Consider the following 114,557-nt stretch of genomic DNA (forward strand, 5'->3'; position numbering starts at 1 on the left):
CGAAGTCGAGCCGCTCGGCCGGGATCAGCGCGGGCCAGCGGCAGGCGTCCGCCTGGGCACTGACCTTGGCGCCGCCCCGCACCGGATCGACGGCGATGGGCGGCACTCCGGCGCGCAGCGCCAGCACCATGCCGTGCAGCCGGTCGGTGATCACCGCGTTGGTCCGCTCCAGCAGGGACAGCAGTTCCTCCGGGGTGCCGGCCAGCAGCCCGTCGCGGGCGTCGAGCCTGGTGTCCAGCACCACGGGGGCGCAGCGGGTGCGGGCCAGCCACCCGGAGACCGTGCGCGCCACCTGGTCGTGCAGGCGGGCGGTGCCGTACTCGCCCTGGCCGCGGGTGAGGATCACCCCGGTGACCGGGACCGAACCGGCGGTCGGCGCCCGCACCGCGAGGTCGCGGGTGGCCGGGATGTGCCGGCCGTCGCGGGCCAGCACCCGGTGGAAGCCGGTGACGGCGGGGTCCTCGGGGTCGATCACGGAGGTGCCGACGGCGATCCGCAGGCAGTGCGGGAAGCGTTCGTGCAGCCCGGCGATCCGCGGACCGTGCAGCGGACCGCAGACGAACACCAGGGAGGCGTACCGCTCGGGCCGCGTCTCGTCCAGCGACAGGCCGTCCGGCCGGAAACGAGGACTCCAGGCCACGTCGTAACGGACCCCGGCCCGGTCCAGCACCTGCTGGACACGGCGCAGGGCCAGCACGTCGCCGGCCGTGGCCTCGCCGTGCAGAAAGCTGAACCAGCCGGTGAGCAGCACTCTGCCGGGCTGCCGGGCGGCGGTCTCCTGGAACGTCACCGGGCGCGGGTAACCGACCCCCCGTCCGCCCAAACCGTGCGGCGCCGGGGCCGTCGTTTCGGGGCGGCGGCCCGGGGCACTCGCGGGCGCGACATGACTGGCATGACTGGCATGAGTGAGCCGAGCGTGAACACGTCCGCGCCGGACCGGGGCCCGGGAGTGGTGATCGCCACCCGCGACCGTGCCGAGAAGCTGGCCGGGACGCTGCGGCGGCTGACCGCGCTGCCCGAGCGGCCCCGCATCGTGGTGGTGGACAACGCCTCCTCCGACGGGACCCGCGCCATGGTGACCCGGCGCTTCCCGCAGGTGCAGCTCGTCCCGCTGCACACCAACCGCGGCGCCCTGGCCCGCAACGACGGAGTCCGCGCCGTCGGCACCGAGTATGTCGCCTTCAGCGACGACGACTCCTGGTGGGAGCCGGGCGCCCTGGCCGCCGCCGGCGAGCTGCTGGTCCGTCAGCCGCGGATCGGCCTGCTGGCCGCCCGCACCCTGGTCGGCCCCGACGGAGCGGCCGCCGAGGACCCGCTCAACGCCGTGCTGGCCGCCTCCCCGCTGCGCCCGCCGCCCGGCCCCGGCCCCGGACCCGGACCCGGTCCCGACCGCGGCGCTGCGGGCGTCGGCGCCGGCGGGCTGCCGGGGCCGCCGGTGCTGGGGTTCCTGGGCTGCGCGGCCGTGGTCCGCCGGGAGGCGTTCCTGGCCGTCGGCGGCTATCACCCGGTGCTGTTCTTCGGCGCCGAGGAGACCCTGCTGGCATACGACCTGACCGCGGCCGGCTGGCTCTGCTGCTACGCGCCCGCGGTCACCGCCCGGCACCGGCCGGCCGACGTGCCGCGCCCGCACCGGAAGGCCCTGACCCGGCGCAACGCCACCCTGACCGCCTGGCTGCGGCGCCCGCTGCCGGTCGCGCTGCGCCGCACCGGTGAGCTGGCCCTGGCCGCCCCCGGCGATCCGGTGGCGCGGCGGGCGCTGGGCGGGCTGCTGCCCCGGCTGCCCGCGGCGCTGTGCCACCGCCGCCGGCTGCCGCCGGCGGTCGAGGCCGACGTGCGCCGTCTCGAACAGCGGCGGCCCGAGGCCCCGCCCGAGGGCCGCCGGACATCCGTCGGTGCCGGCCCGTGACGGGGCGGCGGAGGGGAGCAGCGGTCCATGGCCCAGCGGGAGCGGGAACAGCGGGAGCGGCGGGAACAGCGGGAGCGGGCGGCGGCGGAGCCGGACGGCCGGGTCTCGGTGGCGGTGATCACCCACAACCGGCGGGACGAACTGCTGCACACCCTGGACCGGCTGGCCGCGCTGCCGGAACGCCCGCGCGTCGTGGTCACCGACAACGCCTCCGCCGACGGCACCGCGGAAGCCGTCGCCCGGCTGCATCCGGAGGTCACCCTGCTCCGTCCCGGCGCCAATCTCGGCGCCGTCGGACGCAATCTGGCCGCCCGCCGGGTCACCACCCCCTATCTGGCGTTCTGCGACGACGACACCTGGTGGGAGCCCGGCTCGCTGCGCGCCGCCGCCGATCTGCTGGACGCCCACCCCGGCGTGGCCGCCGTCACCGCCCGGATCGTGGTGGAGCCGGCCGGCACCGAGGACCCCATCGTCGAGGAACTGCGCCACTCGCCCGTGCCGGGCCCGCCGCCCGGCGGGCCCGCCCTGCCCGGACCGCCGCTCGGCTCCTTTCTGGCCGCGGCGACCGTGCTGCGCACCGACGCCTTCCGCCGGGCCGGCGGCTTCTCGCCCCGGCTCTGGCTCGGCGGCGAGGAGGAGCTGCTGGCCGCCGATCTGATGACGGACGGCTGGTGGCTGGCGTTCGCGCCGGAGCTGACGATCCATCACGCAGCCTCGGCCGCCCGGGACGCCACCCGGCGGCGCACCGACGGCATCCGCAACACCCTGTGGTTCACCTGGCTGCGCCGCCCGGTGCGACCGGCGCTGCGCCGCACCGTGCGGCTGCTGCGCACCGTGCCCCGGGACCGCGCCAGTGCGCGGGCGGTGGGCGCGGCGCTGGCCGGAGCGCCGTGGCTGGTGCGGGAGCGCCGGGTGGTGCCACCCGCGGTCGAGGGCCGGCTGCGGGCCCTGGAGGACGCCCAGCGCCGCTCCACCGCCCGCCGCTACATCGGCTGACGCGCCGCCGCCGCCACCGCCACCGGCCTCCTGCCCCCGCCGGTGCGGCGCGGGACCCCGGGCCCGGGAAGGCGAAGGGGGGAAGGGGGAAGTGGGAAGCGGAAAGAGGCGCCGGAACCCGCGCGCGTGCGGGCGGCGGCGGGGAGAGCACCGGGCCGGGCGGTGCGGGGGACCGGGGAGGAGAACGCGGGCGCGGTCAGGCCCGGGCCCGTTCCGGCCGGTCGGCGCCGAGCGTGACGCCGAGCCCGGCCAGGGCCGTCAGGACATCGTCGGGGGTGATGCGCAGCAGCCGCGGGTCGGGCCGGCGGCCGTGCGCGTCTCCCGGCCGTACCAGGTCCCGCTCGTCCGGACCGGGACGGAACAGCACCCGGTGCCGCGGCCCCGGCGGCGGGCCCCAGACACGCGGCGAGACCGGGCCGAAAAGCACCACGGAGGGGGCGCCCAGCGCGGTCGCCAGATGGGCCGGTCCGGTGTCGCCGGCCACCAGCGCACGGGCACCGGCCAGCAGGCCGCACAACTCGCCGAACGGCAGGTCCCGGTCACCGCCCAGCACCTGCCCGGCGGGCAGGCCGGCGGCGTCGGCCACGGCCCGGGCGAGCGCCGCCTCGCCCCGGCCCGCGGTCACCGCCACCCGGTGGCCCGCGGCCCGCAGTGCCCGCCCGACGGCCGCGAAGCGGTCGGCGGGCCAGCGCCGGGCCGCGGCGTCCGCGCCCGGATGCAGCACCACGGCACCCGGTGCGGGGGAGGCCGCCGGGGCGGTGATCCGGAGGTCGTCGGGGTCGGCCGCGGGGATGCCGTGCGCAGCGAGCAGCCGGCACCAGCGGGCGCGTTCCGGCTCGTCCTCCCGCCAGGGCGGGGCGCCGGGCAGGGCATAGCCGAGCAGCCGCGCGGGGGCGAGGGCGCGCAGCGGTGCCAGGCTCGCCGGGCCGTTGCCGTGCAGGTCCACGGCGAGTTCCGGCGGCGGGCCGGTCCAGGGCACCCGGTCCGGCACCTCCCGGTCCGCCGCGGTGGTGGGCAGCAGCCCGTCCACCACGCCGGTGGCGGCGGCGGCCTCGGCGAGGCGGGCCGGGGCGGCCAGCAGCAGCCGGCGGCCGGGACAGGCCCGCCGCAGCGCGCGCAGCGCGGGCACCCCGGTCAGCAGATCGCCCAGCCCCAGCGCCCGCAGCACCACGACCGCCGCCCGCTCCTCCCCGGCCGAGCCCCCGGCCGCCCCCCGCGCACCGGTCGGCAGGACCGCGCCGCCCGTGGCACCGGCCGCGGAGGCCGTGGCGGGCTGTCCGGCGGGCGCGGGCGCGGGCCCGGGACGGGCGGTCATCGGGGGAGGGCGGCCGAGGCCGAGGAGGAGTCCGGGCCGCCCGCGGCGCGCCGGGCGATCGCCGTCGTGGAGCGGCCGGCCAGATACGGCAGGACCAGCGCCTGCCCGCCCCACTCCCGCAGCGCAGCCGCCTCCGGCAGCCCGCTGACGCTGTAGTCGCCGCCCTTCACCCACAGATCCGGGCGGATCCGCCGCAGCAGCGTCTCCGGGGTGTCCTCGTCGAAGACCGCCACGGCGTCCACGCACGCCAGGCCGGTGAGCACCCTGATCCGGTCGGCGAGCGGGTTCAGCGGGCGGCCCGGCCCCTTGAGCCGCCGCACCGAGGCGTCCGAGTTCAGGCAGACGATCAGGCAGTCACCGGTGCGGCGGGCATTCTGCAGCAACTGCACATGGCCCGCGTGCAGCAGGTCGAAGCAGCCGCCGGTGGCGACCACGGTGCCGCCGCGGGCCTGCACCGACTCCACCACGGCCAGCACCTCGGCCAGCCGCCGCGGCACCCGGCCGCGCGCCCCGCCGGTGCGGCCCCGGCCGGCCGGGGGCCGCTGCCGCGGGCGCCAGGTGTCCGGGTTTCCCGCGCCGCCCGCCGCGACGAACGCGCTGGCCGCCTCCACCGCCCGCAGCACCGCCTCCTCCGGCAGTCCGCCGTCGGCCAGCGCCACGGCCGCGGTGATCGCGAAGCAGTCCCCGGCGCCGCACGGATCACCCGCGGTGTGGCGGGTCACCGGTACATACAGGGGGTCGTCGCAGCGGGCCCGCGTCAGCAGGGCGCCGCGCGCCCCCAGGGTGACGCCGACCGAGGCCACCCCCCAGCGTTCGGCCAGCCGCGCGCCGCGCAGGCCGTGGGCGCGCAGCGAGTCCGAGCCGGCCAGTCCCTGCCCCGGCGCCGGGTCCGGGACAAAGGTGCGGGCCTCGCGGTCGTTGGGGGTGACCAGCCGGGCGCCGGCCACCGGGGCCTCGCCCCGCGGATGCGGGTCCCAGACGAGCGGCAGATGACGTGCCGCCTCGGACAGTTCCTCGCGCAGCGCCGAGGCGGTGGCCCGGCCGTAGTCGGCGACCAGGACCGCCCGGGCCTCGCGCAGCACCTCGCGGGCCTCGTCGCCCGGCGTGCCGGGCCGGCCGTCGCCGCGGTCCACACGCACCAGCGGCCGGCCGTCCACACACACCCTGGTCTTGACCGGGAGGGTGCCGCGCAGGGGAATCTCGACGAGCCGGACCCCGGGCGGCATCACGGCGCGGACCGTCTCGCTGGCCTGGTCGTCGCCCAGGGCGGTGACCAGCACCACCTCGCGGCCGTCCCGGACGGCCAGGGCGGCCAGGGCGGCGGCCAGGCCGGCCCCGCCGGGGCGGGCGCGCTCCTCGGCCACGTCCACCACCGGGACCGGGGCGTCCGGCGCCAGGCGGGAGGTGTCGCCGTGCACGTCCTGGTCGAGAAGGGTGTCGCCGACGACGACGATCGGCTGCTGGCTGGTCATGGGTACGCACTCCTTGCGTCGTCCGTCCGGGCGGGCGGAGCCGCGCGGCAGGGCTCGGGCGGGCCGGCTCGGCGACCGGCTCGGCGACCGGCTCAGTGGCCGGCGAGCCGGGCCGCCGCCTCCGCGGCCCGGTCGGCACCGAGCGCGCCATCGGGCTCGGCACCGGCCGCTATGTCGAAGGATTCGCACATCAGATGCAGGGCGACGAGATGAGCCTCCTGGACCGTGGCGGTGCTCGGCGCGTCGATGGCCAGGGCCTCGTCCGCCTCCGCGGCCAGCGGGTTGGGACGCGGGCCGGTCATGGCCCACACCCGCAGCCCGGCGGCCCGGCCGGTGTTCGCGGCCCGCACCAGATTGGGGCTGCGGCCGGAGGTGGACAGCACGACCAGGATGTCGCCGGGCCGGCCGTGCGCCTCCACCTGGCGGGAGAAGACCTCGTCATAGCCGTAGTCGTTGCCGATGGCGGTCAGCGAGGAGGTCTCGGCGTGCAGGGCGATGGCGGAGTAGGCGGGGCGCTCGGTGCGGTAGCGGCCGACGAGCTCGGCGGTCAGATGCTGGGCCTGGGCGGCGCTGCCGCCGTTGCCCGCGGCGAGCAGCCGTCCGCCGACCGGCAGCACCGCGGCCAGATGCCGCCCCCACTCGGTGACCTGGGCAAGCCCTTCCGCCCGGAAGTGGGCCAGCGCGTCCTGCAGGGACTGGCAGTGCTCGTGTGCCACACGCTGTGCGGTGGTGCTCATGGTGCTTCTCCTTGACTTCCGTCGACTTCCGTCGGCTTCCCTTGACTTCGTCGGTTTCCGTGGCCCCCGCTCGGGCTCAGGGCGCCGCGGCGGGCGCGGGCGCCCGCCCGGCGGCCGGGGCGCGGGCCGGGGCGAGGGCGGCGCGGTAGGCGGCCTCGGTGGCGGCGGCCACCCGGTCCCAGCCGTACCGGGCCAGCACCCGGCGGCGGCCGGCGGCACCGCAGGCCGCCCGGGCGGCCGGATCGGCGAGCAGGGCGGCGACGGCCGCGGCCAGCGCGGCCGGATCGCCCGGCGGCACCAGCCGCCCGGTGCCCGGATCGGTCACGGTGTCGAGCTGTCCGCCGACCGCGCTGGCCACCACCGGCCGCCCGCAGCTCATCGCCTCCAGCGGAACGATGCCGAACGGTTCGTAGTCGGCCGGGCAGAGCACCACATCGGCGCCGCGCAGCAGGGCCGGAACGGCGTCCCGGGGCACCGCGCCGGTGAACACCACGCGCCGCGCCACGCCCGCCCGCCGGGCCGTCTCGCGCAGCCGCCGCACCTCGGGGTCGGAGTCCAGCTTCTCCGGCGGCGGGCCGCCCGCGATGACCAGCTCCGTGCCCGGCAGCCTGGCGAGTGCGGCGATGGACACCGCGGCGCCCTTGCGCGGCACCAGCCGTCCCAGATGCAGCAGCCGGAAGGGGTGCCGGGACCGGGACCGGGGCCGGGGCCGTGAGCCGGAGCGCGAATCGCCGGGGCCGGGGTCGCCGGGGTCGTCCGGACGGAAGGTGTCCGGGTCCACCCCGCAGGGCACCACCGTCGTCCGCTCCGCCGGTATGCCCATCGCGGTCAGCTCCCGCACCTCGTCCTCGCAGGTGGCGATCACCAGGTCGCAGCGTTCGCCGATCCGCCGCTCCAGCGCGATCCGGGCGCGCGGGCTGGTGTCGGCGGAGCCCTGGTGACGCCGCTTCACCGTGCCCAGCGCGTGGTAGGTGTGGCACAGCGGGATCCGCCGGGCGTCCGGGGGCGCGGAGCCGAGGGCGTGCAGCGCGGCCACGCCCGACATCCAGAAATGCGTGTGCAGCAGATCCGGCCGCCCCTCCGCGCCGTCGCGAGCCCACTGCTCGGCCAGGAAGCGGGCGAATTCCGGCATGTGCGGCAGGAGAAGGTCCTTGGGCAGCGGCTCGGGCGGCCCGGCCGGCACATGGCGGACCGTCACCCCGGGCCCGGCCGGCACCTCGTCCGGCAGCCGGCCGGCGGGCGCGTCGCGCCGGGTGTAGACGGTGACGCGGTGGCCGCGGGCGGCGAGCGCGGTGGCCAGCCTGGCCACATGCACATTCTGCCCGCCGGCGTCCACGCCGCCCAGCGCGGCCAGCGGGCTCGCGTGCTCGGAGACCATGGCTATCCGCAGCGGCGGTCCGGTCGTCCGCGGGTCGGTCCGGGTCATCGCCGGGTCACCTCCTCCAGCAGGCGGTTCCAGTCGGCGAGGAAACGTTTGAGGCCGTAGCGGGAAAGGGCGGCGGCCCGCGCCCGTTCGCCCGCCTCGGCCGCCGCCTCCGGCTCGTGCAGATAGCGGCGGGCCGCCCGGGCCAGCTCCTCCGGACGGGTGGAGAGCACGCCCGCCCCGGCCGGGACCGCCTCCACCGCCTCCGTGGTGGCCAGCGCGACCACCGGCATGCCCAGATGCATGGCCTCGATCAGCGACAGCCCGAGCGAGGTCCAGCGGACGGGATGCAGATAGAGACGGCGGCGGGCCATCTCGGCGTGCAGCCCGGCCTGCGGCAGCTCGTGGCTGCGGCAGCGCTCCGGCGGCAGGCCGAGACGGTCCGCCAGGCCCTCGGTGGCCATTCCGAAGACATCCAGCGGGACCGCCCCGGACAGCGCGGGCAGCAGATCGGTGCCGGTGAACCGGACGCGCCGCACCGGTTCGTTCACCACCACGGCGGCGCGCTCCAGCTCACCGGTCCAGCGGTGGCCCGGGTCCACCACCCCGTGCTCGATCACGGTGGTGCGGGCGCGGCCGTTGTCCCAGAACAGCCGGTTGAAGTGGGTGACATGGACCAGCACCAGATCGGTGCGGTCGGCGCACGGATGACGGGTGAGCGGCACCTCGCCGTCGGGGGCGTTGTGCTCCAGATAGACGGCGGGCAGGTCCCGGCCCGGGCGGCGTCCGCCCAGCCACCGCTCGGCGAGCGCGAGTTCGTGCGGGCGCTGGAGGACGACCGCGTCGATGCCGGCGTCCCGCAGTTCCGCGGGGGAGAGCTCACGGACGGAGGCGGGCCAGGGGAAGGTGCGGGCCCGGCCCAGTCCGTCCGGGCCGCGGTCCGGCAGCACCGGCACCAGATAGGTGTGCGGGCCCTGGACGAAGGACGTGGTCCAGGAGCCGTGCACGTGCCACAGCAGAATGTTCACCGGCTCACCTCGTTCGTGGGCTCGTTCGTCGGCTCGTTCGTCGGCTCGTCAGTCGGCTGGTCAGTCGGTCGGTCGGGCCGGTGGGCGGGTCGGCCGGTGGCCGGTCCGTCACCCGGTGGTGAGGGGTGCGGGATGCGGGGCGGCGGGGGAGATCAGCGACTCCACCGCGGACCGCACCTCGCCGTCGGTCACCGAGTCCAGGCACGGATGGCCGGGCACCGGGCAGACGCGCGCCCGGGTCCCCCGGCAGGGCGCGTCCTGCCTGCCCAGCACCACATGCGGCACCCGGTAGGGCAGCCACCGGTCGGCGGGCACCACCGGGGCGAACAGGCAGGCCACCGGCGTGCCGGCGGCTGCCGACAGATGCGACGGGCCGGTGTTCCCGACCACGGTGCAGCGGGCCCGGGCCAGCACCCCGGCGAGCTCCGGCAGCCGGGTGCGTCCGCCCAGGTCCAGGGCGTGCCGTCCGGCCACGGTGGCGGTCAGCTCCTTCTCCGCCGGGCCGCCGGTGACCACCACCCGGTGCCCGGCCCCGGCCAGCGCGGCCACCGCCCGGGCGGCTCGCGCCGGGGACCAGGCGCGGGCCGGAACCGACGCGCCGGGATGCACCACCACATAGGGCTCCGGCCCGGTCAGCGCGGTGGTGTCGGGCGGGGCGGTGATGCGCAGTTCGCCCCGGTCGTCCTCGGGCAGGGCGAAACCGGCCGCCTCGGCCAGATCCAGCGCGGCGGCGGCCTCGTGCCGCTGGTCGGCGCGGCGGTGACGCAGATCGAGCAGGGAGCCGGGGTAGTCCTCGCAGTCCGCCGCCACCCAGGGCACGCCGGCCATCTTCAGCAGCAGGGCGGCGGGCAGCGGGCTCTGGTGGTAGGAGGCCAGCACCAGCGCCCGGTCGTAGCGGCGGGCGGCGATCCGGTCGACCAGGGCGTCCATCGTGTCGCGCCGGACCCGGGGCGGGGAGAATCCCACCCACGGGGCGTCGTGCACCAGGATCTCGTCCAGACCGGGCAGCAGATGGGCGGCGGCCTCGCCCAACGGCCCGCAGAGCATGGCGGTATGGGCGGAACCGGCGGCCACCGCGCGCACCGCCGGGCCGGCGAGCAGCACATCGCCGGCGTTGTCCAGGCGGACCACCAGGGTCCGGGGGCGGCGGATGATCATCGGTGCCCCCGGCTCTCCCGGCTCTCCCGGCTTTCCCGGTCCGCGGTGCCCGCCCCGGCCCGTCCCCGACCGGTGCCCGTTCCGGTTCCGGTGCCGGTGCCGGCTCGGTGGCGGGGAACGTGCTCGCGCAGCAGGGCGCGCACCGCGGCGGCCACGGTGGGCGCGGTCTCGGGCGCCTCGGCGATCTCCCGGGGGAGGGTGATCGGGGTGGGCACCAGCACCCCGCGCGCCCCGGCGGCCCGGGCGGCCCGCACGTCCGCGCCGATGTCCCCGATGACCACGGTGTGTTCCGGGCGCACGCCGAGCCGGGCGCAGGCGGCGTGCACCAGGCCGGGGGCCGGCTTGCGGCAGCCGCAGCCCTCGGCTGGGCCGTGCGGGCAGACGGCCCACACCGCGAACGGGCCGAGCAGTTCCTCGACGCGCCGCTGCACGGCCGTCAGCCGGTCCCGGGTGAGCAGGCCGCGGGCGACGCCGGACTGATTGCTCACCACGCCGAGCGCGATGCCCCGGGCGCGCAGCAGTTCCAGCGCTTCCCGGACGCCGGGGACGGGCCGCACCCGCTCCGGGGCGTCGTTGTAGGGCACGTCCTCCACCAGCGTGCCGTCCCGGTCGAACAGCACCGCGCGCAGCCGGTCCGGCGGTGCCGGTGCCGGTGCCGCGGCGGTCCGGGGCCCCGGCCGGTCCCGGGCGGGAAAGAGCCACGGGGCCGGGGCGGGCGGCGGAGACCAGGGCGTCTGCGGGGACGGCACGGCTTCCGGCGCCGCCGCGGGCCGGGATATGCCGTGTCCGGACGGCGGCCGTCCGGACCGCGCCGGCCCCGTCCCGCCGCCCTCCGCCGCGGGGGCCGTGGCCACGGTGTCCGCCGTGTCCGCCGGGGCCTCCGGGGCCTCCGGGGCCTCCGGGGCGCACGGGGGCTGCGGGGCGGGCGTGCTGTGTCGCATGGGCCCGTGAGTAGCCGGAAGCCCGCCGTCGAAACCGTGGCCGGGTCCGTCACCGGTACGTATCATGCGCTTTCACCCCGATGGCGCAGCAGGCCGGCCAGCCAGTGCCCGGCCGCCACCGGCGGGATCAGCACGCTGGTGGTGACCATCCGGGCGGCCTCGTCGGCGGTGCGCGGGCCGGGCGCGATCCGGGCCGCCGCGAAGTCGGCGGTGCCGGCCAGCCACAGGCCGCCGCAGACGGCCGCGGCCCCGCGCCGTCCCAGGGCGGCGGCCAGCAGCGCCGCCGCGCCCGCCGCCGTGGTCGCCAGATGCCGGGGCAGCCGGCCGCGCGGCGCCTGGGCCCGGGACCACCAGTCGCGGCCGTGGATGCGGGTCATCAGCACGTCGTCGGCGTTGCCGGCCTGGGCGCGCACCGACACCCACCAGTCCGCCGGGCGCACCGGATGCTCGGTGCGGCGGCGCCCCCGCTCCAGCGTCCAGCCGGTGTCCTGCACCCGCAGCGCCAGATCGGCGTCCTCCCGGAAGGCCCGCGGAAAGCGTTCGTCGAAGCCGCCGACGGCCTCCAGGGCGGCCCGGCGGTAGGCCATGTCGGCCGTGATCCAGCGGGCGTCGGCCAGCCCGGCGGTGACCCGTTCCCAGTCGGTGGCGCGTCGGTCCGGCGGCAGCGGGACACTGATCCGGCCCTGCACGCCGGCGGTGCCGGGGTCGGCGGCGGCCAGGTCGGCGGCCAGATCGGCGGCCCAGCCCGGGGAGGGCACCACGTCGTCGTCGAGGAAGGCGATCCAGCGTTCCGGGACGGTCCGCCAGCCGGCGTTGCGGGCGGCGGCCGGCCCGGCCGCCGGGCCGGTGACGATCTCCACCAGGGGGCGCAGCGGTGCGGGGACCGTCACCGGCAGCGGCTCGGGGTCGTGCGGCGGGCGGTCGTCCACCAGCACGATGCGCCGCGGCAGCGGGCCGTGGCCGGCGGCCAGCGCCTGGAGGGTCCGGGTCAGGCTGGGCCGGCCGAGGGTCGGGATCACGACGGCGTAGGCCAGTTCCTCGGGCAGGCTCTCCGGCCGGCCCCGGCCGGTGCCGGCCGCCTCCGGGGGCGGGTGCCAGGACGCGGCGTCGCTCCAGTCGCCGGTGGCGTACCACTCCGGCACGCCGTCCGCGGCATCCGGGTCCCGGTCCCGGTCCCGGTCGTCGTCCTGCTGGTGCTCCTGCTCGTGCTCGTCCCCGTGCGGGCGGGTGGGTTCGGCGGCCATCCTCGGCACCCCTTTCCCTGGTTCTCCGGCCTCTTCCGGCGTCTTCCGGCTCTCTCTTCGGCCCTCTTGTCCGGCCTTCTCGGTCCCCGCGGCGCGGCGCTCAGACCACCGGCGGGCGGTCGGGACCGGCGAAGAAGGCGCCGCGCCGTACCGCGAACGGCCCGATCGCCAGCAGGTCGACGGGCGAGGAGCCGAAGCACTCCAGTGCGTCCCGGGGGTCGTCCACCATCGGCCGGCCGGCCGTGTTGAGGCTGGTGTTGACCACCACCGGCAGGCCGGTCAGCCGTTCGAAGGCGGTGAGCATGCGCGCGACGAGCGGCTCGGCGGCCGGGTCCACCGTCTGGATGCGGGCCGTGCCGTCCACATGCACCACGGCCGGGATGCGGTCCCGCCACTCCTCGTCCACCCGGTGCGTGAAGAGCATGTACGGGCTGGGCAGCGGCCCGTCGTGGAAGATCTCGCCCGCCCGGCCGGCCAGCACCATGGGTGCCACCGGCCGGAACTGCTCACGGCCCTTGACGTCGTTGAGCCGCTCCAGATTGCCCGACTTGCCGGGGTGGGCCAGCAGCGAACGGTGGCCCAGCGCCCGCGGACCGAACTCCGAACGTCCCTGGAACCAGGCCACGACGGCGTCGTCCGCCAGCGCCTGGGCGACCGTGACGGCGATGTCCGGCGGCCGTTCGTAGGGCACCGCCGCGGTCTTCAGCCACGCCTCCAGCTCGGCCTCCGACCAGCCGCGCCCCAGATCCGTCCCGGACATCGGCACGGCGGGCACGCCGCCCCGGGCGGACAGCAGCAGGGCCGCGCCCAGCGCTGTGCCCGCGTCGCCCGCGGCGGGCTGCACCCACACCCGGGAGAACGGCCCCTCGCGGGCGATCCGGGAGTTGGCCACGCAGTTCAGCGCCACCCCGCCGGCCATGGTGAGCACCGGGTCATGGGTCCGGCCGTGCAGCCAGCGCACCAGGTCCAGCAGGGTCTCCTCCAGACACGCCTGGGCGCTGGCGGCCAGATCGGCGTGCTCCTGGCCCCATGCCTGGCCGGGGCGGCGCGGCGGGCACAGCGTGTCCCAGGGCACCGCGGTGGCGCGGAAGCCGCCGTCACCGGTGGCGTGCACATGGCGGCGGAGTTCGGACAGCATGCGGGGCCGGCCGTAGGAGGCCAGCGACATCACCTTGTACTCGTCGGACGAGCGCAGAAAGCCCAGATGCGCGGTGAGTTCCTCGTAGACCAGGCCCAGGGAGTGCGGGAGCGCCTGCGCGTGCAGCGGTTCCAGGTCTCCGGCGCCGTTGCGGCGGGCGGCCAGATGGGAGGCGGACTCACCGCGGCCGTCCAGCACCAGTACCGAGCAGTGCTCGGCGTCGGGGGCGGCGAAGGCGCCGGACGCGGCGTGCGCCATGTGGTGCGGCACGAAGCGGACGGCGGCGGGGTCCAGTCCCGGCAGGGCCTCGGCGAGGAAGCCGGGTGCCTCGCGGGCGTAGAGCTGGCGCAGATGGTCCCAGGGGTCGTCCAGGCCCAGGTCGTCCGCCGGGCGGGCCAGGGCCGGGTCGTAGGAGTAGGCGACCGCGTCCAGGTCCTGCGGGCGGAGACCGGCCTGCTTCAGGCACCAGGCGGCGGACTTCTCCGGCAGTTCCCAGGCGGAGAAGGGGAGCGGCCGTTTGCCGTGCTTGCGCCGGGAGAAACGTTCCTCCTCGGCGGCGGCCACCACCCTGCCGTCGATGACCAGAGCGGCGGCCGGGTCGTGGAACAGGGCGTTGATTCCGAGAATGCGCATCTGAACGGCCCCTTCGGCGGGCCGCTGCCGGGTACGGCGGCAGCGGGGTGGAACGGGGGGGAGCGGGAGGAGGGCGCGGGCTGCGCCCGGGCCCGCCACACGGGCGGCTACGGGCTACGCGGGTCACGGGCCCGGAACGCCGGTCACACCGGTCACGCCGGTCACGCCGGTCACACCGGTCGGGCCGGGCGCGGTCCGGCCCCGGCCGCGGCGCCGTCCCCGCCGCCGTCGCCGGCCGGGGCATGCTCGCGGAACCAGGCGATGGTGCGGGCCAGCCCGTCGTCCGCGTCGATCCGCGGCTCCCACTGGAGCTTGCCGCGCGCCAGGGTGATGTCCGGGCAGCGCACCGCCGGATCGTCGGCCGGCCGCTCGATGAAGCTGATGACGGAGGAGGAGCCGGTCAGCCCGATGACCTTCCGGGCCAGCTCGATCATGGTGATCTCGTCCGGGTTGCCGATGTTGACCGGTCCGCGCAGGTCGGAGGCGGCCATGGCAAGGATGCCGCGCACCGTGTCGTCCACATAGGCCAGCGAGCGGGTCTGCCGGCCGTCACCGGTGACGGTGAGCGGCGCCCCGGCCAGCGCCTGGCGGATGAAGGTGGGCACGGCCCGCCCGTCGTGGCCGCGCATCCGCGGCCCATAGGTGTTGAACAGCCGGACAATGCCCGTGTCGGTGCCGTGCGCCTCGGCCTCCGCGCAGGTCAGCGCCTCGGCGAAGCGCTTGGCCTCGTCGTAGACACTGCGCGGTCCCACCGGGTTCACATGCCCCCAGTAGGTCTCGCTCTGCGGATGCTGCTGGGGATCGCCGTACGCCTCGGAGGTGGAGGCGAGTACGAAGCGCGCACGGTGCCGCCGGGCGAGCTGGAGCGCGTTGCGGGTGCCCAGGCTGCCGGTGTCCAGGGTGTGCAGCGGCAGCCGCAGATAGTCGGCCGGCGAGGCCGGGGAGGCGAAGTGCAGCACCAGGTCCACCTCGCCGGGCACCTCGAACGGTTCGGTGACGTCCGCGGGTATCAGCGTGAAGCCGGGCCGCCCGCTGAGATGGGCGGTGTTCTCCGGGCGTCCGGTGCAGAAGTCGTCCACGCAGCACACCTCGGTGCCCTGCTCCAGCAGGGCGGTGCACAGATGCGAGCCGAGGAATCCCGCACCGCCGGTGACCACGGCACGCCGGAAGCGCGCCGGCCGCTGTGCCGCGGTCTCCTGCCGGGCCTGTCCTTCGTCCATGATCTGCCGTCCTGTCCTGTGACTGTCCTGTGACTGTCCTGCGCCTTCCGTGGCTTCCGCGGCGGCTCAGTGCGGTGCCGGGGCGCGGCGCGGCAGGATGAGGCCGAGCGCCACCATGCCCACTCCCAGCCCGAAGTGCAGCCAGTCGTCCGCAGTGTTCAGGGGCACGAAGTTGGCGTCGCTGTCCTTGTCCACGGCGAGTCCGAAGATCCACAGCACCAGATAGATCAGGCCACCGCCGATGAGGAAGGAGCGGGCGAGCGCCGCGGTGCGGGCCATCAGCACCCCGGCCACGCCGAAGGCCAGATGGACCAGGTTGTGCAGCACGGACACCTGGAAGAGTCCGAAGAGTTCGGCCTCCGACTCGTGCCCGGCGAACTTCATCTCCCCGAAGTCGGTGGTGATGCCGGGAATGAAGCCCAGCACGCCCACCAGCAGGAACACCAGGCCGATCAGCGAGGCGGCGATGGATACGGGCGCCCCGCGGGCGACCGTAGTGCGGTAGCGGCTTGTCATGTGTCCCTCCGGTTGACTGGCTGCACGGCAGCTCACTCGTGTACTGGCCGGAAGTGAGTACCCGCGCTCCGTCATGGAAAACCGGGCAAAACATGACTGAATACCAACAAATCACAAAAACCGATTACTACCTGTAATAATCGGGCGTGCTGTCCGCGCGGAACGGGTATCCGGGAGAGGTACACACCGTCCACCGCCTCCGGCATCCGACGAGGTGACAGTCATGGCTCACGGTGCTTCCCTGCCCGACGGTCCGGGCGAACTCAGCGGTCGGTCCTGGCGGGACGTGCTGAAACGCACCCTGAAGAACTTCAAGGCGGACAACCTGACCGACTGGGCAGCCGCCCTGACCTACTACGGCGTTCTGTCGATCTTCCCGGCCCTGCTGGCCCTGGTCTCGATCCTCGGCCTGATCGGCTCGGACGCCATCGACCCGCTGGTCGACAACGTCGCCTCGCTGGCGCCCGGCGCCGTGCAGGAGGTGCTGACCAGCGCCCTGGACCAGTTGCGGGGCAGCCGGGGCGCGGCGGGGCTCGCGCTGGTCGTCGGTCTGGCGGTCGCCCTGTGGTCCGCCTCCGGGTATGTGGCCGCCTTCATGCGGGCCTCCAACATCGTCTACCGCGTGCCGGAGGGGCGGCCGGTGTGGAAGACCCTGCCGGTGCGGGTGGGCGTCACCCTGGTGCTGGTGGTGGGACTGGCGCTGACGGCCGTCGGCATCACCGTCACCGGGGGCATCGCCCGCCGGGTCGGCGATGTCTTCGGCCTGGGCGACACCGCCGTCCTGGTCTGGGACATCGCCAAATGGCCGGTGCTGCTGCTGCTGATCAGCGTGATGATCGCGCTGCTGTACTGGGCCTCGCCCAACGTGAAGCAGCCCGGCTTCCGCTGGATCACCCCGGGCAGCCTGCTGGCCGTGATCGTCTGGATCATCGCGTCGGCGGCCTTCGCCCTCTACGTCGCCAACTTCGGCAGCTACAACCAGACCTACGGCTCGATCGCGGCCGTGATCATCTTCCTGATCTGGCTCTGGCTCACCAACACCGTGATCCTGCTGGGCCACAAGCTGAACGCCGAACTCGACCGCGGCCGGGCCGTGGAGGCCGGCCTGCCGCCCGGCCACGAGCCGTTCGCCGAACTCCGCGACTCCCGCAAGGCCGACACCGAGTCCAAGGAACGGGCCGAGGAGACCGCCGAGCGCACCGGAGCCACCGGCCCGCACCGTTCGGACCGCCGGGACCGGGACACGGACAACGGCACCGACAGGGACAGCGACACCGGCAGCTCCGGCGCCACCGCGGCCTGACCCTCCTGCCCGCCCGCCCGCGCCGAGCCGGCCCTTCATTCACCATGGCGGTATCCCGGTCGGCCTCTGCTGTGGGATTGTGCGGCAGTGGGATCTTCACTTCCGGCCACCGCCCCCCGGCGAGCAGGCATGGAACGGGCGGCACACACATGGACATCCGGATACCGGCCGCTCCTGTACGCGGGAGCGACGATCGCGGGGCTGCTGACCGTGGCGATGGTGCTCGGCCTGCTGAACGAGGGCTGGGACGCCGTCCTCGCGGCCGGTCCGGAGGGCGCGGCCTCGCCGGTCCTGCCGGTGCTGGGGCTTGCCGTGTGCCCCGCCATGTTCCTCTGCCTGGCGTGCCAGTTGCGGGCCCGGGTCCGGATCGGCGGAGACAGCCTGCTGGTCCGGAACCTGGGGCGGGAACGGGAGATACCGCTGACGGACGTCGTGGCGGTGCTGCCGCGGACCGGCGGCGGGGCCGTCGTGCTGCGCCGCTCGGCGCCACCGGTCAGGTCGTTCGTCCTGGAACGGCGGGTCAACGGGCGTCCCGGGGACCATCCGGCCGGGTCCCTGGTCCGGGAAGTGGCCGCCGCCGCGCGGACCCGGCGTCACGGCCCGGCGGCCGGCTCTCCCGGACCGGCGCCGTTCCGCTATGCGCGCGCCGCCGCCGTCGCCGGGCTGCCGCCGGTGCCGGGTGCGGACCGGACGGCGGCGGGCCGGTGGCGGTCGAGGTGGGTCCTGTGGCGGGCCTCGGGCGTCCCGGCCTGCGCGGCACTGACGCTGTCGGTCGTCGCCCTGGCCGGCTACGGGCCGGATGCGATGGGAGCCGGGCGGGCCTGGCTGCCCGTGGCGGTCGCCGCGGTGCTGACGTTCACCACGGCGGTGCGCGTCTGGATCTGCCGGCTGCTGCTGCCATGGGTGCGGCTGCTGCCGCGGCTCGCGGGCCGGCCACCGGCCGGGTCCTGGAGCTATGTGCTGCTGCACCACACGCGCACCGGTGACCCCTGGCTGGTGCTGTACCCCCGGAACCCGGATGCCGACGCGGCACCCGTGGCGATGCTGCCGCTGGAGAAGCCAGGACCGTTCCACGACCCGCTGCGGGGCCTGCCCGCTCCGCTGGGAACCGCGGACCTGCACCGGGGACCACGGGCCGTCCGGGTGTACGGCCGCAAGCAACGGGCCGAGGGTCCGGCGGCCGTGCCGGTGATCGGCGGCCGGCCCGTCTGGCCCCGCGAGCCGCTCATCGAGATCGGCCCGGCCGTTCGGGACCACCGGGAGACCCTGGCCTCCCTGCTGCCCGGCAAAGGCGTCAGGGATGCTGCGTGATGATCGGCCGAGGGCTCCAAGGGCGCTGCCCCAGGAGCCGCCGCCCCGGGCCCGATATCGGTTCAGCCCGGTGCATGACCCGGTGCTGCGGCGGGTGAGGGGGCGCCGGTCACGGGGGGCGTTACAAGGCGGTTACGGTCTGCTCCTCCCGGCGGGCGGTCCTCCGGTCCGTTCCGGTCCGGCTGTGCCGGGCCGCACGGCCGGTTACGCCGTGCCGGGCGGCAGAAGTGGGTGTCCTTCCGGCCGGAACGGCACGGCTTAGGACCGGCGGCCATGGGGATGGCCGGGCCGGATGACCGGGGCCGATGCGTGTTGGCCGGGCGTCGGACGCGCGTGCGCAATGCCGCGGAAACCGTGTGGTGGAATGCTCATGTGCCCCGGTAGGTCGGCACCCTGGGAGCAGAGCGTCTGACCAGCGAGGATTGGTGGAGATGGATAAGCAGCAGGAGTTTGTGCTCCGGACGCTGGAGGAGCGGGACATCCGGTTCGTCCGGCTGTGGTTCACCGATGTGCTGGGCTTCCTGAAGTCTGTTGCCGTGGCCCCCGCCGAGCTCGAACAGGCCTTTGAGGAGGGAATCGGCTTCGACGGCTCCGCCATCCAGGGCTTCGCCCGGGTGCACGAGTCCGACATGATCGCCAAGCCGGCGCCCAGCACCTTCCAGATCCTGCCCTGGCGGGCCGAGGCCCCCGGCACCGCCCGGATGTTCTGCGACATCCTGATGCCCGACGGGTCGCCGTCCTTCGCCGACCCCCGCTACGTGCTCAAGCGGATGCTGGCCCGGGCCTCGGATCTCGGCTTCACCTTCTACATCCACCCCGAGATCGAGTTCTTCCTGCTCAAGGAACGCCCGGTGGACGGCTCCCGGCCCGTACCCGCGGACTCCTCCGGCTACTTCGACCACACCCCGCAGCACGTCGGCATGGACTTCCGCCGCCAGGCCATCACCATGCTGGAGTCCATGGGCATCTCGGTGGAGTTCTCCCACCACGAGGGCGCGCCCGGCCAGCAGGAGATCGACCTGCGCTACGCCGACGCCCTCACCACCGCCGACAACATCATGACCTTCCGCCTGGTGGTCAAGCAGGTGGCGCTGGAGCAGGGGCTGAACGCGACTTTCATGCCCAAGCCGTTCTCCGAATACCCCGGCTCCGGCATGCACAGCCACCTCTCCCTCTTCGAGGGCGACCGCAACGCCTTCCACGAGACCGGTGCGGAGTACCAGCTCTCCAAGGTGGGCCGTTCCTTCATCGCCGGGCTGCTCCGGCACGCCGGGGAGATCTGCGCGGTCACCAACCAGTGGGTCAACTCCTACAAGCGGATCTGGGGCGGTGCCGAGCGCCCGGCCGGCCAGGGCGGCGAGGCGCCCTCCTACATCTGCTGGGGGCACAACAACCGCTCGGCGCTGATCCGGGTGCCGATGTACAAGCCGGGCAAGACCGCCTCCACCCGGGTCGAGGTCCGTTCTCTGGACTCCGGCGCCAACCCCTACCTGGCCTACGCGATGCTGCTGGCCTCGGGCCTGAAGGGGGTGCAGGAGGGCTACGACCTGCCGCCCGGTGCCGAGGACGACGTCTGGGCGCTCACCGACGGCGAACGCCGTGCCCTGGGCATCCGCCCGCTGCCGCAGAATCTGGGCGAGGCCATCGACCTGATGGAGCACAGCGAACTCGTCGCCGAAACCCTCGGCGAGCATGTCTTCGACTTCTTCCTGCGCAACAAGAAGCAGGAGTGGGAGGAGTACCGCTCCCAGGTCACCCCCTTCGAGCTGATGAAGAACCTCCCGGTGCTGTGACCCTGCCCCCGCCCCCCCGGCCCCGGCGGCCCCGGGGGGCGGCAGCGCGACGCCCGGCAGGGGCCATGGCCGGGGACGGCCTCGCCGGCCGGCCGCGCGCCGGGGTCGCTAGGCTGTTCAGGAGCGGGGAAACGAGCGGACGGCGGCGGGGCGGAGAACGGCGAGAGGCAGGACTGTGTCGCTAGGCGGGCGGCGGGACAGCCGGTTCGGAAGACTCCTCAGGCACGGATTCACCGACCCCGGCGCGGCGGAGCGGCTGCTGGACTCCCCGGCGCTGCGGCCGGCCGGCTCGGACGGAGCCCTGCTGGACAGCCTCGCCGCGGCGGCCGACCCCGACCTGGCGCTGCGCGCCCTGGTCCGGATCGCCGAGGCCCAGACCCCCGCCGGCCGGACGGTCTTCGTGGAGACACTGGTGGCCGGCAAGCCGCTGCGGGACCGGCTGGTGGCCGTGCTGGGCGCCTCCGAGGCGCTGGGGGACCACCTGGCCCGCCGGCCGGGGGAGTGGCAGGAGCTGGCGTCCTTCGACACCGCCGCGGACCTGCATCCCGGGATCGCGGACTTCGAGGCCGCGCTGGCCGGGGCCGACGACGCGGACGCGCTGCGCATCGCCTACCGCCGGGCGCTGCTGCTGATCGCCGCCCGCGACATGACCGGCACCACCGGTTTCTCCGAGGCCGCCGCCGAACTGGCCGACCTGGCCACGGCGACCCTGCGCGCCGCGCTGCGCATCGCCTGCGCCGAGACTCCCGCGGACGCCGAGCGGTGCCGGCTGGCGGTGATCGGCATGGGCAAGTGCGGCGGGCGGGAGCTCAACTATGTCTCCGACGTCGATGTGATCTTCGTGGCGGAGCCGGCCGAGGGAGTGGCGGAAGGCCCGGCCATGCAGGCCGCCACCAGGCTGGCGTCGCGGATGATGCGGCTCTGCTCGGACACCACCGCCGAGGGCACCATCTGGCCGGTCGACCCCAATCTGCGGCCGGAGGGGCGCAACGGCCCGCTGGTGCGGACCCTGGCCAGCCACCTCGCCTACTACCGCCGCTGGGCCAAGACCTGGGAGTTCCAGGCCCTGCTCAAGGCCCGCCCGGTGGCCGGTGACGCGGCCCTCGGCAAGGAGTACGCGGCGGCCGTGGCGCCCATGGTCTGGGAGGCCGCCGCCCGCGAGAACTTCGTGCCCGACGTGCAGGAGATGCGCCGCCGGGTGGAGGAGTCGGTGCCCGCCGCGCACGCCGGACGCGAGCTCAAGCTCGGGCCCGGCGGACTGCGGGACGTGGAGTTCGCCGTGCAGTTGCTCCAGCTTGTGCACGGGCGCGGCGATCCTGAGCTGCGCGGCCCCAATACGCTCCAGGCGCTCGCCGCGCTCTCCGACGGCGGCTATGTCGGACGGCGGGACGCCGGCGCGCTGGACGCCTCCTACCGCTTCCTGCGCACCGTGGAGCACCGCATCCAGCTCTTCCGGCTGCGCCGCACCCATCTGATGCCCGAGGCCGAGCCCGACCTGCGCCGGCTGGGCCGCTCCCTGGGCTTCTTCCGCGACCCGGTCGCCGAACTGGGCGTCGCCTGGCGCCAGCACGCCGCCGTGGTCCGCCGGCTGCACGAGAAGCTGTTCTACCGCCCGCTGCTGGAGGCCGTGGCCCAGCTGGAGGCCGGGCAGGCCCGGCTCAGCCCGGAGGCCGCCGGCCAGCGGCTGGTCGCCCTCGGCTACGCCGACCCGGCCGCCGCGCTGCGCCATCTGCGCGCCCTGGCCTCCGGGGTCAGCCGCAAGGCCGCCATCCAGCGCACCCTGCTGCCGGTGCTGCTGGACCGGTTCGCCGACTCCGCCGATCCCGACGCCGGACTGCTCAACTTCCGCAAGGTCTCCGACGCGCTGGGCTCCACCCCCTGGTATCTGCGGCTGCTGCGCGACGAGGGCGCCGCGGCGGAGAACCTGGCCCGGGTGCTGTCCGCCGGGCGGCTCGCCCCCGATCTGCTGCTGCGCGCACCCGAGGCGGTGGCGCTGCTGGGCAGCCAGGAGGCGCTGCTGCCGCGCGGCCGGGCGGCCCTGGAACAGGAGATCCTGGCCGCGGTCGGCCGCTACGGCACCGACGCGGAGGCCGCCGTCACCGCCGCCCGCGGCATCCGGCGCCGCGAACTGTTCCGGACCGCCGCCGCCGATGTCATCGGCGCCTACGCGGGCGGCGCCGCCCCCGGGGCCGGCGGGGAAGCGGAGGCGGCGGAGCCGGCCGGCGGCGCGGAACCGGCCGAGCCGGCGGTCGTCCGGGTCGGCGCGGCCCTGTTCTCGCTCAATGCCGCCACCCTGGCCGGCGCGTTGCGCGCCGCCGTGCAGGCCGCCTGGGGCACCACCCTGCCCACCCGCTTCACCGTGATCGGCATGGGCCGTTTCGGCGGGCAGGAGCTGGGCTACGGCTCGGACGCCGATGTGATGTTCGTGCACGAGCCGCGCGAGGGGGTGCCGGAGGAGGAGGCCGCCCGGGCGGCCTTCGCGGTGGCCAACGAGATGCGCCGGCTGCTCCAGATCCCGGCCACCGACCCGCCGCTGCCGATCGACGCCGATCTGCGGCCGGAGGGCAAGTCGGGGCCGCTGGTCCGGTCGCTGTCCTCGTACCGGGCCTACTACGGGCGCTGGTCGCTGGTCTGGGAGAGCCAGGCACTGCTGCGCGCCCAGCCGGTGGCCGGCGACGCGGACCTGGGCCGCCGGTTCATCGAACTGATCGACCCGCTGCGCTACCCCGAGGGCGGCCTGGACGACCGGGCGGTGCGCGAGATCCGTCGGCTCAAGGCCCGGATGGAGGCGGAACGCCTTCCGCGCGGCGCGGACCCCACCCTGCACACCAAGCTGGGCCGCGGCGGCCTGTCCGACGTGGAGTGGACCGTGCAGCTTCTCCAGATGCGGCACGGCCATGAACTGCCCGCCCTGCGCACCACGGGCACCCGGGCGGCGCTGGCCGCCGCCGAGGCGGCCGGACTGCTGGATCCGGCGGACGCCCGGGTGCTGGACGAGGCCTGGCGGCTGGCCGCCCGGGTGCGCAACGCGGTGATGCTGGTACGCGGCCGGCCGGGCGACACCTTCCCCTCCGAGACCCGCGAACTGGCCGCGGTCGCGCGCTACTTCGGCTATCCGCCCGGCCACGCCGGCGAACTCCTCGACGACTACCGCCGCACCACCCGCCGCGCCCGCGCCGTCATGGAACGCCTCTTCTACGCCGCCTGAGGGCGGGCCTGGATGAAGCCCTCCGGCCGCTGACGCCCCCTGCTCAGGGGGCCAGGCCGACGTCCGCGCCGATGCCGGCGGCGTCCGCCGCGGTCAGGACGGCGGCCAGCAGGCCGGGGAAGCGGGCGTCGAGGTCGTCGCGGCGCAGTTCGACGAAGCAGCGGGTGCCTTCCTGCCGGGTGCGGGTGACGCCGGCGTCGCGCAGCACGCGCAGGTGGTGGCTGAGGGTGGACTTGGCCACCGGTGCGCGCAGTTCGCCCCAGCCGCGTTCCCGGCCGTCGGCCAGGACCCGCACCAGGCCGACCCGGATCGGGTCGCTGAGCGCGCCCATCACCGACAGGACTTCGATCTCGTTCCGCTCCGGGTGCCGCGCGTTCCTCATGGAGACCATGCTACGTTGTCGTTCGTCGTTCTACGAACATCGAACATCGACCATAGGGAGTGTCCCATGGCTGTCCCGCCGTACGGCACCGCCGCCCTCGCCGGGCAGGTCGTCATCGTCACCGGGGCCGGCTCCGGCATCGGCCGCGCCACCGCACACGCCTTCGCCGACGCCGGAGCACATGTGCTGGGCGTCGGACGCCGCAAGGACGCCCTGGAGGAAACCGCCGCCGGCCGTCCCCGCATCACCCCGCACCCGGCCGACCTGCGCACCGCGGACGCACCCCAGGAGGTGACCGACGCCGCGGTCCGACGGTGGGGACGCCTCGACGTCCTGGTCAACAACGCCGGCGCCACCCGGCTGATGCCGCTGGCCGAGACCACCGCCGCGGGCATCGTCGCCCTGTTCGAGCTCAATGTCACCGCGCCGAGCCTGCTGGCCCGCGCCGCCCTGCCCCAGCTGCGCCGGCGCCGCGGCGCGATCGTCAACGTCTCCAGCACCTACGGGCACCGGCCGCTGCCCGGTGCCGCCCACTACGCGGCCTCCAAGGCGGCACTGGAGCAGCTCACCCGCACCTGGGCCGTGGAGCTGGCCGCCGACGGCATCCGGGTCAACGCCGTGGCCCCCGGCCCGACCGAGAGCCAGGCCCTGTCCGCGGCCGGACTGCCCGCCGCGGTGGTGGAACAGATCAAGCGGGAGGAGGCCGGGCGCGTCCCCCTCGGGCGCCGCGGCGAGCCGCAGGAGATCGCCGCCTGGATTCTGCGCCTGGCCGACCCCGCCGCCACCTGGCTCACCGGACAGGTCCTCACCGTCGACGGCGGCCTGGAACTCGTCTAGGGGTCCAGAGGGGCGTCGGCCGGGCCGGCCGTCCGCGGCGGGCGCCCGGTCTCCTTTCGTGGCGGTATGCCACCGGCCGGTGGCCCGAGTGGTGGCCGGGGTGGGAGAGGGCTGCCAGAACTGCCAGAATCTGTGATCGACCGTGCGGAGCCGAGGGGACACCGGGGGAGTCGAGCGTGCAGCCGCTGACCGAGGACGATCCGCGCCAGGTGGGCGGCTACCGGCTGCTGGCGGTACTGGGGGAGGGCGGCATGGGCCGCGTCTACCTGGGCAGATCGGCCGGCGGACGGACGGTGGCGGTCAAGCTGGTGCATGCCGGGATGGCCCGCGACCCCGGTTTCCGCCGGAGGTTCGCGCGGGAGGTGGCCGCCTCCCGCGCGGTCAGCGGGCCGGGCACGGTGCCGGTGGTGGCGGCCGATCCGGAGGCGGACCGCCCCTGGCTGGCGTCCGCCTATGTGTCGGGCCCCTCGCTGGGGGAGGCGGTGGCCGCGTACGGGCCGCTGCCGGAGCCCGCGCTGTGGCGGCTGGCCGCCGCGCTGGGCGAGGCGCTGGGCACGGTGCACGCCGGCGGGCTGGTGCACCGTGATCTCAAGCCGACCAATGTGCTGCTGGCCGCCGACGGGCCGCTGCTGATCGACTTCGGCATCGCCCGGGCCGCCGACGACACCGCGCTCACCGGCACCGGACTGGTGATCGGCTCGCCCGGCTACATGTCCCCGGAGCAGGCCGAAGGGCGGGAGGTCACCCCGGCCGCCGATGTGTTCGCGCTGGGTGTGGTGCTGGCCTTCGCCGCCACCGGACGCGGCCCGTTCGGCAGCGGCTCCGGACCCGAACTGCTGTACCGGGTGGTACACCACGACCCGGATCTGACCGAGGTGCCGGAGCGGTTCGCGGCGGTGCTGCGCCGCTGTCTGGCCAAGGACCCGGTGGACCGGCCGGAACCGGCGGAACTGGCGGACTGGGCGGCCGGGCAGGGCGGCCGGACGGAGGACTGGCTGCCCGCGCCGATCGTCTCGGCGATCGCCCGCAAGGCCGAGCAGCTGCTCAACCTGGAGGCGGACGCGGCGGCGGAGGAGCGCCCCCAGCCGCCGCCCTCCGAGGCGCGGACCGAGGTGACCGGCCCGCCGGCCCTGCCGCCCACGGCGATCGCCCCGCCGCTCCCCGGATCACCGGCGGTCCCGCCGACGCCGGTGCCCGGGCAGTTCCCGCCGTACCACACCCCGCGGCTCCCGCCCGGGCCACAGCCGCAGTACGTCAATCCCTATGCGGCGCCGCCGCGGCCCTGGCCGGCCGTGCCCGGCGGGCCGGTGCGGCCGATGCCGCAGGCCGATCCGCGGCGGCGGGTCTGGATCGCGCCCTGGGTGCAGGGCAAGGGGCTCGGCCGGCCGCTGCTGGCCCTGTGGGGGCTGATCCCGCTCGCCGTGCTGTTCCTGGTCCGGGACGCCGCGGCGGAGCTGGCGGTGCGCCACCCGGCGCCGTCCGGTGAGTGGGCGGACTCGGCGGAGCTGGTGCGCTGGGCGGTCGAGGACCGCGGGGCGCCGCTGGTCCTGGTGGTGCCGCTGGCCGTGGCCATGGCGTTCCTCCAGTCCTTCCGCGGCGGCCTGTACCGCCGCCCGGCCGGGGCGGTGCGGGCCTGGACCGCGCTGGGCGCGGCCTTCTGGATGCTGTGGTGCCTGGTGATCTGGACCGGCGTGGTCTGGGCACTGGGGATCGTCACCGCCCTGGACGAGGACGCGGTCCGGGAGCCGGACGCCGGTGTCTTCGCGGTCTTCGGGCTGGCGGCGCTGGCCCTGGCCGCGGTCGGGCTGGCCGCGGTGGGGGTGTTCTTCGCCGCGCTGGCCCGGCTCATCCGGGGCCTGGCCGGTGATGTGGCCCGCCCGGCCGCGCCCTGAGCGCCGTCCCCGGCGCCGCCGTCCCCCGGCCCGGTCCCGTCAGGTCCGTCCGGGAGGCGGCTCAGGCGGTGCGGTCCCGCGGGCGCTCGTGGTCCCGGGCGCCGGCGCGGTCCGTCCCGGAGTCCGTCCCGGGGGCCGTCGCCCGCTCCTGGCCGGCGGAACGGGCGGTGAGCGGCGGGAGGGCGAAGGGCAGCGGCAGGCCGCGGCGGGGCGGGAAGTCGGGGCGGCGGGGGAGGCGGTACCACAGCGCGCCGTACCAGAGGGTGGCCACCGTGTAGCCGAAGGCCAGGCAGATCAGCCCGCCCACCGCGTCCAGCCAGAAGTGGTTGGCGGTGGCCACGATCACAAAGAGGGTGAGGACCGGGTAGAGCGCCCCGAGGGTCTTCAGCCAGCGGGCCCGCGCCAGCATCACGATGGTGATCCCGCACCACACCGACCAGCCCACATGCATGGACGGCATGGCGGCGTACTGATTGGACACCGTCTGCATCGACTCCGAGGACAGCGAGCCCCAGGTGTCGTGCACCAGGCCGGTGTCGATGAAGTCCACGCCCGTCATCAGCCGGGGCGGTGCGAGCGGGTACAGGTAGTAGCCGAGCAGGGCGACACCCGTGGTGGCGAAGAGCACCAGCCGGGCCGCCCCGTAGCGGCCGGGATGGCTGCGGAACAGCCACACCAGCACCGCGATGGTCACCAGGAAGTGCAGGGTGGCGTAGAAGTAGTTCAGCGTCACGATCAGCCAGGTGACCTCGTTGGCCGCGTGGTTGACCGCCCGCTCGAAGGCCAGGCCCAGGGTCTGCTCGGCCTCCCAGATCCATTCGGCGTGCCGCTGCGCGGCCTCCTCCTGCTCCGGCACGGCGTTGCGGATCACCGAGTAGGTGCCGTAGCTGACCGCGATCAGCAGCAGCTCGAACCAGATCAGCGGGCGGCGGACGAGACGCTGCCGGGCGAGAAAGCGCTGCGGCCCCGGGGACGGTGACGGACCGGCCCCGCTTCCGGTCCGTACGGCGGTGGCGCCTGCCGTGGCTGGAGACTTCACCCGCTGTGCTTCCTTGTTCCCGTTGTGTCCGCTGTGGTTTCCGCTGTGCTCTCCGCCGGAGTGTCCGCCGGGGTGCCCGCCGGAGCGGGCGGCGCCGCCGCGGGCACTGCCCGTACTGCCCATGCTGCCGGTGCCCGTCCGGAAACCGGAACCGGAACCGGCAGCCGGGCCGTTCCCCCTTGCCAGGCTGGTGTCCCCCATGGCCCGACAGTCTGCCAGAGCGCGCGGACAGTGCGATCATCCCCCGGTCTGGTCTTCGGCCCGGCGTCCTCCTCCCGGCGGCGGAGGACATCCCCGGGGCCGTCCCCGGGGAGGACCCCGGGCTCAGCCCTCGGCGGGAGGTGCCGGAGCGGTGGCGGTGGAACCGCGCACCACCAGTTCCGGCATGAAGACGAACTCGCTGTGCGGCGCGGGGGTGCCGCCGATCTCCTCCAGCAGCGCCCGCACCGCCGCCTGCCCCATCGCCTGCACCGGCTGCCGGATGGTGGTCAGCGGGGGATCGGTGAACGCGATCAGCGGGGAGTCGTCGAAGCCGATCACCGAGATGCCGCCGGGCACCGCAAGCCCCTGCTGCCGGGCCGCCCGGATGGCGCCCAGGGCCATCAGATCGCTGGCGCAGATCACCGCCGTGCAGCCGCGCTCGATCAGCGCGGAGGCCGCGGCCTGCCCGCCCTCCAGGGTGTAGAGGGAGTGCTGCACCAGCGGCGCGCACCGCTCCTGGTCCAGGCCGAGCTCGTCCCGCATGGCGTGCAGAAAGCCCTCGGTCTTGCGCTGCACCGGCACAAACCGGGCGGGGCCCAGGGCCAGCCCGATCCGCCGGTGGCCCAGCGAGAGAAGATGCGTCACGGCCAGCCGCATGGCGGCCCGGTCGTCGGGGGAGACGAACGGCGCCTTCACCCTCGGGGAGAAGCCGTTGACCAGGACGAACGGCACGCCCTTGGCGCGCAGCCGGTCATAGCGCTCCATGTCGGCGGTGGTGTCGGCATGCAGGCCGGAGACGAAGATGATCCCGGCCACGCCGCGTTCCACCAGCATTCCGGTGAGTTCGTCCTCGGTGGAGCCGCCGGGGGTCTGGGTGGCGAGCACCGGGGTGTAGCCCTGGCGGGTGAGTCCCTGCGCGATGACCTGGGCGAACGCCGGGAAGATGGGATTTTCCAGCTCGGGCGTGATCAGCCCGACCAGACCGGCGCTGCGCTGGCGCAGCCGGGCGGGGCGCTCGTAGCCGAGGAGGTCGAGTGCGGTCAGGACGGCCTCGCGGGTGGCCGCGGCGACGCCTGGCTTGCCGTTCAGGACTCGGCTGACCGTGGCTTCACTGACCCCCGCCTGGGCTGCGATGTCGGCAAGCCGTGCGGTCACGCTTGTGGACTGTACCGGGGAGGTGTCGGCCTTGCCCACCGCGGGTGTCGATTCCGGCCGTATGTGACCATTCGTCTTCGGCTTTCGCGCGCCGGGTGTCCGGATCAGCCGGTGGTGGGGATGATCCAGCCGGTGAGGAGTTCGTCGCGCCAGGCGCGGGCGGTGGCGTCCAGCCCGGCCTCCGGGGTGGTCTCGCCGCGCAGCACCGCGGTGTAGTGCTCCTGGAAGATCCCGAACATCTCGGCGGTCTCGGCCAGCGGCGGTCTGGCCACCGACTTGGTGTGGGCGAAGTAGAAGGCGTTGCGCACCGGGTCGGCGAGCACGTCCTCGGTGTAGGCGGCCTTGCGGGCGGGCAGCAGGTCCAGCGCGAGGGCGGCCTTCTCCTGCTGTGCGGCGGCGGTCATATAGGCGGTGAAGAGTTCGGCCGCCGCCCGGTCGCGGCTGTCCGCGGAGACCACCAGGCTGTGGCCGCCGGTGGGGGAGCCGGCGGTGCCCGTGGAGCCGGCCGGGACGGGCGCGATGCCCAGGTTGTCCGCGCCGCGGAAGGCGGAGCCGTCCTGGGCGTCCGCGACCGACCAGGGGCCGTTGATCATCATGGCCGCCTCGCCCTTCTTGAACGCGCCCTGCATCGCCGAGTAGGCGTCCTCGGCCGGGGGGACCGGCGCGGCGCCGGAGGAGACCAGTCCGGCCGCGGCGATGATGCCGCGCACCGCCGGGCCGCCGGAGACGGTGATGGTCCTCTTCTCCGGGTCGACCAGGTCGGTGTCCTCGCCGTAGAGGAACGGCAGCGCGTAGTAGGCATCGGTGTTGAGCACGATGCCGTCGGCGCCGGTCTCCTCCTTGATGGTCAGGGCCCATGCGCGCAGCTCGTCCCAGTCGCGTGGCGGGCGGGTCAGCCCGGCCGCTTCGAACAGCGCCTTGTTGTACAGCAGCGCCAGGGTGTCGGTGACCTGCGGCACCCCGTAGACCCCGCCGTCGAGGCGCAGCCCGGCCACGGTGTTGTCCAGGAACTCCTGCGGATCCGGCTCGGCCACCGTGCCGGTCAGGTCGGCCAGCAGGCCGTCCGCGACGAAGCCGGCCGTCCAGCCGACATCGGCCCGCAGCACGTCCGGCGCCTCGCCGCCGGCCGCGGCGTCCAGGTAGCGCTGCTGGGCCTCGAAGAACGGCACGTTGACGTAGGTCACGTCGATCTCGGGATACTGCTTCTCGAAGGCCGCGACAAGCTGGTTGAAGAACGGGGCCTCGGTCTCGTTGGAGGTGTCCCAGAAGGTCACCGAGCCGGTCACCGGGGGCGCGGGGTCGTCCCCGAGGAGGCCGCCGGTGCAGCCGGTGGCGGTGGCGGCCAGCAGCGCCACGGCCGCGACCGCCGTGAGCAGGGTCCTGCCGGCCGCTCCGCCGCGTCGCCTCGCTTGTCGCATGGGTTTCCTCCGGTCCTTGCTGGGGCGGCACTGCGTTCCCGCCGGGCGGACGGTGCGTGCGCGCCCGGGCCCGGCGAGTGGCGGGAACCTAGCAGCTTGGAAACCCTTGCGGAAGGTCTTGCGGGGAGGCTTGCAGAAATTTGCCGCAAGGTCTTTCCAAACGATTGCCCCCCTGTTACGTTCCTGGACAGCCCAGCGGCGCAGTGGTGCGACGCTTCAGGTGCCTCAGGCGCACCCATAGTCGGGCATATCGTTAAGAGGAGTGTTCACATGCGGCGCAGCATAGGGACGACCGCTGTCATCGCGGCTCTGGCACTTGCGGCAACGGCTTGCGGTGGCAGTGAGGACGACGGCGGCAACGGGGGTTCCGGCAACGGGGGCGCGAACGGCGGCGGTGAGCTGTCCGGCACCGTCACTTTCTGGGACACCTCGGGCGAGACCGAGGCGGCGGTCTTCGAGGCCGTGGCCAAGGAGTTCGAGGACCTGCACCCGGAGGTCACCGTCGAATACGTCAACATCGGCTTCGACGGCGCCCAGGACCGGTTCCGCAACGCCGCGGGCGCCAACGAGGCCCCCGATGTGATGCGCACCGAGGTCGCCTGGGTCGCGGAGTTCGCCAGCCTCGGCTACCTGGCGCCGCTGGACGACACCGCCGCGGTGGACAACGCCGAGGACTATCTGCCGCAGGCCTGGGGCTCCACCCAGTACGACGGCAAGACCTATGCCGTGCCGCAGGTGATCGACACCCTTGCGCTGTTCTACAACAAGGAACTCTTCGACAAGGCCGGCGCCGAGGTCCCGCAAAGCCTGGCGGAGCTGAAGAACACCACCGACGCCTTCACCGCCGAGGGCCTGGACGCCCCGCTCTACCTGCGCGGCGACGACTCCTACTTCTTCCTGCCCTACCTCTACGGCGAGGGCGGCGACCTGGTCGACGCGGCGGCCGAGAAGGTCACCGTGGACGACGAGGCCGGCGTCGCGGCCTTCGCCGCCGTCAAGGACCTGGTCGACTCCGGCGCCGCCATCACCGACACCACCGACGGCTGGGAGTCGATGATGAACGCCTTCGGCAACGGCGATGTCGCCATGATGCTCAACGGCCCGTGGGCGATCGCCGACGCCACCGCCGCCATCGGCGCCGAGAACCTGGGCGTGGCCCCGGTCCCGGCCGGCGGCAGCGGCCAGGGCGCCCCGCAGGGCGGCTGGAACTACGGCGTCTACGCCGGCTCCGACGCCCTCGACGCCTCCTACGAGTTCGTCAAGTACATGAGCTCCGCCGAGAGCCAGCAGCGGATCACCGAGGAACTCAGCCTGCTGCCCACCCGCTCCTCGGTCTACGAGGCCGAGTCCGTCGCCTCCAACGAGATGGTGCAGTTCTTCGCCCCGGCCGTCGAGGTCGCCAAGGAGCGGCCGTGGATTCCCGAGGCCGGCACCTTCTTCGAGCCGCTGACCGAGTCCATCGCCGCCCTGCTGCTGGGCGAGGCCACCCCCGAGGAGGCCGCCGCGCAGACCGGTGACGCCTACCGGGAAACCCTCGGCTGGGAGTGACCGCACCGGCCGGCCGCCGCCGCCCCCGCCGCCCACGGCGGGACGGGGCGCGGCGGCGGCCCCGGCCGCACCGGCCGGCGGACCGCTCCGCCGGCGCGGCGGCAGCACCCGGCAAGGCACCGATCCCGCGCCGCACCGGTCGGCACGGGTCTGACGACGGACACAAGACGAAGGGCTGACGGGCACCATGCCTGACACGAGCAGCCGGTCCGCGGCGACGGCCGTGGGCACCACGACCCCTGGTGCCCCCGCCCGGGGCCGCGCGACCGGCACCACCCCCGGCAGGGAACCCGGAACGGGATCCGGGAAACCGCCCGGGACGGACGGCGGACGGCTGCGGCGCGCGCTGTCCACCCACTGGTACGCCTGGACGATGATCGCCCCGGTGGTCGTCGTCATCACCGTGATCATCGGCTATCCGCTGGTCCGCGGCGTCTACCTGTCGTTCACCGATGCCGACGAGGCGAACGTCGAGCGCCGCATCGGCGTCAACCACATCCCGGCCACCTACGAGTTCGTCGGCCTGGACAACTACGTCGATGTGCTCACCGGCAGCGAGTTCTGGGACCGGCTCGGCTGGACGGTGACCTGGACCGTGCTGTGCGTGGCCATCACCTTCTCCATCGGCCTGGCGCTGGCGGTCATGCTCAACCGCCGCATCCGGGGCCGCGGCCTGTACCGGATGGCCCTCATCCTGCCGTGGGCGATCCCGGCCTTCGTCTCCGTCTTCGCCTGGCGGATGCTGTTCAACGAGCGCTACGGCATCCTCAACGCCGGCCTGGAGAACGGCGGCATCGACGGCATCTCCTGGCTGACCGATCCCCTCTGGGCCAAGGCCGCGGTGATCGCCGTCAACGTCTGGCTGGGCGTGCCGTTCATGCTGGTCGCCATGCTGGGCGCGCTCCAGTCCATCCCGGCCGAGCAGTACGAGGCCGCGGAGATGGACGGCGCGGGCCCCTGGCAGCGGTTCTGGAACATCACCCTGCCCGGTGTCCGCTCGGTCAGCGCCACGGTGATCCTGCTCAGCTCCATCTGGACCTTCAACATGTTCCCGGTGATCTTCCTGCTCACCGGCGGAGGTCCGATCGGCACCACGGACATCCTGGTGACCGAGGCATTCGAACTCGCCTTTGTCGGAAGCCCGCGCGACTTCGCCGGCTCCGCCACCTGGGGCGTGCTGATCCTGCTGCTGCTCGTGGTGTTCGCGGTGGGCTACCGCCGGGCGCTCCGCAAGCAGGGAGAGGTGTGGTGACGATGGCCACCCGGACGACACCGTCCCCCAACCCGTCCCCCGGCCCGTCGCCGTCCCGGTCCGAGGCCGGCGCCGGGGCCGCCGCCCGGACCGCGGCCGGCGGTCCCGCACCGCTCGCCCCGGCCGGCGGCGCGGGCTCCGCCGTCCCGCCGGCCGGCGCCGCCGCCCGCGGACGCCGCCCCCGCGGGCGCGGCGAGCGCGGCCCGCTCGCCTCCCTCGGCCTGCACGCCACCCTCCTCCTCACCTCCTTCATCGCGCTGTTCCCGCCGTTCTGGCTGCTGGTCACGTCCTTCAAGCCGAAGAGCGAGACCTTCTCGCTCTCCCTGGTCGCGGACTTCAGCCTCGACAACTACACCCATGTCCTGACCGACACCGCCTTCCCCACCTGGCTGTGGAACTCGGTGCTGGTGGTGGTGCTCACCACCGGGCTGGGCGTGTTCATCTCGGCCACCACCGGCTACGCGCTGAGCCGCTTCCGCTTCCCCGGGATGCGCCCGCTGATGTGGACCCTGCTCATCACGCAGATGTTCCCGATGGCGATCCTCATCGTGCCGCTGTACAACCTGATGTCCCGCTACGGGCTGCTCAACCAGCCGGTCGGTCTGGTGGTCACCTACATGACCATCGCGGTGCCGTTCTGCGCCTGGATGATGAAGGGCTTCTTCGACACCATCCCGGTCGCCATCGACGAATCCGGCCGGGTCGACGGCCTCAACCCGTTCGGGGTCTTCTGGCGGCTCATCCTGCCGCTGGCCAAGCCGGGCATCGCGGTCACCGCCTTCTACAGCTTTGTCACCGCCTGGGCCGAGGTCGCCTACGCCACCGCCTTCATGACCGGCGAGGACAACCTCACCCTGGCCGGCGGGCTGCAGACCTTCGTCAACCAGTACACCCAGGACTGGCACTACATGACGGCCGCCGCGGTGCTGATCGCGGTGCCCGCCACGCTCGTCTTCGGCTACGCCCAGAGACACCTCCAGGCGGGCCTCACCGCGGGCGCCACCAAGGCCTGACGGCCGGCACCCGCGCGGGGCGGCCTGCCCCGGGACCGCCCGCCCGCCGCCGGCCGCCCCGCACCCCCCCGCACGCCGTACCCCGCACCCGTCCACCACCGCACAACAGGGACAAACATGACCCAGCACCTCGCCGACCGCATCCAGCCGGACAGCGAGCCCGCGCAGGCTCCGTCCGCGACCGGTGACCAGCCGGGCTGGTGGCACGACGCCGTCATCTACCAGATCTATCCGCGTTCCTTCGCGGACGGCAACGGCGACGGCATGGGCGATCTGCCCGGTATCCGCGCCCGGCTGCCGCACCTCGCGCAGCTCGGCGTGGACGCCGTCTGGCTCAGCCCGTTCTACGCCTCCCCGCAGGCCGACGCCGGCTACGACGTGGCGGACTACCGTGCCATCGACCCCATGTTCGGCCGGCTGCGGGACGCCGACGAGCTGATCCGCGACGCCCACGACCTGGGCCTGCGGGTCATCGTCGACCTGGTGCCCAATCACTCCTCCGACCGGCACGACTGGTTTGTGCGCGCCCTGCGCGAGGGCCCCGGCTCGCCGCTGCGCGACCGCTACCACTTCCGCCCCGGGCGCGGCGCGGACGGCTCCGAGCCCCCCAACGACTGGGAGTCCATCTTCGGCGGCCCCGCCTGGACCCGCACCACCGACCCCGACGGCACCCCCGGCGAGTGGTACCTGCATCTCTTCGCCCCCGAGCAGCCCGACCTCAACTGGGACAACCCCGCGGTCCAGGACGAGTTCCGCTCGGTGCTCCGGTTCTGGCTGGACATGGGCGTGGACGGTTTCCGCATCGATGTGGCGCACGGTCTGGTCAAGGCGGCCGGCCTGCCCGACATGGGGTCCTCCGGCCAGCTCCGGCTGCTGGGCACCCAGCGGCTCCCGTTCTTCGACCAGGACGGGGTGCACGACATCTACCGCGCCTGGCGCCGGATTCTGGACGAGTACCCCGGCGCCCGGATCGGCGTGGCCGAGGCCTGGACCCCCAGCCCGGACCGCACCGCCCTCTACGTCCGCCGTGACGAGCTCCACCAGGCGTTCAACTTCCACTACCTGAACACCGCCTGGGACGCCGGCCGGCTGCGCGCCGTGATCGACGAGTCCCTGGACTCCATGCGGCCGGTCGGCGCCCCCTCCACCTGGGTGCTGTCCAACCACGACGTCGTCCGCCACCGCACCCGGCTGGGCGGCGGGCTCGCCCGGGCCCGCGCCGCCACCCTGCTGATGCTGGCGCTGCCCGGCTCCGCCTACCTCTACCAGGGCGAGGAACTGGGCCTGCCCGAGGTCACCGACCTGCCCGACGAGGTCCGGCAGGACCCGTCCTTCTTCCGGGACAACGGCCAGGACGGGCTGCGCGACGGCTGCCGGGTGCCCATCCCGTGGACCCGGGAGGGCTCCTCCTACGGTTTCGGCGCGGGCGGAAGCTGGCTGCCGCAGCCCGCCGTCTGGGGCGGCCTCTCGGTCGAGGAGCAGACCGGCGACCCCGCCTCCACCCTGGAGTTCTACCGCTCCGCCCTGGCCGTGCGCCGCGAGCACCCGGCGCTGGGCGCCGGGGACGCCGTGGAATGGCTGGACGACGTGCCCGAGGGCGTTCTCGCCTTCCGCCGCCGGGCCGCCGACGGCCGGGTGCTGGTCTGCGCCGCCAACACCACCACCGCCCCCGCCGGGCTCACCGGCCCGCTGTCCGCCCCCGGCACCCTGCTGCTGGCCAGCGACCCCGCCTGGTCCGGCGCCTCCCCGCTGCCCGCCGACACCACCGCCTGGTGGTCCGCATGACCGACACCGGAGTCGCGGCCGGCCCCGCCCGTCTCGCCGACATCGCCCAGCAGGCCGAGGTCAGCGAGGCCACGGTCAGCCGGGTGCTGAACGGCAAGGCGGGCGTGGCCGCCGCCACCCGGCAGAAGGTCCTGGCCGCGCTGGACGTGCTCGGCTACGAGCGCCCGGTGCGGCTGCGGCAGCGCAGCGCCGGGCTGATCGGACTGGTCATCCCGGAGCTGACCAACCCGATCTTCCCGGCCTTCGCCCAGGTCATCGAGGAGGTGCTGTCCGGCCACGGCTACACCCCGGTGCTGTGCACCCAGTCCCCGGGCGGTGCCACCGAGGACGAGCTCGTCGAGCAGCTCGTCGACCGCGGCGTGACGGGCATCGTCTTCATGTCGGGGCTGCACGCCGACACCACCGCCGACCCGGCCCGCTACGCCCGGCTCGCCGGGCGCGGCGTGCCGTTCGTCTGCATCAACGGCTACCACAGCCGGATCAAGGCGCCGTTCGTCTCCCCGGACGACGCCGCCGCCACCCGGATCGCCGTGCGGCATCTGCGCGATCTGGGGCACCGCAGGGTCGGACTGGCCGTGGGCCCCGGCCGGTTCGTCCCGGTGCAGCGCAAGCTGACCGGCTTTCTGGCCGAGACCGCCCGCACCGAGCGGCAGGCGGTGGCCGAAGGGCTGGTCCAGCACACGCTGTTCAGCGTGGAGGGCGGCCAGGCCGCCGCCAGTGCCCTGCTGGACGCGGGCTGCACCGGCATCGTCTGCGGCAGCGACATGATGGCGCTGGGCGCCATCCGCGCGGCCCGTCAGCGTGGCCTGCGGGTCCCGGAGGACGTCTCGGTGGTGGGCTACGACGACTCCGACCTGTTCGCCTTCACCGACCCGCCGCTGACCACGCTGCGCCAGCCGGTGCGGGCCATGGCGAGCGCCGCCGTCTCGTCCCTTCTCGAAGAGATCAGCGGCAACCTGGTCCACCACACCGAGTTCGTCTTCCAGCCCGAACTCGTCGTCCGCGGCTCCACCGCCGCAGCACCGCCCGCCGGCTGACCCGGCCCGGCGGCCGGGCCCGGCGTCATGCCGGACCCGGCCCCGGGGAATTGCCGCCGGCCGTCAGGCCGGATCGATGAAGAATTTCTCGTGCTCGCCGCCGTTGGCGTTGGTCTGGCAGTTCACCGTTCCCCCGGGTCCGGTTTCCGGGGTCACGCCGCTGTCGGTCACCATGCGGAGGTAGACGCCCGGGAAGGCCGCCGATTCGAAGGAAAACGAACCGTCGGCCTGGGCGTGGGCATGGAAGTTCTCCCAGGGCCCGGGGCCGTATTGGCAGTTGACCGTTCCTCCGCCGGCCATGGAATCCGGGACTCCGTTTCCGTCCATGCGGAGAAACACATTCGGGAAGGCCGCCGACTCGAAGGAAAATGAACCATCGGCCTGCGGGTGGACCTTGTACGACGTCCAGGGACCTGGACCGTACTGACAGTTGACCGTGCCGCCTCCGTCGTCGGCCGGGGCGGTCACCCCGGTGCCGTCCATGCGGAGGCAGACATTCTCGAAGAATGCCGAGTGAATGGTGATGAGTGTGTTGCCGGTCGTTGCGAGGTCAGTCGCCGATAACGGCATGACGGCCTTCTCCTTCTTTCCGTTCAGCACTTACGGCGTCGGAGAGCAAGGGCCTTGGGACCGGACCGCCCAATAAAGGCCCCGATCCACTGTATTTGGGCAGACACACGCTGTCCACCCTCGGTAGTCCGGCATTTTCGGCACACATCCCTTCTTTGCGGCGGGGCCTCGCGGCGGCGCCATCGCCCCGGGTGCGGTCGCCCGGTCCCCGGCGGCGGGTGGGCCGACGGTCGGGTTCCGGACAGGCGGATACCGCGGGGACCGGTCACGAGCCGGGGCGCGGACGGGCGGGAGCGGGTTACGGGGGGATTTCGCCGCTGCTCGGCCGCCGGGCGCCGGTGCCCGGCGCGGCGGCCGGGAGAGCGGCCGGAAGTTGCCCTTGTTACCCACTGGTTGGTAACCAATACTCAAATTCTGTCAGGGGCACGCAAAAACGATCGCTCCTTGACCTGCGCCTTTCCGAAAGCTCCCGTTCATGAGCGTGATCCGCTCATCTCCCCTCAGGAGGACGTGTGAGGCTCAAGCGCACTCCCAAGTCCGTGACCGGCGGACGGCATGCCCTCTCGGTCGGCCGCCTGCTGACGGTGGGGGCCGGCCTGGCCGCGGCCCTCGCCCTGGTCATCCCCGGCTCGGCAACCGCCAAGCCCGCCACCGAGTTCAGCGCCGCCCAGCTCACCCAGGCCCAGCAGGCGGTCAAGTCCGCCGACGTCAGCGGAACCGCCTGGGCGGTCGATCCCGCAACCGACACCGTCACCGTACTCGCCGACGACACCGTCTCCAAGGCGGAGCTCGCCGCGATCCGCAAGGAGGCCGGGGCCAACGCCGCGGCCCTGAAGGTGGAGCGGGTCGAGGGCAAGATCACCAGGCTGCTCTACGGCGGCGACGCCATCTACGCCAGCGGCGGCTGGCGATGCTCGCTCGGCTTCAACGTCCAGGGCGGCGCCTACGCGCTCACCGCCGGCCACTGCACCGACGGCTACCCGGACTGGTACGCCAACGCCGCGCTCACCAGCTACCTGGGCCCGACCGCGTACTCCAGCTTCCCGGGCAACGACTACGGCTACATCCGTCTCAGCGGCAGCTCGTCCAACCCCAGCTCGGTGAACTGCAACGGCCAGATCGTCGCCATCACCGGCGCCTCCAACGCCACCGTCGGCATGTCCGTGCGGCGTGACGGCTCCACCACCGGCTGCCACTCCGGCTCCGTCACCGGCCTCAACTTCACGGTCAACTACGGCGGCGGCGACATCGTCGGCGGCCTGATCCGCACCAACGTCTGCGCCGAGCCGGGCGACAGCGGCGGCCCGCTGTTCTCCGGCAACCGCGCGATCGGCCTGACCTCGGGCGGCTCCGGCAACTGCCGCACCGGTGGCACGACCTTCTACCAGCCGGTCGTGGAGGCCATCAACAACCACGGCATCTCCCTCCCCTGACCCGCTGACCCCCTTCCGCACGGGCCCCGCCGGTTCCACCGGCGGGGCCCGTCCCGCTGCCGCCGCCGGCCGCCGCCGGCGCGCCACAAGGCCCGGTCGGCCGGGCGCGTGGGGCCGGCGGGGTGTGGAGGTGGCCGGCCCCCGGCCGACCGGGGGTGGCGCTGAAGGTAGCAGCCGGAAAGTTCTTGCGAAAGAGATTGCGGCAAGGCGGCGCGGAGATTGCGGGGGCGTTGCGCGACCCCTTGACCGGTCTGCGGGGGCGCTCTACGGTCTCCCTTGCAAGGAATTGCTACAAGGTTCAGCGAACTTGCAGCAAGAGGGCGCGGTGGCCGGACGAGCGGTGCCGCGCCCGGCTTCAGCCTCACGGGCGTGGCGCGTCCCCAGGTGGCTGCCAGGACCGCTCCGGCGCGGGGACACGCCGGGCGGGCACCCCCCTCACCTCCAAAGGGAGTCCTCCATGCCCAGAACCGGCGTCAGGAGATCCATACGCACCGCCCTGGCGGGCCTCGCCACGGCGGGTGCCGCGGCCGTCACGCTCGCCGTGCCCCCGGCCGCCCAGGCCACCCCGCCCGGGGAGAAGGACGTCACCGCCGTCCTGTTCTCCTGGAACTTCGACTCCATCGCCCGGGAATGCCCCTCCCTGGGGGCGGCCGGCTACGGCTTCGTCCAGGTCTCGCCACCGCAGGAGCACATCCAGGGCCCCGCCTGGTGGACCCAGTACCAGCCGGTCGGCTACCACATCGCCGGCCGCCTCGGCAACGAGCAGCAGTTCCGGGACATGGTCGGCGCCTGCAACAACGCCGGCGTCAAGGTGATCGTGGACGCCGTCATCAACCACATGTCGGCCGGCACCGGCACCGGGACCGGCGGCACCCCGTACACCAAGTACGGCTACCCGGTCTACAGCGACTGGGACTTCAACGGCTGCCGCACCGACATCCAGCAGAGCGACTACACCAATGACCGCTGGCGGGTGCAGAACTGCGAGCTGGTCGGCCTGGCCGACCTGAACACCGGCAGTCCCTACGTCCAGCAGACCATCGCCGACTACCTGAACAGCCTGCTCGCCATGGGGGTGTCCGGCTTCCGGGTGGACGCCGCCAAGCACATCCCGGCCGAGCACCTGGAGCAGATCAAGACCCGGGTCAACGGCGGAGACGTCTACTGGAAGCAGGAAGTCATCTACGGCGAGGGCGAGGTGATCCACCCCGGCGAGTACACCGGCGCCGGGGACGTCCAGGAGTTCCGCCACGCCCACGACCTCAAGCGGATCTTCCAGCACGAAAACCTCGCCCACCTGGAGAACTTCGGCGAGTCCTGGGGCTACCTCTCCAGCGGACAGGCCGCCGTCTTCGTGGACAACCATGACACCGAGCGCAACGGCTCCACCCTCAGTTACAAGGACAACGCCGCCTACACCCTGGCCAACGTCTTCATGCTGGCCTGGCCCTACGGCAGCCCGGACGTGCACTCCGGCTACGAGTTCACCGACCGCGACGCCGGTCCGCCCGACAACGGCAATGTGACCGCCTGCTACACCGGCGGCTGGAAGTGCCAGCACGCCTGGCAGGAGATCTCCTCCATGGTCGGCTTCCGCAACGCCACCCGCGGCCAGGCCGTCACCAACTGGTGGGACAACAACAACGACGCCATCGCCTTCGGCCGCGGCGACCGCGGCTATGTGGTCATCAACCACGAGGGCGGCCCGCTCAGCCGCACCTTCCAGACCTCCCTGCCGTCCGGCGACTACTGCGACGTGCAGAGCGGAAACACCGTGACGGTGGGCGGCTCCGGCCAGTTCACCGCGACCCTCGGCGCACACACCGCGCTCGCCCTGCACGCCGACGCCCGCACCTGCGGCACCACATCCGGCGGCACCACCACCGGCACCACCACCGGCGGCCAGGAGGACCCCGCGGTCTCCTTCGGGGTCGAGGCCCACACCCAGTGGGGCGAGAACGTCTACGTGGTCGGCAACATCCCCGAGCTCGGCGGCTGGGACACCGGCAACGCGCTGCCGCTCGGCTCCGCCGACTACCCGGTCTGGCGGCTCGACGTCGAACTGCCCGCCGGGGCCTCCATCGAATACAAGTACCTCCGCAAGTGGGACGGCCAGTCCGGGGTGACCTGGGAAAACGGTGGCAACCGAACCGCCACCGTCCCCGCGAGCGGAACGCTCACCCTCAACGACACCTGGCGCTCGTAGAGAGTGAGCGACCGGCGGCGTCCGCGAGCCTGGCCCGGGCCCGCCGCCGGCAACCCAGGGCCGCCCGGCCTCCACGCCCCCCGCCGGCCGGGCGGCCCGCCCGCCACATCCATCTCCCTCCCGTAAGGAGCCCTCGCGTGCTGCGATCCCGTCGTACACGCAGAGGACTGGCGGCCCTGACGGCCGCCGGCACCCTCTCCACACTTGTCTACGCGGTGGCCTGGCCGGCCGCCGCGGCCACGCCGCCACCGCCCTCGGACGCCGAGATGGCGGCCGAGGCGCCCCGGCAGCCGCTGACCGGCGAGCAGTTCTACTTCGTCCTGCCGGACCGGTTCGCCAACGGCGACCCGGCCAACGACACCGCCGGCATCGCCGGCGACCGGCTGGACCACGGCCACGACCCCACCGACGAGGGCTTCTACCAGGGCGGCGATCTGCGCGGCCTGATCGACAACCTGGACTACATCGAGGGCCTGGGCACCACCGCCCTGTGGATGGCCCCGGTCTTCAAGAACAAGCCGGTGCAGGGCCTGGGCGAGAACGCCTCGGCCGGCTACCACGGCTACTGGATCACCGACTTCACCCAGGTGGACCCGCACTTCGGCACCAACGAGGAACTCGCCGAACTGATCGAGAAGGCCCACGACCGCGACATCAAGGTCTTCTTCGACGTCATCACCAACCACACCGCCGACGTCAACTACTACCAGGAAGACGCCTACGAGTACCTCTCCAAGGGCGCCTTCCCCTATCTCACCGCCGACGGCCGCCCGTTCGACGACACCGGCTACGCGGACGCCGCCGGCGGGCAGGAGTTCCCCGAACTGGACCGCGACTCCTTCCCCTACACCCCGGCGGTGCCCGACGGCGAGCAGCAGGCCAAGGTCCCGGCCTGGCTCAACGACCCCACGCTCTACCACAACCGCGGCGACTCCACCTTCGCCGGCGAGAACTCCCGCTACGGCGACTTCTTCGGCCTGGACGACCTGTTCACCGAGCGCCCCGAGGTCGTGCAGGGCATGGCCGAGATCTACCGCACCTGGGTCGGGGAGTTCGGCGTCGACGGCTTCCGGATCGACACCGTCAAGCACGTCAACATGGAGTTCTGGACCCAGTGGGCCCGGGCCATGAACGAGTACGCCGCCGCGCAGGGCAAGGACGACTTCTTCATGTTCGGCGAGGTCTACTCCGCCGACCCCGCCGTCATGGCCCCCTATGTCACCGAGGGCGGCCTGGACGCCACCCTCGACTTCGGCTTCCAGCAGGCCGCCCGCACCTATGTCTCGCAGAGCGGCCCGGCACAGGCCCTGGCCGGCCTGTTCGAGCAGGACTACCGCTACACCGACGGGCACGCCAACGCGTACCAGGAGGTGACCTTCCTCGGCAACCACGACATGGGCCGGATGAACGGCTTCATCGCCCAGGACAACCCCGGCGCCGACGACGCCGAACTGCTGCGCCGCGCCACCCTGGCCAACGAGCTGATGTTCCTCTCCCGGGGCAACCCGGTCGTCTACTACGGCGACGAGCAGGGCTTCACCGGCGCCGGCGGCGGCGACAAGGCGGCCCGCGCCACCCTGTTCGCCTCACAGACCCCCGGCTATCTGGACGACGACCGGATCGGCACCGAGGCCGGCCACGACCAGGACGCCTACGACACCGGCCACCCGCTCTACCGGTCGATCGCGGAACTCTCCGCGCTCACCAAGGAGCACCCGGCGCTGCGCGACGGCACCCAGGTGCAGCGCCACGCCGAGGACGGGGCGGGCGTCTATGCCCACACCCGCACCGGCGAGGACGGCACCGAATACCTGGTCGCCGCCAACAACGCCACCGGGCCGCGCACCGTCACCGTCCCGGTCGGCACCGCCGCCGGCACCGGCTACCGGCCGCTGTACGGCGACACCGAGGCGCTCACCGTCTCCTACCAGAACACCGTGGAGCTCACCGTTCCGGCCCTGTCCACCGTGGTGCTGCGCTCCGACGCGCCGCTGCCCGGCCCGCAGACCGGCCCGTCCGTCGAGCTGACCGTCCCCGGGGCCGGAGCCACCGGCACCGTCGAGATCACCGCCGAGGTCACCGGCGGCGACGCCCGCAACCGGGTGGTGTTCGCCGCCCAGACCGGCGACGCCGAATGGGAGGTGCTGGGCACCGACGACCAGGCCCCGTACCGGGTCACCCACACCGTGCCCGCCACCACCCCGGCCGGCACCGCGCTGCGCTACAAGGCCGTCGCCGTGGACTCCACCGGTGCCACCGCCTCCGCCCTGGGCGAGACCGCCTCCGGCGAGACCCCGCCCGAGGAGACACCGCAGGCCGTCTCCCGCGACTGGGCCGTCATCCACTACCACCGCCCCGACGGCGACTACGACGACTGGTCGCTCTGGGCCTGGGGCGATCTGCACGAGAGCGAGCAGTTCACCGACTGGCCCCACGGCCGCCCGTTCACCGGCCGCGACGCCTACGGCGCCTTCGCCTGGGTACGACTGGCCCCCGGCGCCTCCTCGCTCGGCTATTTGATCGTGGACGGCAACGGCACCAAGGACACCGACGCCGACCGCTCCATCGATCTGACCAGCACCGGTGAGATCTGGGTGGAGGCCGGCAAGGCCGAGGCCCTGACCGAGGCGCCCGAGGGCGTCTACCCGCCGCAGGACGAGACCACCGCGACCCTGCACTACCGCCGCCCGGACGGCGACTACGACGGCTGGGGCCTGCATGTGTGGACCGGCGCCGCCGTGGAGACCACCTGGTCCGAGCCGCTGCTGCCGGCCCGCTTCGACGCCTATGGCGCGGTCTTCGAGGTCCCGCTCACCGAGGACGCCACCTCACTGAGCTACATCCTGCACAAGGGCGACGAAAAGGACCTGCCCGCCGACCAGTCGCTCTCCTTCGCCTCCCACGGCCGGGAGATCTGGATGCTGGCCGGCGAGGAGAAGTACCTGCTGCCCGGCTCCGGCACGGCCGCCGTGCTGAACCCGGAGCAGGCGCACGCCCAGTGGATCGACGCCGGGACCGTGGTCTGGCCGGCCGAGATCCCCGGCGGCGGCAGCGCCCAGCTCGTCTACGACCCGGAGGGCTCCCTCACCGTGGAGAACGGTGCGCTCAGCCACGAGGGGTACTGGATCCGGCTGCGGCCCACCACCCTCACCGACGCCCAGCGCGCGAAGTACCCGCACCTCGCGGACCTGCCCGCCTACGCCGTGGACCCGCGCGACGCCGACCGGGTGGAGGACGCGCTGCGCGGCCAGCTGCTGGCCACCCAGCGCGCCGCCAACGGTGCCCTGACCCAGGCCACCGGCGTGCAGATCGCCGGCGTGCTGGACGACCTCTACGCGGAGGAGGCCCTGACGGCCGACCTCGGCCCCACCTTCCCCGACAAGAAGGACAAGGACAAAGCCAAGAACAAGAACAAGGACAAGAACAAGGACAAGAAGAAGGACAAGAAGAAGGACAAGAAGAAGGACAAGAAGAAGGACAGGTACAAGGTCACCAAGCCGGTGCTGTCCCTCTGGGCGCCCACCGCGCAGCAGGTCGCCGTGGAGGTGGACGGCAGGCTGTACGACATGCGCCGCGACGACGACTCCGGCGTGTGGTCGGTCAAGGGCAAGAAGAAGTGGTACGGAAAGCCCTACCGCTACCACGTCACCGTCTGGGCGCCCGACGCCCAGGCCATCGTCACCAACGAGGTCACCGACCCGTACTCCACGGCCCTGACCGCCGACTCCGAGTACAGCCTGATCGTCGATCTCGACGATCCCGCCCTGGCCCCGGACGGCTGGCGGGACCTGGCCAAGCCCGGCCCCGTCCCGCTCAGCGACGCCACCATCCAGGAGCTGCACGTCCGCGACTTCTCCATCGGCGACCCCACGGCCGACAACCGGGGCGGATATCTGGCCTTCACCGAGCACGACTCGGACGGCATGCGCCATCTGAGCGACCTGGCCCGGGCCGGCACCTCCCACGTCCACCTGCTCCCCGCCTACGACATCGCCTCCATACCCGAGCGCGCCGAGGACCGGGCGGAGCCGGACTGCGATCTGGCCGCGCTGCCCGCCGACTCGGCGGAACAGCAGGAGTGCGTCGGCGCCGTCCGCGACCAGGACGCCTACAACTGGGGCTACGACCCGCTGCACTACAACGTGCCCGAGGGCTCCTACGCCTCCGACCCGGACGGCACCCGGCGCACCCTGGAGTTCCGCCAGATGGTGCAGGGCCTGAACGCCTCCGGCCTGGGCGTGGTGCTGGACGTGGTCTACAACCACACCCCGGCCGCCGGACAGGACGAGAAGTCGGTGCTGGACCGGATCGTGCCCGGCTACTACCACCGGCTGCTGGCGGACGGCAGCGTGGCCACCTCCACCTGCTGCGCCAATACCGCCCCGGAGAACGCCATGATGGGCAAGCTGGTGGTCGACTCGGTGGTGCTGTGGGCCAGGCACTACAAGGTGGACGGCTTCCGCTTCGACCTGATGGGCCACCATCCCAGGCAGAACATGCTGGACGTCCGCGCCGCGCTGGATTCCCTCACCCCGGAGCGGGACGGCGTGGACGGCAAGTCGGTCATCGTCTACGGCGAGGGCTGGGACTTCGGGGAGGTCGCGGGCGACGCCCGGTTCGAGCAGGCCACCCAGCGCAACATGGCCGGCACCGGCATCGGGACCTTCTCCGACCGGGCGCGGGACGCGGTGCGCGGCGGCGGCCCGTTCGACGCCGACCCCGGCGTCCAGGGCTTCGCCTCCGGCCTGTACACCGAGCCGAACTCCTCCACCGCGGGCGGCGGCTCCCCGGCCGATCAGCTCGCCCGGCTGCTGAACTACCAGGACCTGATCAAGGTGGGCCTGACCGGAAACCTGGCCGACTACACCTTCACCGCCTCGGACGGCACCACCGTCACCGGCGCCGACATCTCGTACAACGGTTCACCGGCCGGCTACGCCGCCGCGCCCGGCGAGGCGGTGGCCTATGTCGACGCCCATGACAACGAAACGCTGTTCGACGCTCTCGCCTACAAGCTCCCGGCCGGCACCTCGGCCGCCGACCGGTCCCGGATGCAGGTGCTGGCGATGGCCACCGCCCTGCTCTCCCAGGGCCCGGCCTTCGGCCAGGCGGGCAGCGACCTGCTGCGCTCCAAGTCCCTGGACCGCAATTCCTACAACTCGGGGGACTGGTACAACACCATCTTCTGGGACTGCGAGGCGGGCAACGGCTTCGGCCGCGGCCTGCCGCCGGCCTGGGACAACGAGGACAAGTGGCCGTATGCCGCGCCGCTGCTGACCAACCCGTCCCTGTCCATGGGCTGCGCGGAGATCGCCCACAGCGCCGCCGCCTACCGGGACCTGCTCACCATCCGGTCCACCGAGGACGCCTTCCGCCTGGACACCCTGGAGCAGGTGCAGGAGCAGGTCTCCTTCCCGCTCTCCGGCACCGCGGGGGAGACCCCGGGCGTGATCACCATGCGCGCGGGCGAACTGGTCGTGGTCTTCAACGCGACCCCCGAGAGCCGGTCGCAGACCGTTTCCGCGCTGGCCGGCGAGGGCTATGCCCTGCACCCGGTCCAGGCGGACGGCTCCGACCCGGTCGTCAAGGAGGCCGGGTACGCGGGCACCACGGGCACCTTCACCGTTCCCGCCCGTACCGTCGCGGTCTTCACCAGCACCCCCTGACCGCGTCCCTCGCTGTCCGCCCCCCACGTGCCCCCGGCGCCCCGCGGCGCCGGGGGCACACCCCTGCGTCCCGTCCTGTAAAGGCAGGAAGCAATCCTGCTTTACGGCTCCGGCTCCGGCGCCGCCGGATTCCGGCGGGCGGGCGGCGCAGGTGATGGTGAACTCCGTTAGGGTCTGGCGCAGTTGGGTGTTGGTCTGGCAAAGGGGCACAACGGCAAGGGGGCCGCATGCTGCCGGAACCGGTCGGACGGATCGCCGCGGACGCCGCGGGCGGCATCGTCGGAGCCATCGGGACGGACGACTGGGACGGGGTGCGCGAGGCGACCGCCGACTGGTTCGCCCGGTTCCGGCCCCGGGACGGGGAACGCCAGCGGCAGCTCGCCCGGCTGGACACCACCGCCGACGCCCTGAGCCTGGCCCCGGACGAGGAGCTGGCCCGCGACGCCTGGACCGCCCGCTGGGCGGAGCGGCTGGTGTACTTCCTGCGCGATCTGGCCCCGCCCGACCGGGCCGAGGCGGTGGCCGCGCTCCGCGCGCTGTGGCCGTCGGCCGCCGGCGAGGACGGCGGCCCCGGCCGGGGGTGAGACGGCACCGGCCCGGCCCGCCGGGGAACGGGCCGGGCCGGGCGGTCCGGTGGTCAGGTGACCGGGGCCGTCCAGGCGGCGTCCCAGGTGACCGGGCCGACGATGCCGTCCGCCGTCAGGCCCTTCTCGCGCTGGAAGGCGAGGCAGACGTCCTTCGACTGCGGGCCGTAGTGCCCGTCCACGCCGATGGTCCAGCCGCGGTCGCGCATCCGCCGCTGCCAGGTGGCCACGCTGGAGTGCGAGGTCACCGGCGGATAGCTGAAGTAGACCCCCGGCCAGGGCGGGGCGGTGGGGCCGCCGCCGCCACCGCCGGGGTCCAGCGTGCCGTCCTGCACCAGGGCATAGAGATTCCCCGGGCAGGCGGTGGCCTTGTGGTCCCGGTGGCCGTTGACGGCGGTGGCCGCGCCGCCCAGTGAGCGCAGCCGGGTGATGGCCAGATGGAAGGCGTCGATCAGGCCGCTGGTGATGGTGTCGTAGCCGGAGGCGGTGCCGCCGGTCAGGCCGCACACCGCGTACCAGTTCTGATTGCCGGAGTCGGTGCCGTTGGCCGCGGTGCGGTGGCCCTCGCCGCGGCCCTCGAAGACATAGCCGTGCACGCAGGTGAGATGGGAGTAGGCGATGTCCGCCCAGCCGTTGGTGTCCATGTGGTGGTTCTGGATGCCGCGCACCTGGCCGGCGCAGTCGCTGTGACGGGCCCGCGCCACCCGGACCGCGTCGACATGGTGGACGGTCACCCCGCCGTTGCCCGGGGCGATGTTGGTGGAGCGGCTGCGCGGTGCCCGGGCGCCCCACTGGGCGCGGGTGACGAAGACCGCCATCCTCAGACCCCCCGCCCGGTGAGTTCGCAGTCCACGCTGGCGTTGAGCGGTTCGGGGTGCGCGGAGCGGGCCGCGCCCGCGGGATAGGCGGCGGCGGGGTGGTCCGGCCGGTTGACCACCGGAAGGTCCCCGGCCGCGGCATGGGCCGGGGCGGAACAGATGACGACGGGTGCGGCAGCCAGGCCCCCGACCGCTGCCGCCGCCGCGCCCAGAAAGCCGCGGCGGGTCTGTCTGCTGGACGGTCTGCGGTTCTGCACCGTTTGTTCCTCCAGATCGCTTGCGGGACGGAGGGAGCGGGACCGCCCGCGCCCTGTGGCGGCGGCAGCGGCGGCCTTGCGATGCGCGCCGCCGCCCGCGGGGGTCCGCTCCGTCCGCTGCGTCAGCCTGGCTGATTCCCGGATTTGGGATGGACATGACACAACGCGCTGTGCGAGTTACGCGCATAGATCTTCGCGGAAGTTACTCACCGGTCCCCTTGACCGGGCCGTCCGCCGCGCACCACCGGCCGCAGCCGGCGGCCGGTGGTGCCGGGGGAAGTCAGTGCCGGAACGGGCCGGACATCTCGTAGGTGATGCCGCCCAGGCCGGCCGCGTTGCCCGAGGTGCCGCGCTGCGAGGAGAAGTACAGGCGGGTCCCGTCGGGGGAGAAGGCCGGGCCGGTGATCTCGGACTCCTCCTGCCCGTCGATCCGGACGACCGGCGCCACCACGCCCTGCGGAGTGATCACGTTGATCTCCATGTTGCCGCCGTCCTCGGCCACATACAGGTCGCCGCCGGCCGTGCCGGTGATGTTGTCCACCCCGTCCAGCGGGCCCGTGGAGTCATAGGCCACGCCCAGTGAGCCGGCCTCCGCGTCATAGGCCCAGACCCGGTTGTCGCCCTTGGTGGTGAAGTAGCAGACACCGTCGTGGTAGTGGCAGCCCTCGCCGCCGTCGAAGTGCAGGGCCGCCGACACCTGGTGGCGGGTCTGGCGGCCGAAGACCGGGCCGGACGGGTCGGGCACCTGGCGCCACTCCACCCCGCCGCCGGACGACTCGCACAGCACGTCCAGCCGGCCGCTGTCCAGCTCGCCCCAGGTGTGCGGGGTGTACCGGTAGAAGCAGCCGTCCCCCTCGTCCTCGGTCAGATAGACCACCCGCCGGTCCGGGTCGCAGGCCGCCGCCTCGTGCTTGAACCGGCCCATCGCCGGATGCGCCACGGCCGAACGCCTGCCGTACGGGTCGGTCTCGAAGACCCGGCCCCGGAAGGTCTCCTCGCAGGACAGCCAGGTCCGCCACGGGGTGGCACCGCCGGCACAGTTCAGGGTGGTGCCGCTGAGAATCCGGTACGCCCGGTCGACGGTGCCGTCCGGCCGGAATCGGAGCGCCGAGGCACCGCCGATCAGCGGGATCTCGGAGTTGGAGACATAGATCCAGCCGTCGCCGTCCGGGAAGCAGGCGCCGCCGTCCGGCGCGGGGTGCCACAGAATGCCGCGCACCCAGTGGCTGGACCGGGCCACCACCCGGACGGAGAAGCCCCGCGGTACGGCGACGCCCAGGTCGCCCGGCGGCAGCAGCGGGCCGTAGGGCCCGGCCGAGGCGGGGGTGCCGGCCGAGGAAGCGGCGTGGGCCGCGGCACCCTGCCAGAGGGTTCCGCACAGGGCGACGGCCCCGGCTCCCGCCGAGGTCGCACGGAGAAAGGTACGGCGCTGCATGGCTGCTCCCGGGGTGGGGGGACGGGACGGACAGGGGCGCTACCTGCCGGTAGTACCGTGCCGCAGCCCACCCATGAGCCGACAGCCCCGGTAAGCGAACACCTCTCAACTTTTGGGTCAACTTCTTCCCGGCATCCCGGCATCCCGGCATCCCGATCCGGCACCCGGCCGGGTCAGCCGCCGCGGGACTTGCGGGTCCTGGAGCGGTTGGCCTTGCGGATGGCGTCCAGCAGCTCACCCTTGTCCATCTTCGAGCGGCCGGAGACGTCCAGCTTCTGGGCCACCTCGTACAGATGCTGCTTGGACGCGTTCTCGTCCACGCCCTCCCCGCTGCGCCCGCCCCGGCCGCGCGGTGAGGACGCCTTCGGATCGGAGGGCCCCTTCCGGCCGCCCTCCTTGCGCTCCCAGTGATCGCCCACCTTCTCGTACTTGTGCTTCAGCGCGGCATACGCCGTCCGGTGGGACCGCTCGCCCTCGCCGTAGGTCTCCACGGCGGAGTCATGGGCCTTGCTCCAGGTCTCCTGTGCGTCCTTGGGCGAGCGCCGCAGAGTGGACGGCAGCTCCTCGCGTGCGGGCACGGTGCCTCACCTCCGCTGTGATCCGACATGTCCTCCGGCGCCCTCCGGCGCCGGTCTTCCGGCCGTCCGCCCGGGTATCCGCACCGGGCCCGCGGAAACCCGCCCCGGCCCCGGCTCACCCGGCCGGACGGCCGCGCCGCCGTTTGGCCTCGATGAACCGGAGCAGCCGCTGCCGGCTCCAGGTGTTGATCACATCCTCGGCGGTCAGCCAGCCGCGCTGGGCGGTGCCCACCCCGTAGCGGATGCCGTCCAGTGCCCGCACCGAGTGCGCGTCGCTGTCCACCGCGAACTTCACCCCGTGCCCCCGGGCCCGCAGGATGAGCTCGTCGGAGACGTCCAGCCGGTCCGGCTGGGAATTCACCTCCAGCGCGGTACCGGTCCGGGCGCAGGCCGCGAAGACCTCGTCCGGATCGATGTCGATGCCGGGCCGCTTGCCGATCAGCCGGGTGGTCAGATGACCCAGCACATGGACATGCGGGTTCTCGCAGGCCCGCACGATCCGCCTGGTCATGGCGGCCCGGCCCTGCTGGAAGTGCGAGTGCACCGAGGCCACGCACAGATCGAAGCCGGCCAGGAATCCGTCCGGCCAGTCCACCCCGCCGTCCGGCGCGATGTTCAGCTCGGTGCCGTGCAGCAGCCGGGGCCCCTTGTGCAACGAGGCGCCCAGCCGCCGCACCTGCTCGCGCTGCTGCAAAATCTTCTCGTCCGTCATCCGCTGCATGGCCAGCGCGGGGGCATGGTCGGTGATCGCGTAGTAGCTGTACCCGTGCTCGTCGGCGGCGGCCCGGACCATCTCCTCCAGGGTGGCCAGCCCGTCGGTGAGATCGGTGTGGGTGTGCAGATCCCCGCGCAGCTGCCTGCGGGTCAGCACCTCCGGCAGCCGTCCTTCCTGTGCGGCCTCGATCTCCCCGCGGTCCTCGCGCAGCGGCGGCGGAATCCACGGCATCCCCAGCCGCTGGTAGACCTTCTCCTCGGTGCGGGAGACGATCCGCCGGCCGCTCTCCGCGTCGAAGAGGCCGTACTCGGACAGCTTCAGGCCCTGCCGCTGGGCGATCCGGCGGACCTTGATGTTGTGCGCCCTGGAACCGGTGAAGTAGAGCAGCGCGGCGCCCCAGGCGTCCGGGTGCACCACCCGCAGATCCACCCGCAGCCCGCTCCGGGTGCGGATGCCGGACTTGGTGGGACCCTCCGCCACCACCTCGGCGGCCTGCGGCAGTGCGGTGAACGCGGCCATGAACGGCTCCGACTTCCGGGCGGCCACCAGGATGTCCACATCGCCCACGGTCTCCCGCATCCGGCGCAGCGAACCGGCGATCTCGCACCGCACACAGCCGGTCACCGCACTGAGCGCGGCGACGATCTCCCCGGCCAGTTCCCCCGCCACCGGCAGCAGTACCCGGTCCCCGGCGGCCTGCATCAGCTCCACACCGTGCAGGATCTTTTCCTCGGACCGGGCACCGAAGCCGCGCAGATCCCGCAGCCGGCCGGCATGGATGGCCTCCACCAGCTCGGGGACCGAGGAGACATGCAGCGTTTCGTAGAGGGTCTTGGCGCGTTTGGGGCCCAGCATGGGGATGGCGGTGAGCTGCCGCACCCCGGCCGGTACCCGGGTGCGGGCCTCCTCCACGGCCGACACCCGGCCGGTGCGCAGATACTCGCTGATCTTGTCCGCGATCGAGCTGCCCACATTGGGGATGGCGCGCAGCCCCTTGTCGTCCAGGCGCGATACATCGGCGTCGTAGCCGCCGATCGACCGGGCGGCCTTCTCGTAGGCGCGCGCCCGGTGTGCGTCGCCGGTCGTGATGGAGATCAGATCGGCGTACTCCTGGAACAGGGCCTCGACTTCCTCGTTCGGCCGTGCCATGCCTCCAGGGTAGGCAGCCGCACCGTACTCGGCGCGCCGGAGCGGGCCGATGGCCCGGCATCGGCCCGCTCCGGCCGATGGCCCGGCATCGCGGGGGGCGAGGCCGGGCCATCGGGTGGGGGGAGGAGGAAGAGTGGTCCGGGGGCCGGCACCGCCGGCCCTACTTGAGCACCTCCAGGGTGCCGCCGTCGGCGAGCTCGGCGGTCAGCTCCACGGCGGCGCCCTCCTGCGCCGGGAGCACCAGCCGCCGCCCGGCCTCCGCGGGCGCTCCGTCCGCCTCCCCGGCGGGGCCGGTCCCGCCGGTGACCTCGCCCTCGGCCCGGATCGCGGTGACGCCCTCGCTGCCCGCGGCCAGGACGAACCACGCGCTCTCCGGCGACCGCCACAGCACTCCGCCCAGCACCTCGGGCGCCCGTGGCCCGCATGCCGCCGTGGACTCGGCGCGGCCGGTGACCGCGCCCGGCGAGCCGGCCGCCACCTCGCCGCCGGGCGGTGCCTGGAACTGTGTCATCGCCTGGGACCCGGCGCCGCGCCAGGTCTCCGCCCGGGTGCACACCCAGCTCGCCGTGCCCCCGCCGTCCGGCAGCGGCTGACGGGCGAACTCCCAGGAGTTCACCTCGCGCACCCCGCCGCCCGCCACGGACGGCAGATGACAGGCGGTGCGCGCCCAGACCTCCCGGCCGTCCTCCGGCAGCGGCTGCCCGGGGCCGGTCCGCGGGGAGCCGTAGGTGAGCAGCGCCGGGGTCAGCTCGCCCAGATCGGCCAGCACCAGCGGCGGCGCACCGGACCCGCCGGACCCGCCACCGGAGGCGACGCGGGCGGCGGGGTCGGTGACCAGCTCCAGTACCGGGAAGTCCGTGCACTCCTGCCGCCCGGCCGGGGTGGCCATCGGGGCGGCGACGCCGTCCCGGTCCACCTCCAGCGGCTCGGCCTCGGTGTCCGGGGCGGTCAGATCGCCCAGCGCGGCCCCGGTCACCCAAGGGGCCAGCAGATACTGGACGGTGCCCTCGCCGCGGTGCAGCACCACCGCCGAGGCGCCGGCGGCCTGCGCGCCGTCCGTGCGTGCGAAGTCCAGCGCCGCCGCGCCGCCCGCCTCGGCGTAGCGCACCAGCCGGTGGCCGTCGTGCAGCAGCACCAGCGAGACGCCGTCCTGGGTGCCGGCGTAGAGCAGCTGGGGGGAGCCGGGCGGCGGGCCGGTGTGGCTGCCCGGGGTGGCCGAGACCTGCACATTGCCGCCCGGCGCGGACCAGGCGTCCAGCGCCCGGCCGAGCAGCTCGGTGTCCTCGGCGGCCGGGCCGCGCGCGGGCCAGACCGAGAAGTCCAGCCGGGCGGCGTCCTGCCAGGCGGCCGGTTCGGCGCGGGCCAGCAGGGCCGGATCGGCGGCCAGTTCGGCCGCGGTCTCGCCGCCGGCGCCGTCCGGCCGGGCCAGCACCATGCCGGCGAGCAGGGCGAGCAGCGTGGCACCCACCACCAGGCCGCCGCGGGTGAACTGGCGGCGGCGCAGCAGGTCGGCGGGGCGGGCGCGCAGCGAGCAGGGGTCGGGCACCTCGCCGGCGGGCAGCCGCTGGGCCGCCTGCACGGCGCCGCGCGCCTCGCTCTCGGTCAGCCCGGCGCCGCACAGCAGCTCCCGCACGGCGGGATCGGGCAGATTCTCCAGCCTGGCCAGCGCCCAGGCCGCGCGGGTCTGCGCGGAGGCGGCGGCCAGCGCCCGCTCGGTCGTCAGCTCCTCGCTGCCGCCGGAGGGCGGGAACACCCGCAGGCCCCAGACCTGCGGCAGCAGCGGGGCCGGCCGGTGCAGCCGGCCGATGCCGAGGCCCCCGAACGGGAACGGACGGCCCGCGGCGAGCGCGCCGCGCAGCACCTGCTGCCGGACATAGACGTAGCCGGGGTCGGTGCCCGGCTGTCCGGAGCCCCGCTGCACGGGGACGCCGGAGGCGCGGCGGCGGCGCCTGCCGCGCGGCAGCGCGCGCTGGGCGAGACCGTGGGCGGTGAGCACCCGGCGGTGCCGGCCGAGGGAGGGCGGCAGCACGAGGTAGCCGAGCCGGACCAGCCGGGGGTAGTGCTCGGCGATCGCCGCCTCGGCCTGCTCGACATCGACGGCGGCGGCCATGCTCGCCCGCCCGGCGGAACGGGGGGTGGTTGCCTGAGGAGAGGGGACATCTGTGCGCACGACTGCCAGAACGAGTCACCTACGCCCGCGGTTACCACTGACGGCGCTCCCTCACTCCCGCACGCCCCCTCGCGCCACTGTGCGCCGCGGCCGGGTGTTCAGCGTCGTCCGAGATAGGCGAGGACCGCGAGGACGCGGCGGTTGTCGTCGTCGGACGGCGGCAGGCCCAGCTTGGTGAAGATGTTGGAGGTGTGCTTGGCGATGGCCCGTTCCGTCACCACCAGGCGGGCCGCGATGGCCGCGTTGCTGCGCCCCTGCGCCATCAGCTCCAGCACCTCCAGCTCGCGCGGGGTGAGCCGCTCCAGCGGCGAGCCCCCGGTGTGCCGGGCCAGCAACTGCTGGATCACCTGCGGGTCCATCGCCGTGCCGCCGCCCGCCACCCGCCGCACCGCGTCCACGAACTGCTCGGCGTCGAAGACCCGGTCCTTGAGCAGATAGCCCACCCCGCCGCTGCCGTCCGCCAGCAGCTCCCGGGCGTAGAGCTGTTCCACATGCTGGGAGAGGACCAGCACCGGCAGGCCCGGCCGCTCCCGGCGGGCCCGCAGCGCGACCTGGAGCCCCTCGTCGCTGAACGACGGCGGGAGCCGGACGTCGACCACCGCCACGTCCGGCCGGAGCCGGGTCAGTGCCTCGGCCAGCTCGGGCCCGCTCTCCACGGCCGCGGCGATCTCGAAGCCGTGCGCCCGGAGCAGCCGGACCAGACCGTCCCGCAGCAGGAAGAGATCCTCGGCCAGCACCACACGCATGGCGGCAGCCTACGGGAGCGGCCGGCCGGGCCGGACCCCAGGGCGCGTCACCCGGCCGGATCGCAGGGGATCTCCATGGTGACCACGGTCGGGCCGCCCGCCGGGCTGCTGACCGCGAGGATGCCGTCGAAGGCCCCCAGCCGCCGCTCGATCCCGGCCAGCCCGGTGCCGCCCCGGGGGTCGGCGCCGCCGCGCCCGTCGTCGGTGACGGTGATCCGCAGCATGCGGTCCCCGGCCCGGTAGCCGGCCTCCAGCCAGATCCGCTGCGCCCCGGAGTGCTTGGCGGCGTTGGTCAGTGCCTCGCCGGCCGCGAAGTAGGCGGCCGACTCCACCGGCGCCGCGAACCGGCCCGGCAGCGACACCTCGGTCTCCACCGGCATCGGCAGGCGCAGCGCCAGCGCCCGTACGGCATCGCCCAGGCCGCGTTCGGCCAGCACCGGAGGATGGATGCCGCGCACCAGGTCGCGCAGCTCGTTGAGGGTCTCGGCGGAGTTCTCCCGCAGTTCGGCCACCAGCTTGCGGGCCTGCTCCGGGTCCCGGGCGATCAGCGCCTCCACCGTGCCCAGGTTCATGCCCATGGCCACCAGCCGGGCCTGGGCGCCGTCGTGCAGATCCCGCTCGATGCGGCGCAGTTCGGCGGCGGAGGTGTCCAGGGCGTCGTGCCGGGTCTCGGTCAGGTGCTCCACCCGCCGGGTGAGGGCCTGCTTGACGGAGATGCCCAGCAGCAGCCGGGTGGTGGTGAAGTGGGTGCGGACCAGGGTCGGGCCGAAGCGCAGCGCCAGCCCGATCCAGAGCAGGCCCAGCAGGGCCGCGAGATTGGCGGTGGCCTGCGAGTCCACCGGGACGAACGCGTACCAGTAGCTGCCGGTCGCGTCGCTGATCGGCTCCCACAGGCCGACGGCCAGCAGGATGCCGAAGAGCCCGTCGGCCAGCAGGCCCAGCGGCAGCACGGCGAGGCAGAAGCCGGCGGTGGCGTCCAGCAGCAGCCATTCCAGGTCGCGCCAGGTGGCCGGGGAGCGCAGCAGGTCCAGGGTGCGCACCGGATTCCCGGCCAGGCCCGCCCTGGCGGGCTGTTCCGGCGGGTATCCGGACCGGATGGCGACGCCGTACCAGTCCCGGGCCAGCCGCCGCCGGTGCGCGGCGTGCGCGCGGACCAGGCCGAGCACCCAGGGGGTGGTGTACAGGCCGATGCCCACGGTGGCCAGGGCGATCGACACCACGGCGACGATGAAGAGGAAGAGGGAGACCACCAGGCTGAGGACGCTGAGCACCGCGCCCTGGCCGGCGGCCCGCATGGCGGCCCGGATCCGGGCCCCGTGGTGCCGGCCGCCGTCCCGCTCCCGGTCCCGTTGCCGGTGTTCGGTATCGCTCATGGTGCTGGCCCTCCCGTGCCCGCCGGCTGACCCGGCACTGCGGTCAGTCTGCCGGGCACCGGCGGCGGCGGTCACTCCGCCCTTGCCCCCGGTCACGGGTGGAGCTGGGTACACCTCCGGCTCCGCACCGCACCCAGGACCGCGCACACCGAAGGCGCCTGCCCGGGAAGCGGCAGGCGCCTTCGGTGTCTCCCCGGAACGGCGCCGAGCTGCGGAACGCGTCCGGGGAGACGTATGGATCGGGCCTTCCCCGCCGTCAGGCGACGACGCCGGGGAGTGGCCGGTCGCGGGGAGGGCTCAGACCAGGCCGGCCGTCTCCAGCTCGGTGCAGACGGTGTCCACCATCACCCGGGTGACGACATAGGGGTCGCAGTTGGCGTTCGGCCGGCGGTCCTCGATGTAGCCCTTCTTGTCCCGCTCCACCTGCCACGGGATGCGGACCGAGGCGCCGCGGTCGGAGACGCCGTAGCTGTACTCGCTCCAGGGCGCGGTCTCGTGCAGACCGGTGAGCCGGTCCTCGACGCCCGCCCCGTAGTTCTTCACATGCTCCAGCGGCTTGCCGTCCTTGCCCAGGGACTCACAGGCGGCGACGATCGCGTCGTAGTTCTCGCGCATCGCCTTGGTGGAGAAGTTGGTGTGCGCGCCGGCGCCGTTCCAGTCGCCCTTGACCGGCTTGGGGTCGAGGGTGGCGGAGACGCCGAAGTCCTCGGCGGTGCGGTAGAGCAGCCAGCGGGCCACCCAGAGCTGGTCGGCGACCTCCAGCGGGGAGAGCGGGCCGACCTGGAACTCCCACTGGCCGGGCATGACCTCGGCGTTGATGCCGGAGACGCCGATGCCGGCGGCCAGGCAGTTGTCGAGGTGGGCCTCGACGATGTCGCGGCCGTGGATCTCGTCGTCACCCACGCCGCAGTAGTAGCCGCCCTGCGGGGCCGGGAAGCCGCCCTCGGGGAAGCCGAGCGGCCGATTGCCTACAAAGAAGGTGTATTCCTGCTCGATGCCGAAGATGGGCTGCTGTGCGGCGAAACGTTCCGCCACCGGGCGGAGCCGCGCCCGGGTGTTGGAGACGTGCGGGGTGCCGTCGGTGTTGTAGACCTCGCAGAGCACCAGCAGGTTGTCGCCGCCGCGCAGGGGGTCCTTGAAGGTGGCCACCGGCTGGAGGACGCAGTCCGAGGCGTGCCCCTCGGCCTGGTTGGTGCTGGAGCCGTCGAAACCCCAGACCGGCGGTTCGGCGCCGTCCGCGAGGATCTTGGTCTTCGAGCGCAGCTTGGCGGTCGGCGACGTGCCGTCGATCCAGATGTACTCGGCCTTGTAGCTCACGGGTGTGCCCTCCGAAGGAATCCTCGCGTGCGGTTACGCTGCGGTCAGCGTCGCCAGCGGCGATTTCACCGGCATTGCCCGGCTGTTAAGCAGATGTGAACTGCTGGGCGGCGGGTTTCACGGCCCGGCGGTGAGGCCGCGGACGACGCAGACGACAGACGACGCAGACGGACGACGAGGACAGCGAGGAGAATGGTCATGCGCTTCGGCTTGTTCGGTACCGGCCCCTGGGCCCGGCGGATTCACGGCCCGGCCCTGGCCGCTCACCCGGAGGCCGAACTGGTGGGGGTGTGGGGCCGCCGCCCGGAGGCCGCCGCCGAACTCGCCGCCGGTCTGGCCACCCGTCCCTACCCGGACGCGGACGCCCTCTTCGCGGACTGCGACGCGGTGGCCATCGCCCTCCCGCCCGACATCCAGGCGCCGCTCGCGGTGCGCGCCGCCCGGGCCGGCCGCCATCTGCTGCTGGACAAGCCGCTGGGCACCACCCCGGCCGCGGCCCGGGAGGTGGCCGACGCGGTGGCCGCGGCCCAGGTGGCCTCGGTGGTCTTCTTCACGCTCCGCTTCACCGCCGTCTCCTCGGCCTGGATCGAGCGCCAGGCCGCGGCCGGCGGCTGGCTGGCCGGGCGGGCCGTCTGGCTCTCCTCCGTCTTCGGCGGCGCCGAGAGCCCGTATGCGGCCTCGGCCTGGCGGCGCGAGAAGGGCGCCCTGTGGGATGTCGGGCCGCATGCGCTGTCCGTCCTGCTGCCCGTGCTGGGCGACATCACCGGGCCGGACGACGGACTGCGCGCGCTGGCCGGTCCAGGCGACACCGTCCATCTGCTGCTCCGCCACACCTCAGGCGCCGGCAGCACCGTCTCGGTGAGCCACACCATGCCCCCGGCCGCCTCCACCGTCGCCGCCGAACTGCACGGCGTCGAGGGGATCTCCACGCTGCCCGCCCGGGAGGACAACGAGGTGCTGCCCGCCTACGGCCGCGCGGTCGACGCGCTGCTCGCCACCGTGGAGACCGGCGAGCCGCACCCCTGCGACGTGCGCTTCGCCGCCCGCGTCACCGAGATCCTGGCCGCCGCCGAGGCCGCCCTCGGCCGCTGAGCACACCCGCACTCCGGTGCCCCCGGTGTCCCGGTGCCCGGGAGCCCGGGCCCCGCACGGCGGACATCCTCCGTCCGCCCGCACGGGACCCGGGCCCCGGCTGCCTACCGCACGGCGGCCCCCGTCGGCCGCCCCCTCACCACCAGCCCTGGTACACGCCCAGGTTGCAGTCCTTCAGCCGCACTCCCTGGGAGACGCTGCCGTCCAGGCACTTCCCGGACTGGTAGTGCACGATGTCGCCGTTGTCCGCGGGGTACCACTGCTGGTAGGAGCCCCCGTTGCAGTTCTTCAGCCGCACTCCCTGGGAGACGCTGCCGTCCAGGCACTTCCCGGACTGGTAGTGCTTGATCTGGCCGTAGTAGCCGCCGAACTTGGTCCAGGTCTGGTGGGAACCGCCGTTGCAGGAGTTGAGCCGCACTCCCTGGGAGACGCTGCCGTCCAGGCACTGGTCGGAGTAGGCCAGGATGTGCCAGTTTCCCCAGTAGGCCGCCTGGGCCGGCGCGGCGGTCACGGCGGTCATGGCCAGCACCGCGGCCGTCCCGCCGGCCAGCGCTGCCGCCCGGGACCAGGCACGCTTGATCATCGGAATCTCTCCTCACGATCGCCGGGTGGTTCGGTGCGCGGCGGGCCGCGGTGATCGTCCGGCCCCGCCGCGTCACCGCAACCTACGGCCGGTGCCCCGGGCGGCGCGTCCCGCGCCGGTCTGAACTCCCGGCCAGCCCCGCGCGGTAGCCCGCGGCGCGGTACAACTCCTGTGGTACCGCGGGAGTCTGATGTCCGCCGCCGGGGCCACCGCTACGCTGCCGCGATGCGGATACCTCCTCTTGCCGCCGACGCGCTGATCGCGGCGGCGCTGTGCGGGGTGGCGCTGCTGCTCGGTCCGGAGGCCGCGCGCCAGGGGCGGGTCCCGCTGGACGCCACCGCCTACGCGCTGGTGGTCCTGGTCCATCTGCCGCTGGTGCTGCGCGGCCGGGCCCCGGTGGTGATCTGCTGTGTGGTGCATGCGAACTGGCTGGTGTTCATCACCGCCGGTTACTGGCCCGTGGTGTGCTCCTTCGGGCCCATGCTGGCGGTCTACACCGTCGCCTCCCTGCGCCCGTCGCGGATCTCCGTGCCCTGCGCCGTGCTGCTGGGCGCGACCTGGATCTACTCCGGCGTGGCCGGCCACGCCGACGGACTGCCGGCCGTCGCCGGCCAGGCGGTCGTCTATCCGGCGGTGCTGTGGCGGTTCGGCGTCGTCGCCCGCCGCTCCGCCGAGCTGACCCGCAGGCTGCGCCGGGAACAGGCCGAGCGGGCGCGGCGCGCGGTGGCCGAGGAACGCGGCCGGATCGCCCGCGAACTGCACGACGTGGTGGCCCACCACATGTCGGTGATATCGGTGCAGACCGGGCTGGCCCGGTTCGTCTTCGACACCGACCCCCCGACCGCGCGCACCGCGCTGGACACCATCGGCGCCACCGGCAAGGAAGCCCTGGAGGAACTGCGCCGCATGCTCGCGGTGCTGCGTGCCGACGACGGCGACGACAACGGCGCCAGCGGCGACAACGGCGACAACGGCGACAACAACGACAACGGCAGCGGCGGCGCTCCCGGCAGCCCGATGCCGGGCCTGGCCCGGCTGGAGGAGATGGCGGAACGCGTCCGTGCCGCCGGTGTCCCCGTCACCCTGACCGTCGAGGGCACCCCGCGCCCGCTGGCCCCCGGCGTCGATCTGTGCGCATACCGGGTGATACAGGAGGCGCTCACCAATGTGCTCCGGCACGCACCCGGCGCCCGCGCCGAGGTGCGGCTGGAGTACCGGCCGCACCACCTGACGGTTTCGGTCACGGACAACGGGCAGGAGGTGATTCTGGACAGACTGCACACCGGTGGCGGACACGGCTTGATTGGCATGCGCGAACGGGCCAAGCTCTATGGCGGCCGGATCAGCATCGGCCCGCGGGAGGAAGGCGGATTCGCCGTACGGCTGATCCTGCCGACGTCCGCGCGGGGCGCAGCCGGGGGGGATGACGCTGCCACATGACCACGGTGCTCGTCGTCGACGACCAGTATCTCGTCCGGGCCGGACTGGTCGGCCTGCTCCGGGCGGCGCCGGGCATCGAGGTGGCCGGCGAGGCGGGCGACGGCGCGGAGGCCGTGGCGCTCGCGGCCGGGACCGCCCCCGACGTCATCCTGATGGATGTGCGGATGCCCGGGATGAACGGCATCGAGGCCACCGAACGCATCCTGGCCGGGGCCGCCGCCCCCGCGCCCCGGATCCTGGTGCTGACCACCTTCGACCTCGACGAGTACGTGTACGGGGCGCTGCGCGCCGGGGCCTCCGGGTTCCTGCTGAAGGACTCCGGCCCGGAACGGCTGCTCGCCGCGGTGGCCGCGGTCGCGGTCGGCGACACGCTGTTCGCGCCCAGCGTCACCCGCCGTCTGATCGAGGCCTACACCCGGCAGCGCGGTGCCGGCCGGCACTCCCCGGATCTGGGCGCGCTGACCGCCCGCGAAGTGGAGGTGCTGAGACTGACCGCCCGCGGCCTGAGCAACCCGGAGATCGCCGAGCGGCTGTACATCAGCGAAGCCACCGTGAAGACACACCTCAACCGCACCATGACCAAGCTCGGTCTGGGCAGCAGGGCACAGGCGGTGGTGGTGGCCTACGAGACCGGGCTGGTGACCCCGGGCGGATAGCCGCCGGACAGCGGCCGGCCCGGCGGGCCTCCGGGGAGCCCGCCGGGCGATGCCCGGTCAGGGGGTGCGCTCGGCGCCGACCCGCTCGGCGCTGACCAGCCACATGCGGGCGTCGCCGACGATCTGGGGGTCGGTGAGGCGGGGAACCGGACGGCCGTGGCGGCGGGCCAGTTCGGTCTGCGGGGTGACCGCCGCCCGCCAGCCGTGCCCGGCCAGTCGGCCGACCGGGTCCTCCATCGTCGAGACCCAGGAGGCACCGACCCGGCGCAGCCGCTCGTGCACGGCCCGCATGTCCGGAAGTTCGGTGTAGGCCCGGTTGACGTGTTCCAGCGCCAGCCTGCTGCCCGGGGCCGACAGGGCGCCGATCCGGCCGAGCAGCCGGTCGTTGTCGTCCTCCGTCAGATACATCATCAGGCCCTCGATCAGCCAGACGGTGGGGCGGCCCGGGTCGAACCCCGCGGCGGTGAGCCGGTCCGGCCAGTCGTCCCGCAGGTCCGCGGTGACCACGGTGCGGTCGCAGGCGGGCCGCGCGCCCTGCACGCCCAGCACCGCCTCCTTGTAGGCCATCAGCCCCGGCAGGTCGATCTCGAACAGCCGGGTGCCGTCCGGCCAGTCCAGGCGGAAGGCGCGGGTGTCCAGGCCGGCGGCGACCACCGCCACCTGGGTGCAGCCGGCGCCGGCCGCGTCCCGCAGACAGTCGTCGAAGAACCGGGTGCGCAGGACGAAATGCTCCTCGTTCATCCGCCCGGCCGCCTGGACCGGTATCCAGCCGACCGCCTCCACCAGCGGTTCCGCCAGCGGATCGGTGAACAGCCGGTCCGGCCGGGCGTGCTCCCGGGCGCGCGCCTGCGCGATGATCACCGCGGTGCGGCTCACTCCGGTGGTGGGCCGGGTCGCCTGCGTGGTCATGACGGGGTGTCCCTTCAGAAGTCGGTGTCCATGGTGAGCCCGTAGGTCTTGCCGAAGACCAGCCGCTCGAAGGCGACGCGGACGAAGGTGTCGCGCAGCCGGCACATCACCGGGCTGCGGCGCCGGATGAAGGTGCCGTTGGCGCGGGACCGGCGGACGATGCGGGTGGTGCGGTCCAGCCGGCGCCGCTGGTACGCGAGCAGGGCCGCCGCCGGGTCCCCGGCCGGGCCGCCGTCGTCCCCGGCCAGGCACCGGGCCAGCACCACGGCGTCCTCCAGCGCCTGCCCGACGCCCTGGCCCAGATTGAAGGTCATCGGATGGGCGGCGTCGCCGAGCAGCGTCACCCGGCCGCTGGTCCAGCGCGGAACCGGGTCCCGGTCGAAGATGTCCACCGGGGCCAGCCGTTCCGCCGCACTGGCGCCGATCAGGGCCGGCACCGGATCGGGCCAGCCGGCGAACTCCTGGGCCAGCATGGACTTGGCGGGCATCCCGAAGGCGTCCAGGCGCCGGGCGGTGCGCTCGTCCAGAATGCCGTCCCAGTAGACATGGCCGTCGGCCAGCGGATAGTGGACGAACCACTTGCCCGCCCCGAAGGTGTTGGTGAAGACCCCGGGCTCGGCCGCCCCGGGCAGATGCACCACGCCCTGGAAGGCGGTGTAGCCCGCGTAGCGGGGCGGCGGCTCGTACGGCATCAGGGTGCGGCGCACGGCCGACCGCAGTCCGTCCGCGCCCACCACCACCGCCGCGCGGACCTCCCGGCCGTCCTCGAAGCCGGCCACCACCCCGTCGTCGTCCTGGGCGAGGGCCACGCAGCGCGCCCCGGTGTGCAGGTCCTCGCCGACCTCCTCGGCCAGCGCCCGGTGCAGGGCCGGACGGCTCACGGCGTACACCGGCGCGTTGTACCGTTCGGCGCCCGGGCCGAGGTCCCAGCGGGCCAGGGTGCGGTCGGCCGCCGCCCGGAACCGGTAGGTGCCGATCGGGTGGCCGACGGTGTCGAGGGGCTTGTCGAAGCCGATGGCACGCAGGGCGAGCACGGCGTTGTGCCACAGGATCAGCCCGTGGCCGGAGCGTTCGGCGCGCAGCTCGCGGGTGCGCTCGTAGGCCGCCGCCCGGATGCCGGACCGCCGTAGCGCCAGCACCGCGGCCAGGCCGCCGATTCCGCCGCCGATCACGGCGACCTCTGGTGTTCCTCCCGTCATGACCTGGGACGTTACGGGCCGCACCGGCCGCTGTCTTCCCCCGCGCGGACCGGTGTGCTCCTCCGCGCGGGGGAGGGGCGGGCCGGTCCGGCGGGGGGAAGACGCCGGGGTGCCGCGCCGGTCAGGCTGGCGGACGACCGGTGCCGGGACGCGCCGGAGAGCGCACCGTGCACCGCACACGCGCCATGCCCACGATGCCCAAGATGCCCACGGAGGGGACCGGATGCAGCGACACGCGATCACGTTCCGGGTGAAGCCCGGGACCGAGGAAGCGGTCAGGGAACTGCTCACCGACTACGCGCCGCCCCAGTGGCGGGCTCCGGACGGTACCCGGCTGCTCAGCACCTCGGTGTTCATGAAGGACGACATCGTGGTGCGGGTGGTCGAGATCGACGGCGACCTGCGCAGCGCCATGGCGCACCTGGCACGGCAGCCGTCCGTGCAGGAACTGGAGCGCAAGCTGGACCCGTATCTGGCCGAACCGCGGGACATGAGCTCGCCGGAGGGCGCCCGCGCCTTCTTCCAGCGGTCGATGATGCGGCATGTGACCACCCGGGTGGCGACCTGGGAGCCGGCCCCGTGACCGGCCCCGTGACCGGCCCCGTGGGCGGCCCCGTGGGCGGACAGCAGGGCGCCTATCTGGTGACCGGGGCGACCGGACGGCTCGGCGAGGCCACCGTCCGGCTGCTGGCGGAACGCGGCGACCGGCTGGTGCTGACCGGGCGCAACGCCGAACGCCTGGCGGAACTCCGCAAGTCCTGGGCCGCCACCAGCCGGGTGGAGGTGCTGGAGGTGGATGTCACCGAACCGGCCGGAGCCCAGCACGCCGCGGCCGAGGCCGCCCGGCTGATCGGCCCGCTGACCGGGATGGTGCATCTGATCGGCACCTTCTCGGCCGGGCCGCTGATGCTCACCGACGCCGCCGAGTTCGAGGACCTGATCAGGGCCAACTACCTGTCGGCGGTGGTCGCCACCCAGGCGGTGCTGCCGCATCTGGGCCGGGGCGGCCGGCTGGTCTACTTCACCACGCCGCTGACCGGCGAGCCGCTGGCGGCGCTCTCCGGCTATGCCGCGAGCAAGGCGGCGCTGGTGACCTGGATGCGCTCCATCGCCCATGAGGTGAAGCGGCGCGGTATCCACGCCAATGCCGTCTCGCTGACCATCGCCGACACCCCGGAGATGCGCCGGGAGCGTCCCGGCATCGACCTGGACCACACGGTCAGCCCGGAACTGGTGGCCCGCGCGGTCGGGTTCCTCACCAGCCCGGCCGCGGACGGCATCTACGGCGGGATCATCCCGGTGCTGGGCAAGTTCTCCTACAGCTCCGCACTGGCCGGCCCGCCGCCGGGGATCACCGGCCCGCCGCCCGGCGCGGGCGGCCCCGGACGGGAGGCGCCGTGACGGCCGGGGCGCGGACGCGGGCCCGGATCGTCTTTCTGATCCGGGTGCCGCAGGCGCGCCGGGAGGAGTTCCTGGCCGCCTACGAGAAGATCCGCTACGCCGTGGCGAACGGGGTGCCGGGGCACCTGCGCGACCAGGTGTGCCGGTCCGCCGACGATCCCGAGCGGTGGCTGATCACCAGCGAATGGCGCGAGCTGCGGGACTTCCTGGCCTGGGAGGCGTCGCCGGACCACCGGGAGCTGGTCCGGCCGATGCGGGAGTGCATCACCGAGGCCTCCTCGCTGCGGTTCACCGTGGTCGCCGAGACCGCCGCCCGCACCCCTGTCTGAGGCGCCCCCGGCCCTTCCCCGCCGAGGTCTTCCGCCGCCCGTCCGGCCCGCCGGACTGTCCCGGGCACCGCACCGAGCACGGCCCTCCGGTTTCCCCCGCCGGAGGGCCGTTCCCGTTCCCGTTCCCGTTCCCGCCCGGTGCCGCCCGCTCCGCCCGGGGTCCCCCGGCGTTCCCCCGTACGGACGAGCCGTTCCTCCCCGGGTCCAACTGACTTCTCATCACGGCAGCGGAAGTGCTCGCCGGGGCCCGCGACTTAGCGTGCTGGCAGCGCAGTCGACCGAACACGAGGGGATCAAGACATGGCATCCGAGACGCTGCCCGGCACCTTTGCGGGCCTCACCGAGGACGGTGTGCGGGACCTGCTGCGGGCCGTCGGCCTGGGCCCGGAGACGGTGTCCGACGCCGCCGCCTTCGCCACCTCCTTCGAGGACCTCGGCCTCGACTCGCTGGCGCGGGTCGAGACCGCCAGCCGGATCAAGGAGAGGTTCGGCGTGGACATCGAGGAGGAGCTCACCGCCGAGACCACGCCCGAGGAGATGCGCCGGCTGGTCAAGGACCGGCTCGCCGCCTCCCCGTCCGCCCCGGCGGCCTGAAGGGAACGGGACACCACGATGATCGGCCACACCGACAACAGCGTCGAGATCGCCGCTCCGCTGGACTTCGTCTGGACACGTACCAACGACCTGGCGAACTGGCCGCGGCTGTTCTCCGAGTACGCCACCGTCGAGATCCTGGACCAGACCGGGAACTCGGCCACCTTCCGGCTCACCATGCACCCCGACGAGCAGGGCCGGGTGTGGTCCTGGGTCTCCGAGCGCACCTGGGACCGGGAGGCGGGCGTGGTGCGGGCCCGCCGGGTGGAGACCGGACCGTTCGAGTTCATGAACATCACCTGGACCTATCAGGAACTGGCCCCGGACCTGACCCGGATGCGCTGGGTGCAGGACTTCTGGATGCGGCCCGACGCGCCGGTCGACACGGCCGGCATGACCGACCGCATCAACCGCAACACGGTGCAGCAGATGGCCCTGATCCGGGCCCGGGTCGAGGGCGCCCGCCGGGCGGTGATCGGCTTCGGCGACGTGCCGGCCAACCGCAAGCGCGGCGGCGACCTGCGCACCATGGTGGCCCCCGGCACGGTCGGCTCCTCCTCCGGATTCTGCGGGGCCGTGCGGCTGGGCCCGGGGGAGTCGGTCTCCGAGCACTACCACCCCTACTCCGAGGAGTACCTGTTCGTGGCGGAGGGCACGCTGCGGGTGGACCTGGACGGCGAGCCGGTGGAGGTGCCCGCCGAGCACGCCCTGCTCATCCCGCGGAACGTGCGGCACCGGCTGACCAATGCGGCCGGCGGCCCGGCGCTGGCGGTGTTCCAGCTCAGCCCGCTGGCGCCCGCCCCGCATCTGGGCCATGTGGACACCGAGCCCTATCCGGACGGCACCGTTCCGCCCGCTGCCGGTGCCGCTGCCGCTGCCGGTGCCGCCACCGGCGCCCGGGCCGGGGAGCACACGGTGGTGACGGCATGAGGCGCGCGGTGGTCACCGGCATCGGGGTGGTGGCGCCGGGCGGCCCGTCCCGCGAGGAGTTCTGGCAGCGGATCACCGACGGCAAGCCCGCGATCCGCATGATCAGCTCCTTCGACGCGACGCCGTACCGCTCGCAGATCGCCGCGGAATGCGACTTCGACCCCCGGCAGTACGGGCTGACGCCCCGGGAGATCCGGCGCAACGACCGGTTTGTGCTGATGGCGCTGGCCTGCGCCCAGGAGGCGGTGACCGACGCCGGACTGGATACGGACGCGGCGGACGGCGACCGGATGGGGGTCTCGCTGGGCTCCGCCGTGGGTGCCTCCATCACCCTGGAGGAGGAGTATGTGGTGGCCAGCGACCACGGCCGCGAGTGGCAGGTGGACCACCGGCACGCCATGCCGTTCCTCTACCAGGCGCTGGTCCCCTCCAGCGCGGCGACCGAGATCGCCGTCCGGTTCGGCGCGCGGGCCCAGGCGTCCCTGGTGTCCACCGGCTGCACCTCCGGCATCGACTCGATCGGGCACGCCCTGCGGCTGATCCAGGACGGCGAGGCGGATGTGATGCTCGCCGGGGCCTCGGACGCGCCGATCACCCCGATCACGGTCGCCTGCTTCGACGCCATCCGGGCCACCACCCCGGCCAATGACGTTCCCGAGCAGGCGTCCCGCCCCTTCGACCGGGACCGCAAGGGCTTTGTGCTCGGGGAGGGCGCGGCCGTGCTGGTGGTGGAGGAGCTGGCGCACGCCAGGGCCCGCGGGGCCCGGATCTACTGCGAGATCACCGGGTATGCGGCACGGGCCAACGGCTACCACATGACCGGTCTGCGGCCGGACGGCCGTGAGCTGGGCGACGCGATCGGGGACGCCCTCGGCCAGGCCCGGCTCGACCCCGGGCAGGTGGGGTACATCAGCGCGCACGGCTCGGGCACCCTGCAGAACGACCGGCACGAGACCGCCGCCTACAAGCGGGCGCTGGGCGAGGCCGCGCGGCGGGTGCCGATCAGCTCCATCAAGTCGGTGGTCGGGCACTCGCTGGGGGCCATCGGCTCGATCGAGATGGCGGCCTGTGCGCTGGTCATCGACCGGGGCGTGGTGCCGCCGACGGCCAATCTGACCACCCCCGACCCCGAGTGCGACCTGGACTACACGCCGGTGACGGCACGCGAGGCCGTCGTCGACCACGCGGTCTCCGCGGGCAGCGGGTTCGGGGGCTTCCAGTCCGCGATGATCTTCTCCAGACTGACGGAGGCGGCATGACGAGCCGGGTGGTTGTCACCGGCCTGGGCGTGGTGGCCCCCACCGGGGTCGGGGTGGCCGACCACTGGGCGGCCACGCTCACCGGCAGCTGCCGGATCAGCGAGCTCCCGGCATGGGACGGGGCGGGGGAGGGCGGGCGGCGCCCGCCGTTCCGGTCCGCCGGCCAGGTGCCGGACTTCGAAGCGGAAACGTTTGTGCCCAGCCGGGTGCGGGTGCAGACGGACCGCTGGACCTGGCTGGCGCTGGCCGCCACCCAGCTCGCGTTCGCCGACGCGGCCCTCGATCCGGCCGGGCACGACCCCTATGAGCTGTCGGTGGTCACCGCCGGCGGCTCCGGCGGCAACGAGTTCGGGCAGCGGGAGATCGACACCCTGTGGCGCAACGGCCCGCACACGGTCAGCGCCTATCAGTCGATCGGCTGGTTCTACGCGGCGAGCAGCGGACAGATCTCCATCCGCCACCAGCTCAAGAGCGCCTGCGGGGTGCTGGTCGCGGACGGGGCAGGCGGCATCGACGCGCTCGCCTCGGCGGCCCGGCAGATCCGCCGCGGGGTGCGTGCCGTGGTGACCGGCGGCACCGAGTCGCCGCTGTCGCCGTATGCGCTGGCCTGCCAGGCGGCTCTGCCCGGTCTGAGCACCGAGGCCGGCCCGGCGGACGCCTACCGCCCGTTCGCGGGCGGGGCCTCGGGCCAGGTGCCGGGCGAGGGCGGCGCCATGCTGATCGTGGAGGACGCGGAGTTCGCCCGGGAGCGCGGGGCGCCGCAGATCTACGCCGAAGTGGCCGGCACGGCCGCGACCCACGACGGCCATCACCCGGTGGACCCGGCCGACGGCTGCGGGCAGCTGGCCCGGGCCATGCGGCTGGCGCTGGAGCGGGCCGGCTGCACCCCGGCCGAGGTGGACGTGGTCTTCGCGGACGGCGCGGGCGAGCCGCGCCGCGACGCGCTGGAGGCCGCCGCCCTGCGCGAGGTGTTCGGGGCCCGGCGGGTGCCGGTGACCGTGCCGAAGACCATGACGGGGCGGCTGTGCTCGGGCGGCGCGGCGCTGGATCTGGCCTGGGCCGCGCTGGCCCTGGCGCACGACACCGTGCCGCCGTCCGCCTGCCCGCCCGGCACGGGCGAGGAGCTGGGACTGGACCTGGTGACCGAGGCGCGCCCGGCCGCCGGGGTGCGGACCGCGCTGGTCGTCGCCCGCGGGCTGGGCGGGTTCAATTCCGCGGCGGTGCTGCGGGCGCCCCGGTAGCGGCGCGGGCCGCAGCACACCGGCACCCGGCGCGGAAAGGCCGGCCCGGTGCCGGCGGGACCCCGGTCCCGCCGGCACCCGGGCCTGCTCCGCCGGTGATCAGCTATTTCGCCCCGCTGCCGCGGCGAATGCGGCTTTGCGGGGAGATGCGTAACGCAAAATTTATCTGACCCGTGAGTCGGGTACGAAGGCCCGGCTGTTCTCCCGCGACTAGTCGACCGTTCAGTAATAAGCCGAGTCGTACATTCTTCAACAATAATTTCCCTTGACCCTCCCGTGTGAGTCCTGTTAGCCTGCGCTGGGAGGTGTATAAGAGTGGAGTTTGACTCGGCTCTGACCGGGGGAATAACCTCCGAATTAGCCATGGAACATCTTTATGCGGCCCTCCTCGGGAGTAGTGTGGGAGTGGCCGTTGTTCTCTTCCTCTTTCTTTTCTGCGGGGATTCCTGCGGGCGTGAGCGCGCGGCCGTGGTGACCGAACGGCGGCGCATCGCCCGGGAGCTTCACGACACGGTCGGTAACCGGCTGCTGGTCATGGCCCTGCATGCCCGGCGACTCTCCGCCGCCGACACATCCGCACCGGCCTCGGGGGAGGTCATCGACGATCTCGCCCGGCTGACCATGAACGATCTGCGGCGAATGCTCGGCAGGCTGACCGATGTGCCGGACGGCGCCTGGCAGCCGCTGCCCGGGCAGGCCCGGGAGCGCCCCGCGGAGTCCGGCTCCGCCCAGTCGCTGGTCCGGGCCGTCGAGGGCATCGCGCGGCTGATGCCGCCCGGCCGGGTGGCGGTCTCCTGCCACGACGGCGGGGCGGAGCGCGCCCTGGCGCCCGCGGTGCGGCAGGCCGCGCTGAGCATCGCCCAGGAGTGCATCACCAACGGGGTCAAGCACGGCACCGGCGTGGTCCGGGTCCGGATCGGTTTCGCCACCGGGGTCCGGATCACCGTCGTCAACCGGGTGGCCGGCCCGGGACGTGCGCTGAGCTCGGTCTTCGGCTCCAGCCGGCTCGGTCTGCGGGGAGTGCGGGAGCGGGCCGTCGCGGTCGGCGGCACCGTCACCCACGGCCCGGCCCCGGCCGGGGGCTTCCAGGTGTCGGTGTGGCTGCCGGCGCCGTTCCGGCCGGCCGGCCGCCCGGTCCGCAACGAGCCGAGGGATGTCGCGGCATGCGCGAGTCCACCGTCCTGATCGTCGACGACCAGCCGCTGGTGCGGCAGGGGCTGCGGGCGGTACTGGCCCCCGTCGAGGGAATCCGGCTGGTGGGCGAGGCCGCCGACGGCGTCGAGGCGCTGCGGCAGGTGCGGGCCCTGCGTCCGGATGTGGTCCTGATGGACCTCTCCATGCCGCGGCTGAACGGGCTGGAGGCGACCGGGCGGATCTGCGAGGCCGAGCCGACCGGCGCGGTCAAGGTGATCATCCTGACCATGTTCGACGAGGACGACCACGTCTTCTCCGCCCTGCGGGCCGGTGCCAGCGGCTTCCTGCTCAAGGACGCGCCCACGGAGAAGCTGGTCGAGGCGATCCGTGAGGTCGCCTCGGGGGCGGCGCTGCTCTCCCCGGCCATCACCAGGCGGCTCATCGCGGAGTTCGCCCGGCGACCGACCGTGGTCGCCCGCCGGCCGGGCCCGCACGCCGGCCTCACCGGCCGTGAGCGCGATGTTTTCCGGCTCCTCGTCCAGGGATACAGCAACCAGGAAATCGCCCGTCTCCTGGTGCTCGGGGAAAGCACAGTGAAATCCCACGTCCAGCGCCTTTACCAGAAGCTGGGGGTGCGGGACCGCGTCCAGGTGGTCATTTACGGCTACGAAAACGGACTGGTTTCCTCCCCTTCTCATCCCGCGGGAGGAGGAACGGTTCCTCCGCGGAGATGAAGCGCCACCTCATGCCGGCGGCGGGAGACATCCCGCCCCGGCAATCCTAAATTTGAGCGCATCGGATACTCGATTCGAGTCGAGGAGTTGCGCATGCCCTCTCAGCCGTCGCACCGTCTGCTGATCGTCGCCCGGATCAAGCCGGGCGCCGAACAGGAGACGGCGGACTTGTTCCGTGCGTCCGACCGGACCGAGCTGCCCCATGCGCTCGGTGTCCGGCGGCGCGACCTCTACGCCTACCACGGCCTGTACTTCCACCATGTGGAGTTCGGCGGGGACCCGCGGGCCGCCGTCACCGCCGCCCGGCAGCGGGCGGACTTCCAGCAGCTCAGCGCGGACCTGGACGCGTACATCACCCCGTACCGGCCGGAGACCTGGCGCAGCCCGCTGGACGCCATGGCCACCGGCTTCTACACCTGGACCGCGGAGCACGGAGAACTCGGGTGACCACCGGGCGGGGGCCGGCCGCGGGCGGCCGGCCCCCGCCCGGGATCCCGTCACGGAAGCCGCGTCACCTCCTTGTGCCGCGGCCGGGCCCCGTCCGGCGGGCCGCCGGCACCGTCGGCCGGCCCGTCCGGATCCGCCGCCGGGCGCTCCTCCCGCAGCGGCGAGGGCTCGACCCGCAGCAGCCTGGCCGCCCGGTCCGGCAGCCACCAGTTCCACTTGCCCATCATCGCCACCGTGGCCGGCACCAGCAGCGACCGGATGACGGTCGCGTCCAGCAGGATGCCCAGCGCGATCCCGGAGGCGAAGATGGCCACGTCCAGCTCTCCGGTGGCCGACATGGAGGCGAAGGAGAAGAACAGCACCAGCGCCGCACAGGTCACCAGCCGCCCGGTGCGGGCCACACCGGTCACCACGGCGTCATGGGTGTTGCCGGAGCGGTCGTACTGCTCCCGCATCCGGGCCAGGATGAACACCTCGTAGTCCATGGACAGGCCGTACAGGAAGGCGAAGATGGTCACCGGGACGAAGGTGCCGATGGCGCCGTCCGGCTGGATGCCCAGCAGGGCCTGGGTGCCCCAGCCCCACTGCCACAGGATCACCATCGCGCCGATCACCGCGCCCAGCGACAGCAGGTTCAGCAGGATCGCCTTCAGCGGCAGCAGCAGCGACCGGAACGCGCGGGCCAGCATCACATAGGTGACCAGGGCCAGCAGCGCCAGCATCCACGGGAACGCGCCATAGGTGACCCGCAGATAGTCGATCTGCTGGGTGGCGTTGCCGCCGACCATGACCTCGTCCGGCACCGTGTCGATCACCCGCTCGATGGTGTCCCGGCCCGCGGCCGAGCCGCCCTCGTCCACCGGGACCACGGTGACCAGGGCCGAGCCGTCCTGCCGCCAGTCCTCGCCGTCCGGGGCGGCGACCGTGTGCACCCCGGGCAGCCCGCGCAGCTCGCCGGCCACCGCCTCCGGGTCGGTGCCCGGCGGCACATACACGTCGAACGAGGTGAGCACCCCGGACGGCACGCCGCCGTCCTGAAGCACGGTCAGCCCCTCCCGGCCGGGGCCCGACTCGGCGAGATTGCCGGAGACCGGCATGTTCAGGTTGACGCCCGTCGCGATCACCGTCAGCACCAGCAGCACCCCGCCGGCCAGCACGGCGGTCAGCGCCCGGAAGCGGACCACGCCGCGCGCCCACCGGGTCCACATCCGGCTCGCCGACGCCTCCCGGGCGTCCGGGTCCCGGCCCGCCAGCCGCTTCAGATCCAGCCGCCGGCCCGCCCGGGCCAGCACCAGCGGCAGCAGGGTCAGCGAGACCAGCGCGCTGGCCAGCGTCACCATGGTTCCGCCCACGCCCAGGCTGCGCAGCAGCGGAATGGGCAGCACCATCATCGTCACCAGACCGATGGCCACCGCGGCGCTGCTGAACACGATGGCGTGCCCCGAGGTGGCCATGGCCCGGTGCACCGCCTCGTCGCCGGAGTGCCCGAGCGCCCGCTCCTCCCGCCAGCGGGCCACCAGGATGAGCGCGTAGTCGATGGCGATGCCCACCCCGAAGAGCGGCAGCATGATCAGGGTCGTCTCATGGACCTCGATCACCGCCGAGGCCACCAGCAGGCCCAGGAACGAGGCCGGGATCGCGACCAGCGCGATCAGCAGCGGCACCAGCGCCAGCGCGGACCGGAACACCCAGCCCATGACCACGATCGCGGCGGCAATGGTGATCAGCAGTTTGACCGGCACATTGAGGCCGCCGGCGTCCTCGCCGGTGGCCAGCGGATCGAGCCCGGTGACATACAGCTCCGCACCCGGCGGCAGATGCGGGGTCATCACCTCGGTCAGCACGCCGTCCAGACCGGCGCCCTCGCCGAGCGCACTGCCCGGCAGCCCGCCCTGCTCCACCGGGCCGCCGTAGACCAGGCCGAAGACCGTGCGGCCGGCGTCGCCGACAAAGCCGCGGTCGCCGGTGTCCGGGTAGGACACCACCCGGCCGCCGGTCGCCTCGGCCGCCGCGGCGAACATCTCGCCGACCGCCTCCCGCACGGCCGGGTCGTCGGCGGTGGCGCCCTCCGGCAGCCGCACCACCGGGAGGAAGGGCCGCTCGTAGCCGCCCGTTCCGTACCGTTCCCGGATCTCCTTGTTCGCCTCGTAGGACGCCATGCCGGGGTAGGCGTTCTGCTCGGAGACGTTCGGCACCAGCAGCGCCGCCGCCCCGCCGCCGGCCAGCAGGAGCACCACTGTCAACAGGCCCACCAGCCGGGAGCGGGCCAGCACAAGCTGCGAGATTCGTTTCATGCTCCCATGCCAGCAGCGCGTTCTTGGACGGCTCTGTGCCTGTTCTGTGAGTTCTCGGTGAGTCGCGGCGGGGCGCCCATGCGGCCCCGGCCGGAGGGAAGACTGAGGCGGTGACCTCTGCTGTGACACGGATACTGGTGGTGGACGATGAGGCCTATCTGGCCGAGCTGGTCGCTACGGCCCTGCGGTACGAGGGCTTCGAGACGGCCGTCGCCCATGACGGCGCCGGGACCGAGGCCCAGGTGGCGGCCTTCGCACCGCATCTGATCGTGCTCGATGTGATGCTGCCGGACGGCTCGGGCATCGATGTGTGCCGGCGGCTGCGGGCCAACGGCCTGCGGGCACCGGTGATCTTCCTGACCGCCCGGGATGCCACCGAGGACAAGGTGGCCGGGCTGACCGTGGGCGGTGACGACTATGTCACCAAGCCGTTCAGCCTGGAGGAACTGGTGGCCCGGGTGCGCGCGGTGCTGCGGCGCAGCGGCACCGGGGCGCCCGGCGCCACCCTGGGCTTCGCGGATCTGGAGATCGACGAGGACGCGCACGAGGTGCGCCGCCGGGGCCGGCCCATCGCCCTCAGCCCCACCGAGTACAAGCTGCTGCGCTATCTGGTGGTCAACGCCCGCAAGGTGCTGACCAAGCGGCAGATCCTGGACCATGTGTGGGAGTACGACTTCAACGGCAACGACGGCGTGGTGCAGACCTATATCTCCTATCTGCGCCGCAAGGTCGACGCCTTTGACCCGCCGCTGATCCACACCGTCCCCCGGGTGGGCTATGTGCTGCGGACCCCGGACCGGCCGGACGGCCCCCCGGGGACCGGGAAGGCCCGCTGATGTCGCTGCGCACCCGGCTCGTGCTGACCGTGCTGAGCCTGCTGGTGACCGGACTCGGCGTCGCGCTCGGCGGCACCTACGGCGCCATCCAGGACTGGACCGGCGACCGCAACGACGACGTGCTCGCCGATGCCGGGCAGGCCCTGGAGGAGTCCCTGCGGGCCCGGGGGGAGCAGCCGCGGATCGTCCTCGCGGAGCGGCCCGGTGATGTGGCCGAGCTGTGGAGCAGCGCCGCCGCCACCGCCGACCTGCCGTCCTTCTTCCAGATCCGCGGCCCGGACGGGGGAGTGGCGCAGACCGTCTCCTACGGGCCGCGCCCGGCCCTGCCCGAGCCGCTGCCGGAGGGAATGCTGCCGGACGCCGGGGACGGCCCGGACGCCGAGCGCTTCAGCACCGCCCGCACCGCCGTGCCGGGCGGCGGCACCAGCGAGGACGGCTGGCTGGTGCGGACCTCCGTGCTGGGCGGCGGCCACGTCCTGGTGGTGGCGATGAAGACCGGCGCCTCCGACGAACTCGCCGGGCGGACCCTGCGCGCGGCCTCCACCTCGGCGGCCGTGGTGCTGCTGGCCGTCGCCGCGTTCTCGCTGCGTGCCGTCCGGCGCGGGCTGCGCCCGCTGGAGGACATCGCCGCGGCGGCCGGAGCGATCGGCTCCGGCGATCTGACCCGCCGGGTGCGGCATGCCGGCACCCGCACCGAGGTGGGACGGCTGGGCACCGCGCTCAACGCCATGCTCGGCCAGATCGAGTCCGCCTTCCGGGCCCGGCAGGCCAGCGAGGACCGGCTCCGGCGCTTTGTCGCGGACGCCTCGCACGAGCTGCGCACCCCGCTGGCGGCCATCCGCGGCTATGCCGAGCTGTTCCGGCGCGGCGCGGCCACCCGCCCCGACGACCTGGCCACGGCCATGCACCGGATCGAGTCGGAGGCGACCCGGATGAGCCAGCTGGTCGACGAACTGCTGCTGCTGGCCCGGCTGGACCAGGGCCGGCCGCTGGAGCGGGAACCGGTCAACCTCACCGCGCTGGCGGTCGACGCGGTCCGCGACGCCCGCGCCGCCGGCCCGGACCGTCCGCTCACCCTGGTGCGGGACGGGCGCGGAGAGCGGGCGGAGGGAACGGACCGGCAGGACCGGCAGGACCGGGGGGACCGGGGGGACCGTGCGGACACCGCCGCGGTGCGGGTGACGGGCGACGCGGACCGGCTGCGGCAGGTGCTGGCCAATCTGCTGGCCAATGTGCGCCGGCACACCCCCGCCGGTACCCCCGCGGAACTGCGGGTCGGCGTGCGGGACGGCATGGCGCTGCTGGAGGTCGCCGACCGCGGTCCCGGCATCGACCCGGAGAAGCGCGAGCGGGTCTTCGAGCGCTTCTTCCGGGCCGACCCCGGGCGCTCCCGCGACCAGGGCGGCGCGGGGCTCGGGCTGTCCATCGTGGCGGCGGTGGTGCAGGCCCACGACGGCGAGTGCGGGGTCCGCGCCACCCCGGGCGGCGGCGCCACCTTCTGGGTCCGGCTCCCGCTCCTGGAGCCGGACCCCGGCAGCATGCCCGGGCCGGCTCCGGCCGATCCCTGAGCCCCGCCCCCGGCCGCGCGATGGGACGGGACGCGACGCGCGGGCCGGGCACGGCCGCACCCGCGGAGGCGGCGGGCCGCGCCGCACCCAGGGGCCGGTGGCGGATGCCACCGGGCCGCGTCGGCCGATGGGGTGCCGTGCGAGGGGGGCCCGGTGTCGGTGCGCGGGGTGGAATGGCGGCCGTGAGATCAGTAAGTCATGCGATCGGATACATCCGACAAATCACCTGAGCGTCGGTTCCGTCCCGGGCGCCGCACCCTTATCGCCGGTGCCGTCTGCGCCGGGACGGTGGGCCTGCACCGGCTGCTCGCGCATGAGCCGGCGGGCTCGTCGGCCGCACCGGCGGGGGCCGCACCGGCCCCCGGGCCGCCCGCCGCACCGGGCGGCGGGCTGGGCGCGCAGAGCTACCGGCTGCGGCCCTTTGCCGCGCCGGGCGCGCGATCGCCGCGGCTCGGGGAATCGGTGCGGCGGCAGAACGTGCCGGTGCGCGAGGCCGCCGCCGTGACCCTGCCGGTCAAGGGCGACAAAATCGCGCTGACCCTGGACGACGGGCCGCACCCCGAGTACACCCCCGAGGTGCTGAAGGTGCTGCGCACCCACCGGGTGCGGGCCACGTTCTTCCTGATCGGGGAGAACGCCGAATGGAACCGGGACCTGGTACGGGCCATCGCCGCCGACGGTCATCTGATCGCCAACCACTCCTGGAGCCACCCCCGGCTGGACACCCTCTCCCGCAAGAGGGTGCGCAGCGAGCTGGGCACCACCTCGGAACTGCTGGAGCGGCTCCTCGGCGGGGCGCCGGGCTGGGCCCGCGCCCCGTACGGCGCCTGGGACAAGGCGTCGCTGGAGGTCTGCGCGGAGCTGGGAATGGAACCGCTGGGATGGTCGGTGGACACCAACGACTGGGCCCGGCCGGGCAGCGAGGAGATCTCCGAGGCCGTGCTGGAGGGCGCCCACTCCGGCGGGGTGGTGCTGGCACACGACGGGGGCGGCGACCGGTCGCAGACCGTCGCCGCCCTCCGGCACTGTCTGCCGCGGCTGATCGACCGCGGCTGGTCCTTCGTGCTGCCCGCGCCGGGGCCGGTCTGAACGGCCGCCCGGTCGCGGTCCGGGCGCGGCCCGGTGCGGCCCGGGCGCGCGGGCAGCCAACCCCGGCTAGGCCCGGGGCTTGCGTCCCAGGGCCGCCACCACCTCCTGCACATTGACGAAGGCCCGGTCCTCCGGCAGCGCGGCGAGGGACTGCACCAGCTCCTCCGGGGCCTGCTCGGCCCGCAGGGTCTCCATCAGATGGCCCCGGTCGGCCGGGAACTCGGTCCGGCGCAGATGCCTGGCCAGCTCGAAACGGAAGGACTCGTCCTCGTTCTCCCGGTCCATCAGGTCCTGCCTTCCCCGCAGCGCCAGCGGAGGATCGTCGTCGGCGTCCGGTTCCGGACGCCGCCACTCCTCCACCCGGCTGGCCCGCTCGCCGCGCAGCATGCCCATGAGCTCGTGCTTCATCTCGTCGTCGAGGTGGACGTTGTAGCGGTCGCTACCCCGTTGTGGCATGGCCGGCTCCTTCCGTTTCCTGGTCGTAGGCCCAGCGCAGCAGCGCGCCCAGCCCGCCGGCCGGCCCGTCCCCCGCACCGGTCTCCGGCAGCCGCACCGGCACCACTTCGGCGTCGGTGGTCACCGCCGAGCGCAGCAGCGCGTCGTCGGCACGTGCCATGCGCGGGTCGTCGTCGCCCAGATAGGCGATCTCCGAGCGCCGCATGCCGAGCTGGTCCGGATCCCGCCCGATCCACACCTCGCGATGCAGATCCGTACCGTCCGGACTGACCAGCAGCGCGTCGATACGGTGCTCGCGGGCCGCCTCGACCAGCGCGGGAACGCCCTCGGCGGCCCCCAGCCGGCCCTGGCCGTCGGGGTGGCGCCCGGCGTGGAAGCGGTCCAGTACCTCCCGGGCGCGGCGCTCGGCGTAGTCGGCCCGGGCGTCCTCGACCACCTGTGCCAGCCGCTCCCGGCGGGCGCCCGGCGCGCGTCCGCCGAACTCGGTCTCCACCGCCTGCTCCCGCAGATGCGCGGGCAGCCGGCCGTGCACCGCCCGCCGCTCCCGGGGGTCGCCGGCCAGCACCAGCACCGGGGCCCCGGTGCGCCGGCGGGCCTCGGTCAGCGCCTCGGCGATCACGCCCGCGTTGTGGTCCCAGGTGTCCTCCACCGACTGCTGCCAGTGGCGCTCGGACCAGTCGGCGGCGGAGGTGCGGTGCAGCGGGTGCTGCTCGCCGCTGACCTCCCCGGCCGGCCGGATGCCGAGCGGTCCCCACTCCTCGAAGTCGGCTCCCCGGCGGTCGATGTACGCCACCAGGCAGGCCGGCCGGGTGCCGGTCAGTTCCAGCAGCGGCTCCACATGGGGCAGCGCGGACCACCACGCCTGGGCGGCGCTGGCCGGCGGGGCCTCCAGAGGGGCGTCCAGCACCACCTCGCCGTGCGAGGCGAACAGCGCGTGCCCGGCCGGCGCGGTGGCGCGCTTCAGGCCCAGCAGGCCGTTGTGCAGGGCCTCGCAGGTCGGGCGGTCGGCGCCGTCCCGGGCGAGCTGGTCGACCGCCTCCTGGGCCGCCAGTTCGTGCCGGGTCAGGGCGTCCTGGGTGGTGAGCGCGGTGTCGAAGTACACCGAAGCCCATGGCCCGGGGCGTTCGAAGAGCGGGTTGAGGAATCCGAGCTTCATGGCTCCCTCCTCGTCTGCGGCCTGGTGAACGGGCCGGGTACCCCTCGCGCCGCTGACCACACCGGATGCCGGTGCGGCCGGGCGTTTGCCGGTTCCCGCGGCGGGGACCCGGGTGAAGGCCGAGTGAACGGCCGTTGCGTGAGGGACACAGGACCTCCGGGACCGGGGCGGGAGATCTCCCGGAACCCGGCCCCGGAGGCTTCCCGCAACCGCTCGGATCACGGCGTACCGGCCATGGGCGCCCCCGCCCCGGGCCACCTGTGCGCGAGCGATCCGAAAATTCGCACCAATAGGGCAACAAGAGCAGAATTAATGGGGGATTCGTGACGTCCCGGCGCAGACACGTCGGCGCGGGTCCTCGGAAAGGGGCGAGTGACGATGGCGGATGTCACGCACCGGCGGGCGGATCTCGCCGGTCACCCGGACATCTACGAGATGCGCAATCGGTACGAGCGCGTGCTGCACGGGCGCGATGTCGTGCTGGTGGACGCACCGGTCTTTCTCGCCGGGCTCTACTGCGCGATCTCGCCCTGGGTCGTCAACAACTTCGCGACCGCCCAGCCGAACCTGGTCGTCCACAACCTGATCGTCGGTGTCGCGCTGGGCCTGATCGCACTCGGGTTCACGCTCACACCGGAGCGCGTCTACGGCATGAGCTGGGCGCTCTGCGCGATCGGCGCCTGGATGTTCGCCACGCCGTGGTGGGTCGGATCCTTCCCCGACGCGGGCATCATCTGGAACCAGTTCCTGATCGGTGGTGTGGTCTTCGTCCTTGGCGTGGCCGCCATCGCCCAGTCGATGGCGGTGCGCAGGCGCCAGGAGGCATGAGCGCGGCCTCCGGCCGCCGGTTCCGCGTCAATCCGAGTCAGATCCGAGTCACCAGAGTCACTCAGGGTCACTCCGGCTCGGAGAGAGTCAGAGAGGTGAATGCCGATCTGTCGACCTGTCGATCTGCCGACCTACGCCGGCATCCGCGCCCCCGGCCGTCAGCCGGGGGCGCTTTTTGTCCGCCTTCGCTGCAACCGATTGCATGTTTCCTCTTCTCGTCGCTGCTGGTGAGGGGCCCTCGGCAAGGTTTTTTCTGCCACATCCCTTGTGTAACGAGCCACTTCTCTGGACGATGTAGCACCATCCGGCCGGGATTTCCGCCCTCCAGCGCTACAAGCCTTTGCAAGAATCGGAGAAGACTCAACGATGAGACTCAGATCCAAGGTGATCGTCGGGGCCTGTGTCCTCGCCGTCGCCGCGACCGCCGCCCCGGCCGTCACCGCGGCGGCCTCCTCCGGCCCCGGCTCCGACCTGGCCGCCGGCCGGGGGCACGGCCACGGCCATGGCCATGGCGGCTCCGGCGCCGGCCTGGGCTTCGAGGTGCTCGGCCCCCGGGACGGCTGGGGCGCCTACGGCAACGGCACCAGCGGCGGTGCCTCCGCCTCCCCGGAGAACATCCACACCGTCACCAGCCGTGCCGAGCTGCTGGCCGCCCTCGGCTCCCCGGACGACGACACCCCGCGGATCGTCCGGGTCAAGGGCACCATCGACATGAACACCGACGACCAGGGCAACCCGCTGAGCTGCGAGGACTTCGCCGACCCGGAATACTCCACGGACGCCTACCTGGCGGCCTACGACCCGGAGACCTGGGGCTGGGACGAGGAGCCGGCCGGCCCGCTGGAGGAGGCCCGCGACCGCTCCCACGACAACCAGGCCGCGCATGCCGTCTACCGGGTGGGGTCGAACACCACCCTGGTCGGAGTGGGCAAGGACGCCAGAATCCTGGGCGGCGCCATGCTGATCCGCGGGGTCAGCAATGTCATCGTGCGCAACATCAGCTTCGAGGCGGTCGAGGACTGCTTCCCGCAGTGGGACCCGACCGACGGCTCGGCCGGCAACTGGAACGCCGAATTCGACGCCCTGTGGCTGTACGGCGCCACCAACGTCTGGCTGGACCACAACACCTTCCGCGGCGGCGGCCGGCCCGACACCGAACACTTCGGGCGGCCCTACATGGTCTACGACGGCTCGGTGGACATCACCCGCGGCTCCGACCTGGTCACCGTCTCGTACAACCACTACGACAACTACGACAAGGGCATGCTGATCGGCGGCAGCGACCGGCACAGCGAGGACATCGGCAGGCTGCGCGTCACCTACCACCACAACCTGTTCGAGAACGTCATCCAGCGCTCCCCCCGGGTGCGGCGCGGCCAGGTGCACCTCTACAACAACCACTGGCTGGTCACCCCGGACGCCCCCTTCGGTTTCGACTACGCCTGGGGAGTCGGCCTGGAGTCGCAGATCTACGCCCAGAACAACTACTTCGAGGGCGACATCGAGCCCGGCGCCATCGCCCACCGCTGGAACGGCACCTCCCTGTACGAGACCGGTACCTTCCTCAACGGCTTCGGCCACCGCGACCGGGTGGACGTGGTGGCCGCGCACAACGCGGCCCGGCCGGACTCCCCCCTGGTCGCGGGCGCGGACTGGACGCCCTGGCTGCACGGCCGGATCCAGCCCGTCCACAAGGCGGTCAAGGACATCTCCCGCCACGCCGGAGCCGGTCACCTGAAGTAACCCCCCTCCGGCCGTCACCCCCCGCCCGGCGGTGTCCGGCGCCGTCCCTCCCGCGGCGCCGGGCACCGCCGCCCCCCGTCCCCGTATCCGCCGTGCGGATCACCGCCGGGCATGAGACCGTGACAGCCCGGAGCACCGCGTCCCCCTCGCGGCGCCGGGCGGGCACGGACCAGGGGCGAGGGGGCGAAGGGCCCATCGGAGGTGAGCCGCATGGAGGTCCGGCAGGCCGGCCACAGCAGCGTGCCGCACCTCACCGACCTGCGGGTACTCGCCTGGGCACCGACCCGGGAGGAATGCCTGGCCCAGGCCGTGCAGGCCATGACCGAGGCCATCGCCGACCCCGCGTCGGCCGGCCCCGGCGCGGCCACCCGCGAGCTGGACACCGTCATCCCCGCACTGCGCGACGAGGACCTGCTGCTCGGACTCGCCGAGGAGTTCCTGCACTGGCTGGACGCCGGCGGCGAGGTCCCGGTGCGCGCCGAGGTGGCCGCCGTCCCGGGCGGGGTGCGCGCCCGGGTACGGCTGGTGCGGCTGCGCACCCTGCGGACCACCGGCCCGGCGCCGGTCGCGGTCACCGACCGCGGCCTGTCGATCGGCCCCGCCCCGGACGGCTGGCACTGCGCCGTCACCCTCGCCGTCTGACCGCCCGGCACCGGAACAGGGCTGTGCCCCGGCGCCCTCCGGCGCCGGGGCACAGCCCCGCGTCCGCGTATGCCTCACCCGCTCCGTCCAGGAGCGGCCGGATCACACGTCGAAGTACAGCTCGAACTCGTGCGGGTGGGGGCGGAGCTGCATGGGGGCGATCTCCTTCTCCCGCTTGAAGTCGATCCAGGTCTCGATCAGGTCCGCGGTGAAGACCCCGCCCGCGAGCAGGAACTCGTGGTCGGCCTCCAGGGAGTCCAGCACCTGCGGCAGCGAGGTCGGCACCTGCGGGATGCCGGCGTGCTCCTCGGGGGCCAGCTCGTAGAGGTCCTTGTCGACCGGCTCCGGCGGCTCGATCTTGTTCTTGATGCCGTCCAGGCCGGCCAGCATCAGCGCCGAGAACGCCAGGTACGGGTTGGAGGACGGGTCCGGGGCGCGGAACTCGACGCGCTTGGCCTTCGGGTTGGAGCCGGTGATCGGGATGCGCATGGCCGCCGAGCGGTTCCGCTGCGAGTAGACCAGGTTCACCGGGGCCTCGAAGCCCGGCACCAGGCGGTGGTAGGAGTTCACCGTCGGGTTGGTGAAGGCCAGCAGCGAGGGGGCGTGCTTCAGAATGCCGCCGATGTAGTAGCGGGCGGTGTCCGACAGGCCCGCGTAGCCCTGCTCGTCGTAGAACAGCGGCTGGCCGCCCGCCCACAGCGACTGGTGGACGTGCATGCCGGAGCCGTTGTCCCCGAAGATCGGCTTGGGCATGAAGGTGGCGGTCTTGCCGTTGCGCCAGGCGACGTTCTTGATGATGTACTTGAACAGCATCAGATCGTCGGCCGCGGCCAGCAGGGTGTTGAACTTGTAGTTGATCTCGGCCTGGCCGGCGGTGCCCACCTCGTGGTGCTGGCGCTCCACCTCAAGACCGGCCTTCATCAGCTCCAGGGTCATCTCCGCGCGCAGGTCGGCGAAGTGGTCCACCGGCGGGGCCGGGAAGTAGCCGCCCTTGTAGCGGACCTTGTAGCCGCGGTTGCCGCCCTCCTCGATGGCGCCGGTGTTCCAGGCGCCCGCCTCGGAGTCGATGTAGTAGTAGCCCGCGTTGGACTTGGTCTCGAAGCGCACGTCGTCGAAGACGTAGAACTCCGCCTCGGGGCCGAAGTAGGCGGTGTCGGCGATGCCGGAGGAGGCCAGGTAGGCCTCGGCCTTGCGGGCGATGTTCCGCGGGTCGCGGCTGTACGCCTCGCCGGTGATCGGGTCGTGGATGAAGAAGTTGATGTTGAGCGTGGCGTCCTTGCGGAACGGGTCCAGCCGGGCGGTGGACAGGTCCGGGACCAGGGCCATGTCGGACTCGTGGATGGCCTGGAAGCCGCGGATCGAGGAGCCGTCGAACATCAGCTGGCCCTCGGGGTCGAACGACTCCACCGGGACCGTGACATGCTGCATGATGCCCGGCAGGTCACAGAAACGGACGTCGATGAACTTGACGTCTTTCTCCGCAATGTACCGATTGATCTCGTCGGCGTTCTGGAACATCCGGTGTCCTCCTAGCCCGCCTGGGCGACGGGGCGTTTGCAGCTCGGGAACAGCCCGCACGCGCAGCCTGCCTGGCCGACATTAAGGACCCGGCATTTCTCGGGCATGACCCATCTGTTTCGCCGATGTTAACCAGCCCTCCCGTGCGATGACGCCCGCCCTGCCGGTCGGCGGTGGATTTGCGGCCGGATGCCCGGCGGGCCGGCCAGGGGCCGCCGGGGGCGTCCGCGGCGCCCCGCGCTACCGTGGAGCCGTGGACGAGCACACAGACGACAAGCCGGACGGCGCGGACGGCACGGACCGGAGGACCGTCGCCCGGCAGGCGGTCGGCACCTGGCTCTCCGGCCCCCGGGCGGGCGCCGAGCAGCTCGGCGCCGGCCTCGGCCACCGCGGCCGGCGCCTGGGCCTGCCCGCCGAAGGGCCGGGCTCGGTGGCCGCGCCCGGCCGCCGGCTGGCCGCCATCGGGCTGGACTGGGCGATGTGCACGCTCATCGCATACGCCCTGCTCGCCGACGACCGCGCCACGCTGGGCAACTGGACACTGCTGGTGTTCACGGTGCTGGCGGTGGCCACCGTGGGCACGGTCGGGGCCACCCCGGGCAAGCGCCTGCTCGGCCTGCGGGTGATCTCGGTGCACGGCACCCGGCTGACCTTTCCGCGCGCCGTGCTGCGCGCACTGCTGCTGGCGCTGGCCGTGCCCGCGCTGATCTGGGACCGGGACGGCCGCGGCCTGCACGACCGGCTCTCCGGCGCCGTACAGGTGCGCATCTGACCCGACCCGTGACCCGTCGCGCGGTCCTGCGGCGCTCGCCCGCCGGAAGGGGACCCCGTGCATCTCGTGTATACGGTCATATACCGAGCGTCCGCATACCATCACACTTTCAAGCGCCCCGGGCCGCCGGAGGCCGCGCCCCCGCTCCGGCCAGGCCGGAAACGGCGCCGCCCGGCCGGCCGCACGTGGAACGTGCGGCCGGCCGGGCGGCGCCGGCGGGGGCCCGGCGGGCCCATGCTCAGCGGCGGATCTGGCCCTTCGGCAGCTTCATCCCCTTGGGCAGCGGACCCTTGGGCACCGGCATCTTCGACATCAGATCGCCCAGCGCCCGCAGCCGGTCGTTCACCTCGGTCACCCGGTATCCGGGCAGCACCCGCGGCAGCTTCAGCACCCGGGAGCGCAGCTTGGGCAGCGGCACCTGGCCCTCGCCGTTGCCCACCACCAGCTCATGCACCGGGACCTCCTGCACGGCCCGGGCCATGCGCTTGCGCTCGGCGGTCAGCAGGCCCTTCACCCGGTTCGGATTGCCCTCGCCGACCAGCACGATGCCGCACTTGCCGACCGTGCGGTGCACCACGTCCTGCTGGCGGTTGATCGCCACCGCCGGGGTGAAGGCGAAACCGCGCCGCATGTTCTCCAGCACCGCCGCGGCGGCCCCGGGCTGGCCCTCCATCTGCTTGAACGCCGCCCGCTCGGCCCGCCGGCCGAACACCACGGTGGTCACCAGCAGCGCGACCAGCACACCGAGAATGCCCAGGTAGACCGGGTGCCCGAGCAGGAAACCGATGGCCAGCACCACGCCGAAGCTGAGCAGCGCCACGGCCAGCAGAATCCAGCCCAGCCTGCGGTCGGCCCGCTTGGCCATCCGGTAGGTCAGCTTGATCTGCTTGAGACGACCCGGGTTCTCGGAGTCGGCGGCCGTCTGCTGCTTCTCTTTCGCCATCGGTCCTCTTTCCGGTGAGTTACGGGAACAAGGATACGGGGCGGGCCCGTCCTCAGGCCGCCGAGGCGGCGTCCCGCTTCTCGACCGCCTGCCGGTACAGCCGCCCGGCCCGGTAGGAGGAGCGCACCAGCGGCCCGGACATCACCCCGGCGAAGCCGGTCTCCTCGGCCTCCGCCTTCAGCTCCACGAACTCCTCCGGCCTGACCCAGCGCTCCACCGGGTGGTGGCGCACCGAGGGCCGCAGGTACTGGGTGATGGTGAGCAGCTCGCAGCCGGCCCCGTGCAGATCGCGCAGCGCCTGCGAGATCTCCTCGCGGGTCTCGCCCAGCCCCAGGATCAGATTGGACTTGGTGACCAGCCCGGCCTCCCGGGCCCGGGTGATCACCTCCAGGGACCGCTCGTAGCGGAACGCCGGACGGATGCGCTTGAAGATCCGCGGCACGGTCTCCACATTGTGCGCGAGTACCTCCGGACGGGCGGAGAACACCTCGGCCAGCTGTTCGGGCACCGCGTTGAAGTCGGGGATCAGCAGCTCGACGCCGGTCTCCGGCATCACCGCGTGGATCTGCCGCACCGTCTCGGCGTACAGCCAGGCGCCGCCGTCCGCCAGATCGTCCCGCGCCACGCCGGTCACGGTGGCGTACTTCAGTCCCATCTGGCGCACCGAGTCCGCCACCCGGCGCGGCTCGTCGCGGTCGAGCTCGGCCGGCTTGCCGGTGTCGATCTGGCAGAAGTCGCAGCGCCGGGTGCACTGCTCGCCACCGATCAGGAAGGTGGCCTCCCGGTCCTCCCAGCACTCGAAGATGTTGGGACAGCCGGCCTCCTGGCAGACGGTGTGCAGCCCCTCCCGCTTCACCAGCCCGCGCAGTTCGGTGTACTCGGGGCCCATTTTCGCCCGGGTCTTGATCCACTCGGGCTTGCGCTCGATCGGGGTCTGGCTGTTCCGGACCTCAAGACGGAGCATCTTGCGACCGTCGGGTGCGACAGCGGACACGTCCGGCTCCCTGTACTTTCGATTCCTCGGCGAACACCAGCGTACGCCTTGACTACACCGGACAACCGGGCCCCTGGCGCTCGGATTCCGGCGTCGCTCTACGCCTTGGGCTCTCCGGCGCGGTCGATCACCCGGGGTGCCGGGCGCTGCTCGGCCAGCACCGCGGCGAGATGCTTCTCCGCCAGCGGCAGCACCTCGCCGACCGTGACCTCCCGGCCCAGCTCGGCGGAGAGCGAGGTCACCCCCGCGTCCCGGATGCCGCAGGGCACGATCCGGTCGAAGGAAGTGTTGTCCGGATTGCAGTTCAGCGCGAAGCCGTGCATGGTCACGCCCTTGGCCACCCGGATGCCGATCGCCGCCAGCTTGCGGTCCTCGCCGCGCTGGCCCGCGTTGGACGGCGCGTACTCCGGGCCGCGCAGCCGCGGGTCGAACTCCTCGTCGTCCTCCGGGCGGGCGGTCCCGGCCAGCCGCGGATCGATGTCCAGCGCCAGCCCGCCGCCGGGCGCCGGGCGCCGCTCCGGCAGCGCCTCGCCGAGCACCCACACCCCGCTGCGGCCCTCCACCCGGGTGGTCTCCACCCCGAGCTCGGCGCACACCCGGATCAGCGCCTCCTCCAGCCGCCGCACATGCGCGACCACGTCCACCGGGCGCGGCAGCTTCAGGATCGGATAGCCCACCAGCTGGCCCGGCCCGTGCCAGGTGATCTTGCCGCCGCGGTCCACGTCCACCACCGGGGTGCCGTCCAGCGGGCGCTCGCTCGGGCGGGTGCGGCGGCCCGCCGTGTACACCGCCTGGTGCTCCAGCAGCAGCACGGTGTCGGGGAGCTCGTCGGCGAACCGCGCCGCGTGCACCTCGCGCTGCCGCTGCCACGCCCGGTGGTACTCCACCGCCTCGGCGCCGAAACCGAGACGGACGAAGCGCGGCGCCGCCGGCCGTCCGTCCTCCGCCGACGCCGTCTCCGGCTCGGTCACCGTCCCCATCGCGTCCCTCCGGGTGCGCTCCGCTCGGTCCGCCGGCGGCACCGCGTCACCGGCCCGGCCGGCATCGCTGAAATCGCTGAAATCGCTGATACCGGTGATATCGCTGTCATCGTCACCATCGCCGACGGCACGGGCATCACCGGCATCGCCGCTCCTCGTTGGTCCCTCGTGGAACCCTCGTCGCCCCGCGCCGTCCCGCGGTGTCCCGTCCACTGTACGGCGGTCCGCCCCAGGTCCCGCACCGGGCCCGATGCTCACACGTATGGATGAATCCCAGCCCCAGAAGGCCAGGAATCCCGCCAGGACCGTTACATTCACGCCGTTCCACCGCCGTTCCAGCAGGGCGCGCCGGTGCCGCACAGCCTTTCGGCAGGAGACCCCATAGCTGATGTCCACGGAACGACCAGGAGGCCCGGCCTCCTCGAAGTCCCCCCGACGGAATCCCAACCGGCAGCTCGCCGCGCTGATCGCGGAGGCCGGCTTCTCGCACGCCGGACTGGCGAGACGGGTCGATCAGCTTGGCCTGGAACACGGGCTCGATCTCCGGTACGACAAGACATCCGTGACCCGCTGGCTACGCGGGCAGCGACCGCGCGGCGCCACCCCCGCGCTCATCGCCGAAGTCTTCACCAGGCGGCTCGGCCGCCGCTTGACCGCCCAGGACCTCGGCCTGGAGGCCTGCGCCCCGGTCTACGCCGGGCTGGAATTCGCCGCCACCCCCGCCGAGGCCGTTGACATCGTCACCGGTCTGTGGCGCAAGGACACCGGCAGCTACGCCGAGCTGCGCAAGATCGCCTTCACCCCGGCCGGGCTGGTGGTGCCCAGCCGTGACTGGCTGATCGGGCGGCCGGACGAGCGGGTCGGCCGCGGCGAACCGGCCGCGGCGGGACCGCCCGGCCCGCCCGGCCCCTCCGCCGGGGAGCTGCCCGGCCGGCCACCCGGCCTGCGCCCGGGCATGCCCCGGGTCCCCGAGCAGAACCGCGGACCGGGCTCGCTCTCCGCCACCGGCCCGGCCACCGGGCACGGCATGCGCGGCCCGCTGCCGCCCGGGGCCGCCGCCCCGCGCCGCCCGCCGTCGCCCGTGGAGCGGGTGGAGCGCGGGCCGGGCCAGCGGGTCACCCCCGGCGACATCGCCGCACTGCGCTCGGTGGCCGAACTCTTCCGCACCCTGGACCAGGCCTACGGCGGCGGGCACGCCCGGCAGGCCATGGTCCGCTACCTGGAGCACGAGCTGGAGCCGATGCTGCGCGGCAGCTACAGCGAGCAGGCCGGCCGCCGGCTCTTCTCCGCCGCCGCCGATCTGACCAGACTGGCCGGCTGGACGGCCTTCGATGTGGCCGCGCACGGCCTGGCCCAGCGCTACTTCGTGCAGGCGCTGCGGCTGGCGCAGTCCGCCGGGGACCGCGTCTTCGGCGCCTATGTGCTGGTCTCCATGAGCCGGCAGGCGGTCTACCTGGGGCACGGCCGGGAGGCGGTGCAGCTCGCCCGGGTGGCGCAGCAGGGCGTGGCCAGCAGCTCCCCGTCCGCGGTCCAGGCCCTGCTGCACGCCGCCGAGGCGCGCGGGCACGGTGTGCAGGGCGAGGCGCGGGCCTGCGCGGCCGCCCTGGCGCGTGCCGAGCGCGCCCTGGAGACGGCCCGCCCCGGCGACGAGGTGCCGGGCTGGGCCCGGTTCTTCGACGAGGCCCAGCTCACCGACGAGTTCGGCCACTGCCACCGCGATCTCCAGCAGTGGCGGACGGCCGCCCGGTATGCCGAGCGGTCGCTGCAACTGCGCTCCCCGGCGTTCGCCCGCTCCCGGCTGTTCTGCCGGATCGTGCTGGCCACCGCCCGGCTGGGGCTGGGCGATCTGGACCAGGCGTGCACCCTCGGCTCGGAGGCCGCCCAGCAGGCCGCCGACATGCGCTCGGTGCGCGCCCACGAATACGTCCAGGACTTCGAGCGCCGCCTCGACCCGTACCGCGACGCCACCCCCGTCCGCGACTACCGCGACCGCACCGCCGCCCTGATGTGACGCCCGCGCCCGCCGCCCCACCCTCCGGGGGCGGGCCGCGCCGTCACACCGCGCGGGCGGTGAGGCTGGGGTCGGGAGCGGGGTCGGCGGTGCCGGACGGCACGGGGACCCCGAGGTCGGCGCAGAGCGCCGCCGCGGCCCGGCGCGCCGAGGACAGCTCCCCGCCGATGCCCGGCGCGTCCCGGTGATCCCCGCACACGTACACCCCGGCCAGCAGCCGCACCCGCCGCTCCGCGGCATACGGCGGCGGGGTGGCCGGCACCGCCCGGGCGTCATGGCGCACCGCCAGCAGCTCCCACTCGCGGGCCGGCGCGTCGTGCAGCGCGGCGAGCTGGGCGCGGGCGGCCCGGTCCAGCAGGTGCGGCGGCTCGCCCGCCTCCCGGCCCAGCACCACCGAGGTCACCAGCGTCCGGCCGCGCGGCGCGCGGGACGGATCGGCGGCCGAGGCGGCCAGCGAGTGCGCCACCGGGCCCCGCCGCGCGGTGTCCACCACCAGTGCCGGGCCGGTGGGCAGCCCCTGGGGCGCGGCGTGGTGCAGCACGGTCACCGGGTGGTGCTCCGGCACCCGCAGCCCGTCCAGCAGCCCGGCGGCCCGGTCCGCGCCCGTGGCGACCAGCACCGAACGGCAGCGGATGGTGCCATGCCCCTCGGTCTGCACGGCGTTGGCCGCCACCGACACCGCCCGCACCCCGGTCCGCACCGTTCCCGACGGCAGTTCCCCGGCCAGCAGCTCCGGGAGGGCGGCGGCGCCGCCCCGCGGCAGGCTCAGCCCGGCGCGGGCGAAGGCGCGCAGCCGCAGATCGCTCAGCCGGCAGGAGGCGGACAGCGCCGGATCGGCCAGCAGCACGGTCAGCAGCGGGCGCAGCGCGCCCTCCGCGATCCGGGCCGGGACGGAGCGGGTGGCCAGCGCGGCACGGGCCGGCAGTTCGGGGCGGGCCAGCAGCCGCGACTCGGCGGTCTGCGCCATCCGGCCCAGATTGACCCGCAGCCACGCCTGGTCGAAGGCGGCGGTCAGCGACGACCGGCCGCCCTGGCCGTCCGTGCGGCGCGGCCGGGCGCCGACCCGCTGCACCCGTCCGGTGCCGTGCAGCAGCACCCCGCCGTCCAGTCTGGCCAGCGGCAACGGCCGGGGCAGCAGGGCGAGTTCCGGGCCGTCGGGGACGGGCAGCCAGCTTCCGCGGTCCAGCCGGAATCCGTCCACATGGTCGGTGGCCATCCGGCCGCCGATCCGGCCGGTGGCCTCCAGCACGATGACGCCGAGCCCGGCACCGGTCAGATGGCGGGCGGCGGCCAGGCCGGCCGTACCGGCTCCGATCACGACCACATCGGCCGTAGTCCCGCCGTCCGCCGCGGGGCGGGCGGGCGCGGGAATCTCGGGTATCGCGGGTATCTCGGGTATCTCGGGTATCTCGGGTATGCAGCCACGCTGCGGGCGGCTGCTGAAGTCAGGGGTTTCGGTTGCCACATGCCCTCCCCGATGGGTGGTCAGGTGCATTCAGGCGGCGGACTGTGCGGGACCGCACGGGAATGTCGGCAGCAATCCTTCCGGGGCCGGAACCGGTCCCGATCCGGGAGCGGGGACAGGAGCGGGGAACGAGGGGCCAGGGAGCGGACGAGGGGAAGCGGGGGATCCGCCGCCCGCCGCACGGACGGCGGGCATGCGGCGGCACCGGGGGACGCCCGGGTCGTCGGGTGCCGCGCGGCCCTTGGGCCGGATGCCCGTCGGCCACGCGGGAAACCCTCCCGGTCCGCGCCGGGCGCACGCCCCCGGCGGCTGCGCGCCCATGGCACAGACCGGCGCTATCCGTTATGTCGGTGTATCGTTCAACGCCCCATGCTGCCAGCCACGGCCGGAGAACGCGAGACACCGGCGCACGCCACAACGCCTGATTTCCGCCTGATTTCCGCCTGTTTTCCGCACGGTTCCGCATGACGCCCGTCCGGTTTCCGTCCGGTTTCTGCCCGGATTCCTTCAGGATTCCACCGGGGTTACGCCCGTCCCGGGGGGCTGTTGCCGCCGGGGACGGGAACTACCCGGCCCGGCCCCTCCTGCGTTCCTCGACGGCGGCGCGTACCGCGTCCTCGATATCGGGGTGGCGGAAGCGGAAGCCCGCCGCCAGCAGCCGCCGCGGAACGACCCGCTGACTGCCCACCACATCGCCCGCGAACTCGCCCAGCACCAGCCGCAGCAGCGGGGCGGGCACCGGGAACAGCGTGGGACGGCGCAGCACCCGGCCCATGGCCGCCGTCACCTCCCGGTTGGTGACCGGCTCCGGCGCGGTCAGATTGACCGGGCCGGACAGGGCGCCCGGCCGGTCCGCCAGCAGAAACCGGATCGCGGCGATCTCGTCGGCCAGCGAGATATGGCTCCAGAACTGCCGCCCGCTGCCGATCCGTCCGCCGATCCCGGCCAGGAAGACGGGAAACAGCGGTCCCCAGGCGCCGCCGCGCCCGGACACCACCAGCCCCGTGCGCAGGAAGACCGTGCGCACCCCGGCGCGTTCGGCGGGCGCGGCGGCGGCCTCCCAGTCGCGCGCCAGTTCCGGCAGGAACCCCTCGCCGGGCGGGGACTCCTCGTCCAGCCGCCGGTCACCCCGGTAGCCGTACCAGCCGATGGCGCTGCCGCACAGAAAGGTGCGGGGCGGCGCCGGCATGGCGGCCATCGCCTCGGCCAGCGCGGCGGTGGAGTGCACCCGGCTGTCCCGCAGAATCCGCTTGTAGCGGGCGGTCCAGCGGCGCTTGGCGACGCCCGCCCCGGCCAGATGCACCACGGCGTCGCAGCCGTCCAGCGCGGCGGCGGTCAGCTCCCGGTCCCGGCCGGAGGGATCCCAGCGGGCCTCGTCCGGGGCCTGCGGCGCGGCCCGCACCAGGCGGCGCACCTCGACGGGCCCGCCGGCGTTTCCGGCGGCACGGAGCGAGGCGACCAGCGCGCCGCCGATCAGACCGGAGGAGCCGGTGACGGCCACCCGGCGCGGCAGCGGCGCCTCGCCGCCGCCGGGGTCCGCATCCGCGGGAACGGGCTCGGGCTCCGGGGACGACGGCCCGGGGGAGGTGGGCCCGGGGGAGGAGGGCTGCGAGCTCATGGCCCGACCCTACGGCCCGCCCGGCGGGGGCGGTACCGCGAGGTCCGGCCGGCCGCCGGTCGCGCTGTCAGGCGGTGCGGGCGCGGCCCGCGTGGAAGCGGGCCCACAGCCGCGGATAGGCGGCGGCGAGCTGTTCCTCGTCCTCGAAGTCCAGCGGCTCGCCGACCGGTTCCGGCGGCGGCACGGCCAGCTCCAGATCCGGCAGCTCGGCGCCGGTGAGCTGCTCGTACGCGTCATAGGCGGCGAAGCCGACCTCCTCCGCCTCGCCGTCCCGCTCGGCGTCGAAATCCGGGCCGAGCAGCTCGGCCAGCCGGTCCGGCTCGTGCAGGGCGCCCTCGAAGACCTGCCGGCCCTGGCCGATCAGCCAGCAGCGGAAGTTCTCGAAGCAGTCGTCGCTGGCCCCGTCCAGCAGCACCCAGGCGGCGCCCCACAGATCCCACCGGTAGGCGCGCTGGAAACGCGATTCGAAGTGACGGGCGAAATCCGTGACCGTCTCCGGGTCGAGTTCGGTCAGCCGCTCGACCAGCAGATCGGCGTGCGTGTCCGGATCGTTCTCGGCACCCTCCCTGGTGCTGTCGATCAGATCCCAGAACTCGGTTTCGTCCATCACGGACTCCAGCATCGGTGGTCCGGGCCGATCCCGCACGTCAGGCGCGGGCGGCGGCTCCCCGACCGGGTGAGGGCGGCCATCCGGGGGGTTCCGCGGAAAACTGGACAGCAGATGTCTGCTTTCCGGGTCAGGGTCGGGTCATACGGGCGCGGATCCGCCGCGTACCCGTGCATCCGCACACCCGTGCACTCGTGCACCACGGAAGGGACAGCAGCACATGAACCAGCCGCAGCAGCCGTCACAGCAGCCCGCGGACCGCCCGCTGGCGGGACGGATCGCCCTGGTCGCCGGGGCCACCCGGGGCGCCGGCCGGGCGATGGCGGTGGAACTCGGCCGCGGCGGGGCCACCGTCTATGTCACCGGCCGCACCACCCGCGAGCACGTCAGCGAGGTCGGCCGTCCCACCGAGACCATCGAGCAGACCGCCGAGCTGATCGACGCCGCCGGCGGGCACGGCATCGCCGTCCCCACCGATCACCTCCAGCCCGAGCAGGTGCGGGCGCTCACCGAGCGCATCGACCGCGAGCAGGGCCGGCTGGACATCCTGGTCAACGACATCTGGGGCGGCGACCACCTGCTGGGCGAGACCTTCAACGTCAAGCTGTGGGACGTCGGCCTGGAGACCGGCCTGCGCATGCTGCGGCTCGGTGTGGAGACCCACCTGGTCACCAGTCACTTCGCCCTGCCGCTGCTGATCCGCAACCCGGGCGGGCTGGTCGTCGAGGTGACCGACGGCACCGCCGAGTACAACGGCGCCAACTACCGCGACCACATGTACTACGACCTGGCCAAGAACGCGCCCCTCCGGATGGCCTTCGGCCTCTCCCGGGAACTGCGCGAATACGGGGCCACCGCGGTCTGCGTCACCCCCGGCTTCCTGCGCTCCGAGCAGATGCTGGACACCTTCGGGGTCCGCGAGGAGAACTGGCGGGACGCGATCGCCAAGGAGGAGCACTTCGGCATCTCCGAGACGCCGCTGCTGCTGGGGCGGGGCGTGGCCGCGCTCGCCGCCGACCCGGAGCGGGCCCGCTGGAACGGCCGCTCGCTCGCCAGCTATGACCTGGGCCGGGAGTACGGCGTCAGGGACGCCGACGGTTCCCTGCCCGATCCCTGGCGGTACTTCGCCGAGGTCGTCATGGGCGACAAGCCCGGCAGCGTCGACGACTACCGCTGACCCGGGCGCCGGCCGCCCGCCGCGGGCCGGTCCGCGGCAGGCGGCCGGCTGTAGCGGGCGTGCAGCCGGGCGGCGTCGTCGGCGACCCGTCGGCGCAGCTCGGCCGGGGCCAGCACCTCGGCCTCCGGGCCCAGCCCGCGCAACTGGTGCCGGGCCACCTCAAGGTTCTCCACCGCCAGCACCACGGTCACCCGGCCCTGGCCGTCCGGCGGACCGGCCGCGGCCAGGGCCTCGGCGGCGGCCGTCCGGTCGGTGGCCCGGCCCAGCAGGCGGGCGCCCTCCGGGGTCAGCCGCACCGTGATCCGCTCGCGCAGGATCGACCGGGCGAACTCGGCGGCGCGCTCGGCCCAGAAGCCGGGCAGATCGAACTCCTCCTCCCGGACGAAGTGCGCCGCCTCCCCGACGGCGCCGTTTCGTTCCCGATCCCTTTCCCCGTCCCCGTCCCCGTCGCCGTCGCCGTCGCCGTCCCCGTCCCCGTCCCAGGTCCGGCACGCCCGGATGCGGTCCACCCGGTACACCCGGTATCCGGCGCCCGGTCCGCCGCCGCGCGCCGGGCGATTGTCCGGAACCGGCCGCGCCACCAGGTACCAGGTGCCCGCCTTGAGCACCAGCCCGTACGGCTCCAGCACCCGCGCCACCTCGGCCGCCCCGGCCTGCTGACCGGCCCCTCCCGCGTCACCCGCCTCACCGGTGCCGCGCCGGTAACGGATCCGGATCCGGCGGTCGTCCCAGACCGCCTCGGCGACCTCGGGCAGCAGCGGCGGGGTGTCCGGCGGCTGCCACCAGCCCGGCGCGTCCAGATGAAACCGCTGGGCCGCGCTGCGCGGGGCGTCCGCCAGCCGTGGCCCGAGCGCGGCGGAGACCTTCAGCCGGGCGGCCGACGCGGCGTCCGCCAGCCCCATGGCGTGCAGCGCCGAGGGCACGCCGGAGAGGAACAGCGCCTCCGCCTCGCTGCGGTCCAGCCCGGTCAGACGGGTGCGGTAGCCGCCCACCAGCCGGTAGCCGCCCGTCCGGCCCCGGTCGGCGTAGACCGGGATGCCGGCCTCGGACAGTGCCAGCGCATCGCGCGCGATGGTGCGCTCGGAGACCTCCAGCCGGGTGGCCAGCTCGGCGGCCGTCATCCGTCCCCGGTTCTGCAACAGCAGCACCATCTGGATCAGTCGTGCAGCCCGCATACCGCCATCCTTCCCCTCCCGTTCCGGCTCCCGCTCCCGCACCGGGGATGCCCGCACGGGGCCGTCCTCCCGGGCGCGGACGGCCAGCTCAGCCGGCCGCCCGCTGCTCCTCGCGCGCCGCCGCATGGGGCCGGGCCGGCCGTCGCGGCGGGGCCGGGAGCGTGGCCGGGGCCCGGGGCACCGCCCGCCGCACGGCCGCCGGCGGCTGCCCGTGGGCGGCGATCACCACTCCGGCGGCGATCAGGACGAGGTTCTTGAGCACATATTGTCCGGCGAGGGTGGGGTAGGGGCCCGCGTCGGACCACATCTCGCCGGCAAGCACGGCAAGGGCCAGGAAGGTGCCGCTCAGGTGACCGAAGAACACGGTGAGGGTGAGGCGCGGCAGCAGCCCGGTGACCAGGCCGGTGCCGATCAGTATCTCCAGCACGCCGAGCAGTGGCAGGGAGACGCCGGCCGGCACGAGCTGGAAGGTGATCGCCTCCATGGTCCGGCCGGCCATTTCCTCGGCCGGGCTGGCTTCCGGCACGAGCTTCATGCCGCCGAACCAGAGGAAGAGCAGGCCCATCAGCATCCGGAGCGCGGTGACGGAGTGGCGGCGGCAGAGGGCGGCGAGACGTCCGGAGGACCACGGCAGCGCCGGTGAAGGGGGACGCGAGGGGGCAGGGGGCTGCGGCTCCATGGGTGTCCTTTCGGCTGGAACGGACAGGTGTGGGAGCGCTCCCAAAGCCCACTCCGAAACCGTATTGTCATATCCAGTACATGACAAGATGCCAACTGTTCGGATGCTGCACACTTTCGACCAGCCTCCGACCTCCCCGAACACCCGCCCGCCCGTCGCTGTGGTCCACCGCCGCTGTGCAGCCGCCCAGTCGCGCCGCCGCCCCGGAGCCGCCGGCCATGGCCGCCCCTCCGATGCGGCCGTGGTCCTCGGCCGGGTCGCGGCCGTCACCGGCCCCATTCATAAGTTGGAAAATCCAACCCACTCCGCCATACTCATGACCGGCAAAGTTGGATATCACAACGGACGAGGATGAGAAACATGACCACATCCGCCGCGCCCGGGGCGCCCGCCGGCTCCGCCGCCCCCGACGCCGCCGTCGCACTCGACCCTTCCTGGCGCTCCTGGGACGGCCTGCACGGCGGCTACCTCGTGGCCCGCCTGGCCGCCGCCGCCCGGGCGGCCCTGCCGGAGCCGCTGCCGCTGCGCGCCGTCCACGCCAATCTGCTGGGCGCGGTCCGCGAAGCGGAGGCCGGTATCGGCGTCGGACTGCTCCGCGCCGGCCGCACCGTCACCACCGCCCGCGCCGAACTGTCCGCCCGGGGCCGGACGGCCGTCACCGCCACCGCGACCTTCGGCCCGGCCACCGCCGGGCCCGCCGGACACGAATGGCACGCCCCGCCGCCGCCCGCCGTGCCTCCGGCCGCGGAGCGCCCCGCCTTCGGCGGCGCCCTCGTCGATTTCGCCGATCACATCGAGATCCGCCCCGCCGACGACCGCCTGCCGCTCTCCGGCGGGGACGAGCCCGAGCTCACCGCCTGGATGCGGCTGCACCGACCGCCGTCCGACCCCGCCGAAGCCGTCCTGATCCTGCTCGACGCCCCGCCGCCCGCCCTCTACGGCGTCCTGCGCCGGCCCGTCGCCATCCCCACCGTGGAGCTCGCCGCCCACCTGACCGGCGCGGTCGCCGGTGCCGACCCGGGCGGCTGGATGCTCACCCGCATCCGTACGGAACACGCGGCGGCGGGGTGGTGCGTGGACAACTGCACCCTGTGGAACGCGGACGGCGGCCTGCTCGCCACGGGCCGGCAGACCCGCCGCCTCCTCGTACCCTGACTCCAGGGGCACGGCCGGGCCGCCCCGCCCCCTCCTCCCTCTTCGCCCCTTCCGCCGCGAGCCAAGGAAGCACGTCATGCCCGCTGCTCCCCGCGACTGCTCCATCGCCAACGCCATGGCCGTGATCGGCGAACGCTGGAGCCTGCTCGCCCTGCGCGAGGTCTTCTTCGGTGTCCGGCGGTTCGACCAGATCGTGCGCAACACCGGCGTAAGCCGTGACATCCTCGCCGCCCGCCTGCGCAGACTCGTCGACGCCGGGGTCCTGGAACGCCGCCGGTACCAGCAGCACCCGCCCCGCTACGAGTACGTCCTCACGGATGCCGGAAAGGACCTGCACACGGTGCTGCTCACCCTCATGGACTGGGGCGACCGCCATGTCACCGAGGGCGAGCCGCCCACGGTGTTCCGCCACAGCTGCGGCGAGGTCTTCCGGCCCGAGACCGTCTGCGCCCACTGCGGCCGGCTCTCCCGTCCCCGCGACCTCACCCCGCTCCGCCTGAGCGGCGCGCCGGCCGGCCCGTGAACCTTTCCGGGACCGGCCCCGACTGTTCCGGTGACAGCAGCTTTGCGGAACATGGGGAACAGGAGGCGAGCCGGTGCCGGAAGACGAACGCAGCGCTCTGCTGGTGGTGCGCTGCCAACTCGGCGAACGCGAGGCGTTCACCGAACTGGTGCACCACTGGCACGACGCCCTGCGGCGCTATGTGCGCGCCCTGGCGGGCTCGCCGCAGGCCGCCGACGACCTGGCCCAGGAAACCTGGCTCGCAGTCGTGCGGTCCCTGCCCCGGCTGAGACAGCCGGACCGGTTCGCCCCCTGGCTGTTCACCATCGCCCGCCGCACCGTGGCCGACCACCTGCGGCGCGACGGCACCGCCCCGGTACGGACGATGCCGCCGGCCGCCGACGGACCCGCCGAGGAACCGCCCACCGGCGGCGACGCGTTCGACGGAGTCCTGGACACCCTCCAGATCCAGGCCGGGCTGGACGCCCTGCCACCGGCCGAACGGGAGGTGCTGGTCCTCTTCCACCTCCAGGACCTGCCGCTGGACGGCTGCGCCGAGGTGCTGGGCGTCCCGTCCGGCACGGTCAAGAGCCGCCTGCACCGGGCCCGCCGCATGCTGCGCACCGTCCTTGACGAGAAGGGATACGACGCATGACCGCACACCACCACGACGACGCCGCGCCGGAGCGGCTGCGGCTGGAACGGGTCCTGGCGCGCGAGATCTCGCTCCGCTCGCGCCTGCGGTATGTGGCCGTCGGCCTGGCCGGATTCTGCGGAGCGCTGTTCCTCGCCCTGCTGTGGGCCACCGAGCCCGAGCCGCTGCCCGCCCGCACCGGGGCGGCCTTCGCCGGGCTGATCGCCATCGGCCTGGGGTGGGCGGGCCTGGCCGGCTGGGTCCTGAGCCGGCGCCGCCCGCTGTTCGCGGCCGACCGGGTGCTCGCCGCACGGCTGGCGCTGGGGGCCTGCGTACTGACCGGCGCGGGCGGCGTGCTCCTGGCGGCCGTCCGCTCCACCCCGGGCGTGGTGCTCGGCACGGGACTGGCGGGGGCCGTGCTCATCGGCCTCGCCGTCCTGGGGCTGGCCCGCGCCACCGCCCGCCGCCGTGAACTGCTCCGCCTGCGCACCTCCCTCGGCCGCGCCGGCGACCGCCCCTGACGCGTCCGGCCGGGCCGTGACGGTCAGCCGCCGTCACCGGACTTCCGCAGCTCGTACACGTCCCAGAGGTCCGGGTCCCCGATGAGCCGGTAGAGGGTGACCCGGCCCTCCGTACCGCCCACGCTCCAGGACTCGCCGGAGCAGCCGGATATGGAGACGTCGACACTCTGCTCCGAGGAGCCCCGGCACTGGCGGATCCTCCAGGTGCCCTGCCCGCCGCACTCCCCGACCGCTTCGTCGAAGTCGTGCTCATCGAGGCCGGAGGCCGTGGCCCCGCCGTCGGCGGCAAGACGCAGAGTTCCGCCGCTGCCGTCCGACCACGTGCCGGCCAGCATCTCGGGAGTGACCGTCGGCGGGCGGTACAGCTCCAGAAGCCCCGTGCCGTAGGCGAGACCCGCGAGCAGCGCGGAGCCTGCCACAAGACCCGTGCCCCACCGGGCTGCCCGGGTGAGCCGATGCGGGTCCCACCAGCGGCAGAGCAGGGCCGGACCGGTGAGCACGGCCGTGAGCAGCAGCCATAACCAGGTAACGGAGGGCAGGCGCACGGGGTCGGGCGACGTGGCGACGCCCGCGGCGACGAGCGCAAGGGAAACCGCTGCCGCCACCAGCGGCGACCACCACCACCTCCCGCGCCCGCCGGACCGCCGCTCCAGCACCCCGGTCAGCCAGACGGTCGGCAGCACGAGGAGATGGGACACGATCAGCATGCACACCGCGTACCAGGCGGCCAGTACCGGGAAACCCACGATCAGGACGGCCACCGGCGACGGCGGAACGGCACCCAGCGGCTCGCGCGCCAGGCCGTAGGCCGTGCCCACGACCCCCACCAGTGCCGTCGCAAAGACCAGCACCACCATCGAGGCCTTGATCACCCGCGAGTACGAGAACTCCCACTCCACGGCCGACCCCTCCCCGCGCGAAGCGCCCAGACGCACCCGACCGACCCGGCAACCCCATGCTGTCAGGGGACGTGAACACCTTCAACGCCCCGCCGCCCTCCCCGTGGCACGGTCCGTGCACCCCGGCACACCCGGGATGGCAAGCGCCTCCCCACGTGTCTTCTGGAGGCAGCGAGGCGCCTTCATGCGCCTCGGGTCAGCCGGTGCCGCCGCCGCAGCACAGGCACGGAATGGACACCGGGCCGTCCTTGGTGGCCATGACGGTGACTCCCCTGCCGGGGCCCCAGCCGCGGCCCGGCTGGGGCCTCGGCCGCTTCTTCTTCACCTGGTGCAGTCGGGCGTGCGGACCCGGGCCGCAGTGCTCATGACGCGGCCGGTCCGGGCCCGGGGCTGTCCTTACCCGCGGCCCGGTGTGCGTCGTGCAGGGTCCGGGCGATGGCGCAGCCGGGTCCGTCGGTGGTGCCGCGGCAGGGTCCGCAGCGCAGGGCGTGATCCATCAGCGCCGTCCACAGCCCGGCCCGGTCCAGGTACCGGGCCGCGTCCTCGGGACAGGCGTACACGGTCCAGCCCGGCCCGCTGTTCTGGTGCACGGCACCGACCGGGATCGGGGTATCGGTCATCTGCTTGCAGTGCGCGCACATCCGGCGTGCAGCGCTGGGTACTTCAGTCGCACGGTGCGGCATCGGAGTCCTCCGGCCGTCTGCTGGGGTCGGTATGTGACGGACCGTAGGAAATGGCGGACTGCCGCATATGAGCGCCAGGAATAGTCGCAGGTCAGAGTTGCGGCATTCACTCGTCCAGGTGAAAGCGGGCAGACATCAGACGTAGCCGCTCACGCACCCCGGCTCGTTCCGCGGACCGGATGCGGCGCAAAGTCGCCCGCGCGATGGGGTGGTTACGGATCAGCTGCGGCGCGGTCCGTTCCGCCTCCTCCAGCTCGGTCAGAGCCCGGTCCCGGTCGCCGGTCCACAGGTAGGCCCGGGCCACGTCCAGCCGGTAGTGCCCGCGGCGGCTGCGCGGCAGGGCCGTGACCATTGAGGCGGGCATGCGCTGGTGCAGCCGCAGGGCCTCGTCGTGCTGCGTCAGCTCCAACGCGATGTTGACAGCGTGGATACGCACGTTTCCCGGGGAGAAGGTCAGGGAGTGCCGATCGAACCCCATCCGGGGCAGCCGCTCGGCCGCCTCTCCGGCCTGCTCGATGCGGTGCCGCGCCTCGGCCCCCCGGTCCCGGCCGGCCCGGGCGGCGGACACGGCGGCGCGCAGGTGCAGCGAGCCCCACAGGCGCACCGCTGCCGGGTCGCCGCGCCGGTAGTGCGGTTCAACGTGGCGCAGGGCCTTGTCCGACAGGGCGAGGGAGTCGTCCCAGTCGGCGGTGGCCCACATGTCCCAGACCCGCATCCAGTCCGCCACTGCGGGCAGAAGCTCGTCCCCGGACAGACGGGAGGCCCAGGCGGCGCGTTCGCAGGCCATGGCGATGAGCTCCGGGTGGCCGAGGGCATGCGCGGCGGTGTGGGCGAACTTGCAGGCGATGGCGTAGATGGCGAAACTCTCTTCCCTCTCCCTGCCGGTGCCGGCCTCTGCCAGGGCGCGGGCCTCGCGCAGCAGGTCCGGCAGACTGGCCAGGATCTTGGTGCTCGCGGCGTTGTCGCGCAGCTTGTGGAGCTTCGCCATGTCCCGCCACAGACCGGCGGCGGGCCGTGGCGTCCCGTCAAACACCGGTGTGAGGTCATAGCGCCGCAGCTCCCGCATGATCGCGGAGGCGGAGCGCTGCCACGCCACCCCGTCGGCGGCCGCCGGGTACGGGCGCTCGATCAAGTCGTTGGGGTGGACGTGCAGTGCGGCGGCCAGCTCGTTGATGACGCTGGTTCGGTCCAGCTCCTGGTGTCCGCGCTCCACCTTGGACAGCCAGCTCTGGGTCCTGCGGAGTTCGGCGGCAAGATCTGCTTGGGTGAGGCCGAGGCGCAGCCGCGCGTCCCGGACGCGCTCGCCGATCGCTTCCGCTTCTGTGGGCCTGCTGCGCGGGGGGCGGTGCTGGGGCATGAGGTGGTCTCCGGTCGATCCACTGGTCGCACTGTGGACCGTACCGCCCGGGCAGCACCCCCGGACAGCGAATGGCCTCGGCGGGACCAGGTCAGCCGGCGGGGCCGTTGTGCTGTCAACGGGTGTTGTAGTCCGGGGCGGCCGGGGTACCGCCGGCCGCAGGCGGAGGGCCGGCGGCTTGCCCGGGGGTGGGAGGAGGAGGTGCTTCCGTGGGCGGGTGGTTGATGGCGGCGTTCGGGGTTCGTCACGGGAAGGCCACGGGTGCCGGGAACGGCGGGGCGGGGCGGTAGCCTGCGTTCGGCCGACAACTACGCATCTCCTCGGGGGAATTCCGCATGTCCGCATCCATCCGCCGCACGGTCTTCGCTCTTGCGGTCGCCGCGGGCGCCGCTTTGGGAACGGTGTCCTGTTCGTCCGATTCCGACAATGTCGCCGGCACGGTCGTGGAGAAGGAGATCGACCGCTGCGAGACGGGAATCTCCAACCAGAAGGCCCCGGGCCGCTCCTCCAGCGGCGGTGGCGGCGGTTCGTCCTCCTCCGGCGGCTCCAGCAGTTCCAGCAGCTCGGGCGGCTCCGACGGGGGGTCTTCCACCAGCGGCGGCGGGATCTCCAAGGACGACACCGGCGGCGGAGGGGGCTCGGTCGGCAAGCCGGACGACGACGGCGGCAGCTCCGGCGGCTCCTCCGGCGGTTCCTCGGGTTCCTCCTCCGGCTCGGGCGGCGGCTGCAACGGCACGGAGTACGAGCTCACCGTGCTGACCGCGGAGCAGAAGGAGGTGGAGGTGGACGTCCGCCGGGCGGTCTACGACGCCTGCGAGGTGGAGGAGCGGTACCCGGACTGCGGCGAGGAGAAGTAGGCGGCCCGGGAGAACGGCGGAGCCCCCGGTCACCGCGCGCGGTGACCGGGGGCTCCGGACCGGGTGTCCCGGTACGAGGGGGTCAGAGACCGAGCTCGCCCTCGAACTCCGCGGCCTCCAGGCGGGACTTGACGTCCGCCAGATAGCGGGCGGCGTCGGCGCCGTCCACGAGCTGGTGGTCGTAGGAGAGGGTCAGGTAGACCATGTCCCGGATGGCGATGGTCTCGCCCAGCTCGGGGTGGTCCACGACCACCGGGCGGCGCACGGTGGCGCCGATGCCCAGCTCCGCGACCTGCGGGTAGTTCACGATGATGGTGTCGAACAGCGCGCCGCGCGAACCGGTGTTGCTGATCGTGAACGTGCCGCCGGACATGTCGTCCGGGGCCAGGCCGCCCTTGCGGACCTTGCCCGCCAGCTCCGCGGTCTTCTTGGCGATGCCCGCCAGGCTCAGATCGCCCGCGCCCTTGATGACGGGGACCATCAGGCCCTTCTCCGAGTCCACCGCGATGCCGACGTTCTCCACATCGTGGTAGGTGACGGTGCCGTCGTCGTTGATCCGGGCGTTGACGGACGGGTGCGCCTTGAGCGCCTCGGCCGCCGCCTTGACGAAGAACGGCATCGGCGAGAGCTTGACGCCCTCGCGGGCCAGGAAGCTCTCCTTGGCCCGGGCCCGCAGCCGCATGACCCTGGTGACATCGGCCTCGACCACGGTGGAGAGCTGCGCCTGGTTGTGCAGCGCCTTCATCATGTTCTCGGCGATGACCTTGCGGATGCGGGACATCTTGACCGTCTTGCCGCGCAGTTCGGCCGCGGCGGCCGGCACCGCCGACGGTGCGGCGGCCGGTGCCGGCGCGGCGGCGGCCGGGGCCTGGGCGGCTGCCTTGGCGGCCTCGGCGGCGGCGAGCACGTCCTGCTTGCGGATCCGGCCGCCGACGCCGCTTCCCTTGACCTGGGCCAGGTCGACGCCGTTCTCGGCGGCGAGCTTGCGCACCAGCGGGGTGACGTAGACGCCCTCGGGCACCGGTGCGGGCGCCGGGGCCGGAGCGGCGGGCTCCGCCGCGGCGGGCGCGGGGGCCGGTGCCGGTGCGGGAGCCTCGGCGGCCGGTGCGGCGGGCTGCGGGGCCGGTGCGGCCTGGGGCTCCGGTGCGGCGGGCGCGGGTTCGGGTGCCGGAGCCTGAGCGGCCGGGGCCGGGGCCGGGGCGGCGCCCTTGGCGCCGATGACCGCGAGCTTGGCGCCGACCTCGGCGGTCTCGTCCTCGCCGACCAGGACCTCCAGCAGGGTGCCGGAGGCCGGTGCCGGGATCTCGGTGTCGACCTTGTCGGTGGAGACCTCCAGCAGCGGCTCGTCGGCCTCGACCTCCTCGCCGATCTGCTTCAGCCACCGGGTGACGGTGCCCTCGGTGACCGACTCGCCCAGCGCGGGCAGCACCACGTCCGTGCCCTGGGCACCGCCGGCCGGCGCGGCCTGGGGCTCCGGTGCGGCGGGCGCGGGTGCGGGCTCGGGCGCCGGGGCCTGAGCGGCCGGTGCCGGGGCGGGCTCGGGCGCGGGCTCCGGAGCGGGCGCGGCGGCGGGCTGCGGCGCGGGCGCCGGCTCGGCCACCGTGGTGGCCTCGGCGGCGGCCGGGGCGCCGCCGTCGTCGATCACGGCCAGCTCGGCGCCGACCTCGACCGTCTCGTCCTCGGCGACCTTGATGGAGACCAGCACGCCCCCGGCCGGTGCCGGGATCTCGGTGTCGACCTTGTCGGTGGAGACTTCGAGCAGCGGCTCGTCGGCCTCGACCCGCTCCCCCTCGGCCTTCAGCCAGCGGGTGACGGTGCCCTCGGACACGCTCTCTCCGAGCGCCGGAAGGGTTACGGAAACCGCCATGGTTTCAGTTGCTCCTTACAAAGTGCGGTTGGTGGTGCGCTCCGGGTGAACAGGTTCGATCAGTCATGAGCGTGCAGCGGCTTCCCGGCCAGCGCCAGATGCGCCTCGCCGAGTGCCTCGGTCTGGGTCGGGTGGGCGTGGATGAGCTGCGCGACCTCGGCCGGCAGCGCCTCCCAGTTGTAGATCAACTGTGCCTCGCCGACCTGCTCACCCATGCGGTCGCCGACCATGTGCACACCGACCACCGCGCCGTCTCGGACCTGGACGAGCTTGACCTCGCCCTGAGTCTTGAGGATCTTGCTCTTGCCGTTGCCGGCCAGGTTGTACTTGAGGGTGACGACCTTGTCCGCGCCGTACAGCTCCTTGGCCTTGGCCTCGGTCAGGCCGACCGAGGCGACCTCCGGGTGGCTGTAGGTCACCCGCGGCACGCCGTTGTAGTCGATCGGCACCGGGTTGAGACCGGCCAGCCGCTCGGCGACCAGGATGCCCTCGGCGAAGCCCACGTGCGCGAGCTGGAGCGTCGGGATCAGATCGCCCACGGCGGAGATGGTGGGCACATTGGTCCGGCAGTACTCGTCGGCCAGCACGAAGCCGCGCTCCATGGCGACGCCGGCCTCCTCGTAGCCCAGTCCCTGGGAGACCGGGCCGCGGCCGATGGCGACGAGCAGCAGCTCGGCCTCGAAGGTCTTGCCGTCGGCCAGGGTGACCTGCACCCCGTCCTCGGTGTAGGCGGCCTTCTCGAAGAAGGTGCCCAGATTGAACTTGATGCCCCGGCGGCGGAAGGCCCGCTCCAGCAGCTTGGAGCTGTCCTCGTCCTCCAGCGGCACCAGGTGCGGCAGCCCCTCGACGATGGTCACCTCGGTGCCGAAGGACTTCCAGGCGGAGGCGAATTCGCAGCCGATCACGCCGCCGCCGAGGATGATGGCCGACTTGGGCACCCGGTCCAGGAAGAGCGCGTGGTCGGAGGTGATGATGCGCTGCCCGTCGATGGCCAGGCCGGGCAGGCTGCGGGGCACGGAACCCGTGGCCAGCAGCACATGACGGCCGGTGTAGCGGCGGCCGTTCACGTCCACGGAGGTGGGGGAGGAGAGCCGGCCCTCGCCCTCCACATAGGTGACCTTGCGGGAGGCGATCAGCCCCTGGAGGCCCTTGTACAGGCCGGCGACCACGCCGTCCTTGTACTTGTTCAGGCCGGCCATGTCGATGCCCTCGAAGCTGGTCTTCACGCCGAATTCGGCGCTCTCGCGGGACTGGTCCGCGACCTCGCCCGCGTGCAGCAGGGCCTTTGTGGGGATGCAGCCGCGATGCAGACAGGTGCCGCCCACCTTGTCCTTCTCGATGAGCGCGACATCCAGGCCGAGCTGGGAAGCGCGCAGGGCCGCGGCGTAGCCACCGCTGCCGCCACCGAGGATCACTAGGTCGAAAACGGTGCTGGCGTCGTTCGCCACGTCACGTCCTCCATGCATGGGGTACGCCGGTGCCCGGTCACCGCTGACCGGCCGGCGGGTGTCGTGCGCCGCTGGTGCGCGGCTTGTCATGGCTCGCTCGGTCGTGAGCCGGGCCCTGTCCTGCCGGTAGACCATCTTCGCACTTGTGCCCCCGTGATGAGACGCGGGGCCGGGGGATGAGACACGGCGAAATCCGGTCCAAAGGGATATGGCGGACGGGTGTCCCCGGGTTTCGCGGGAGCGGCGGGGGGCTACTCCCGGGTACCGCCCGGGGATTGCCGCGCGGGGCGGCGGCCCGGCCGGGGCGGGCGGCGCCGGACCGCTCCGGCCGGGCCCGGGACCGGGGGCGTGCCGCCCGGTCCGGACCCGGCCGTGCCGTCACCCGTCCGGCGGTGTGCCGGACGGACCGGCCGCCGCCCCCGGTCAGTTCTCCAGGACGCCGTCCGCGATCCGCTCCGCCAGCCGCACCAGGGTGCGTACCGCCGAGCCGGTGCCGCCCTTGGGGGTGTAGCCGAAGGCGCCGCCCTCGTTGAACGCCGGGCCGGCGATGTCCAGGTGCGCCCAGGGCACGCCCTCGGGCACGAACTCCTTCAGAAACACCCCGGCCGCCAGGCCGCCGCCCATCCGGTCGCCCACATTGGCCACATCCGCCACCGAGGACTTCATGCCGTCCAGCAGTTCCTGCGGCAGCGGCAGCGGCCAGGACTGCTCGCCGGCCTGCTCCGCGGTGGAGTGCACCAGGTCGCGGAAGCCGTCCTCATTGGCCATCACGCCGAAGATGCGCTTGCCCAGGGCCACCACCATCGCGCCGGTCAGGGTGGCCACATCGACCACCGCGTCCGGGGACTCCTCGCAGGCCCGGGCGAGGGCGTCGGCCATCACCAGCCGGCCCTCGGCGTCGGTGTTGAGCACCTCCACCGTCTTGCCGCTGTACATGGTCAGCACATCACCGGGCCGGGTGGCCGAGCCGGACGGCATGTTCTCGGCCAGCGCCAGCCAGCCGGTGACATTCACCGGCAGGCCGAGCCGGGCCGCGGCCAGCACGGTGGCGAAGACCGCGGCGGCGCCGGACATGTCGCACTTCATGGTTTCGTTGGCGCCCGGCGGCTTGAGCGAGATGCCGCCCGAGTCATAGGTGATGCCCTTGCCGATCAGGGCGAGGGTGCGCCGGGCCCCGGGGTGGGTGTGGGCCAGCCGGACCAGCCGGGGCGGGCTCGCCGAGCCCTGGCCGACGCCGAGGATGCCGCCGTAGCCGCCCTTGGCCAGCGCCTGCTCGTCCAGCACCTCGGCCTTCAGGCCGTGTTCCTTGGCGGCGGCCTGCGCGATGGCCGCGAAACCGGCCGGGTTCAGCGCGTTCGGCGGGGTGTTGACCAGGTCACGGGCGCGGGCCACCTCCGCGCCGAGCACGGCGGCGCGCTCGGCGGCGGTGTGCAGCACGGCGTCGTCCGGGTCGGTGTCCAGCAGGGTGATCTCGGCGAGGGGCGCGCTGTCCCGGTCGCCGTTGTCCTTCGGCGCGCCCTTGCCGGTGCCGCTCTTGTCCTTGCCCGCGCCGGTCTTCTTCGTGCCGCGGAAATCGGTGAACGCGTAGGCACCCAGCAGCGCGCCCTCGGCCACCGCGGTCAGCGAGGCGTCGTCGCGCGCCGGCAGCGCGAAGGCCGCGTGGCCGGTGCCGCTGAGCGCGCGGGCGGCGGCGCCGGCGGCGCGGCGCAGTGTCTCGGCCGGATACGGTGTGCCCTCCTCGGGCGCCGTGCCGAGACCCACGGCGACCACCAGCGGTGCGGCGAGGCCGTCCGCCGGGGCGGGCAGCTTGGTGATCTCGTCCTCGCCGCCCTTGGCGCCCAGGGTGGTCAGGACGGCGGCCAGCCGGCCGTCGAAGGCGGCGTCGACCGCTGCCGCCGCCGGGGCGCCGTGGGCGAGGGCGGGACCGTTCTCGCCCTTGGCAATGCCGATGACCACGGCATCCGCGCGCACCGCGGCGACGGGGGAATTGCTGAGGGACAGTGCAGTCACGGTGTAGGGAATCCTGTTCTGTTGTGGGGCGTCCGCGGCCGGGGAGGCGCCGGTCTCGGCGAGGCCGCGCGGAAAATCTTTCGCGTCTTCCGGAGCCTACGCCCGCCCTCCCGGGCCACCCCCGACCGGCCCGCACCCGACACACCCGGCCCGGCACACGCGGGGAGGTTCAGGTGCGGACACCGAGGGTCAGGGTGAGCAGGGTGAGGGTGGCGGCGGTTTCGGCGAGGGCGCCCAGGACGTCGCCGGTCACCCCGCCGAGCCGGCGGCGGCAGTGCCGGAGCAGACCCTCCGCGGCGCACAGCCCGAGCACCACGGCGCCGGCTCCGGCGACCGCGCCCAGCCCGGGGGCGGGCCGGGCGGCGGCCACCAGCGCCGCGGCCACCAGCGCCGCCCCGGCCGCGAGCGCCGCGGCCGGGCCGGCCGGGACCGTCCCGGCGACCGCGGCGCCCAGGCCCTCCCGGCGGGCGGCCGGTATCCCCTCGCGGCAGGCCCACGCCAGGGCCGCGCGCCCGGCCAGCGCCGCGGCCACCGCGGCCGCCGCGCCCTGCGCCCAGCTCTGCGCGTAGAGCTCGGTCAGCGCGGCCGTCTGCGCCAGCAGCACCAGCACCAGGGTGACCACCCCGAACGGGCCGATGTCCGAGCGCTTCATGATGTCCAGCGCCTCCGCCGCGGGCCTGCCGCTGCCCAGGCCGTCCGCGGTGTCGGCGAGCCCGTCCAGATGCAGGGCGCGGGTCAGCAGCGCCGTGGCCGCGACGCTGACCACGGCGGCGACCGGCGCGCCGGAGCCCAGCAGCAGGGGGAAGCCGCCGAGCAGCGCGGCGGCCGTGCCGACCGCCAGACCGGCCGCCGGCGCGCACAGCATGCCGAGACGGGCGGTGGCCCGGTCCCAGCGGGCGGCCCCGACGGGCAGCACGGTGAGCGTGCCGAACGCGAAGCGCAGCCCGTCGGCGAGGGACGGCGCGGGTTCCCCGCCGCCGGGCGGCGCGGCGGGCGGCGGCGGGTGCGGTGGGCGCGGCGGGGGCGAACCGGAGTCGTCCATGGTTACCGGAGCGTAGCGCCGCCGCTCCGCCCCCGCAGCCCCGGGCCGCGGCCGGCCGCCGGGCCGGACCCGCCCGGTACGGTCGCCTGCCCGGGCGGAGCCTGCGGAACTCGCCGTCGCCGCCGTCGCTGCCGGGCGGCGGCGCCGGGGGCAGGCTCGCCTCCGGGCCGGGGGCCGCCCGCCGTCAGGTGGCGTCCGCCGCCGCCGCGGTGGCGGGGGTGCCGGGGGTCTCCGGCGTGCCGCCGGAAGCGGGCTCGGCCAGTTCCGCGGCGAGCGCCGCCGCCGACTGCACCAGCGGCAGCGCCAGCAGTGCCCCCACCCCCTCACCGACGCCCAGGCCCTCATCCAGCAGGGGTTCCAGGGTCATCCGGTCCAGCGCCTTGGCCTGGCCGGGCTCACCGGCCGCGGCATGCCCGGCCAGCCACCAGTCCGGTGCCCGGAAGGCGATCCGCTGCCCGAGCAGCGCACAGGCCGCCGACACCACGCCGTCCAGGATCACCGGGGTGCGCCGGACCGCCGCCTGGAGCAGGAAGCCGGTCATCGCGGCCAGGTCCGCGCCGCCGACCGCGGCGAGCAGCCCGAGCTGGTCGCCCAGCACCGGGCGGGCGCGGCGCAGCCCGTCCCGCACCGCCGCGCACTTGCGCATCCAGGTCAGGTCGTCGATGCGTTCCCCGCCGCGGCCGGTGACCACCGAGGCGTCCGTGCCGCACAGTGCCGCGATCAGCACGCCCGCCGCCGTGGTGCCGCCCACCGAGACGTCGCCGAGCAGCAGCAGATCGGTGCCCGCGTCGGCCTCCTCGTCGGCCACCGCCATGCCGGCCCGGAAGGCGCGCCCGGCCTCTTCCCCGGTGAGGGCGTCCCCGGTGTCCAGCCGGCCGGAGCCGCGCCGTACCCGGTGCCGGGTGATCTCGGCGGGCAGCTCGCCGGGGTCGCAGTCCAGGGAGGTGTCGACGACGCGCAGCGGCACCCCGGCGCGGCGGGCCAGCACCGCCGCCGGGGCGGTGCCGTCCAGCACGGCCCGGACCAGGCGGTGCGCGCCGCCCGCCGGGCGGGCCGAGACGCCCAGCCCGGCGATGCCGTGGTCGCCGGCGAACAGCACCAGCTTGGGTCTGGTCAGGGGTTCGACGGGCACCGAGGACTGGGCGGCGGCCAGCCAGAGCGCGAGTTCGTCCAGCCGCCCCAGGGACTTCGGGGCCAGTCCGATCCGGCCGCGGCGGGTCTCGGCCTCGCGGCGCACCCGGGCGCTGGGGCGCTCGATGAGGTCACCGAAGTCGTCGAGATTCAGGCGGGCTTCGCTCATGGCGACGAGACTACCGAGGCGCACCGCTCACCAGCGCGTCCGCCCGCCGCTTGATGCGGCGCGGCCCGGGAGCGGCGGCGGCTCAGCGGCGCAGGACGACGGCGGTGCCGGCGACGGTGAGCAGGACATGTTCGCATTCGGCGGCGACGGCCGCGTTCAGCCGGCCGAGTTCGTCGCGGAAGCGGCGGCCGGAGGCGGTGGCCGGGACGACGCCCGAGCCCGTCTCGTTGCTCACCGCCACCACCGTCCGCCGGGTGCGGCGCAGCGCGCCGGCCAGTCCGGCCACCCGGCCGGCCAGCTCCCGCTGCGGCGCGCCGGACCGCCACGCCTCCTCGTCCCAGGCGCCGGCCCGGTCCATGGCGTCGGTCAGCCACAGCGCCAGGCAGTCGATCAGCAGCGGGGGCCCCTCGGCCGCCAGCAGCGGCGCCAGCTCGCAGGTCTCGGTGGTGGTCCAGTGCGCCGGGCGGCGTTCGCGGTGCGCGCTCACCCGCTCGGCCCACTCCGGGTCCCCCGGCCGGCCGCCGCCGGTGGCCACGTACACCACCTCGGGGAAGGTGGCCAGCCGGCGTTCCGCCTCGGCGGACTTGCCCGAGCGTGCCCCGCCCAGCACCAGCGTGCGGCGCGGCACCTCGGGCGCCTCGGCCGTCTCCGGCAGCTCCCGGGGCGCCCGCGCCGCCTCCCCGGCGTGCAGCGTGGTCCCGTCCGGGACCGCCCGGGCGCCCGCGGCCGTGACCCGCCGGTGCAGCTCCGCCCCGGGCGGGACGGTGTGCTCCAGATGCACGGCGACGATCCCGGTGGCCCAGGTGACCGCGCCCGCCGCGCGCAGCCTGGCCAGCGCCTCCGGGCGGCCGGTGAGATCCAGCAGGCACAGATCGAAGGTGTGGTCCGGCTCGCCCAGCCCGGCCGGGGTGCCGCCGGGCGGCAGATACAGCAGCCGGCCGCCGTCGGGACCGGTGACCGCGTAGCCGGTGCCGGGGGAGTCCAGCGCGACCGCGCGCACCCGGTGGCCGCTCAGCAGGGTCAGCTCCCGGCCGTCCGGCACCCGCACCGGGGCGGGCAGCTCGGGCGGGGCCGCCATGGCCGGCCCGTCGTGCGGATGGGTCAGCAGCACCTGCTGCACCCGGTGCAGGCTGTGCCCGGCGCGCGCCGCGGAGAGCGCGGCGCCCGGGGTGAGATCCAGCAGCAGCACCCCGTCCACCAGCACCGAGGTGGCGGCCCGGGCCTCGGCCCCCAGCGCACGGGCGCAGGCGGCACAGGGGCAGTCCGCCCGGGGGAAGCCGGCCGGCCCTCCGGTGCCGAGCAGTGTCACGTCCACACCTGGATCCTCTCGTCCGGACGGCCCGGCGCGCGCGGGAAGCTACGCCGGGAGCGGGGCGCCGGTGCCCGGAGAGCCCTTCCCTGGGTACGGTGATGATCAGCAGGACCGGCAGGCAGGTGCGCGACGACATTCGGGAGGCGGGCGTGACGGTATGGGAATGGCGCTTCGAGAAGGCGGACGGCACGGCGGTGGAGCCGGCCGAACCGCCGGGGGAGTTCGGCACCCAGGGAGACGCCGAGTCCTGGCTGGGCGAGGTCTGGCGGCAGTTGCTGGAGCAGGGCATCGACCAGGTCCGGCTGACCGAGGACGGCGCCGAGGTGTACGGCCCGATGAGCCTGCACGCCGAGGACTGAGCGGCCGGGCGCGGTTCAGTCCCGCGGCGGCTCGCCGCGCTTGACCTGCGGCTTGGGCAGCCGCAGCCGCCGCATCTGGAGGGTGCGCAGGATGGCGTAGAAGACCGCGCCCTTGCGGTTCTCGTCCGGGAAGCGGCGGCGCAGCGCACCGCGCAGCCGGAAGCCCAGGATCGTCTCGTCCAGCACGATCAGCACGATGATCAGCAGCCAGGCCAGCAGGGCGAAGGCCTGGTAGGCCGGGAACATGCTGGCGATCAGGATGGCCACCGCGATCGGCAGGAACCACTCGGCGAGCTGCCACCGGGAGTCCACGAAGTCGCGGGCGAAGCGGCGCACCGGCCCCCGGTCGCGGTAGGGCAGGTACCGCTCGTCCCCGTTGATCAGGGCCTCCCGCTGCTTGCCGAGCTGGGCGCGGCGGGCCTCTCGGGCGCGGCGCGCCGCCTCCTTGCGGTTGGCGGGGGGCTTGACGGACACCTTGCGCTGGGCGAGCGCCTCGCGCCGTTTCGGCGTGGGCCGGCCCTTGGGCGCCTGGGGGTCACGCACCGCGTCCTCGTCGGTCACGGGCGCCGTGGTCTGCTGGGAGTCTTTGGAACGGCTTCGGAACACACTCCCAAGAGTAAGCTGTGGGGGAGTGTGCGCTTCCCCCGGAGGGGGAACGATCGTGCAGCGGTGGTGTCGCGTCTCGGGGTGGGCGGCGCCCGGTCTGCTCCTGCGGGTGCACAGCCTTCTCCTCCCTGGGCGGGAGGCGGCCGGACGGCGATCATTCCGCAGGAGGAGCGCACGAAGCGCCGGACAGTGCGCTAATAGAAGAGGCCCCCGTAGGGTAGGGGGCGAGCAGTGAATGCCGAATAACGAGGCTGTCCGAAGGGGGCGCGCGAGGCCCATGAGCGGTGTCATGAAGCGGATGGGGATGATCTTCCGCGCGAAGGCCAACAAGGCCCTGGACCGGGCCGAGGACCCGCGCGAGACGCTCGACTACTCGTACCAGAAGCAGCTCGAACTGCTGCAGAAGGTGCGGCGCGGGGTCGCCGATGTGGCGACCTCCCGCAAGCGGCTGGAGCTGCAGCTGAACCAGCTCCGCAGGCAGTCCGACAAGCTCAGCGACCAGGGCAAGAAGGCGCTGGCACTGGGCCGGGAGGACCTTGCCCGCGAGGCGCTGACCCGGCGTTCCGGGCTCCAGCAGCAGGTCGCCGACCTGGAGGTGCAGCACCAGACGCTGCAGGGCGAGGAGGAGAAGCTCACCCTGGCGGCGCAGCGGCTCCAGGCAAAGGTGGACGCCTTCCGTACCAAGAAGGAGACCATCAAGGCCACCTACACCGCCGCCCAGGCGCAGACCCGGATCGGCGAGGCCTTCTCGGGCATCTCGGAGGAGATGAGCGATGTGGGCCTGGCCGTGCAGCGGGCCGAGGACCGCACCCAGCAGCTCCAGGCGCGGGCGGGCGCGATCGACGAACTGCTCGCCTCCGGCGCCCTGGACGACCCCTCGGGCATGGCCAAGGACGACATCGCCGCCGAGCTGGACCGGATCTCCGGCGGCTCGGACGTGGAGCTGGAGCTCCAGCGGATGAAGGCCGAGCTGGCCGGCGGTCCGGCGCCCAAGCCCGCCATCGAGGGCGGCAACGCCGGCGCGGCCGGTGCGGAGGCGGCCCCGGAGGCCGCCCAGCAGGAGCAGCAGCGCGACATCCGCTTCGACAAGCCCTGACCCTGCCACCGCACAACAGACCCCGTCACGAGGAGTAGCAGTGATCGTAAGGATCATGGGGGAGGGGCAGGTCCGGCTGGAGGACAGCCACTTCGCCGAGCTGAACAAGCTCGACGACGAGCTGCTGGCCGAGGTGGAGTCGGGCGACGAGGCCGGTTTCCGGCGCACCCTGGCCGCCCTGCTGTCGGCGGTGCGCACCATGGGGGCGCCGCTGCCGCAGGACTCGCTGGAGCCGTCGGAGCTGATCCTGCCGTCTCCCGACGCCAGTCTGGAGGAGGTCCGCGCCATGCTGACCGACGACGGTCTGATCCCCGGCTGACGGCCGGCCGGCTGATCCCGGGGACCACGGCCGGACCCCCGGCGCCTTCCGTGCGGAGGCGCCGGGGGTCCGGCCGTTCCGGTCCGGCGCGGGTTCCGGCCGGAGGGCGGATCGGGAGGCCGCGGCGTTGCGGGCCGCGGGGGCCGTCAGGGCAGGGCCAGCATGCGTTCCAGGGCGAGCCGGGCGTACTTCTCGGTCTCCCGGTCCACCTCGATGCGGTTGACCACCTTGCC

At 74.0% G+C, this 114,557-nt stretch carries 99 protein-coding genes (2 of these 99 only partly in view); 47 read left to right on the forward strand and 52 right to left on the reverse strand.

Features of this window, described 5'->3' with window-relative positions:
- Positions 1-790: the 5' portion of a polysaccharide pyruvyl transferase family protein gene (locus BM242_RS11600; protein ID WP_093838683.1), read on the reverse strand. The gene continues 146 nt to the left of window position 1, outside the view; only the first 790 of its 936 coding nucleotides appear in the window; it begins with the start codon at positions 788-790; its stop codon lies beyond the left edge, outside the window.
- Positions 791-901: 111 nt separating this feature from the next.
- Between BM242_RS11600 and BM242_RS11605 the strand changes: the two genes are divergently transcribed.
- Positions 902-1,906, forward strand: coding sequence for a glycosyltransferase family 2 protein (locus BM242_RS11605; protein ID WP_245834001.1), 1,005 nt, complete (start codon positions 902-904; stop codon positions 1,904-1,906).
- A gap of 27 nt (positions 1,907-1,933) precedes the next feature.
- A complete protein-coding gene (locus tag BM242_RS11610) occupies positions 1,934-2,902 on the forward strand; it encodes a glycosyltransferase family 2 protein (protein ID WP_093838685.1) in 969 nt (322 codons plus the stop codon).
- Between the two features lie 196 nt (positions 2,903-3,098).
- Here BM242_RS11610 and BM242_RS11615 read toward each other — a convergent pair whose 3' ends face one another.
- From BM242_RS11615 to BM242_RS11665, 11 genes are all read right to left on the reverse strand, one after another.
- On the reverse strand, positions 3,099-4,217 hold the full coding sequence (locus BM242_RS11615) for a glycosyltransferase family 9 protein (RefSeq protein WP_093838686.1): 1,119 nt from the start codon (positions 4,215-4,217) through the stop codon (positions 3,099-3,101).
- Complete coding sequence (gene rfaE2, locus BM242_RS11620) at positions 4,214-5,689, reverse strand: D-glycero-beta-D-manno-heptose 1-phosphate adenylyltransferase (protein ID WP_093838687.1); 1,476 nt, start codon at positions 5,687-5,689, stop codon at positions 4,214-4,216. Before rfaE2 ends, BM242_RS11615 begins: the two co-directional genes overlap by 4 nt.
- 92 nt (positions 5,690-5,781) lie before the next feature.
- Positions 5,782-6,426 carry a D-sedoheptulose-7-phosphate isomerase gene (locus BM242_RS11625; RefSeq protein ID WP_093838688.1) on the reverse strand — a complete coding sequence of 215 codons (645 nt, stop codon included), beginning with the start codon at positions 6,424-6,426 and terminating at the stop codon, positions 5,782-5,784.
- 76 nt (positions 6,427-6,502) lie between these two features.
- On the reverse strand, positions 6,503-7,852 hold the full coding sequence (locus BM242_RS11630; protein WP_093838689.1) for a glycosyltransferase: 1,350 nt from the start codon (positions 7,850-7,852) through the stop codon (positions 6,503-6,505).
- A complete protein-coding gene (locus BM242_RS11635; protein WP_093838690.1) occupies positions 7,849-8,817 on the reverse strand; it encodes a glycosyltransferase in 969 nt (322 codons plus the stop codon). Before BM242_RS11635 ends, BM242_RS11630 begins: the two co-directional genes overlap by 4 nt.
- A gap of 108 nt (positions 8,818-8,925) precedes the next feature.
- Positions 8,926-9,975 carry a glycosyltransferase family 9 protein gene (locus BM242_RS11640; RefSeq protein WP_093838691.1) on the reverse strand — a complete coding sequence of 350 codons (1,050 nt, stop codon included), beginning with the start codon at positions 9,973-9,975 and terminating at the stop codon, positions 8,926-8,928.
- Positions 9,972-10,916, reverse strand: a complete 945-nt coding sequence (locus BM242_RS11645; protein ID WP_139238322.1) for a D-glycero-alpha-D-manno-heptose-1,7-bisphosphate 7-phosphatase — start codon at positions 10,914-10,916, stop codon at positions 9,972-9,974. Before BM242_RS11645 ends, BM242_RS11640 begins: the two co-directional genes overlap by 4 nt.
- Before the next feature lie 62 nt (positions 10,917-10,978).
- Entirely contained in the window at positions 10,979-12,160 is a 1,182-nt protein-coding gene (locus tag BM242_RS11650; protein WP_093838693.1) for a glycosyltransferase family 2 protein, read from the reverse strand.
- Positions 12,161-12,260: 100 nt separating this feature from the next.
- Positions 12,261-13,931 carry a carbamoyltransferase family protein gene (locus BM242_RS11655; RefSeq protein ID WP_093838694.1) on the reverse strand — a complete coding sequence of 557 codons (1,671 nt, stop codon included), beginning with the start codon at positions 13,929-13,931 and terminating at the stop codon, positions 12,261-12,263.
- 170 nt (positions 13,932-14,101) lie between these two features.
- Entirely contained in the window at positions 14,102-15,151 is a 1,050-nt protein-coding gene (locus BM242_RS11660) for a UDP-glucuronic acid decarboxylase family protein (RefSeq protein WP_093838695.1), read from the reverse strand.
- A 66-nt stretch (positions 15,152-15,217) separates the two neighbouring features.
- Positions 15,218-15,667 carry a DUF4383 domain-containing protein gene (locus BM242_RS11665; RefSeq protein WP_093838696.1) on the reverse strand — a complete coding sequence of 150 codons (450 nt, stop codon included), beginning with the start codon at positions 15,665-15,667 and terminating at the stop codon, positions 15,218-15,220.
- 223 nt (positions 15,668-15,890) lie between these two features.
- On the opposite strand from BM242_RS11665, the gene BM242_RS11670 reads away from it, so the two are divergent.
- The 4 genes from BM242_RS11670 to BM242_RS11685 all read left to right on the forward strand — a co-directional run bounded on the left by BM242_RS11670 (position 15,891) and on the right by BM242_RS11685 (position 23,282).
- Positions 15,891-16,970, forward strand: a complete 1,080-nt coding sequence (locus tag BM242_RS11670) for a YihY/virulence factor BrkB family protein (protein ID WP_093838697.1) — start codon at positions 15,891-15,893, stop codon at positions 16,968-16,970.
- A gap of 129 nt (positions 16,971-17,099) precedes the next feature.
- A complete protein-coding gene (locus BM242_RS11675; protein ID WP_139238323.1) occupies positions 17,100-18,281 on the forward strand; it encodes a hypothetical protein in 1,182 nt (393 codons plus the stop codon).
- A 431-nt stretch (positions 18,282-18,712) separates the two neighbouring features.
- Positions 18,713-20,074, forward strand: coding sequence for a glutamine synthetase family protein (locus BM242_RS11680; RefSeq protein ID WP_093838699.1), 1,362 nt, complete (start codon positions 18,713-18,715; stop codon positions 20,072-20,074).
- A 175-nt stretch (positions 20,075-20,249) separates the two neighbouring features.
- Positions 20,250-23,282, forward strand: a complete 3,033-nt coding sequence (locus BM242_RS11685) for a bifunctional [glutamine synthetase] adenylyltransferase/[glutamine synthetase]-adenylyl-L-tyrosine phosphorylase (RefSeq protein WP_093838700.1) — start codon at positions 20,250-20,252, stop codon at positions 23,280-23,282.
- Positions 23,283-23,325: 43 nt separating this feature from the next.
- Here BM242_RS11685 and BM242_RS11690 read toward each other — a convergent pair whose 3' ends face one another.
- A complete protein-coding gene (locus BM242_RS11690; RefSeq protein WP_425443836.1) occupies positions 23,326-23,664 on the reverse strand; it encodes an ArsR/SmtB family transcription factor in 339 nt (112 codons plus the stop codon).
- A 66-nt stretch (positions 23,665-23,730) separates the two neighbouring features.
- Here BM242_RS11690 and BM242_RS11695 point away from each other — a divergent pair, with 66 nt between their 5' ends.
- Together BM242_RS11695 and BM242_RS30800 are read left to right on the forward strand one after the other, a co-directional pair.
- Entirely contained in the window at positions 23,731-24,501 is a 771-nt protein-coding gene (locus BM242_RS11695; RefSeq protein WP_093838702.1) for an SDR family NAD(P)-dependent oxidoreductase, read from the forward strand.
- Positions 24,502-24,677: 176 nt separating this feature from the next.
- A complete protein-coding gene (locus BM242_RS30800; RefSeq protein WP_217652448.1) occupies positions 24,678-26,393 on the forward strand; it encodes a serine/threonine-protein kinase in 1,716 nt (571 codons plus the stop codon).
- Between the two features lie 61 nt (positions 26,394-26,454).
- Here the strand turns inward: BM242_RS30800 and BM242_RS11705 are convergent, their stop codons facing one another.
- From BM242_RS11705 to BM242_RS11715, 3 genes are all read right to left on the reverse strand, one after another.
- Complete coding sequence (locus BM242_RS11705; RefSeq protein WP_245834002.1) at positions 26,455-27,432, reverse strand: phosphatase PAP2 family protein; 978 nt, start codon at positions 27,430-27,432, stop codon at positions 26,455-26,457.
- A 324-nt stretch (positions 27,433-27,756) separates the two neighbouring features.
- A complete protein-coding gene (locus BM242_RS11710; protein ID WP_093838887.1) occupies positions 27,757-28,788 on the reverse strand; it encodes a LacI family DNA-binding transcriptional regulator in 1,032 nt (343 codons plus the stop codon).
- Positions 28,789-28,892: 104 nt separating this feature from the next.
- Positions 28,893-30,206, reverse strand: a complete 1,314-nt coding sequence (locus BM242_RS11715; RefSeq protein WP_093838704.1) for an extracellular solute-binding protein — start codon at positions 30,204-30,206, stop codon at positions 28,893-28,895.
- Positions 30,207-30,476: 270 nt separating this feature from the next.
- Between BM242_RS11715 and BM242_RS11720 the strand changes: the two genes are divergently transcribed.
- The 5 genes from BM242_RS11720 (at position 30,477) to BM242_RS11740 (ending at position 36,841) form a co-directional block, all read left to right on the forward strand.
- A complete protein-coding gene (locus BM242_RS11720) occupies positions 30,477-31,754 on the forward strand; it encodes an extracellular solute-binding protein (protein WP_093838705.1) in 1,278 nt (425 codons plus the stop codon).
- A 187-nt stretch (positions 31,755-31,941) separates the two neighbouring features.
- Positions 31,942-33,006 carry a carbohydrate ABC transporter permease gene (locus BM242_RS11725; protein ID WP_093838706.1) on the forward strand — a complete coding sequence of 355 codons (1,065 nt, stop codon included), beginning with the start codon at positions 31,942-31,944 and terminating at the stop codon, positions 33,004-33,006.
- A gap of 2 nt (positions 33,007-33,008) precedes the next feature.
- The gene (locus BM242_RS11730; protein WP_093838707.1) at positions 33,009-34,019 is read left to right on the forward strand and encodes a sugar ABC transporter permease; all 1,011 of its coding nucleotides are present in this window, start codon (positions 33,009-33,011) and stop codon (positions 34,017-34,019) included.
- A gap of 117 nt (positions 34,020-34,136) precedes the next feature.
- Positions 34,137-35,804, forward strand: coding sequence for a glycoside hydrolase family 13 protein (locus BM242_RS11735; RefSeq protein WP_093838708.1), 1,668 nt, complete (start codon positions 34,137-34,139; stop codon positions 35,802-35,804).
- Positions 35,801-36,841, forward strand: a complete 1,041-nt coding sequence (locus BM242_RS11740) for a LacI family DNA-binding transcriptional regulator (protein ID WP_093838709.1) — start codon at positions 35,801-35,803, stop codon at positions 36,839-36,841. Before BM242_RS11735 ends, BM242_RS11740 begins: the two co-directional genes overlap by 4 nt.
- A 63-nt stretch (positions 36,842-36,904) precedes the next feature.
- On the opposite strand, the gene BM242_RS11745 is transcribed toward BM242_RS11740, so the two are convergent.
- Positions 36,905-37,441 carry a fascin domain-containing protein gene (locus BM242_RS11745; RefSeq protein ID WP_245834003.1) on the reverse strand — a complete coding sequence of 179 codons (537 nt, stop codon included), beginning with the start codon at positions 37,439-37,441 and terminating at the stop codon, positions 36,905-36,907.
- A 482-nt stretch (positions 37,442-37,923) separates the two neighbouring features.
- Here BM242_RS11745 and BM242_RS11750 point away from each other — a divergent pair, with 482 nt between their 5' ends.
- The 4 genes from BM242_RS11750 (at position 37,924) to BM242_RS11765 (ending at position 47,300) form a co-directional block, all read left to right on the forward strand.
- On the forward strand, positions 37,924-38,844 hold the full coding sequence (locus BM242_RS11750; protein ID WP_093838711.1) for a S1 family peptidase: 921 nt from the start codon (positions 37,924-37,926) through the stop codon (positions 38,842-38,844).
- A gap of 457 nt (positions 38,845-39,301) precedes the next feature.
- On the forward strand, positions 39,302-41,050 hold the full coding sequence (locus BM242_RS11755) for a carbohydrate-binding module family 20 domain-containing protein (RefSeq protein ID WP_093838712.1): 1,749 nt from the start codon (positions 39,302-39,304) through the stop codon (positions 41,048-41,050).
- Between the two features lie 137 nt (positions 41,051-41,187).
- On the forward strand, positions 41,188-46,716 hold the full coding sequence (gene pulA / locus BM242_RS11760; RefSeq protein ID WP_425443837.1) for a pullulanase-type alpha-1,6-glucosidase: 5,529 nt from the start codon (positions 41,188-41,190) through the stop codon (positions 46,714-46,716).
- Positions 46,717-46,943: 227 nt separating this feature from the next.
- Positions 46,944-47,300 carry a hypothetical protein gene (locus BM242_RS11765; protein WP_093838713.1) on the forward strand — a complete coding sequence of 119 codons (357 nt, stop codon included), beginning with the start codon at positions 46,944-46,946 and terminating at the stop codon, positions 47,298-47,300.
- Positions 47,301-47,353: 53 nt separating this feature from the next.
- On the opposite strand, the gene BM242_RS11770 is transcribed toward BM242_RS11765, so the two are convergent.
- The 9 genes from BM242_RS11770 to glnII all read right to left on the reverse strand — a co-directional run bounded on the left by BM242_RS11770 (position 47,354) and on the right by glnII (position 57,858).
- Positions 47,354-48,118 (reverse strand): peptidoglycan recognition protein family protein, encoded by a 765-nt coding sequence (locus tag BM242_RS11770; protein WP_093838714.1) that lies wholly within the window; start codon positions 48,116-48,118, stop codon positions 47,354-47,356.
- 2 nt (positions 48,119-48,120) lie between these two features.
- Positions 48,121-48,375 (reverse strand): twin-arginine translocation signal domain-containing protein, encoded by a 255-nt coding sequence (locus BM242_RS11775; RefSeq protein ID WP_245834004.1) that lies wholly within the window; start codon positions 48,373-48,375, stop codon positions 48,121-48,123.
- Between the two features lie 280 nt (positions 48,376-48,655).
- Positions 48,656-49,810 (reverse strand): alkaline phosphatase PhoX, encoded by a 1,155-nt coding sequence (locus BM242_RS11780; protein WP_093838715.1) that lies wholly within the window; start codon positions 49,808-49,810, stop codon positions 48,656-48,658.
- Between the two features lie 173 nt (positions 49,811-49,983).
- Positions 49,984-50,388 carry a ChaB family protein gene (locus BM242_RS11785; RefSeq protein ID WP_093838716.1) on the reverse strand — a complete coding sequence of 135 codons (405 nt, stop codon included), beginning with the start codon at positions 50,386-50,388 and terminating at the stop codon, positions 49,984-49,986.
- 115 nt (positions 50,389-50,503) lie between these two features.
- A complete protein-coding gene (gene polX, locus BM242_RS11790) occupies positions 50,504-52,252 on the reverse strand; it encodes a DNA polymerase/3'-5' exonuclease PolX (RefSeq protein WP_093838717.1) in 1,749 nt (582 codons plus the stop codon).
- Positions 52,253-52,412: 160 nt separating this feature from the next.
- Complete coding sequence (locus tag BM242_RS11795) at positions 52,413-54,362, reverse strand: hypothetical protein (protein ID WP_093838718.1); 1,950 nt, start codon at positions 54,360-54,362, stop codon at positions 52,413-52,415.
- Between the two features lie 158 nt (positions 54,363-54,520).
- Entirely contained in the window at positions 54,521-55,168 is a 648-nt protein-coding gene (locus tag BM242_RS11800) for a response regulator transcription factor (protein WP_093838719.1), read from the reverse strand.
- 47 nt (positions 55,169-55,215) lie between these two features.
- Positions 55,216-56,463 carry a sensor histidine kinase gene (locus tag BM242_RS11805; RefSeq protein ID WP_245834015.1) on the reverse strand — a complete coding sequence of 416 codons (1,248 nt, stop codon included), beginning with the start codon at positions 56,461-56,463 and terminating at the stop codon, positions 55,216-55,218.
- A gap of 375 nt (positions 56,464-56,838) precedes the next feature.
- Positions 56,839-57,858 carry a glutamine synthetase gene (glnII, locus tag BM242_RS11810; protein ID WP_093838721.1) on the reverse strand — a complete coding sequence of 340 codons (1,020 nt, stop codon included), beginning with the start codon at positions 57,856-57,858 and terminating at the stop codon, positions 56,839-56,841.
- 198 nt (positions 57,859-58,056) lie between these two features.
- Between glnII and BM242_RS11815 the strand changes: the two genes are divergently transcribed.
- Positions 58,057-58,950, forward strand: a complete 894-nt coding sequence (locus tag BM242_RS11815; protein WP_093838722.1) for a Gfo/Idh/MocA family protein — start codon at positions 58,057-58,059, stop codon at positions 58,948-58,950.
- Between the two features lie 136 nt (positions 58,951-59,086).
- On the opposite strand, the gene BM242_RS11820 is transcribed toward BM242_RS11815, so the two are convergent.
- Complete coding sequence (locus BM242_RS11820; protein WP_093838723.1) at positions 59,087-59,533, reverse strand: RICIN domain-containing protein; 447 nt, start codon at positions 59,531-59,533, stop codon at positions 59,087-59,089.
- Positions 59,534-59,758: 225 nt separating this feature from the next.
- Here BM242_RS11820 and BM242_RS11825 point away from each other — a divergent pair, with 225 nt between their 5' ends.
- Together BM242_RS11825 and BM242_RS11830 are read left to right on the forward strand one after the other, a co-directional pair.
- Positions 59,759-60,973 (forward strand): sensor histidine kinase, encoded by a 1,215-nt coding sequence (locus tag BM242_RS11825; protein ID WP_093838724.1) that lies wholly within the window; start codon positions 59,759-59,761, stop codon positions 60,971-60,973.
- A complete protein-coding gene (locus BM242_RS11830) occupies positions 60,970-61,629 on the forward strand; it encodes a response regulator (protein ID WP_093838725.1) in 660 nt (219 codons plus the stop codon). Before BM242_RS11825 ends, BM242_RS11830 begins: the two co-directional genes overlap by 4 nt.
- Before the next feature lie 57 nt (positions 61,630-61,686).
- Here the strand turns inward: BM242_RS11830 and BM242_RS11835 are convergent, their stop codons facing one another.
- Together BM242_RS11835 and BM242_RS11840 are read right to left on the reverse strand one after the other, a co-directional pair.
- Positions 61,687-62,538 carry an SAM-dependent methyltransferase gene (locus tag BM242_RS11835; RefSeq protein WP_093838726.1) on the reverse strand — a complete coding sequence of 284 codons (852 nt, stop codon included), beginning with the start codon at positions 62,536-62,538 and terminating at the stop codon, positions 61,687-61,689.
- Positions 62,539-62,552: 14 nt separating this feature from the next.
- The gene (locus BM242_RS11840; RefSeq protein WP_093838727.1) at positions 62,553-63,737 is read right to left on the reverse strand and encodes an FAD-dependent monooxygenase; all 1,185 of its coding nucleotides are present in this window, start codon (positions 63,735-63,737) and stop codon (positions 62,553-62,555) included.
- Positions 63,738-63,960: 223 nt separating this feature from the next.
- Between BM242_RS11840 and BM242_RS11845 the strand changes: the two genes are divergently transcribed.
- The 10 genes from BM242_RS11845 (at position 63,961) to BM242_RS11890 (ending at position 71,806) form a co-directional block, all read left to right on the forward strand.
- Positions 63,961-64,320 (forward strand): SchA/CurD-like domain-containing protein, encoded by a 360-nt coding sequence (locus BM242_RS11845; RefSeq protein ID WP_093838728.1) that lies wholly within the window; start codon positions 63,961-63,963, stop codon positions 64,318-64,320.
- The gene (locus BM242_RS11850; RefSeq protein WP_245834005.1) at positions 64,317-65,138 is read left to right on the forward strand and encodes an SDR family oxidoreductase; all 822 of its coding nucleotides are present in this window, start codon (positions 64,317-64,319) and stop codon (positions 65,136-65,138) included. Before BM242_RS11845 ends, BM242_RS11850 begins: the two co-directional genes overlap by 4 nt.
- A complete protein-coding gene (locus tag BM242_RS11855) occupies positions 65,135-65,467 on the forward strand; it encodes an antibiotic biosynthesis monooxygenase family protein (RefSeq protein ID WP_093838729.1) in 333 nt (110 codons plus the stop codon). The genes BM242_RS11850 and BM242_RS11855 overlap by 4 nt, the downstream gene beginning before the upstream one ends.
- Before the next feature lie 300 nt (positions 65,468-65,767).
- On the forward strand, positions 65,768-66,061 hold the full coding sequence (locus BM242_RS11860; protein ID WP_093838730.1) for an acyl carrier protein: 294 nt from the start codon (positions 65,768-65,770) through the stop codon (positions 66,059-66,061).
- An 18-nt stretch (positions 66,062-66,079) separates the two neighbouring features.
- Positions 66,080-66,991, forward strand: a complete 912-nt coding sequence (locus BM242_RS11865; protein ID WP_093838731.1) for a cupin domain-containing protein — start codon at positions 66,080-66,082, stop codon at positions 66,989-66,991.
- Positions 66,988-68,250: a beta-ketoacyl-[acyl-carrier-protein] synthase family protein gene (locus BM242_RS11870; RefSeq protein ID WP_093838732.1), complete on the forward strand. Its 1,263-nt coding sequence runs from the start codon at positions 66,988-66,990 to the stop codon at positions 68,248-68,250. Before BM242_RS11865 ends, BM242_RS11870 begins: the two co-directional genes overlap by 4 nt.
- The gene (locus BM242_RS11875) at positions 68,247-69,491 is read left to right on the forward strand and encodes a beta-ketoacyl synthase N-terminal-like domain-containing protein (RefSeq protein ID WP_093838733.1); all 1,245 of its coding nucleotides are present in this window, start codon (positions 68,247-68,249) and stop codon (positions 69,489-69,491) included. Before BM242_RS11870 ends, BM242_RS11875 begins: the two co-directional genes overlap by 4 nt.
- A gap of 405 nt (positions 69,492-69,896) precedes the next feature.
- A complete protein-coding gene (locus tag BM242_RS11880) occupies positions 69,897-70,676 on the forward strand; it encodes a sensor histidine kinase (protein WP_175541380.1) in 780 nt (259 codons plus the stop codon).
- A complete protein-coding gene (locus BM242_RS11885; protein WP_093838735.1) occupies positions 70,655-71,359 on the forward strand; it encodes a response regulator in 705 nt (234 codons plus the stop codon). The genes BM242_RS11880 and BM242_RS11885 overlap by 22 nt, the downstream gene beginning before the upstream one ends.
- 93 nt (positions 71,360-71,452) lie before the next feature.
- Complete coding sequence (locus BM242_RS11890) at positions 71,453-71,806, forward strand: TcmI family type II polyketide cyclase (protein ID WP_093838736.1); 354 nt, start codon at positions 71,453-71,455, stop codon at positions 71,804-71,806.
- A 50-nt stretch (positions 71,807-71,856) separates the two neighbouring features.
- Here BM242_RS11890 and BM242_RS11895 read toward each other — a convergent pair whose 3' ends face one another.
- Complete coding sequence (locus tag BM242_RS11895) at positions 71,857-74,100, reverse strand: MMPL family transporter (RefSeq protein WP_093838737.1); 2,244 nt, start codon at positions 74,098-74,100, stop codon at positions 71,857-71,859.
- Between the two features lie 110 nt (positions 74,101-74,210).
- Here BM242_RS11895 and BM242_RS11900 point away from each other — a divergent pair, with 110 nt between their 5' ends.
- From BM242_RS11900 to BM242_RS11910, 3 genes are all read left to right on the forward strand, one after another.
- The gene (locus BM242_RS11900; protein ID WP_093838738.1) at positions 74,211-74,936 is read left to right on the forward strand and encodes a response regulator transcription factor; all 726 of its coding nucleotides are present in this window, start codon (positions 74,211-74,213) and stop codon (positions 74,934-74,936) included.
- On the forward strand, positions 74,936-76,504 hold the full coding sequence (locus BM242_RS11905; protein ID WP_093838739.1) for a sensor histidine kinase: 1,569 nt from the start codon (positions 74,936-74,938) through the stop codon (positions 76,502-76,504). The genes BM242_RS11900 and BM242_RS11905 overlap by 1 nt, the downstream gene beginning before the upstream one ends.
- A 198-nt stretch (positions 76,505-76,702) precedes the next feature.
- The gene (locus BM242_RS11910) at positions 76,703-77,593 is read left to right on the forward strand and encodes a polysaccharide deacetylase family protein (RefSeq protein ID WP_093838740.1); all 891 of its coding nucleotides are present in this window, start codon (positions 76,703-76,705) and stop codon (positions 77,591-77,593) included.
- Between the two features lie 66 nt (positions 77,594-77,659).
- Here BM242_RS11910 and BM242_RS11915 read toward each other — a convergent pair whose 3' ends face one another.
- The gene (locus tag BM242_RS11915) at positions 77,660-78,049 is read right to left on the reverse strand and encodes a DUF2795 domain-containing protein (protein ID WP_093838741.1); all 390 of its coding nucleotides are present in this window, start codon (positions 78,047-78,049) and stop codon (positions 77,660-77,662) included.
- Entirely contained in the window at positions 78,033-79,205 is a 1,173-nt protein-coding gene (locus tag BM242_RS11920; protein WP_093838742.1) for a baeRF2 domain-containing protein, read from the reverse strand. The genes BM242_RS11915 and BM242_RS11920 overlap by 17 nt, the downstream gene beginning before the upstream one ends.
- A gap of 378 nt (positions 79,206-79,583) precedes the next feature.
- Here BM242_RS11920 and BM242_RS11925 point away from each other — a divergent pair, with 378 nt between their 5' ends.
- From BM242_RS11925 to BM242_RS11935, 3 genes are all read left to right on the forward strand, one after another.
- A complete protein-coding gene (locus tag BM242_RS11925; protein WP_093838743.1) occupies positions 79,584-80,033 on the forward strand; it encodes an SPW repeat protein in 450 nt (149 codons plus the stop codon).
- A gap of 366 nt (positions 80,034-80,399) precedes the next feature.
- Positions 80,400-81,776 carry a pectate lyase family protein gene (locus BM242_RS11930; RefSeq protein WP_093838744.1) on the forward strand — a complete coding sequence of 459 codons (1,377 nt, stop codon included), beginning with the start codon at positions 80,400-80,402 and terminating at the stop codon, positions 81,774-81,776.
- 210 nt (positions 81,777-81,986) lie between these two features.
- A complete protein-coding gene (locus BM242_RS11935; RefSeq protein ID WP_093838745.1) occupies positions 81,987-82,418 on the forward strand; it encodes an archease in 432 nt (143 codons plus the stop codon).
- Positions 82,419-82,520: 102 nt separating this feature from the next.
- On the opposite strand, the gene glnA is transcribed toward BM242_RS11935, so the two are convergent.
- A complete protein-coding gene (gene glnA, locus BM242_RS11940) occupies positions 82,521-83,936 on the reverse strand; it encodes a type I glutamate--ammonia ligase (protein WP_093838746.1) in 1,416 nt (471 codons plus the stop codon).
- A gap of 253 nt (positions 83,937-84,189) precedes the next feature.
- Between glnA and BM242_RS11945 the strand changes: the two genes are divergently transcribed.
- Entirely contained in the window at positions 84,190-84,708 is a 519-nt protein-coding gene (locus tag BM242_RS11945; RefSeq protein WP_245834006.1) for an RDD family protein, read from the forward strand.
- Between the two features lie 238 nt (positions 84,709-84,946).
- Here BM242_RS11945 and BM242_RS11950 read toward each other — a convergent pair whose 3' ends face one another.
- The 3 genes from BM242_RS11950 to lipB form a co-directional block, all read right to left on the reverse strand.
- On the reverse strand, positions 84,947-85,651 hold the full coding sequence (locus BM242_RS11950; protein WP_093838748.1) for a DUF4191 domain-containing protein: 705 nt from the start codon (positions 85,649-85,651) through the stop codon (positions 84,947-84,949).
- A 52-nt stretch (positions 85,652-85,703) separates the two neighbouring features.
- The gene (gene lipA / locus BM242_RS11955) at positions 85,704-86,645 is read right to left on the reverse strand and encodes a lipoyl synthase (protein ID WP_093838749.1); all 942 of its coding nucleotides are present in this window, start codon (positions 86,643-86,645) and stop codon (positions 85,704-85,706) included.
- Positions 86,646-86,743: 98 nt separating this feature from the next.
- On the reverse strand, positions 86,744-87,625 hold the full coding sequence (gene lipB / locus BM242_RS11960; RefSeq protein ID WP_093838750.1) for a lipoyl(octanoyl) transferase LipB: 882 nt from the start codon (positions 87,623-87,625) through the stop codon (positions 86,744-86,746).
- Between the two features lie 388 nt (positions 87,626-88,013).
- Between lipB and BM242_RS11965 the strand changes: the two genes are divergently transcribed.
- Entirely contained in the window at positions 88,014-89,636 is a 1,623-nt protein-coding gene (locus BM242_RS11965) for an NsdA family TPR-like regulatory protein (protein ID WP_093838751.1), read from the forward strand.
- A 43-nt stretch (positions 89,637-89,679) separates the two neighbouring features.
- On the opposite strand, the gene BM242_RS11970 is transcribed toward BM242_RS11965, so the two are convergent.
- From BM242_RS11970 to BM242_RS11980, 3 genes are all read right to left on the reverse strand, one after another.
- Positions 89,680-91,008, reverse strand: a complete 1,329-nt coding sequence (locus BM242_RS11970; protein WP_281254681.1) for an FAD-dependent oxidoreductase — start codon at positions 91,006-91,008, stop codon at positions 89,680-89,682.
- A gap of 658 nt (positions 91,009-91,666) precedes the next feature.
- Positions 91,667-92,719: a TIGR01777 family oxidoreductase gene (locus BM242_RS11975; RefSeq protein WP_093838753.1), complete on the reverse strand. Its 1,053-nt coding sequence runs from the start codon at positions 92,717-92,719 to the stop codon at positions 91,667-91,669.
- 67 nt (positions 92,720-92,786) lie between these two features.
- A complete protein-coding gene (locus BM242_RS11980; protein ID WP_093838891.1) occupies positions 92,787-93,326 on the reverse strand; it encodes a DUF4240 domain-containing protein in 540 nt (179 codons plus the stop codon).
- 220 nt (positions 93,327-93,546) lie between these two features.
- On the opposite strand from BM242_RS11980, the gene BM242_RS11985 reads away from it, so the two are divergent.
- Positions 93,547-94,503 (forward strand): SDR family oxidoreductase, encoded by a 957-nt coding sequence (locus BM242_RS11985; protein WP_093838754.1) that lies wholly within the window; start codon positions 93,547-93,549, stop codon positions 94,501-94,503.
- Here the strand turns inward: BM242_RS11985 and BM242_RS11990 are convergent.
- On the reverse strand, positions 94,494-95,678 hold the full coding sequence (locus BM242_RS11990) for a helix-turn-helix transcriptional regulator (RefSeq protein ID WP_093838892.1): 1,185 nt from the start codon (positions 95,676-95,678) through the stop codon (positions 94,494-94,496). The two genes, BM242_RS11985 and BM242_RS11990, sit on opposite strands and share 10 nt — an antisense overlap.
- An 88-nt stretch (positions 95,679-95,766) precedes the next feature.
- Entirely contained in the window at positions 95,767-96,357 is a 591-nt protein-coding gene (locus tag BM242_RS29355) for a DoxX family protein (RefSeq protein ID WP_175541381.1), read from the reverse strand.
- Positions 96,358-96,717: 360 nt separating this feature from the next.
- On the opposite strand from BM242_RS29355, the gene BM242_RS12000 reads away from it, so the two are divergent.
- The 4 genes from BM242_RS12000 to BM242_RS12015 all read left to right on the forward strand — a co-directional run bounded on the left by BM242_RS12000 (position 96,718) and on the right by BM242_RS12015 (position 99,169).
- On the forward strand, positions 96,718-97,512 hold the full coding sequence (locus tag BM242_RS12000) for a thioesterase family protein (protein WP_175541382.1): 795 nt from the start codon (positions 96,718-96,720) through the stop codon (positions 97,510-97,512).
- Positions 97,513-97,588: 76 nt separating this feature from the next.
- The gene (locus BM242_RS12005) at positions 97,589-98,035 is read left to right on the forward strand and encodes a winged helix-turn-helix transcriptional regulator (protein ID WP_093838756.1); all 447 of its coding nucleotides are present in this window, start codon (positions 97,589-97,591) and stop codon (positions 98,033-98,035) included.
- A 73-nt stretch (positions 98,036-98,108) separates the two neighbouring features.
- Entirely contained in the window at positions 98,109-98,669 is a 561-nt protein-coding gene (locus BM242_RS12010) for an RNA polymerase sigma factor (protein WP_093838757.1), read from the forward strand.
- A complete protein-coding gene (locus BM242_RS12015) occupies positions 98,666-99,169 on the forward strand; it encodes a transmembrane transport protein (RefSeq protein WP_093838758.1) in 504 nt (167 codons plus the stop codon). Before BM242_RS12010 ends, BM242_RS12015 begins: the two co-directional genes overlap by 4 nt.
- Positions 99,170-99,192: 23 nt before the next feature.
- Here BM242_RS12015 and BM242_RS12020 read toward each other — a convergent pair whose 3' ends face one another.
- The 3 genes from BM242_RS12020 to BM242_RS12030 form a co-directional block, all read right to left on the reverse strand.
- Positions 99,193-100,068, reverse strand: a complete 876-nt coding sequence (locus BM242_RS12020) for a hypothetical protein (protein WP_093838759.1) — start codon at positions 100,066-100,068, stop codon at positions 99,193-99,195.
- A 362-nt stretch (positions 100,069-100,430) separates the two neighbouring features.
- On the reverse strand, positions 100,431-100,688 hold the full coding sequence (locus tag BM242_RS12025; RefSeq protein ID WP_175541383.1) for a hypothetical protein: 258 nt from the start codon (positions 100,686-100,688) through the stop codon (positions 100,431-100,433).
- Positions 100,689-100,857: 169 nt separating this feature from the next.
- Positions 100,858-102,108 carry a helix-turn-helix domain-containing protein gene (locus BM242_RS12030; RefSeq protein ID WP_093838761.1) on the reverse strand — a complete coding sequence of 417 codons (1,251 nt, stop codon included), beginning with the start codon at positions 102,106-102,108 and terminating at the stop codon, positions 100,858-100,860.
- 335 nt (positions 102,109-102,443) lie between these two features.
- Between BM242_RS12030 and BM242_RS12035 the strand changes: the two genes are divergently transcribed.
- Positions 102,444-102,965, forward strand: a complete 522-nt coding sequence (locus BM242_RS12035) for a hypothetical protein (RefSeq protein WP_093838762.1) — start codon at positions 102,444-102,446, stop codon at positions 102,963-102,965.
- A gap of 82 nt (positions 102,966-103,047) precedes the next feature.
- Here the strand turns inward: BM242_RS12035 and sucB are convergent, their stop codons facing one another.
- The 6 genes from sucB to BM242_RS12065 all read right to left on the reverse strand — a co-directional run bounded on the left by sucB (position 103,048) and on the right by BM242_RS12065 (position 111,947).
- The gene (gene sucB, locus BM242_RS12040) at positions 103,048-104,832 is read right to left on the reverse strand and encodes a 2-oxoglutarate dehydrogenase, E2 component, dihydrolipoamide succinyltransferase (RefSeq protein WP_093838763.1); all 1,785 of its coding nucleotides are present in this window, start codon (positions 104,830-104,832) and stop codon (positions 103,048-103,050) included.
- A gap of 59 nt (positions 104,833-104,891) precedes the next feature.
- The gene (gene lpdA, locus BM242_RS12045) at positions 104,892-106,280 is read right to left on the reverse strand and encodes a dihydrolipoyl dehydrogenase (RefSeq protein WP_093838764.1); all 1,389 of its coding nucleotides are present in this window, start codon (positions 106,278-106,280) and stop codon (positions 104,892-104,894) included.
- 423 nt (positions 106,281-106,703) lie between these two features.
- A complete protein-coding gene (locus BM242_RS12050) occupies positions 106,704-108,290 on the reverse strand; it encodes a leucyl aminopeptidase (RefSeq protein ID WP_093838765.1) in 1,587 nt (528 codons plus the stop codon).
- Between the two features lie 169 nt (positions 108,291-108,459).
- Positions 108,460-109,332, reverse strand: coding sequence for an adenosylcobinamide-GDP ribazoletransferase (locus tag BM242_RS12055; RefSeq protein WP_093838766.1), 873 nt, complete (start codon positions 109,330-109,332; stop codon positions 108,460-108,462).
- 184 nt (positions 109,333-109,516) lie between these two features.
- Entirely contained in the window at positions 109,517-110,632 is a 1,116-nt protein-coding gene (locus BM242_RS12060) for a nicotinate-nucleotide--dimethylbenzimidazole phosphoribosyltransferase (protein WP_093838767.1), read from the reverse strand.
- An 82-nt stretch (positions 110,633-110,714) separates the two neighbouring features.
- A complete protein-coding gene (locus BM242_RS12065; RefSeq protein ID WP_093838768.1) occupies positions 110,715-111,947 on the reverse strand; it encodes a bifunctional adenosylcobinamide kinase/adenosylcobinamide-phosphate guanylyltransferase in 1,233 nt (410 codons plus the stop codon).
- 146 nt (positions 111,948-112,093) lie between these two features.
- On the opposite strand from BM242_RS12065, the gene BM242_RS12070 reads away from it, so the two are divergent.
- On the forward strand, positions 112,094-112,303 hold the full coding sequence (locus tag BM242_RS12070; RefSeq protein WP_093838893.1) for a hypothetical protein: 210 nt from the start codon (positions 112,094-112,096) through the stop codon (positions 112,301-112,303).
- A 15-nt stretch (positions 112,304-112,318) separates the two neighbouring features.
- Here the strand turns inward: BM242_RS12070 and BM242_RS12075 are convergent, their stop codons facing one another.
- Positions 112,319-112,909 carry a DUF3043 domain-containing protein gene (locus BM242_RS12075; protein WP_342746955.1) on the reverse strand — a complete coding sequence of 197 codons (591 nt, stop codon included), beginning with the start codon at positions 112,907-112,909 and terminating at the stop codon, positions 112,319-112,321.
- Positions 112,910-113,198: 289 nt separating this feature from the next.
- Here BM242_RS12075 and BM242_RS12080 point away from each other — a divergent pair, with 289 nt between their 5' ends.
- Together BM242_RS12080 and pspAA are read left to right on the forward strand one after the other, a co-directional pair.
- Positions 113,199-114,005 (forward strand): PspA/IM30 family protein, encoded by an 807-nt coding sequence (locus BM242_RS12080; protein ID WP_093838769.1) that lies wholly within the window; start codon positions 113,199-113,201, stop codon positions 114,003-114,005.
- Positions 114,006-114,045: 40 nt separating this feature from the next.
- Positions 114,046-114,324: a PspA-associated protein PspAA gene (gene pspAA / locus BM242_RS12085; protein WP_093838770.1), complete on the forward strand. Its 279-nt coding sequence runs from the start codon at positions 114,046-114,048 to the stop codon at positions 114,322-114,324.
- Between the two features lie 146 nt (positions 114,325-114,470).
- On the opposite strand, the gene nadA is transcribed toward pspAA, so the two are convergent.
- Positions 114,471-114,557 carry the 3' end of a quinolinate synthase NadA gene (nadA, locus tag BM242_RS12090; RefSeq protein ID WP_093838771.1) on the reverse strand. 1,107 nt of this gene lie beyond the right edge of the window, so the window shows 87 of its 1,194 coding nt (coding positions 1,108-1,194); its start codon lies beyond the right edge, outside the window — the gene reads right to left on this strand; it ends in the stop codon at positions 114,471-114,473.

It is taken from the genome of Streptomyces aidingensis (assembly GCF_900112355.1).
In the GTDB taxonomy this organism is placed as follows: Bacteria; Actinomycetota; Actinomycetes; order Streptomycetales; family Streptomycetaceae; genus Streptomyces; species Streptomyces aidingensis.

Bases quoted from the DNA above. Each gene is read 5' to 3' on its own strand.
- BM242_RS11935 (WP_093838745.1), top strand. From the start codon at position 81,987: ATGGAGGTCCGGCAGGCCGGCCACAGCAGCGTGCCGCACCTCACCGAC.
- BM242_RS12025 (WP_175541383.1), bottom strand. From the start codon at position 100,688: ATGACCGATACCCCGATCCCGGTCGGTGCCGTGCACCAGAACAGCGGG.
- BM242_RS11860 (WP_093838730.1), top strand. From the start codon at position 65,768: ATGGCATCCGAGACGCTGCCCGGCACCTTTGCGGGCCTCACCGAGGAC.
- BM242_RS11695 (WP_093838702.1), top strand. From the start codon at position 23,731: ATGGCTGTCCCGCCGTACGGCACCGCCGCCCTCGCCGGGCAGGTCGTC.
- BM242_RS11690 (WP_425443836.1), bottom strand. From the start codon at position 23,664: ATGAGGAACGCGCGGCACCCGGAGCGGAACGAGATCGAAGTCCTGTCG.
- BM242_RS11805 (WP_245834015.1), bottom strand. From the start codon at position 56,463: ATGCGGGCCGCCGGCCAGGGCGCGGTGCTCAGCGTCCTCAGCCTGGTG.
- rfaE2 (WP_093838687.1), bottom strand. From the start codon at position 5,689: ATGACCAGCCAGCAGCCGATCGTCGTCGTCGGCGACACCCTTCTCGAC.
- BM242_RS11840 (WP_093838727.1), bottom strand. From the start codon at position 63,737: ATGACGGGAGGAACACCAGAGGTCGCCGTGATCGGCGGCGGAATCGGC.
- BM242_RS11925 (WP_093838743.1), top strand. From the start codon at position 79,584: ATGGCGGATGTCACGCACCGGCGGGCGGATCTCGCCGGTCACCCGGAC.
- BM242_RS11660 (WP_093838695.1), bottom strand. From the start codon at position 15,151: ATGGACGAAGGACAGGCCCGGCAGGAGACCGCGGCACAGCGGCCGGCG.
- BM242_RS11920 (WP_093838742.1), bottom strand. From the start codon at position 79,205: ATGAAGCTCGGATTCCTCAACCCGCTCTTCGAACGCCCCGGGCCATGG.
- BM242_RS11730 (WP_093838707.1), top strand. From the start codon at position 33,009: ATGGCCACCCGGACGACACCGTCCCCCAACCCGTCCCCCGGCCCGTCG.
- BM242_RS11845 (WP_093838728.1), top strand. From the start codon at position 63,961: ATGCAGCGACACGCGATCACGTTCCGGGTGAAGCCCGGGACCGAGGAA.
- BM242_RS11725 (WP_093838706.1), top strand. From the start codon at position 31,942: ATGCCTGACACGAGCAGCCGGTCCGCGGCGACGGCCGTGGGCACCACG.
- BM242_RS11800 (WP_093838719.1), bottom strand. From the start codon at position 55,168: ATGCGTGTGGTGCTGGCCGAGGATCTCTTCCTGCTGCGGGACGGTCTG.
- BM242_RS11950 (WP_093838748.1), bottom strand. From the start codon at position 85,651: ATGGCGAAAGAGAAGCAGCAGACGGCCGCCGACTCCGAGAACCCGGGT.
- BM242_RS11740 (WP_093838709.1), top strand. From the start codon at position 35,801: ATGACCGACACCGGAGTCGCGGCCGGCCCCGCCCGTCTCGCCGACATC.
- BM242_RS11820 (WP_093838723.1), bottom strand. From the start codon at position 59,533: ATGATCAAGCGTGCCTGGTCCCGGGCGGCAGCGCTGGCCGGCGGGACG.
- BM242_RS29355 (WP_175541381.1), bottom strand. From the start codon at position 96,357: ATGGAGCCGCAGCCCCCTGCCCCCTCGCGTCCCCCTTCACCGGCGCTG.
- BM242_RS11915 (WP_093838741.1), bottom strand. From the start codon at position 78,049: ATGCCACAACGGGGTAGCGACCGCTACAACGTCCACCTCGACGACGAG.
- BM242_RS11890 (WP_093838736.1), top strand. From the start codon at position 71,453: ATGCCCTCTCAGCCGTCGCACCGTCTGCTGATCGTCGCCCGGATCAAG.
- BM242_RS11630 (WP_093838689.1), bottom strand. From the start codon at position 7,852: ATGACCCGGACCGACCCGCGGACGACCGGACCGCCGCTGCGGATAGCC.
- BM242_RS11625 (WP_093838688.1), bottom strand. From the start codon at position 6,426: ATGAGCACCACCGCACAGCGTGTGGCACACGAGCACTGCCAGTCCCTG.
- BM242_RS11930 (WP_093838744.1), top strand. From the start codon at position 80,400: ATGAGACTCAGATCCAAGGTGATCGTCGGGGCCTGTGTCCTCGCCGTC.
- BM242_RS11675 (WP_139238323.1), top strand. From the start codon at position 17,100: ATGGAACGGGCGGCACACACATGGACATCCGGATACCGGCCGCTCCTG.
- BM242_RS11980 (WP_093838891.1), bottom strand. From the start codon at position 93,326: ATGGACGAAACCGAGTTCTGGGATCTGATCGACAGCACCAGGGAGGGT.
- BM242_RS12030 (WP_093838761.1), bottom strand. From the start codon at position 102,108: ATGCCCCAGCACCGCCCCCCGCGCAGCAGGCCCACAGAAGCGGAAGCG.
- BM242_RS11665 (WP_093838696.1), bottom strand. From the start codon at position 15,667: ATGACAAGCCGCTACCGCACTACGGTCGCCCGCGGGGCGCCCGTATCC.
- BM242_RS12000 (WP_175541382.1), top strand. From the start codon at position 96,718: ATGACCACATCCGCCGCGCCCGGGGCGCCCGCCGGCTCCGCCGCCCCC.
- BM242_RS11670 (WP_093838697.1), top strand. From the start codon at position 15,891: ATGGCTCACGGTGCTTCCCTGCCCGACGGTCCGGGCGAACTCAGCGGT.
- BM242_RS11605 (WP_245834001.1), top strand. From the start codon at position 902: ATGAGTGAGCCGAGCGTGAACACGTCCGCGCCGGACCGGGGCCCGGGA.
- lipB (WP_093838750.1), bottom strand. From the start codon at position 87,625: ATGGGGACGGTGACCGAGCCGGAGACGGCGTCGGCGGAGGACGGACGG.
- BM242_RS11755 (WP_093838712.1), top strand. From the start codon at position 39,302: ATGCCCAGAACCGGCGTCAGGAGATCCATACGCACCGCCCTGGCGGGC.
- BM242_RS11780 (WP_093838715.1), bottom strand. From the start codon at position 49,810: ATGCAGCGCCGTACCTTTCTCCGTGCGACCTCGGCGGGAGCCGGGGCC.
- glnA (WP_093838746.1), bottom strand. From the start codon at position 83,936: ATGTTCCAGAACGCCGACGAGATCAATCGGTACATTGCGGAGAAAGAC.
- BM242_RS11640 (WP_093838691.1), bottom strand. From the start codon at position 9,975: ATGATCATCCGCCGCCCCCGGACCCTGGTGGTCCGCCTGGACAACGCC.
- BM242_RS11975 (WP_093838753.1), bottom strand. From the start codon at position 92,719: ATGAGCTCGCAGCCCTCCTCCCCCGGGCCCACCTCCCCCGGGCCGTCG.
- BM242_RS12060 (WP_093838767.1), bottom strand. From the start codon at position 110,632: ATGAGCGAAGCCCGCCTGAATCTCGACGACTTCGGTGACCTCATCGAG.
- polX (WP_093838717.1), bottom strand. From the start codon at position 52,252: ATGGCACGGCCGAACGAGGAAGTCGAGGCCCTGTTCCAGGAGTACGCC.
- BM242_RS11885 (WP_093838735.1), top strand. From the start codon at position 70,655: ATGCGCGAGTCCACCGTCCTGATCGTCGACGACCAGCCGCTGGTGCGG.
- BM242_RS12035 (WP_093838762.1), top strand. From the start codon at position 102,444: ATGTCCGCATCCATCCGCCGCACGGTCTTCGCTCTTGCGGTCGCCGCG.
- BM242_RS11735 (WP_093838708.1), top strand. From the start codon at position 34,137: ATGACCCAGCACCTCGCCGACCGCATCCAGCCGGACAGCGAGCCCGCG.
- BM242_RS11650 (WP_093838693.1), bottom strand. From the start codon at position 12,160: ATGGCCGCCGAACCCACCCGCCCGCACGGGGACGAGCACGAGCAGGAG.
- sucB (WP_093838763.1), bottom strand. From the start codon at position 104,832: ATGGCGGTTTCCGTAACCCTTCCGGCGCTCGGAGAGAGCGTGTCCGAG.
- BM242_RS11825 (WP_093838724.1), top strand. From the start codon at position 59,759: ATGCGGATACCTCCTCTTGCCGCCGACGCGCTGATCGCGGCGGCGCTG.
- BM242_RS11895 (WP_093838737.1), bottom strand. From the start codon at position 74,100: ATGAAACGAATCTCGCAGCTTGTGCTGGCCCGCTCCCGGCTGGTGGGC.
- BM242_RS11720 (WP_093838705.1), top strand. From the start codon at position 30,477: ATGCGGCGCAGCATAGGGACGACCGCTGTCATCGCGGCTCTGGCACTT.
- BM242_RS11715 (WP_093838704.1), bottom strand. From the start codon at position 30,206: ATGCGACAAGCGAGGCGACGCGGCGGAGCGGCCGGCAGGACCCTGCTC.
- BM242_RS11865 (WP_093838731.1), top strand. From the start codon at position 66,080: ATGATCGGCCACACCGACAACAGCGTCGAGATCGCCGCTCCGCTGGAC.
- BM242_RS12055 (WP_093838766.1), bottom strand. From the start codon at position 109,332: ATGGACGACTCCGGTTCGCCCCCGCCGCGCCCACCGCACCCGCCGCCG.
- BM242_RS11615 (WP_093838686.1), bottom strand. From the start codon at position 4,217: ATGACCGCCCGTCCCGGGCCCGCGCCCGCGCCCGCCGGACAGCCCGCC.
- BM242_RS11985 (WP_093838754.1), top strand. From the start codon at position 93,547: ATGAACCAGCCGCAGCAGCCGTCACAGCAGCCCGCGGACCGCCCGCTG.
- BM242_RS11875 (WP_093838733.1), top strand. From the start codon at position 68,247: ATGACGAGCCGGGTGGTTGTCACCGGCCTGGGCGTGGTGGCCCCCACC.
- BM242_RS11610 (WP_093838685.1), top strand. From the start codon at position 1,934: ATGGCCCAGCGGGAGCGGGAACAGCGGGAGCGGCGGGAACAGCGGGAG.
- BM242_RS12015 (WP_093838758.1), top strand. From the start codon at position 98,666: ATGACCGCACACCACCACGACGACGCCGCGCCGGAGCGGCTGCGGCTG.
- BM242_RS11905 (WP_093838739.1), top strand. From the start codon at position 74,936: ATGTCGCTGCGCACCCGGCTCGTGCTGACCGTGCTGAGCCTGCTGGTG.
- BM242_RS11870 (WP_093838732.1), top strand. From the start codon at position 66,988: ATGAGGCGCGCGGTGGTCACCGGCATCGGGGTGGTGGCGCCGGGCGGC.
- BM242_RS12080 (WP_093838769.1), top strand. From the start codon at position 113,199: ATGAAGCGGATGGGGATGATCTTCCGCGCGAAGGCCAACAAGGCCCTG.
- BM242_RS12005 (WP_093838756.1), top strand. From the start codon at position 97,589: ATGCCCGCTGCTCCCCGCGACTGCTCCATCGCCAACGCCATGGCCGTG.
- BM242_RS11815 (WP_093838722.1), top strand. From the start codon at position 58,057: ATGCGCTTCGGCTTGTTCGGTACCGGCCCCTGGGCCCGGCGGATTCAC.
- BM242_RS11765 (WP_093838713.1), top strand. From the start codon at position 46,944: ATGCTGCCGGAACCGGTCGGACGGATCGCCGCGGACGCCGCGGGCGGC.
- BM242_RS11655 (WP_093838694.1), bottom strand. From the start codon at position 13,931: ATGCGCATTCTCGGAATCAACGCCCTGTTCCACGACCCGGCCGCCGCT.
- BM242_RS11835 (WP_093838726.1), bottom strand. From the start codon at position 62,538: ATGACCACGCAGGCGACCCGGCCCACCACCGGAGTGAGCCGCACCGCG.
- BM242_RS11965 (WP_093838751.1), top strand. From the start codon at position 88,014: ATGTCCACGGAACGACCAGGAGGCCCGGCCTCCTCGAAGTCCCCCCGA.
- BM242_RS11990 (WP_093838892.1), bottom strand. From the start codon at position 95,678: ATGCGGGCTGCACGACTGATCCAGATGGTGCTGCTGTTGCAGAACCGG.
- BM242_RS11795 (WP_093838718.1), bottom strand. From the start codon at position 54,362: ATGGCCGCCGCCGTCGATGTCGAGCAGGCCGAGGCGGCGATCGCCGAG.
- BM242_RS11680 (WP_093838699.1), top strand. From the start codon at position 18,713: ATGGATAAGCAGCAGGAGTTTGTGCTCCGGACGCTGGAGGAGCGGGAC.
- BM242_RS11830 (WP_093838725.1), top strand. From the start codon at position 60,970: ATGACCACGGTGCTCGTCGTCGACGACCAGTATCTCGTCCGGGCCGGA.
- BM242_RS11910 (WP_093838740.1), top strand. From the start codon at position 76,703: ATGCGATCGGATACATCCGACAAATCACCTGAGCGTCGGTTCCGTCCC.
- BM242_RS11770 (WP_093838714.1), bottom strand. From the start codon at position 48,118: ATGGCGGTCTTCGTCACCCGCGCCCAGTGGGGCGCCCGGGCACCGCGC.
- BM242_RS11645 (WP_139238322.1), bottom strand. From the start codon at position 10,916: ATGCGACACAGCACGCCCGCCCCGCAGCCCCCGTGCGCCCCGGAGGCC.